General features: G+C 41.1%; 107 protein-coding genes and 2 pseudogenes (2 of these 109 running past the window's edge). 61 read left to right on the forward strand and 48 right to left on the reverse strand.

What is annotated here, in order from left to right:
- Positions 1-17: the final stretch of a DUF885 family protein gene (locus C2M30_RS17190; RefSeq protein WP_105172594.1), read on the forward strand. It extends 1,246 nt beyond the left edge of the window; only the last 17 of its 1,263 coding nucleotides appear in the window; its start codon lies off the left edge, out of view; it ends in the stop codon at positions 15-17.
- Between the two features lie 12 nt (positions 18-29).
- The gene (locus C2M30_RS17195; protein WP_105172595.1) at positions 30-1,415 is read left to right on the forward strand and encodes a PDZ domain-containing protein; all 1,386 of its coding nucleotides are present in this window, start codon (positions 30-32) and stop codon (positions 1,413-1,415) included.
- Positions 1,416-1,703: 288 nt separating this feature from the next.
- On the opposite strand, the gene C2M30_RS17200 is transcribed toward C2M30_RS17195, so the two are convergent.
- From C2M30_RS17200 to C2M30_RS17210, 3 genes are all read right to left on the reverse strand, one after another.
- A complete protein-coding gene (locus tag C2M30_RS17200; protein WP_105172596.1) occupies positions 1,704-3,305 on the reverse strand; it encodes a M56 family metallopeptidase in 1,602 nt (533 codons plus the stop codon).
- Positions 3,306-3,316: 11 nt separating this feature from the next.
- Positions 3,317-3,688, reverse strand: a complete 372-nt coding sequence (locus C2M30_RS17205; protein WP_054979629.1) for a BlaI/MecI/CopY family transcriptional regulator — start codon at positions 3,686-3,688, stop codon at positions 3,317-3,319.
- Positions 3,689-3,827: 139 nt separating this feature from the next.
- Positions 3,828-4,322, reverse strand: a complete 495-nt coding sequence (locus C2M30_RS17210; protein WP_105172597.1) for a DoxX family protein — start codon at positions 4,320-4,322, stop codon at positions 3,828-3,830.
- 290 nt (positions 4,323-4,612) lie between these two features.
- On the opposite strand from C2M30_RS17210, the gene C2M30_RS17215 reads away from it, so the two are divergent.
- On the forward strand, positions 4,613-5,101 hold the full coding sequence (locus C2M30_RS17215; protein ID WP_105172598.1) for a helix-turn-helix domain-containing protein: 489 nt from the start codon (positions 4,613-4,615) through the stop codon (positions 5,099-5,101).
- 36 nt (positions 5,102-5,137) lie between these two features.
- Positions 5,138-5,578: a hypothetical protein gene (locus C2M30_RS17220; RefSeq protein ID WP_105172599.1), complete on the forward strand. Its 441-nt coding sequence runs from the start codon at positions 5,138-5,140 to the stop codon at positions 5,576-5,578.
- A gap of 137 nt (positions 5,579-5,715) precedes the next feature.
- On the opposite strand, the gene C2M30_RS17225 is transcribed toward C2M30_RS17220, so the two are convergent.
- The 3 genes from C2M30_RS17225 to C2M30_RS17230 form a co-directional block, all read right to left on the reverse strand.
- Positions 5,716-6,957, reverse strand: a complete 1,242-nt coding sequence (locus C2M30_RS17225; RefSeq protein WP_325050779.1) for an amidohydrolase — start codon at positions 6,955-6,957, stop codon at positions 5,716-5,718.
- Positions 6,921-7,451, reverse strand: coding sequence for a hypothetical protein (locus C2M30_RS22085; protein WP_325050780.1), 531 nt, complete (start codon positions 7,449-7,451; stop codon positions 6,921-6,923). Before C2M30_RS22085 ends, C2M30_RS17225 begins: the two co-directional genes overlap by 37 nt.
- 156 nt (positions 7,452-7,607) lie before the next feature.
- Positions 7,608-8,042 carry a hypothetical protein gene (locus C2M30_RS17230; RefSeq protein WP_105172600.1) on the reverse strand — a complete coding sequence of 145 codons (435 nt, stop codon included), beginning with the start codon at positions 8,040-8,042 and terminating at the stop codon, positions 7,608-7,610.
- Between the two features lie 145 nt (positions 8,043-8,187).
- Here C2M30_RS17230 and C2M30_RS17235 point away from each other — a divergent pair, with 145 nt between their 5' ends.
- Positions 8,188-9,051: an alpha/beta hydrolase family protein gene (locus C2M30_RS17235; RefSeq protein WP_105172601.1), complete on the forward strand. Its 864-nt coding sequence runs from the start codon at positions 8,188-8,190 to the stop codon at positions 9,049-9,051.
- A gap of 172 nt (positions 9,052-9,223) precedes the next feature.
- On the forward strand, positions 9,224-10,075 hold the full coding sequence (locus C2M30_RS17240) for a DUF417 family protein (RefSeq protein ID WP_234004771.1): 852 nt from the start codon (positions 9,224-9,226) through the stop codon (positions 10,073-10,075).
- 69 nt (positions 10,076-10,144) lie between these two features.
- Here the strand turns inward: C2M30_RS17240 and C2M30_RS17245 are convergent, their stop codons facing one another.
- Positions 10,145-11,026 carry a LysR family transcriptional regulator gene (locus C2M30_RS17245; RefSeq protein WP_105172603.1) on the reverse strand — a complete coding sequence of 294 codons (882 nt, stop codon included), beginning with the start codon at positions 11,024-11,026 and terminating at the stop codon, positions 10,145-10,147.
- A 175-nt stretch (positions 11,027-11,201) separates the two neighbouring features.
- On the opposite strand from C2M30_RS17245, the gene C2M30_RS17250 reads away from it, so the two are divergent.
- From C2M30_RS17250 to C2M30_RS17265, 4 genes are all read left to right on the forward strand, one after another.
- Positions 11,202-11,876, forward strand: coding sequence for a type 1 glutamine amidotransferase domain-containing protein (locus tag C2M30_RS17250; protein ID WP_105172604.1), 675 nt, complete (start codon positions 11,202-11,204; stop codon positions 11,874-11,876).
- Between the two features lie 35 nt (positions 11,877-11,911).
- Positions 11,912-12,961 carry an NADP-dependent oxidoreductase gene (locus tag C2M30_RS17255; RefSeq protein ID WP_105172605.1) on the forward strand — a complete coding sequence of 350 codons (1,050 nt, stop codon included), beginning with the start codon at positions 11,912-11,914 and terminating at the stop codon, positions 12,959-12,961.
- Between the two features lie 14 nt (positions 12,962-12,975).
- Positions 12,976-13,584 (forward strand): glutathione S-transferase family protein, encoded by a 609-nt coding sequence (locus tag C2M30_RS17260; protein ID WP_105172606.1) that lies wholly within the window; start codon positions 12,976-12,978, stop codon positions 13,582-13,584.
- A gap of 68 nt (positions 13,585-13,652) precedes the next feature.
- Entirely contained in the window at positions 13,653-13,946 is a 294-nt protein-coding gene (locus C2M30_RS17265; RefSeq protein WP_105172607.1) for a hypothetical protein, read from the forward strand.
- A gap of 144 nt (positions 13,947-14,090) precedes the next feature.
- On the opposite strand, the gene C2M30_RS17270 is transcribed toward C2M30_RS17265, so the two are convergent.
- Positions 14,091-14,726, reverse strand: coding sequence for an NAD(P)-dependent oxidoreductase (locus tag C2M30_RS17270; RefSeq protein ID WP_105172608.1), 636 nt, complete (start codon positions 14,724-14,726; stop codon positions 14,091-14,093).
- Positions 14,727-14,835: 109 nt separating this feature from the next.
- Here C2M30_RS17270 and C2M30_RS17275 point away from each other — a divergent pair, with 109 nt between their 5' ends.
- Entirely contained in the window at positions 14,836-15,729 is an 894-nt protein-coding gene (locus C2M30_RS17275; protein WP_105172609.1) for a LysR family transcriptional regulator, read from the forward strand.
- A 103-nt stretch (positions 15,730-15,832) separates the two neighbouring features.
- Here C2M30_RS17275 and C2M30_RS17280 read toward each other — a convergent pair whose 3' ends face one another.
- Entirely contained in the window at positions 15,833-18,250 is a 2,418-nt protein-coding gene (locus C2M30_RS17280; RefSeq protein WP_105172610.1) for a TonB-dependent receptor, read from the reverse strand.
- A gap of 422 nt (positions 18,251-18,672) precedes the next feature.
- Complete coding sequence (locus C2M30_RS17285; RefSeq protein WP_158683529.1) at positions 18,673-19,557, reverse strand: LysR family transcriptional regulator; 885 nt, start codon at positions 19,555-19,557, stop codon at positions 18,673-18,675.
- Positions 19,558-19,663: 106 nt separating this feature from the next.
- Between C2M30_RS17285 and C2M30_RS17290 the strand changes: the two genes are divergently transcribed.
- Complete coding sequence (locus tag C2M30_RS17290; RefSeq protein ID WP_158683531.1) at positions 19,664-20,272, forward strand: glutathione S-transferase family protein; 609 nt, start codon at positions 19,664-19,666, stop codon at positions 20,270-20,272.
- Positions 20,273-20,317: 45 nt separating this feature from the next.
- Here C2M30_RS17290 and C2M30_RS17295 read toward each other — a convergent pair whose 3' ends face one another.
- The 7 genes from C2M30_RS17295 to C2M30_RS17320 all read right to left on the reverse strand — a co-directional run bounded on the left by C2M30_RS17295 (position 20,318) and on the right by C2M30_RS17320 (position 25,901).
- Positions 20,318-21,367 carry a hypothetical protein gene (locus tag C2M30_RS17295; RefSeq protein ID WP_105172613.1) on the reverse strand — a complete coding sequence of 350 codons (1,050 nt, stop codon included), beginning with the start codon at positions 21,365-21,367 and terminating at the stop codon, positions 20,318-20,320.
- A gap of 54 nt (positions 21,368-21,421) precedes the next feature.
- Positions 21,422-21,724, reverse strand: coding sequence for a hypothetical protein (locus C2M30_RS21535; protein WP_158683533.1), 303 nt, complete (start codon positions 21,722-21,724; stop codon positions 21,422-21,424).
- Positions 21,725-21,787: 63 nt separating this feature from the next.
- Positions 21,788-22,276, reverse strand: a complete 489-nt coding sequence (locus tag C2M30_RS17300) for a hypothetical protein (RefSeq protein ID WP_105172614.1) — start codon at positions 22,274-22,276, stop codon at positions 21,788-21,790.
- A gap of 145 nt (positions 22,277-22,421) precedes the next feature.
- Complete coding sequence (locus C2M30_RS17305; RefSeq protein ID WP_105172615.1) at positions 22,422-23,474, reverse strand: ChaN family lipoprotein; 1,053 nt, start codon at positions 23,472-23,474, stop codon at positions 22,422-22,424.
- A gap of 69 nt (positions 23,475-23,543) precedes the next feature.
- On the reverse strand, positions 23,544-24,152 hold the full coding sequence (locus tag C2M30_RS17310) for a superoxide dismutase (protein WP_105172616.1): 609 nt from the start codon (positions 24,150-24,152) through the stop codon (positions 23,544-23,546).
- Between the two features lie 31 nt (positions 24,153-24,183).
- Positions 24,184-24,678, reverse strand: a complete 495-nt coding sequence (locus tag C2M30_RS17315; RefSeq protein ID WP_105172617.1) for a hypothetical protein — start codon at positions 24,676-24,678, stop codon at positions 24,184-24,186.
- Between the two features lie 290 nt (positions 24,679-24,968).
- Positions 24,969-25,901 (reverse strand): LysR family transcriptional regulator, encoded by a 933-nt coding sequence (locus C2M30_RS17320; protein WP_105172618.1) that lies wholly within the window; start codon positions 25,899-25,901, stop codon positions 24,969-24,971.
- A 124-nt stretch (positions 25,902-26,025) separates the two neighbouring features.
- Between C2M30_RS17320 and C2M30_RS21540 the strand changes: the two genes are divergently transcribed.
- Entirely contained in the window at positions 26,026-26,244 is a 219-nt protein-coding gene (locus C2M30_RS21540; protein WP_138631336.1) for a hypothetical protein, read from the forward strand.
- Between the two features lie 3 nt (positions 26,245-26,247).
- The gene (locus C2M30_RS17325; RefSeq protein WP_105172619.1) at positions 26,248-27,183 is read left to right on the forward strand and encodes a sodium-dependent bicarbonate transport family permease; all 936 of its coding nucleotides are present in this window, start codon (positions 26,248-26,250) and stop codon (positions 27,181-27,183) included.
- Positions 27,184-27,246: 63 nt separating this feature from the next.
- On the opposite strand, the gene C2M30_RS17330 is transcribed toward C2M30_RS17325, so the two are convergent.
- The 5 genes from C2M30_RS17330 to C2M30_RS17350 form a co-directional block, all read right to left on the reverse strand.
- Positions 27,247-28,356 carry an OmpA family protein gene (locus C2M30_RS17330; RefSeq protein WP_105172620.1) on the reverse strand — a complete coding sequence of 370 codons (1,110 nt, stop codon included), beginning with the start codon at positions 28,354-28,356 and terminating at the stop codon, positions 27,247-27,249.
- A 418-nt stretch (positions 28,357-28,774) separates the two neighbouring features.
- Positions 28,775-29,533 (reverse strand): DsbC family protein, encoded by a 759-nt coding sequence (locus C2M30_RS17335; protein WP_105172621.1) that lies wholly within the window; start codon positions 29,531-29,533, stop codon positions 28,775-28,777.
- Between the two features lie 139 nt (positions 29,534-29,672).
- Positions 29,673-30,695 (reverse strand): winged helix-turn-helix domain-containing protein, encoded by a 1,023-nt coding sequence (locus C2M30_RS17340; protein ID WP_105172622.1) that lies wholly within the window; start codon positions 30,693-30,695, stop codon positions 29,673-29,675.
- An 82-nt stretch (positions 30,696-30,777) separates the two neighbouring features.
- Entirely contained in the window at positions 30,778-31,527 is a 750-nt protein-coding gene (locus C2M30_RS17345; RefSeq protein ID WP_105172623.1) for a DUF805 domain-containing protein, read from the reverse strand.
- An 83-nt stretch (positions 31,528-31,610) separates the two neighbouring features.
- Positions 31,611-32,351, reverse strand: a complete 741-nt coding sequence (locus tag C2M30_RS17350) for a transporter substrate-binding domain-containing protein (RefSeq protein ID WP_105172624.1) — start codon at positions 32,349-32,351, stop codon at positions 31,611-31,613.
- A gap of 311 nt (positions 32,352-32,662) precedes the next feature.
- Between C2M30_RS17350 and C2M30_RS17355 the strand changes: the two genes are divergently transcribed.
- On the forward strand, positions 32,663-34,630 hold the full coding sequence (locus C2M30_RS17355) for an LTA synthase family protein (protein WP_199775904.1): 1,968 nt from the start codon (positions 32,663-32,665) through the stop codon (positions 34,628-34,630).
- Positions 34,631-34,681: 51 nt separating this feature from the next.
- On the opposite strand, the gene C2M30_RS17360 is transcribed toward C2M30_RS17355, so the two are convergent.
- The 3 genes from C2M30_RS17360 to yiaY all read right to left on the reverse strand — a co-directional run bounded on the left by C2M30_RS17360 (position 34,682) and on the right by yiaY (position 37,352).
- A complete protein-coding gene (locus tag C2M30_RS17360; protein ID WP_105172625.1) occupies positions 34,682-35,578 on the reverse strand; it encodes a hypothetical protein in 897 nt (298 codons plus the stop codon).
- A 150-nt stretch (positions 35,579-35,728) separates the two neighbouring features.
- Positions 35,729-35,962, reverse strand: a complete 234-nt coding sequence (locus C2M30_RS17365) for a phage tail tube assembly chaperone (protein WP_010558784.1) — start codon at positions 35,960-35,962, stop codon at positions 35,729-35,731.
- Positions 35,963-36,203: 241 nt separating this feature from the next.
- On the reverse strand, positions 36,204-37,352 hold the full coding sequence (gene yiaY / locus C2M30_RS17370; protein WP_105172626.1) for an L-threonine dehydrogenase: 1,149 nt from the start codon (positions 37,350-37,352) through the stop codon (positions 36,204-36,206).
- A 335-nt stretch (positions 37,353-37,687) separates the two neighbouring features.
- Between yiaY and C2M30_RS17380 the strand changes: the two genes are divergently transcribed.
- Both C2M30_RS17380 and C2M30_RS17385 read left to right on the forward strand, forming a co-directional pair.
- Complete coding sequence (locus C2M30_RS17380) at positions 37,688-38,650, forward strand: alpha/beta fold hydrolase (RefSeq protein ID WP_105172628.1); 963 nt, start codon at positions 37,688-37,690, stop codon at positions 38,648-38,650.
- Between the two features lie 247 nt (positions 38,651-38,897).
- Positions 38,898-39,890: a hypothetical protein gene (locus C2M30_RS17385; RefSeq protein WP_105172629.1), complete on the forward strand. Its 993-nt coding sequence runs from the start codon at positions 38,898-38,900 to the stop codon at positions 39,888-39,890.
- Here C2M30_RS17385 and C2M30_RS17390 read toward each other — a convergent pair.
- Positions 39,862-41,943 (reverse strand): TonB-dependent siderophore receptor, encoded by a 2,082-nt coding sequence (locus tag C2M30_RS17390; protein ID WP_158683535.1) that lies wholly within the window; start codon positions 41,941-41,943, stop codon positions 39,862-39,864. The two genes, C2M30_RS17385 and C2M30_RS17390, sit on opposite strands and share 29 nt — an antisense overlap.
- Positions 41,944-42,326: 383 nt before the next feature.
- Here C2M30_RS17390 and C2M30_RS17395 point away from each other — a divergent pair, with 383 nt between their 5' ends.
- The 4 genes from C2M30_RS17395 to C2M30_RS17410 all read left to right on the forward strand — a co-directional run bounded on the left by C2M30_RS17395 (position 42,327) and on the right by C2M30_RS17410 (position 44,700).
- Positions 42,327-43,130, forward strand: a complete 804-nt coding sequence (locus C2M30_RS17395) for a DUF2071 domain-containing protein (RefSeq protein WP_105172631.1) — start codon at positions 42,327-42,329, stop codon at positions 43,128-43,130.
- A 58-nt stretch (positions 43,131-43,188) separates the two neighbouring features.
- On the forward strand, positions 43,189-43,425 hold the full coding sequence (locus tag C2M30_RS17400) for a helix-hairpin-helix domain-containing protein (RefSeq protein WP_010558790.1): 237 nt from the start codon (positions 43,189-43,191) through the stop codon (positions 43,423-43,425).
- A 25-nt stretch (positions 43,426-43,450) separates the two neighbouring features.
- Entirely contained in the window at positions 43,451-43,948 is a 498-nt protein-coding gene (locus C2M30_RS17405; protein WP_105172632.1) for an AAA family ATPase, read from the forward strand.
- Positions 43,949-44,067: 119 nt separating this feature from the next.
- On the forward strand, positions 44,068-44,700 hold the full coding sequence (locus tag C2M30_RS17410; RefSeq protein WP_105172633.1) for a LysE family translocator: 633 nt from the start codon (positions 44,068-44,070) through the stop codon (positions 44,698-44,700).
- 80 nt (positions 44,701-44,780) lie between these two features.
- Here C2M30_RS17410 and C2M30_RS17415 read toward each other — a convergent pair whose 3' ends face one another.
- From C2M30_RS17415 to C2M30_RS17425, 3 genes are read right to left on the reverse strand one after another with little or no spacing between them, the layout of a single operon-like run.
- Complete coding sequence (locus C2M30_RS17415) at positions 44,781-46,001, reverse strand: serine hydrolase domain-containing protein (RefSeq protein WP_105172634.1); 1,221 nt, start codon at positions 45,999-46,001, stop codon at positions 44,781-44,783.
- A 36-nt stretch (positions 46,002-46,037) separates the two neighbouring features.
- Positions 46,038-46,640 carry a hypothetical protein gene (locus C2M30_RS17420; RefSeq protein WP_105172635.1) on the reverse strand — a complete coding sequence of 201 codons (603 nt, stop codon included), beginning with the start codon at positions 46,638-46,640 and terminating at the stop codon, positions 46,038-46,040.
- A 14-nt stretch (positions 46,641-46,654) separates the two neighbouring features.
- Positions 46,655-46,885, reverse strand: a complete 231-nt coding sequence (locus tag C2M30_RS17425; RefSeq protein ID WP_100915531.1) for a helix-turn-helix domain-containing protein — start codon at positions 46,883-46,885, stop codon at positions 46,655-46,657.
- 429 nt (positions 46,886-47,314) lie between these two features.
- On the opposite strand from C2M30_RS17425, the gene C2M30_RS17430 reads away from it, so the two are divergent.
- Positions 47,315-49,567 carry a carboxypeptidase-like regulatory domain-containing protein gene (locus C2M30_RS17430; protein WP_105172636.1) on the forward strand — a complete coding sequence of 751 codons (2,253 nt, stop codon included), beginning with the start codon at positions 47,315-47,317 and terminating at the stop codon, positions 49,565-49,567.
- A 48-nt stretch (positions 49,568-49,615) separates the two neighbouring features.
- Here the strand turns inward: C2M30_RS17430 and C2M30_RS17435 are convergent, their stop codons facing one another.
- The 3 genes from C2M30_RS17435 to C2M30_RS17445 form a co-directional block, all read right to left on the reverse strand.
- Positions 49,616-52,042: a TonB-dependent receptor gene (locus tag C2M30_RS17435; protein WP_105172637.1), complete on the reverse strand. Its 2,427-nt coding sequence runs from the start codon at positions 52,040-52,042 to the stop codon at positions 49,616-49,618.
- Positions 52,043-52,110: 68 nt separating this feature from the next.
- Positions 52,111-53,004, reverse strand: a complete 894-nt coding sequence (locus tag C2M30_RS17440) for a FecR family protein (RefSeq protein WP_105172638.1) — start codon at positions 53,002-53,004, stop codon at positions 52,111-52,113.
- On the reverse strand, positions 52,997-53,500 hold the full coding sequence (locus C2M30_RS17445; protein WP_158683537.1) for an RNA polymerase sigma factor: 504 nt from the start codon (positions 53,498-53,500) through the stop codon (positions 52,997-52,999). The genes C2M30_RS17440 and C2M30_RS17445 overlap by 8 nt, the downstream gene beginning before the upstream one ends.
- Positions 53,501-53,745: 245 nt before the next feature.
- Here C2M30_RS17445 and sdhC point away from each other — a divergent pair, with 245 nt between their 5' ends.
- The 5 genes from sdhC (at position 53,746) to C2M30_RS17470 (ending at position 58,338) form a co-directional block, all read left to right on the forward strand.
- Positions 53,746-54,129, forward strand: a complete 384-nt coding sequence (sdhC, locus tag C2M30_RS17450) for a succinate dehydrogenase, cytochrome b556 subunit (protein ID WP_100915526.1) — start codon at positions 53,746-53,748, stop codon at positions 54,127-54,129.
- Positions 54,117-54,455, forward strand: a complete 339-nt coding sequence (gene sdhD, locus C2M30_RS17455) for a succinate dehydrogenase, hydrophobic membrane anchor protein (RefSeq protein WP_158683539.1) — start codon at positions 54,117-54,119, stop codon at positions 54,453-54,455. Before sdhC ends, sdhD begins: the two co-directional genes overlap by 13 nt.
- A 269-nt stretch (positions 54,456-54,724) precedes the next feature.
- Positions 54,725-56,839 (forward strand): TonB-dependent siderophore receptor, encoded by a 2,115-nt coding sequence (locus C2M30_RS17460; protein WP_105172641.1) that lies wholly within the window; start codon positions 54,725-54,727, stop codon positions 56,837-56,839.
- A 197-nt stretch (positions 56,840-57,036) separates the two neighbouring features.
- Positions 57,037-57,603 carry a Crp/Fnr family transcriptional regulator gene (locus C2M30_RS17465; protein WP_105172642.1) on the forward strand — a complete coding sequence of 189 codons (567 nt, stop codon included), beginning with the start codon at positions 57,037-57,039 and terminating at the stop codon, positions 57,601-57,603.
- 75 nt (positions 57,604-57,678) lie between these two features.
- Positions 57,679-58,338: an isochorismatase family cysteine hydrolase gene (locus tag C2M30_RS17470; RefSeq protein WP_105172643.1), complete on the forward strand. Its 660-nt coding sequence runs from the start codon at positions 57,679-57,681 to the stop codon at positions 58,336-58,338.
- A gap of 115 nt (positions 58,339-58,453) precedes the next feature.
- On the opposite strand, the gene C2M30_RS17475 is transcribed toward C2M30_RS17470, so the two are convergent.
- A complete protein-coding gene (locus C2M30_RS17475; RefSeq protein ID WP_158683541.1) occupies positions 58,454-59,746 on the reverse strand; it encodes a hypothetical protein in 1,293 nt (430 codons plus the stop codon).
- A gap of 396 nt (positions 59,747-60,142) precedes the next feature.
- Here C2M30_RS17475 and maoP point away from each other — a divergent pair, with 396 nt between their 5' ends.
- Positions 60,143-60,481: a DUF413 domain-containing protein gene (gene maoP, locus C2M30_RS17480; protein WP_010558808.1), complete on the forward strand. Its 339-nt coding sequence runs from the start codon at positions 60,143-60,145 to the stop codon at positions 60,479-60,481.
- A complete protein-coding gene (locus C2M30_RS21545; RefSeq protein ID WP_157813594.1) occupies positions 60,471-60,611 on the forward strand; it encodes a hypothetical protein in 141 nt (46 codons plus the stop codon). The genes maoP and C2M30_RS21545 overlap by 11 nt, the downstream gene beginning before the upstream one ends.
- A gap of 237 nt (positions 60,612-60,848) precedes the next feature.
- Here the strand turns inward: C2M30_RS21545 and C2M30_RS17485 are convergent, their stop codons facing one another.
- The 3 genes from C2M30_RS17485 to C2M30_RS17495 form a co-directional block, all read right to left on the reverse strand.
- The gene (locus C2M30_RS17485; protein WP_105172645.1) at positions 60,849-61,379 is read right to left on the reverse strand and encodes a hypothetical protein; all 531 of its coding nucleotides are present in this window, start codon (positions 61,377-61,379) and stop codon (positions 60,849-60,851) included.
- A 34-nt stretch (positions 61,380-61,413) separates the two neighbouring features.
- The gene (locus C2M30_RS17490) at positions 61,414-62,220 is read right to left on the reverse strand and encodes a hypothetical protein (protein ID WP_105172646.1); all 807 of its coding nucleotides are present in this window, start codon (positions 62,218-62,220) and stop codon (positions 61,414-61,416) included.
- 318 nt (positions 62,221-62,538) lie between these two features.
- Positions 62,539-63,420 carry a class II glutamine amidotransferase gene (locus tag C2M30_RS17495; RefSeq protein ID WP_105172647.1) on the reverse strand — a complete coding sequence of 294 codons (882 nt, stop codon included), beginning with the start codon at positions 63,418-63,420 and terminating at the stop codon, positions 62,539-62,541.
- Between the two features lie 252 nt (positions 63,421-63,672).
- Between C2M30_RS17495 and C2M30_RS17500 the strand changes: the two genes are divergently transcribed.
- From C2M30_RS17500 to C2M30_RS17530, 7 genes and pseudogenes are all read left to right on the forward strand, one after another.
- Complete coding sequence (locus C2M30_RS17500) at positions 63,673-64,467, forward strand: polysaccharide deacetylase family protein (RefSeq protein ID WP_105172648.1); 795 nt, start codon at positions 63,673-63,675, stop codon at positions 64,465-64,467.
- Between the two features lie 187 nt (positions 64,468-64,654).
- Positions 64,655-64,969: a hypothetical protein gene (locus C2M30_RS17505; protein WP_105172649.1), complete on the forward strand. Its 315-nt coding sequence runs from the start codon at positions 64,655-64,657 to the stop codon at positions 64,967-64,969.
- A 106-nt stretch (positions 64,970-65,075) separates the two neighbouring features.
- A complete protein-coding gene (locus tag C2M30_RS17510) occupies positions 65,076-65,636 on the forward strand; it encodes a GNAT family N-acetyltransferase (protein WP_105172650.1) in 561 nt (186 codons plus the stop codon).
- Positions 65,637-65,924: pseudogene (locus tag C2M30_RS17515) on the forward strand (2OG-Fe(II) oxygenase); the annotation flags it as partial. It abuts the gene before it with no gap.
- Positions 65,925-66,045: 121 nt separating this feature from the next.
- The gene (locus tag C2M30_RS17520; RefSeq protein WP_105172651.1) at positions 66,046-66,903 is read left to right on the forward strand and encodes an alpha/beta fold hydrolase; all 858 of its coding nucleotides are present in this window, start codon (positions 66,046-66,048) and stop codon (positions 66,901-66,903) included.
- 38 nt (positions 66,904-66,941) lie between these two features.
- Complete coding sequence (locus tag C2M30_RS17525) at positions 66,942-67,409, forward strand: GNAT family N-acetyltransferase (protein ID WP_199775906.1); 468 nt, start codon at positions 66,942-66,944, stop codon at positions 67,407-67,409.
- A gap of 66 nt (positions 67,410-67,475) precedes the next feature.
- Positions 67,476-68,081 carry a DUF998 domain-containing protein gene (locus C2M30_RS17530; protein WP_105172652.1) on the forward strand — a complete coding sequence of 202 codons (606 nt, stop codon included), beginning with the start codon at positions 67,476-67,478 and terminating at the stop codon, positions 68,079-68,081.
- A 70-nt stretch (positions 68,082-68,151) separates the two neighbouring features.
- Here the strand turns inward: C2M30_RS17530 and C2M30_RS17535 are convergent, their stop codons facing one another.
- Positions 68,152-68,622 (reverse strand): nucleoside deaminase, encoded by a 471-nt coding sequence (locus C2M30_RS17535; RefSeq protein ID WP_105172653.1) that lies wholly within the window; start codon positions 68,620-68,622, stop codon positions 68,152-68,154.
- Positions 68,606-69,301, reverse strand: coding sequence for an FMN-dependent NADH-azoreductase (locus C2M30_RS17540; RefSeq protein WP_105172654.1), 696 nt, complete (start codon positions 69,299-69,301; stop codon positions 68,606-68,608). Before C2M30_RS17540 ends, C2M30_RS17535 begins: the two co-directional genes overlap by 17 nt.
- Positions 69,302-69,420: 119 nt before the next feature.
- On the opposite strand from C2M30_RS17540, the gene C2M30_RS17545 reads away from it, so the two are divergent.
- The 7 genes from C2M30_RS17545 (at position 69,421) to C2M30_RS21550 (ending at position 75,414) form a co-directional block, all read left to right on the forward strand.
- The gene (locus C2M30_RS17545) at positions 69,421-70,269 is read left to right on the forward strand and encodes a LysR family transcriptional regulator (protein WP_105172655.1); all 849 of its coding nucleotides are present in this window, start codon (positions 69,421-69,423) and stop codon (positions 70,267-70,269) included.
- A gap of 294 nt (positions 70,270-70,563) precedes the next feature.
- Positions 70,564-71,163 (forward strand): hypothetical protein, encoded by a 600-nt coding sequence (locus C2M30_RS17550; RefSeq protein WP_105172656.1) that lies wholly within the window; start codon positions 70,564-70,566, stop codon positions 71,161-71,163.
- A complete protein-coding gene (locus C2M30_RS17555; protein ID WP_105172657.1) occupies positions 71,163-71,639 on the forward strand; it encodes a hypothetical protein in 477 nt (158 codons plus the stop codon). Before C2M30_RS17550 ends, C2M30_RS17555 begins: the two co-directional genes overlap by 1 nt.
- A 73-nt stretch (positions 71,640-71,712) precedes the next feature.
- A complete protein-coding gene (locus C2M30_RS17560; protein ID WP_105172658.1) occupies positions 71,713-72,504 on the forward strand; it encodes a tetratricopeptide repeat-containing protein in 792 nt (263 codons plus the stop codon).
- On the forward strand, positions 72,483-72,725 hold the full coding sequence (locus C2M30_RS17565; protein ID WP_105172659.1) for a hypothetical protein: 243 nt from the start codon (positions 72,483-72,485) through the stop codon (positions 72,723-72,725). Before C2M30_RS17560 ends, C2M30_RS17565 begins: the two co-directional genes overlap by 22 nt.
- A gap of 207 nt (positions 72,726-72,932) precedes the next feature.
- Positions 72,933-75,050, forward strand: coding sequence for a methyl-accepting chemotaxis protein (locus C2M30_RS17570; protein WP_105172660.1), 2,118 nt, complete (start codon positions 72,933-72,935; stop codon positions 75,048-75,050).
- A gap of 187 nt (positions 75,051-75,237) precedes the next feature.
- Entirely contained in the window at positions 75,238-75,414 is a 177-nt protein-coding gene (locus C2M30_RS21550) for a hypothetical protein (RefSeq protein WP_157813591.1), read from the forward strand.
- A 68-nt stretch (positions 75,415-75,482) separates the two neighbouring features.
- Here the strand turns inward: C2M30_RS21550 and C2M30_RS17575 are convergent, their stop codons facing one another.
- Positions 75,483-76,676, reverse strand: a complete 1,194-nt coding sequence (locus tag C2M30_RS17575; RefSeq protein WP_100915500.1) for an ROK family transcriptional regulator — start codon at positions 76,674-76,676, stop codon at positions 75,483-75,485.
- Between the two features lie 177 nt (positions 76,677-76,853).
- Here C2M30_RS17575 and C2M30_RS17580 point away from each other — a divergent pair, with 177 nt between their 5' ends.
- From C2M30_RS17580 to C2M30_RS17605, 6 genes are all read left to right on the forward strand, one after another.
- Positions 76,854-77,948: a substrate-binding domain-containing protein gene (locus tag C2M30_RS17580; RefSeq protein ID WP_105172661.1), complete on the forward strand. Its 1,095-nt coding sequence runs from the start codon at positions 76,854-76,856 to the stop codon at positions 77,946-77,948.
- Between the two features lie 9 nt (positions 77,949-77,957).
- The gene (locus tag C2M30_RS17585; protein ID WP_105172662.1) at positions 77,958-78,950 is read left to right on the forward strand and encodes an ABC transporter permease; all 993 of its coding nucleotides are present in this window, start codon (positions 77,958-77,960) and stop codon (positions 78,948-78,950) included.
- Positions 78,943-79,740: an ATP-binding cassette domain-containing protein gene (locus tag C2M30_RS17590; RefSeq protein ID WP_105172663.1), complete on the forward strand. Its 798-nt coding sequence runs from the start codon at positions 78,943-78,945 to the stop codon at positions 79,738-79,740. Before C2M30_RS17585 ends, C2M30_RS17590 begins: the two co-directional genes overlap by 8 nt.
- A gap of 125 nt (positions 79,741-79,865) precedes the next feature.
- Complete coding sequence (locus tag C2M30_RS17595) at positions 79,866-81,464, forward strand: glycoside hydrolase family 3 protein (RefSeq protein ID WP_105172664.1); 1,599 nt, start codon at positions 79,866-79,868, stop codon at positions 81,462-81,464.
- A gap of 235 nt (positions 81,465-81,699) precedes the next feature.
- Positions 81,700-84,285 (forward strand): TonB-dependent receptor, encoded by a 2,586-nt coding sequence (locus C2M30_RS17600; RefSeq protein ID WP_105172665.1) that lies wholly within the window; start codon positions 81,700-81,702, stop codon positions 84,283-84,285.
- 396 nt (positions 84,286-84,681) lie between these two features.
- Entirely contained in the window at positions 84,682-86,859 is a 2,178-nt protein-coding gene (locus C2M30_RS17605; RefSeq protein ID WP_105172666.1) for a carbohydrate-binding protein, read from the forward strand.
- 73 nt (positions 86,860-86,932) lie between these two features.
- Here C2M30_RS17605 and C2M30_RS17610 read toward each other — a convergent pair whose 3' ends face one another.
- Positions 86,933-87,553, reverse strand: a complete 621-nt coding sequence (locus C2M30_RS17610) for a hypothetical protein (protein WP_105172667.1) — start codon at positions 87,551-87,553, stop codon at positions 86,933-86,935.
- Between the two features lie 11 nt (positions 87,554-87,564).
- Complete coding sequence (locus tag C2M30_RS17615; RefSeq protein ID WP_105172668.1) at positions 87,565-88,947, reverse strand: Lcl C-terminal domain-containing protein; 1,383 nt, start codon at positions 88,945-88,947, stop codon at positions 87,565-87,567.
- A 481-nt stretch (positions 88,948-89,428) separates the two neighbouring features.
- Between C2M30_RS17615 and C2M30_RS17620 the strand changes: the two genes are divergently transcribed.
- The 3 genes from C2M30_RS17620 to C2M30_RS17630 are packed head-to-tail and all read left to right on the forward strand — an operon-like array spanning position 89,429 to position 93,482.
- A complete protein-coding gene (locus C2M30_RS17620; protein ID WP_105172669.1) occupies positions 89,429-90,157 on the forward strand; it encodes a DUF4956 domain-containing protein in 729 nt (242 codons plus the stop codon).
- Between the two features lie 2 nt (positions 90,158-90,159).
- The gene (locus tag C2M30_RS17625; protein WP_105172670.1) at positions 90,160-92,796 is read left to right on the forward strand and encodes a hypothetical protein; all 2,637 of its coding nucleotides are present in this window, start codon (positions 90,160-90,162) and stop codon (positions 92,794-92,796) included.
- Complete coding sequence (locus tag C2M30_RS17630) at positions 92,793-93,482, forward strand: polyphosphate polymerase domain-containing protein (protein ID WP_100915484.1); 690 nt, start codon at positions 92,793-92,795, stop codon at positions 93,480-93,482. Before C2M30_RS17625 ends, C2M30_RS17630 begins: the two co-directional genes overlap by 4 nt.
- A 262-nt stretch (positions 93,483-93,744) precedes the next feature.
- Here the strand turns inward: C2M30_RS17630 and C2M30_RS17635 are convergent, their stop codons facing one another.
- Complete coding sequence (locus C2M30_RS17635) at positions 93,745-94,188, reverse strand: hypothetical protein (protein ID WP_105172671.1); 444 nt, start codon at positions 94,186-94,188, stop codon at positions 93,745-93,747.
- A 91-nt stretch (positions 94,189-94,279) separates the two neighbouring features.
- Here C2M30_RS17635 and C2M30_RS17640 point away from each other — a divergent pair, with 91 nt between their 5' ends.
- The gene (locus tag C2M30_RS17640; RefSeq protein WP_105172672.1) at positions 94,280-95,119 is read left to right on the forward strand and encodes a GNAT family N-acetyltransferase; all 840 of its coding nucleotides are present in this window, start codon (positions 94,280-94,282) and stop codon (positions 95,117-95,119) included.
- 285 nt (positions 95,120-95,404) lie between these two features.
- Here C2M30_RS17640 and C2M30_RS17645 read toward each other — a convergent pair whose 3' ends face one another.
- From C2M30_RS17645 to C2M30_RS17655, 3 genes are read right to left on the reverse strand one after another with little or no spacing between them, the layout of a single operon-like run.
- Entirely contained in the window at positions 95,405-97,951 is a 2,547-nt protein-coding gene (locus C2M30_RS17645) for a family 20 glycosylhydrolase (protein WP_105172673.1), read from the reverse strand.
- Positions 97,944-98,810, reverse strand: a complete 867-nt coding sequence (locus C2M30_RS17650; protein ID WP_105172674.1) for an ROK family protein — start codon at positions 98,808-98,810, stop codon at positions 97,944-97,946. The genes C2M30_RS17645 and C2M30_RS17650 overlap by 8 nt, the downstream gene beginning before the upstream one ends.
- Before the next feature lie 10 nt (positions 98,811-98,820).
- Complete coding sequence (locus C2M30_RS17655) at positions 98,821-100,065, reverse strand: MFS transporter (protein WP_199775907.1); 1,245 nt, start codon at positions 100,063-100,065, stop codon at positions 98,821-98,823.
- Between the two features lie 627 nt (positions 100,066-100,692).
- Between C2M30_RS17655 and C2M30_RS17660 the strand changes: the two genes are divergently transcribed.
- Complete coding sequence (locus C2M30_RS17660) at positions 100,693-101,565, forward strand: AraC family transcriptional regulator (protein WP_105172676.1); 873 nt, start codon at positions 100,693-100,695, stop codon at positions 101,563-101,565.
- 390 nt (positions 101,566-101,955) lie between these two features.
- Positions 101,956-102,477, forward strand: coding sequence for a GrpB family protein (locus tag C2M30_RS17665; RefSeq protein WP_199775908.1), 522 nt, complete (start codon positions 101,956-101,958; stop codon positions 102,475-102,477).
- 166 nt (positions 102,478-102,643) lie between these two features.
- On the opposite strand, the gene C2M30_RS17670 is transcribed toward C2M30_RS17665, so the two are convergent.
- On the reverse strand, positions 102,644-103,933 hold the full coding sequence (locus C2M30_RS17670; RefSeq protein WP_105172678.1) for a hypothetical protein: 1,290 nt from the start codon (positions 103,931-103,933) through the stop codon (positions 102,644-102,646).
- Between the two features lie 507 nt (positions 103,934-104,440).
- Positions 104,441-105,756: pseudogene (locus tag C2M30_RS17675) on the reverse strand (Na+/H+ antiporter NhaC family protein).
- A 339-nt stretch (positions 105,757-106,095) separates the two neighbouring features.
- Here C2M30_RS17675 and dapB point away from each other — a divergent pair.
- The 6 genes from dapB to C2M30_RS17705 all read left to right on the forward strand — a co-directional run bounded on the left by dapB (position 106,096) and on the right by C2M30_RS17705 (position 114,013).
- A complete protein-coding gene (gene dapB, locus C2M30_RS17680; protein WP_105172679.1) occupies positions 106,096-106,896 on the forward strand; it encodes a 4-hydroxy-tetrahydrodipicolinate reductase in 801 nt (266 codons plus the stop codon).
- A 217-nt stretch (positions 106,897-107,113) separates the two neighbouring features.
- Positions 107,114-108,244, forward strand: a complete 1,131-nt coding sequence (gene carA / locus C2M30_RS17685; RefSeq protein WP_105172680.1) for a glutamine-hydrolyzing carbamoyl-phosphate synthase small subunit — start codon at positions 107,114-107,116, stop codon at positions 108,242-108,244.
- Positions 108,245-108,261: 17 nt separating this feature from the next.
- Complete coding sequence (gene carB, locus C2M30_RS17690; protein ID WP_105172681.1) at positions 108,262-111,480, forward strand: carbamoyl-phosphate synthase large subunit; 3,219 nt, start codon at positions 108,262-108,264, stop codon at positions 111,478-111,480.
- Positions 111,481-111,585: 105 nt separating this feature from the next.
- Positions 111,586-112,062 carry a transcription elongation factor GreA gene (gene greA, locus C2M30_RS17695; protein WP_010558849.1) on the forward strand — a complete coding sequence of 159 codons (477 nt, stop codon included), beginning with the start codon at positions 111,586-111,588 and terminating at the stop codon, positions 112,060-112,062.
- A gap of 89 nt (positions 112,063-112,151) precedes the next feature.
- Positions 112,152-113,267, forward strand: coding sequence for a tetratricopeptide repeat protein (locus C2M30_RS17700; protein ID WP_158683543.1), 1,116 nt, complete (start codon positions 112,152-112,154; stop codon positions 113,265-113,267).
- A gap of 53 nt (positions 113,268-113,320) precedes the next feature.
- Positions 113,321-114,013 carry a potassium channel family protein gene (locus tag C2M30_RS17705; protein ID WP_105172683.1) on the forward strand — a complete coding sequence of 231 codons (693 nt, stop codon included), beginning with the start codon at positions 113,321-113,323 and terminating at the stop codon, positions 114,011-114,013.
- Here C2M30_RS17705 and C2M30_RS17710 read toward each other — a convergent pair.
- On the reverse strand, positions 114,010-115,343 hold the 3' portion of the coding sequence (locus C2M30_RS17710; RefSeq protein WP_105172684.1) for a hypothetical protein. Its footprint extends 457 nt past the window's final position; the window shows 1,334 of its 1,791 coding nt (coding positions 458-1,791); its start codon lies beyond the right edge, outside the window; its stop codon occupies positions 114,010-114,012. The two genes, C2M30_RS17705 and C2M30_RS17710, sit on opposite strands and share 4 nt — an antisense overlap.

Consider the following 115,343-nt stretch of genomic DNA (forward strand, 5'->3'; position numbering starts at 1 on the left):
TTGATAATAATAAATAATAAGGAAACATCATGACATTAATAAAAACGAACTTACTAGTATTAAGTTGTCTGACTATGTTTATGCTATCAAACCAAAGTAGTGCAGCGGATGTAAAAATAGAGTCTCAAAACACCTTACCTAGAGCCACATTACTTGGCGTAATGCCAAATAACAATCATCAAAACCAAGGGGTGATGCTGGCACATGTGGCACCCAATAGTACCGCATCTACATTGGGGTTAACGGTTGGTGATGTGATAACACAAGTCAACGGTACGCAGATTAATGACTTTAATCAGCTCTTATCAGCAGTGCGGCCACTTAAATCAGGAGATAACATTGGTATCTCGTTTGTGCGCGATAAAAAGGTACTGACTGTGTCGAATAAAATGCAGCCTCGGCCATACGAAACAAGCGATTTTGCTGAGGTTGAATACAGTAAGGTGAGCTATCAGGGAAATATACTTCGCAGTATTGTGCATATTCCAAATGGCTTAAAAGCCAATGAAAAAGCGCCTGCTATTTTCTTTATTCAAGGGTATACCTGCGATTCTATAGATTATGGCATGATCCCTAATGTCACTACGCGACAAATGATCGACCAATTTACGAATGCAGGTTATGTAGTTTATCGTGTAGAAAAGCCCGGACTAGGCGACAGCATTTCAGACAAAGCATGCCGAGATATTGATTTTACAACAGAATCAAACGCATTTTTGCATGGTTTAACGGCGCTTAAAGCACACAAAAATGTTGATCCAAACAAGGTGTTTTTATGGGGGCATTCGCTCGGTGTGCTCCATGCCCCTGTGATTGCAAAGCAATCTCCAGTTAAGGGCATAATAGGGTATGGTGGTGTAGCCAAAGGTTGGTACCAATATATGCTAGATATTTATCAAAAGCAGTCAGTGAAACATTTTGATGTTAGTAAAGCGCAAGCATTGGAAAATACACAGCTGGTGACACCATTTTTAGATATGTGGCTAAATACAGACACCCCATGGCAGCGCATCGTGAGTGATGAACGTGTTCAAAAAGCAATTGCAGCAAATTTGGTTGATATAAATGGTGAGTTATCGGTAAATCGTCATTACAGTTTTTTCAGGGATTTGAATCGCTATAATTTTAGCGCATTGTGGCGAGAGCTAAATACGCCTGTGTTGATGATGCATGGTAGTTTAGATATTCAAGCGATTGAGCCATCGTGGGCATTTGATATCGCAAAGCTATCAGGCACGCCACAAAGTAAAGGACTTGTAATCGAAAATGCTGAGCATGCATTTATGCGCTTTGACAGTAAACAAGCTTATATGCGTGCGCGTCAATCTCGTCAATATAACCCAACAGAACCAAACGAATTATTTGATGCACGCATAGGGGAGCACACTATTCATTGGCTTGCGCAATTTAAGTAAGGTTCGCAAATGTTGTTACAAATGTATTTTTAAGGGAATAGGCTGAAAGCGTGCACGAGCAAAACGTAATGCCCTTGGCCAAGGTGCAGCGATAGTGCGTGCAGAAGTAAAAGCTTAAGTAATATACCCTAATAACCCTAAAAACAAAGGCGTACACATAGGTTGTACGCCTTTTTAGTGTGAAGTTTACGTGTCGTTAAACAAGGAAACACGTTTTTAAACGATAAAATCGCTACTAAGATAACTTAGTAGCGGGAGCAATTTCACTCGTTTAAATTGCTGACGAGTTTAGATTTGTTTCAGCAATGGTGAATTTGGAATGCCATAATCAAATATCCACGGTTGCTCAGTGGCTAATTGTGCCGGAAGCTTTGCTTTTATTTTATTGGCGTTTTCAATGTCGTTTTGTTTTAAGTAAACGTAACGTTTATAGACATTCGTTACTGTGTTATTGCTTACATTTGGATGAGACAGTGTAGCAAGCGCTTGTTCATATTTTGCTTGGTCGATGTAGGCACGCGCTAGAACCATAAGACTACCTTGATTAACATTCTGGCCAAGGTCTGCTTTAAGCGCCTCGATTTCTTGTTCTGCAAGTTGCGGTTGCCCTAGTTTGAGCAAGGTGTCTGCTTTAATATTACGAGTATAGTGTGGTGCGTTGTTACCATCTTTGTACCACAGTTCGTATGCAGAAAGTGCGCCTTGGTGATCGCCAACTTTGTGTAAAAGGTGGTTAACCAATGTTAAGCTAAGTAGCTTCATTTGCTTCTCTTCCACCTGCGATAAAACAGGGCGTTGCTCGTGCCATGCAACGATTGTGTTGGCTATTTTCTTAAGCTCAGCGGCATCTTCCGATTTTGCGTTTTTCGCTAGGTTTAGCAATTCTGCCATTTGCGTATTATATGTTTCACTTGTTTCGTATTGCGCACTTTGTGATTCATTATTCGTAGAGGTTTTCTTCTCAACAATTTGAGCCGCTGCGATTGTAGTAAACGAAACAGCTGCTAACATCATTACGATATGTCTTTTCTTCATCACTTTTTCCTTGTTTAACATTTTTACTCGGAGCACGTTAAAGTGCTTGGTATGAGCCATATTTAATACTGGCGAGCAATAACTTGAACCTTTTGGAGCTCCGGTAAAAGCTTCAAGTGTCAAACTTGCCAGGTCATGTTGATAGCGTTGATTTAGCTGATTAAAGCAACGCTCATCACAACTCAGTTCTAGTTGCTGTCGTGCTTTCGCACCAAGCAACATGCAGATGGGGTTCCACCAAAATAAATTCTCGGTAAGGCATATAAACCAAATCCAATAAATATCTCGTTGTTTAATATGTGTCGCTTCATGTAATAAAACAGAGTCGAGTTCACTACGTGATACTAGGGTTTGATCTAACCATATCACTGGTTTTAATATGCCTGTTGTTATGCCAGGTGTGCCTAAGTTCACGGTTTTAACTTGGTAGTTTTCCCCCTGTGAGTTCACTGCACAGTCGCGTGCTTCTTCATTTAACTGTTTTACTAAAGCGAAATAGTGACGTACTTTATTTAAAAATAAGTAGATACCAATTGCGGTTACAGCGAGGCTGAGGTGCCACCAAGCAAGTGAATGATACCAAGGTGCTAGCTCACTCGTTACATCAGCCGAAATAGGTAGAGCACTATAGGTTAGTATGGGATCAGCCAAGTTAATTTCGGTTAAGAATAAAGTGCTGCTTGAAGATTGCGTATACATCGAAACTTCAGGTAAAAGATGCCAAGGCATAAACCAAGCAGCTAAAGCGATTACAGCGACATAAAACCCAATTCTTGCCGGGGCGTTTGTTAGGCCCTTAATAATCAAAAGTGCCAATAGGCTAATGATAATATTTGTAAGAATATAATCCGTCATATTGACCTACCTTATTTGTGTGACTTTTTCTTTTTTAATAGTTCTTGTAGGTAATGTATATCGTCTTCATTTAACTCTTCTTCTTTAATGAAGTGGGCAATTAAACTACGTGAGTTTCCGCCAAAAAAACGTTGCATAAAGCTGGGAGTTTCTTGGCTTGAAAGGGTACTTTGTTGCACTTTGCTTCGATACACAATGGCTCTGCCTTGTTTGTCTGCGCGCTCAACCGCCCCTTTCTTTTCTAATCGGTCGATAATGGTTTTAACAGTGGTGTAAGCAACTTCTTTGTTTTGCGAAAGTAGCTGATGTAATTGCGCTGCCGTGCACGGTTCGTGCTGCCACATTAATTGCATTACATCGAGCTCAAAATCACTTAGTTTCATATTCTAACCTTATTACTACATTTGTAGTTTTTATTTTCTACAAATGTAGTAGTAATAAAAAATGAAGTCAAACTATTTTTTGAGCAATTTTGCTTTTTATTATTGAAAGTAACTTTGTAATATCTAAAACATGGTGGGGTTATTGATTGTTTTCGGTCGTTGCAATAAGTGCTGGGCGGTGTGTTTTAACACATAAAAAGTAAGCCCACGCAATGAGGATAATTTGTAATGGCGCACGAATAAGTAAATAAATTGGTCCCCATTGGTGGCCACCTAAACCAATGCTGTTTAACGCCGCATAAATATTTGCCGGAAAAAACACAATAAAAATAACAATTGCGAGTTTTGCTGCCAGCTCACGGTACTTTGTAGTAAAAAGTGCAATGCCAACTGCAAATTCTAATAGTCCAGTGGCATAAACTAATTGTAAACGCAGGGGAACCCAAGGAGGCAACATTTCAACCATACCGTGTGTTTTTACAATATGACCAATTGCAAAGAAAACGAAAGTGATGCCCAACCCAATAGACGCATATTGTTTAATGTTTATTGCTTGTTGCGTTACTTGCCCTTTAATAAGTACAAACAGTAATGGGCTTATTAGCAAGATAAGAATTATTACCGGTGTGGTCACGTTCCCTCGCAAATTGCTTTATTTGTTATGTGTTTATGAGTGGTGTCAATAGGCTAAAAACTACACCTTGGTAACCATTATAACTTACTGACATTAAAGAACTTATAAACGTTAATGAGATTTTGTAAAAATGCTTAACGGAATATTACTTATTGCTAACCACAGTTATTGCTTGAATTTATTGTTTGGTTACGTAAAGGTAACGCAAGGCTTACGGAACAATAACGTCACGGAGATTGCGCTTGCTTGCTAGGTTAGTACTGAGCCAGTAAGGAAGCCCAAATATACAATTGAAAATAAACGCTGCGCATTTGAAGTCGCTTAGAGAATCTCGATGTTGGTCGCAACAAGCGCTGTCGGAATTCTCTGGCTTAAGTTTACGTACAATACAGAGAATTGAAGCAAAATCGGTTGCATCGAAAGAAAGCATTAAATGCTTGGCGGCGGTGTACGAGGTACCGGTGCAATCACTGTGTATTAGTGACTTATCAATCAGCGAGTCTTCAGCGGAAATAGATGACGAACAAGTACAAAAACGAAGTACACAGCGCACTTCACAGTTAAAGCGAATGTATATTCAATTTGCGTTTGTATTTGCCTGTCACATGTTTGGTTTTGTAGGCATTTTCTTCGCGTATGACGAGCAACGAATTGATAGTGAAACGTTTCAAGTGTTGAAGAATAGCTTGTCAATTGTCTTGGTCTTTTCTGCCCTTTATTTTATGTTTCATGCATACAAGTTGAAGCGAAAATTAGGCATTGGTTCATCTGAAATTTAACCAAAGGGGCAAGTAGTAGCTTGCTAAGGATGAAAGATGAAAAGACTATCAGTAGAATTTAATGTGTTAGCGATGGCGTGCGGGTTGTATTTAGTTGTGAGCATCGCATGTTCGATTTTATTAACCTTGGTTTGGCAACTCAATTTGGACGTTACTAATCAAAACTATCAAGCGTTGGCACAACAGGCAGAACAATCGCCGTTTATAATTATTGGAAGTGCGATAATCGGCGTATTTACAACTATGTTAACTGCCGCATTTATTACTTTTCGCGCTAAAAGACATGTTTTACAGATCGGATACTTTACCGGATTGTTAATCTCGTATGGCGTTTTAAGCATTGTATTGCACCCTGAAGCATCCATGTTGATTAACGTATTGAAAGTATTGTCACCTGCACCGTTATGTTATTTCGGTTATTTAATTGCAACGCAATACCAACAGAAGAAGCAAATGCCGAGTCTTGCAGTTGAGTAATCTGTTAACGCTCAAAACCTTTGGGTAGCACTTCACTTCGCAAAGTGAGCAAAACACACTATTAAAAAGTCCACCGAGCATCATATGTTTGATGCTCAAATTAAATTGTCTAATACAGGGAAACTTGACCGTAAACTTTAATGTTTGTTTTGTACCCATTTACCCTTGTACACAACCGCTGCGACGGGGATATCTTTGATTTTCATCGGATCTACTGTAAATGGATTCTCTTTTAGTATTGTAAAATTGGCGATTTTCCCTACTTTGATAGAACCAATTTTATCTTCGAGATTAAGCGTACGAGCGGCATCTATCGTGATGCCTTTCATTGCGGTATAAACATCTAAGCGCTGGTTTTGAGAAAAAGCACTGTTTTCGCTGGTAACACGATTGATTGCAGTCCATGCCAAGGTTAGGGGCTCTGCAGGAGCCATCGCAAAATCGGAGTGGAATGATACCGGAATATTTCGTTTAGTGAGCTCTTTGACACGCACCAGATTCTCGGCGCGTTGCGGTCCTAATCCGTTCTCTGAGTATTTATCGGACAGCGCCCACAGGTAAAATGGATTTACAGATGCTTCAATATTGAGTGAATTTATTTGTTCTGCGATGTTGGCATCAAAATAGCCCATATGGTGCAGTGTAAAACGATGGTTTTCGCGCGGATGTGTTTTTTGGTCTGCTTTGTTAAAGTCGACAACTTGTTGTATTCCTTTGTCGCCGTTGGCATGTACATGGATTTTGTAACCTTTACTCCAATAAAAGCTGAGTTGTTGTTGAAAAAGCTCTAGTGGTGTCATCCATTCGCCGTGAAATTGCTTACTAAGGTAAGGTTCGTTCATTTGCATCGCAAGTGAATAAATAGCACCGTCGGCAAATAACTTTACTTGTTGAGGTAAAAAGAAAATATTATCGGTATTGTATTTTTCTGCTAAGCCTTGCATCTGTTTTTCGGCTTTTTCATTGCTATTCCCAGCCATACCGTACAATTGAGTACCGTTCGGGATCAGGTAAATATCATAAGGTGGCTGCTTATTCATTTCATTTTTTAAAAATGCGTACTCCATTTTAAAATCTGAACTGGGGAAGCCTGGTTCTGCGATTGTTGTGATGCCATTTTGTAGCATCAGCTCCGTCATCATCGCGAGGCCTTTTTGATAGTTCGCGGGGTCGAGCAACACAGAACCAATTTTTGGCACTAATGCTAACCAACCGCCTTCATAAAAATGACCTTTTTGCCAGTTTACTTGCGGGTTGTTTGCAAAGTCATTTTCGGAGATATTAAACAACTTAATGGCTGCGTCATTTAGGTAAATTTCATGAAAGGAACGATGAATAATGCCTACCGGTTTGTTTTCGCCAGCATATTTGTTGAGCAATTCCCTACTAAGTCACCATGCCAAAGCTGATGATAGCCCCAAATGAAGTGCATTTTGTTTTCTGGTGCGTTAGCGATTGACTGTTTGAGTTGTTGTTGAAATGCTTTAGGTGTCTTGGTCGCTTTGGAAATGCCGTTGGGCTTTTTCCATTGATGGGGAGCTATTGTATCGTTAGGAAGCATCAAGGCCGCAATTGAAGGGTGCAGATGGGGTTCTATAAATCCAGGCAACAATGTTTTGCCTGTTAGGTTTACCATACGTGCATGTGAGTATGCGTTTTCTGCCTTTTGTTTTGAACCTGCGTAAACTATTTTTCCTGCTTGCTCAACTACGGCATCAACATACATAGGGGAATCACCTTCCATTGTGATAATCTTCCCTCCGTAATAAAGCGATGCTTTTTGCTGTGCTAAGTGGCTGTTTTCTTGTGCAATCGCGCTAAATTGAAATAACGCTAATACAATTAACATGACGTATTTTGTGTTAATTCTCATGGATCCTTCCTTGTTTATTTGCAAGTGTAAAAAGCTCACTTCAGCGTACTTTTGATGTTTAGTTCATCTTATTGTGTTGCTTAATTATTGTCATTGATTTTATTGTAAATCCTATGTTTTTTGCATTCACAGTCAACGTTTAACTACGCCTATAAATTACGCTTTACTATTTAAAAATAAGCCAGCGTTACTCTGTGTTGCGTGGGTAGGTTTTGCAAAGAGTCCGCTTACATAAGTTGCTGCTTGCTGTTGTATTAGTGATTGTACGTTCACAAGGGCTTCATCTAATTGTTTTTGCAGCTCAATGAGTTTCGTATTTTTTTCTGGGTCGTCATCATCTGAGGTGTTACGTAAGTCTTTTATTTGTTGCTGTAGCGACACAATGTGGTTAATTTTATCTTGTGTTTCATTTGGCTTAGCAGCATCGTGTTGCTCTTCTGTTTTCGCCGGTTTTTCGTTTTGTGATTCACTCGCTTTGTCTTTTGCGTCAGCGGTGGCGGTATTGTTTTTTGATTGTGTTATGTCGTCCTCGTTAGTGTGAAGTAATGTGTTGTATCCTGAATAGCCCGAGGAAAGATTATTAATGTTCATAAACGTCCATAATTTGACATGTAAACAGGCAGTTAAGCAACTATTGTGCCTTTTATAAAAGCGCTATTGATGGATTATGCTTATTGCTATCTGGTAAGACCACTTGTAATCTATGAAGTATGAACATTTAATAAATGCATAATCCATGGCGAGCTTTGTTAAACAAGAAATTAAAATTAGTTGTGAAGATAATTATGTATTAGCCGCAACAGCTTATTTACCTGATAATGTAAAAGCAGCGGTTGTTATTGGGCCGGCTACCGGTATAAAACGTCAGTTCTATAATGCGTTTGCAGAATATTTAGCAGGTAATGACTTTGGCGTTTTAACGTATGATAATCGTGGTATTGGGCAATCAATTGATGGTGATATTGCGTCGCATACCGCGAGCTTACAATGTTGGGGGCAATTAGATAAACCTGCCGCCATTTCATGCTTACAGCAGTTATTTCCAAATACTTCGTACCATTTAGTTGGCCACAGCGCCGGTGGTCAGCTTATTGGCCTTGCCAAAAATGCGACCGAATTAAGTTCAATATTCAATTTTGCAAGCTCGTCAGGGCAACTGCGCAATATGAAACTGAAAGATCAGTTTAAATCACATTTTTTCATGAATATGTTTATTCCGTTTTCAAACATGGTATTTGGTTATACGAAATCCCAATGGTTTGGCATGGGAGAGCCATTGCCAAAACAGGTTGCGAAGCAATGGCAAACTTGGTGTAACGGAAGTGGATATGTAAAAACCGCATTTAATAAAACGGTTTTTACGCATTACTACAACGAACTTGCTATGCCAGCGTTATGGGTAAATGCCGCAGATGACTTTATTGCGACCGATGAGAATGTGCGGGATATGCTCTCGGTTTGCCCCAACTTAGTGGCAAACACACTGACGTTGTCGCCAGCCGATCATAATTTAAACGAAATTGGCCATATGAAGTTTTTTAGTCGTCGCGCCAATATATTGTGGCCAATTGCACTCGATTGGTTGAATTCACATGCTTAACAGTAATAATGATGATTTACCATATTAAAAACAGGCCGTTATAAGGCCTGTTTTTGTTTTATCAGCAATATATTGCAAGTCAGAGCGAAGCAGAACTGGCGGATTATTTTACTTTTTTGAATAGTTTTGTGCTCAATACAGGTCTATGACCATACGATTTATGATTAGATGGTTGAGTACACAACTTATGAAAGAGAGCAGCAATAAAGTAATTGTTGGCGCATTGCTTGGCGTTTCCGGTTTATTAATGGCGATAAGCACCTTGCTGATTGGACAAGATGTAAGTTTACAGCGCGTGCTGGATTTTTATTTGCTCGATGGCGTGATGAGTTCGCACTATGCAAGTTTGCTAGCAGGTTTTGCATTTTTGGTTATGGCTATTCTTGCTATGTTGAGTATAAAAAAGCCCAAATACCAAGGTGTTTTATCTGCTTTTTTACTCGTTATTAGCATAGTACCGTTACTTACGTTACTGGACAGTAGTCGTTGGATTGCTGATTTAGGTGGTTTTCCGGCGATAGGTTCGGGGCAAGGGATCATTAAGTATGCTGCGTTGTTGGCACTTGCAATTCACTTTCTTTACGCCGAGAAAATGACACTTCGTCAACAGCAAGTTTTACAGCTATTTCCCGTTGTATTGGTGCTGTTATGGATTGGTGGAATGAAGTTTACTTTGCTTGAAGCGAAAGGCATTGAAGATCTGGTTCGCTCGTCGCCATTAATGAGTTGGATGTATTCAATTTGGTCTGTGCAGGCCGCTTCAAATGTTATTGGGGTTTACGACCTTGTTGCACTTAGTCTATTAATTTTATCTCTGCAATTTAAGCGTTTATTATTACCAGGTATTGCTATGGCAGGGGCTGTAATGCTAACAACACAAACATTTTTGTTTACATGGCTGGCAGCGCTATCGGGCGAGACCTTACTCACATCGGGTGGGCAGTTTTTAATTAAAGACTTATGGTTTATCGCAAATCTCGTATTGTATTATTATTTGAATAATCGTGATGAGAATACACTTTAGCGATAACGTGATTCAAAATGGCATTAAGACCTTTTAATGCCATTTTATAGCTCGAAATAGTCGTTTTTATTAATGTGGCCATTTAGCGAAGTGTTCTAATAAATAATCGATTGCAAGGCGTGCGCGCAGTGGCATAAATTGCTTGTTTTGATACACAATCCAACTCGTTGCGCCAGTAATACAAAAGGGCGCTAATATCGGCACCAACTTGTTTTGTTTAATTGACTCAGTAAAGGTGCTATCAGGCATGTAGGCTATTCCTAAGCCCTGTTCACATGCATCAAGGACTACATTTGAATTGTTACTTTGCCAGTTGCCACTGACTTTAATGCTTTGCTTAATCCCATCAATGTTAAAGGTCCAGTGATCACTGTTTGCCAAAATGCAGCGATGACTTTTTAATTGATTCGGGTGATTTGGTGTACCGTACTTGGCCAAATAGTCTGGACTCGCAACAAGCATCATAGAGCGGCTAATTAGTTTTCGCGCGATAAGGTTTGAATCATTTAATTCGCCATAACGAATAGCAAAGTCTATGCCGTCTTCAATGAAGTTAACCATGCGACTATTAAAGTCGATATCAATGGAAAGCTCGGGGTGATCTTTGGCAAACGTCATAAGCGCGGGAGCGACAAAGTTCTCAGCGAAACCTCCTGCTGCACTGACTCTCAGTGTTCCGTTAAGTTGATACTGCTGCTGAGTAACTTGTTCATTAGCCTGTTGTAAACCATTTACTAGATATTTGCATTGTTGGTAATAAAACTCACCGTTTTCGGTCAAGCTGATTTGCCGCGTGGTGCGGGCAAGCAAACGAGAGCCTAAACGCTCTTCTAAGCGCGATACTTGTCGGCTAATGTGGCTGGTGGAGCAGCCTAACTTTTTAGCAGCAGCTGAAAAGCCGCCGCTTTCGGCAACGGCAACAAATTCAAATATACCTTCAAAACTATCCATATAACGGCTCCATTATAACAACCTGCTTTGTTTTAACGTTTTTTATGATAAAGCACACGTTTGCGTTTATTGTTGCTAAATAGCAAAAGAGTTTAACTGATTTAGGTAATTATCATTGAAATAGAAACAATATAAAGTGGTTTTAACTGATTAAATCGCAATAAAGGTATTTATTATGAAAAAAGTACTTATTCCAGTAACAAATCACGCAACTCTGGGTGAAACCGACCAAGCAAACGGCACCTATGCGCCAGAGCTTACGCATGTTGTTCATGTATTGAACGACAACGGAATTGCGTTTGACATTGTATCAATTAATGGTGGTAAGGCACCGCTTTATGGCACAGATATCGAGGGCGATGACGTGAATAACCAAGTACTTGGTGATGCGTCATTCCAAACGCAGATCAACAATACGGTGCCTGTATCGCAAGTTAATATTGATAATTATGATGCAATCTTCTACCCAGGTGGCTTTGGTTTACTGTCTGATTTAGCGAGCAATGAAGAAGTTGCGAGTATGGCGGCTAAACATTATGAAGCTGGTGGCATTATTGCTGCGGTATGTCACGGCCCTGCAGCATTGTTACCTATCACATTGAGTAACGGCGAACCATTAATTGCGAGCAAACAAGTAACCGCGTTTACCCGTGAAGAAGAGATTGATTTTGGCACTATCAATGATATTCCGTTCCTACTTGAAGAAGCACTAACACGTAAAGCCGCGCAATATAGCAAAGTTCAGCCTTGGGGCGAGTTTGTAATTGAAGATGAGCGTGTAATCACCGGGCAAAACCCAACGAGCGCCCACGCTGTAGGTGAGTTTTTGGCAAAGCTATTGGCTGAGTAATCAGCCAACAGTCTGTTAAATAAGAAGGATTTAGTATGAAACAAAATCGCACAGTAAACCGCCAAATTATCTTGGCGTCGCGTCCCCATGGCGCACCAACACCCGCGAATTTTAATTTAGTAGAAAGCAGCCTACCACTTGTGGGTGACAATGAAATGTTGCTGCGCACCATTTACTTATCGCTTGACCCATATATGCGCGGGCGAATGAGTGATGCAAAGTCTTACGCAGAGCCAGTGGCGATTAACGAGGTTATGGTAGGCGGCAGTATTTGTCGCGTCGAAGAGTCCAATTTAAAAGGGTTTGAAAAAGGTGACTTGGTTGTCGCATTTGGTGGTTGGCAAGATTACAGCATTTCAAATGGCGAGGGCGTAATTAAGCTTGATAGCGCAATGGCCAATCCATCTTATGGGTTAGGTGTGTTGGGTATGCCAGGCTTAACCGCGTATATGGGGTTAATGGACATAGGTGCACCAAAGGCAGGAGAAACCTTAGTCGTTGCGGCGGCAACAGGGGCGGTAGGTAGCCTTGTTGGTCAAATTGGTAAGTTGCAAGGCTGCAAAGTGGTTGGTATCGCGGGCAGCCAAGAAAAATGTGATTACGCTCTAAGCGAGTTAGGCTTCGATGCCTGTTTAAACCACAATGATGCGGATTTAGCTGAGCAACTTGCAGCAGTGTGCGATTCGGGTATTGATATTTATTATGAAAATGTGGGCGGAAAAGTGTTTGATGCCGTACTGCCCCTTTTAAATACCAAAGCACGTATTCCATTGTGTGGCTTAATTGCACAATACAACTCAACAGATTTACCACCTGGCCCAGACCGCCTTGGTTTACTAATGGGCAATTTGCTTGTTAAGCGCATAAAAATGCAAGGCTTTATTGTATTTGATGACTACGGTCATCGCTATGATGAATTTCAACAAGCCATGGTGCCATGGCTAGTATCAGGACAAATCAAATATAAAGAAGACAAAGTAGTCGGCCTTGAAAATGCAGTGTCAGCATTTATTGGCTTATTGCAAGGCGAAAACTTTGGCAAATTGGTTGTGCAAGTTGGCCCAGAACACTTGGATACAGAATAAACAAGGAGTTGCTTATGATTAAAGTACATCATCTCAATCAATCACGCTCAACACGCTCATTGTGGTTACTTGAAGAATTGGGAATGCCATACCAAATTGAACACCATAAACGTGATGAGACAACGCGATTAGCCCCCGCTAGTTTGGGTGAAATTCATCCGCTAAATAAAGCGCCAATCATTGAACACGACGATGTCGTAATTTGCGAATCAAGCGCCATTATGGAGTACATTCTCGATCAAGATGACAAACAGCGTTTGCGCCCAGAAAAAGGCACAAAAAGTTATTACCAGTATCTTGAATGGTCGCATTTTGCCGAAGGCTCGTTAGGCTTGCCAATTATTGCGACCTTGCTAATGCGAATGGAAAAACGTGATGGCACTAACCCAATGGATGGCTATATTGCAAAAGAGATTAACCTAGATTTAGGTTATATTGATGCCGTACTTGCGACGCAAACCTATTTTGCTGGTAACGAGTTTACCGCCGCAGATATTATGATGACAATCACGTTAGAGTTTGCGGCTAATTTAAACTTGCTTGAAAATCGCGATAACATTACCCGCTATTTGGCAAATGTACACAGCCGAGAGGCATATCAAAAAGCACGTTCATTTGGCTAACGATTATCGATACAAAAACACGCGGCCATGATTTACACTGGTCGCGTTTTTTATTGATAATAACGTTTATGATTAGCAGTCACTATGTTGCAAAAAGCCCTAAAGGGGACTTTTTAGACTTAACCATTGAAATAGGGTTACCTGAACCTGATCCAGAACCCGGTGGCGATTTTCGCTGTAAAGTAACAATCAACGCCTTCAAATTTGAAAAGTTTTCCTTCGGGGTTGATCAATTACAAGCTCACAGCTTAAGCATTAAATTACTTAATATGTTGCTGGTAGAAAAGCAAACGCAAGGTTGGCTATTCTATTTTCCTGATGATTTAGACCATGCGATGGATTTTGAAAATGGCTTTTTTTAGCCAGAAGCAAAGCTTAAACCTTTCGATACAAAAAGCCTTGTTGCACTAATACGCGACAAGGCTTTTACTTAACCAGAACTTGGGCTATTTATTTAGATGCGGTGTTATACATCAAATTTGTGTAACCCAATGAGTGAACTTTGTTTAGTAAGCCACACCAATTCGCTGATTCAGGTATTTTGCTTTTTCTAGCTCATCAACAAACGCAACGGCATAGTCAGCGACAGAAATACGGCTCTGGCCTTGTTCGTCAACTAATAGTTGGTCGTCTGTCACGCGATAATTTTGCTGTTTATCGCCAGGGAATATTTCAGCGGCGGGGCAAATAAATGTCCAGTTTAATGGGCTTTGTGTTTGCTGAAATACCGTTAATGCCTCGCCTTGAGCAATCGCTTCATCTTTGTATTCTACGGGAAACTCAGGCGTATCAAGCAGTTTTACATTTGGTGCAACGGTTAATGAACCTGCACCGCCCACCCATACCAGTCGCTCAATCGCGGTATGTGGCAATTCGCTCAGCAATCGCCTTGCGGTGTCTGCCACTATGTTGTGATTCCCCAACGCACGGCCACCTATGGCCGTAACAAATACGCTTTCGTCCGTAATTACATCTGAAAGGGAGCTGTTATCGGTTAAGTCGAATGGTTTAACGTTAACATCGGTCACGTCATAGTTTTTGGGGTTTCGTACCAGTGCAGTCACTTGGTGTCCTCTTGATTTTGCTTCTGCAACAATATGGCTACCAATCCAACCTGATGCACCTAAAACAACGAGTTTCATATTTTTTCCTCACAATGTGTTTGATTTCGTTGTGCCTAGATTAGAAGAAAACTATCATGAAATAATCAGATCAAATTGAAATAGATTGCATCAATTAAAGTTACTAATTATGGATCGTATTAATGCAATAAAAAGCTTTGTTGAAGTTGCACACTTGGCAAGCTTTACCAAAGCAGCTGAGCGCTTGGGACTCAGTCGCTTGCAAGTGTCGCGGCATGTTCAAGAGCTGGAACAATGGTTAGAGCAGCGTTTACTGCACAGAACAACCCGTAAAGTAAGTTTGACTCAACAAGGCGAGCGCGCATTAATCCGATTTGAGAGAATATTGAATGAAACCAGTGCGCTGGTGGCTGAAAGTATTGCAAATAAAACAGAGTTGTCAGGAACCGTTCGAATTTCGAGTCCAATTGGTTTTGCACAAACTATGTTAGTAGATGCAGTTAGCCAGTTTATTGCGCAACACCCGCGAGTTAAGGTCGATATTCACGCCAGCGACAGCTTTTCAAATCTAGTCGAAAAGCGTATTGATATTGCGCTTAGGTATACAAATACACCAGATGAAAGTTTGATTGCACGACCACTTCTGAAAATTGGCGCATGTGTTTGTGCTTCGCCAAGTTATGTGGCTAAAAATGGTGTGCCTTTAACACCGGATGAATTAACAGACCACCCTTGTTTGGTGCATTTAAATCACAACCAATGGCGCTTTTTTAATGACAATACACGTGTTGAAGTGAAGGTGGCTGGGCCACTCGTGTGTAATGATGTAACCACGATTGTGCACGCGGCGATAAATAGTGCCGGAATAGCATGGTTGCCGTTTGATATTGCTCGCAGTTACATACAGCAACAACAGCTGGTGCCTATTTTAACTGAGTATTCACTTGAAGCGAGTCAGTTGTGGGCCGTGTATTTATCGCGAAGTTATCAATCTCCGCTTGTGCGCGCATTTATCGATTTTGTATCGGGTTCTTGGCAGCAGGATATTTTGCCAAACAAGTAGGGATCTGAATGTTCAGATCCCTTGGGTATGTTTACGGTTTCGGGTTTAGCTAAATTAATTTACGTTAGCCGTATATGTGTTAACTTCACCCGAGACCACAGTTTTAAAAGCGGTAGTTAAAGCGCAATTGGGCATTACGCTCTTTGCCAGGCATACCACCTAAGAACATGGCTTTTTCGTAATATACTTTGTCGAATAAGTTATTTAACTTAAGTTGTACACCCCAGTTTTCAGCTTGGTAAGCAACACCCGCGTCAAATACGGTATAGCTTGGTACATAACCGTCAGGAATACCAAAGGAATTTGAGTTTGTACTGCGTTCATCAACATAAATGCCGCCTAGGCTGAATTCAATCGGGCTTTCACGGGTAAAGACATAGCTTGAATGAGTTAACCAAGCACCCGCGGTAACATACGGCACGCCTTTTTGTCGCTCATCATCGTTATTACGGGCATCCTGATACACCGCATTGATATTTAGTTTCCACTGCTCATTTAAATAAGCATTTAAATCAAGTTCTATACCGTTTGTTTCTTCTTTACCATCATAGAAGTAGCGCGGTACATTTGGTGCTGAAACACCTTCGTCAAAATCTGGGTTGCTGTATCGTAAATTAGTGCGGCTAGATTCAAATATCACTAATGATGCTACCAGTTGATCATCGAGTGCTTTATAACGCACACCAATATCATTACTGATTGACTCTGAGTCTTCACGGTCACTTTCGTTACCGTAGATAGTGCCAAGCACACTGTAGGCGGTTCTGCCTTTAGCGTGGTTTACAAATACCGACAAGTCGTCATTTACAAGGTAGGTTGCACCTAAATTGTAAGTGATACCACTATCAGAGGTATCTTGCTCTGGCGTTGGCTTTGCAGCACTTGCGCGGTAACGCGGGTCTACACCAAAGTGCGCATAGCGCTGAGTGATTTCATTAAACGCCACACCAATACGCGTGGTTAACCCAAAGTCAAAATAACTAACATGTTGAATACCTAAACCCCAAGCACTGACTTCCTTGTTGTAGTTAGCGGTTTTAAGCGGATCATAATCTTCGAAGCTACCAGCGCCCCAGTTTGGGTTGCGAATGTCAAAAATATACGGCAATTGGCCCTGATAAATAGTGTTGCCATCTTTATCTTTAATTACTTTATCAGCGTCATAGATTGAATATTGCTGAAAGCGGATATCACGATCTTCATAATTCGCATTGACTAATAATTCGTTGTCGATATCACCAATTGAAAAATCGTAACGTAAATCAGCAAAATACTGTAAAGATTGCTCATTTGCAGTTACTTTTCGGTATTCTTGACGCCTTGCAGCAAATGGGAACAGCTCACCGTCCACCATCAGTGGTGCGCGCGGATCAGCATTGATGGTGCCGCGACGGTTCCAATATACATAGTTATACGCTCCGGTTTGGCGGGCAAACCCTGAGTCGTAGTCGCGATATTGTAATTGCTGGTTAAAGTAGAGGTTATCAGTGAAGTTAATATTGTGTGTTAGCTTTACACGAAACTCTTCACCTTCATTGTCTTTTGCCATCGGTGAAATAATACCGTTATGACCAAAGGTGTAAGGCGTTAAGCCATCGTTAGCTGCAAGTGACTCTGCCAATTGTTGCCTTTGTGCATCGCTTAGCTGAACACCAACCCCGTTAGGGTCGTTTACTAAGTCAGTCCAGCTTACGTCGCCCGCGCCTTTACCGCCGACCGATTCGGCATTATAAATACGAATAGGGTGACCGATTGAGTCAACTGCAATGCCATCTTTAATATAGGCAGTCGAAAGCATTATATCGTGGCTGTCGCTAAATACGTATTTGAAGCTGAGGTAGGCTTCGTCGCGGTCGTTGTTTAAATCGCGATAACCATCGCTGCGCGCTGATTTAACCAAAACACGGTAAGCGAGATCACCGGTGATTGCAGCTGTTGAATCAAGTTCAAGCGCATAGGTATTCCACTGGCCTAAATCCGCGGTCATGGTGTGAGAGGCTTCAAACTCTGGCTTTTTCTCAATGAGATTAATAACACCGCCAGCGCTGCCCATGCCGTATAAACCGGTTGCAGGGCCTTTTAATACTTCGATGGACTCAACATTGGTCATTGAACGGGTAGGGTTAAAGGTGTTGCCAAGGCCTGCGCCACCATACATGCCGTCGTATGTGTAGTTAGCGCCTAGGCCACGGATCACTATATTGTCGCCAATGCCATAGTTGTTACCAGCTTGGGTTACACCACTGATGTTTCTGATAGCATCTTGTAAATTATCGATAAGTTGCGAGTTAAGTAATTCACTGTCAACCACTACTACGGCTGCTGGGGTTTCCATTAACGACATATTCGATTTAGTAGCAAGACCCGAGTTTAGTACCACTTTATTTTGGCGGCCATAAACACTGACAACTTCAATATCGTCGTTGTTTTTAGCTGTTGCTTGGCTATTAGCAAAAGCCACTGAAGTTGGTAAAAGCGCTGCACATGACAGTGCAATAAGCGAGAGATTAAATGATTTCATTGTTTAGATAATTGTAGTTATAACTAATATGCAAATGATAACTGTAATCATTTGTTATATTCAATCGAGCAATGTGACATTTAACATTAATAAAAGTAACGGTTAACGTTATTAACAAATTAGTGCTATTTATGAACTGTGTAAGCTGATGAGAAGATGTTTTGTTTTGTTTTGGATTTTGGATAAGTGCAGTTACATCCACTTAATGCGAACTATACAAATAATAAACACCTGTATTTTTCTGAAAAAGGATGAATGGCGTTATACCAAAGATTCATCGGTTGCGGAGTCAGATGATGCGGTTTGGATTGATAACATTAAATTTGTGGGTCAAACAAATTAGGGTGTAATTTAAACCGTTATATAACACTAAAAGCCGCAATTAGTTGCGGCTTTTTTGTAATACCTTAAAGTGAATTGCTTTATTTCCAATAGCGTGAATGCTCGCCTGAAAAGTAGTGGGCAAATTGCGATAGATGCTGATATAAAAAGTCTTTGGTTGCGGTGACTTTTGCTGCCGTTTTTAAATCAGAATGATACAGCAGCCATAAACTCCAAATTGAGGGTTTTACCGGTATATCTAAGCGGTAAAGATTTGAATGTGGTTGTGAATCGACTAAACCACAGGGTAATTTTGCAATACCTAAGCCATTTTTAGTCGCGGTAACAAGCGGGCCGAGTTGATCAAATCGTGCGATTACATTGCTACTTGGTAAGTATTTGCTATGCCAATCGGCTTCGAATTCTAACTCCCACAATAACACGCGGTGCTGTGCGCGTGAGGTACTTAAATAATCATCACTTGCATAGACGCCCCAATTTGAGGCAAACAGTTTTCTGCCAATGAGGTCGTCTTGGCTCGGTGCTGGGGTGAATCGCAGTGCAATATCGGCCTCTCTTGCACGCAAGTCTTTGTGCATTGAACCAATTATTAAGTTGGTTTGAATATTAGGATAAAGCGCATTGAACTCGTTAAGTGCGGGTACCACAAAATCGTTAGCTAGTTCAGGTGTTAAGGCTATATTTACCTCGCCGCTTAGCAGCTGGTCTTGTCCGAATAATTTGCGTTCAATATTGCGCTGTTGCTCTTTTAGCAGCGTGATATCAGGTAACACCGCTTTGCCGGTTTCCGTCAGCTGATAGCCTTTTGGCACACGTTCAAACAGCCTAACTTTAAAGCGATTTTCAAATGCTTGAATACGCCGTGCAACGGTTGTGTGGTTAACCTTTAGTTGCTTGGCAGCGCCCGATAAGGTACCCGACTGATAAAGTGCAACTATGTATTGGTAATCATCATCTAAGTTCATCTGTGCATTATTGCACAATAAAAATGCGTAAATCACTAATTTTTTTAGCGCTAAAGTGGCGTAAAGTGAGTGCGTAATCAATTTAACTTTAGACAGGATGCTAATTATGTATACCCTTTATCATTTTCAAATTTCATGTTCTTCGGCGGTAAAGATGGCGCTAGAAGTGATTGGTGCAGAACATAAAACTGCGGTAGTGGATCTATTTGAAGGCGCGCAGCACAACGCCGATTTTTTGGCTGTTAATCCGCTTGGTAAATTGCCAGTGTTGGTAGATGGCAGTCATACCTTTACGCAGGGAGAAGCAATTTTAATTTATCTGTCGCAAAAGCATAAAAATGCACAGCTAATGCCAGATTTAGCAAGTGTTGGTGGTATGGAAGCGTTAAAGTGGTTAAATTTGGTTGCCAGTAGTTTGCATGGCCATTTCACTAAAATATTTCATCCGGAAAAAGTGTCAACGGATCATGATTCGGTTAAACAAAACGCGGAAGAAGAGATTGTTAAGTTACTTAACTTTGTGTCAGACCGATTAGCTCAATCACCTTATTTAGCAGGCGAAAAACCAACCCTTGCGGATTTATATTTTGCGGTGATCTTAGGCTGGGGGCAGGTGTTAAGTTTTGAGCTGTTTACACGTTTCCCTGAATTTAAGGTTTATAAACAGCGATTACAAACGACTTTCCCGCAATCAGAAACCTTACAAAATATTTAAGTTAACCACCGTACTAACAACACATGTTTAGTACGGTGTAACTCGCTACTTGATGTGATTATCGGTAAGTAACGAATTAAAGCGGGTTTCAAGCTTGCCACCGATAATCGCAACACGCTTTTTCATTTCTGTTATCCATTTTTCATCGCTCATCACATCTTTTGAAAACGTCATATCGCGTTTAGTGTGACCCACATACAGCAAGGCATCGGCAAGTGATTGAAGTGTCGCATCTTTACTGTTTATTTTACTAAGCATAGGTCGCGCTTTTGGCATTATGTCGCGAAATGGGACATCGGCGAGAACAGAATTATCGTCTAGCTTAATAATTTTTGCCGTGCCTGAGTTAGGCAACACGTCATACAACACGTTTTGAATAACAGGCCACACAGTAAATACTGAGTTAGGTTTAGCCATCTCAATACGAGAAACCAGCGACAAATTCTGCTGATTAACCGTTTCTGGATGCGCAGCTTTTAATAAGTGAAAACCGCAAAACACTAAAATCGCTTTTTGGTTAGACTGAATAATTGGTGTGAGTGTGTCGTAAAAGCCATCTACTTTGCTCGATGCAGCACGCTGCCACGACTCGGCGGTGGCATTTTCCCAGTTAAAATGTTTTTCTGCCAACAGTACCTTTAGCTTTTTGTCATCGGGCAATGTTTGATTTATGGCCCTGATTGATTGCAATAATTCCATATATCCGTCGCCAAGCCATGCGGTGAAATAGAGGGTTTCGCGCAGTACCTGTTTTAACTGTGACTCATCAACAGTATCACCTTTAATATACTGATTTATATAGTCTTGGTAGTTTTGATTGCCAAATTCCAGCACAATAATTGGCTGTTGTGACACAATTTTTGGTGAGGTAATAATGTCGCTTATTGCCGGCATAAAACCAGGGTAGTAATGGGCATCACCAAGTGCAACAAATTGATGGGTTGAGAGTGCATCGACGACAACCTGTTCGCTTGGCTGTAGCTGTGTTTGTAATTGACTAATTTGCTCTGGCGATAGATTTAGCGTCGCATTTTTCGGTAAGTAGTCGCATGCAGCTAAGCAGGCAGCAATTAATACAATAGCAAAGTACTTCATGATAGTCCTTGAGAAAATAGGGTAACGTAAGATTTTGAATAGACGTTTGTTGATTTAGTCTGATTCATCTGGTTCGAGCGTAAAGAGCAGATCGAGCGCTGGTAGAAACACGCTGACGGTAAATAGCGCCGCCGCGAGAGCGTATAAATAATGTAAGCTGGTGGTATTTTTAATTAGCCATGAAATGCTCATGCTTAGCCAAAATACGTTAAACAAAGTGATGTTTACATTTGGTTTAAGCGGCTTAGCGCAATACTTACAGTTGAGTGGCTCGCGATTTAATAATGCAAGGCGGTCACTTAGTTTAAGCGGCTTGTTGCAGCATGGGCACGAGCGAGTAATGAATTCGTTTAACATGGCTTAACATTAAATTACAATTGATAATCATTATCATTTAATATTAGACCATATGTAAATAAATTAAAAGGACTTTATAAGGGCTTTTAAAGCCTTGCTAGTGTCCACTATATTTACTTGCGTTATCTTGCCGTTATTGAGTGTTATCACAGTAACGTGCTCATCTTTTTTGGGAATAGCATTTAGTACGTTGCCTTCTTTATCCATAATTACCGGATAAGCGAGCTTCTTCATTTTAGGAATAGCAATAAAGCGGCTTATAAGTGATGGCATGGCGCTAATATCGGCGTAGTATTGAACATTTGCAGCCAATAAATCATCACTTTTTTTATTTTCAAATGCCGCTTTAACAAGTTTGCTACTATCCATATCGTGACTGAATACCAGCCATTTTGTACTAGGTAAAAGTGTCTGCTTTTTATCAAATTGGTCATTAAGCTCGGGCAACGAGAGTGTTTGGCCTACGGTTAATGTCGGCTTTGCAGTTTCGGCAACACTAACCCATGAGGTTAAAAGTAGCGAAAAAACAGCGAAAATGTTTAGAAATCTCATAATATGCTTTAAATCCTGCTTTATTTGAACGTGGCGTAACAATTTAAACTAAGACACTGGGCAATGAGTTTGCCTGCAACGTATTTACGCTCCACAACCATTTACCCTTTAATCTGTACGTTTTATCTAACAGCTTAGATTAGGCTTATTTAGTGCCAAAAGTACAGTCTTGTTCGGAGCGTTTAAATACGGTTTTCATCCAAATACGCCGGTTTTCTTTGGTTTTAACTTGTTCTGGCAGTGGGTGAATTAACAGTAGGTAATCGCCTTTGTTCATATCATCAACCGAAAATGAGGGAGCGCTGGGGTTATTTACTAAAATAGGTTGGATCACCGCGACTTTTCGCTTTTTTCGCAGCATTACCCGTTCAACGGTTCCGAGATGTGATGCAGAGTGAAAATGACCATTTAAGTGCACTAGTTTATGATTTGGGTGATTTTCTAATGCATTATGGATTGATTCAGCCATGGTATCGTCACGAACTACTTGGGCAAAATAGCGATTTAACGTACTTGGTTGAATTGTTTCCTGACTGTGCCCCATATTGGCGGAAAACTTATTAAAGTAAGCCCCCTCGGTTGGCGTATAAAACGACTGCGCCACTTGGTGTTTTCGTTTTTCTGGTAAGTTGTCTAGTATCCCTAAGCCATGTCTTCCGGTACATACCACAGTATCTTTCGGTGCGTTTGCGGCAATAACAGGTAAACCATGTGTTTTTGCCATTTCAACAAGGGGGCGATAACTGCTTTGGTAATTATCCCATGCACGGCCAAAGTGGCGTAATGACCATTCACCAATTTCATCATTTAAATACGCATTTAGGTATGTTTGCGTATCTCGCTCAAATTGTTCTAACGAAAGGATGATTTTAGGGTTAGCTTTCAGTAGCGCTTGATAAATGTTTGCCTGTGCTAAATGGTTACCTGGATGACGATGATTCTCACCAATAAATATCACGTCATAATCGCTCAACCCGCCAATGCTTTTTGCTAAATCAACAGTCTTAGGTCGCCCTGAACGTACATCGATCAGTTGATAGTCATATAAGCTTGTTAGCGGTGTAGCTAAGTACCATTGTTCGTTGTTTTGCACAAGCGCGCTTACGGTTTTCTCATGGCTTGGCAGATGAGTGCTTTGGCAAGCAGTTAACAACATACTAAGCGATAACACAATGAATGAAAGTTTGGTGCGTAGCACAGTAAACCTCTTAGTTTTCTTATTGATTATGGTAAATGGCTTACCATTTGGTAAGCCTTTTTATCGAGGTTAGATTAAAGCTAAATAGCGGCGCTCTACTTCTTGCCAGTTTATTACATTGAAAAATGCACTAATGTATTCTGGACGGCGGTTTTGGTATTTTAAGTAATAGGCGTGCTCCCACACGTCTAAACCTAAAATTGGCGTTTCGTTATTCATTAGCGGGCTATCTTGGTTTGCAGAGCTCGTTACTGCTAGTTCGCCATTTGCGTTTACAACTAGCCATGCCCAGCCACTACCAAAGCGAGTTAATGCAGCTTTAACAAACAGATCATGAAACGCATCAAATGAGCCAAATGTTGCGGTAATCGCATTTTCGAGCGTCCCCTTATGAAGCTCACCACCAGTGGGTGATATTACTTGCCAAAACAAGCTGTGGTTATGATGACCACCCACATGATCTCTTACGGCCCCCTGTAATGAGTGTGGTAAAGCAGCAATATTAGCTAGCAGCCATTCATCAGTTTTTTGCTCAAACTCAGAACCTGCTAGCGCTTCGTTAGCTTTATTCACATAAGTTTGGTGATGCAAAGTGTGATGTATTTCCATTGTTTTTGCGTCAATGTGCGGCTCTAATGCGTCATATGCATAGTCGAGGTTCGGTAGTATAAATGCCATATTTATTTCCTTTATAATTTAGCGTTATTCGCTAGTGAATCGTGTTGTTTTGAGCACTGATTGTGTTCATGATGGTATTTAACTTGCTGGCGATATTTGCATCATCGCCATATTGTTTTAGTAAAACGAAGCAATGGTGTTTTAGTTTCGAGAGATGCTTTAATACGAGGAGCTGATGCGAAGATTGGGTTGATGTAAAAATATGTGCGGCGCATTTGCATACGCTTTTGTAGCCTTCAACTAACAGATCGCAGGCGTTGTTTATGTTTTGTTGTGCGATATTGGAATCTACTAAGTTTAAATACGACACCACTACAGCGGGAATATATTGATCCACAATCCAGGCTTCTGGTGGAGGTGAATCAGATTCGATTTCTGCCTCTATTTGCTCTAACGCACTTAAACAATCGGCATAAAAGAGGTTAGCGTAAGAAAATTGGCAGCTATCGAAAGCATGGTTACCTTTTGATACATGCTGTTGCCAAATTTGCATTTCGTTATGAATACAGGTTTTAGTATCGGGCATCTCAAACAGTTAATTCAAATAAAAACTATTATCATTAATATTTAAGTTATTTCAAGCAGTAATTTGATTTTAGCTAGGGGATGTAATTGCTAAATTGGCAGTAGAAGGCGTTATTTGTCGGACTTTCATGTGTTTTGAACGCATAGTAGCGTGAGATTTGGTGGTTTGCACAATGTCTCACGTAACGTTAACACTTGCTCCATATTGGTAGTTGCTTATGTGTATTTGCGCTGGTAATTATGGAGCAGCGTGCTTTAAAAATTGTATTGTAATGTTTGCTTTGCATTTGGCTACAAGCGAATGGCTTTTGTCATCATCGCTTTACCTTCGGTTTCCACGTAATCTAAAAATACCTTGGCAATGGGCGAAAGCTGCTGCGATTTGGCCCAAGAGAAAGACCACTTGGATTGAATAGGTAAGGACGATACGTTAATCACTTTTACATTATAGCTGTCGCCAAATGCCAATGTATGAGCTGATAAAATGGCTACGCCCATGCCTGAGAGCACTGAGTGAATAATAGCTTCGTTACTGGCAATCGTCATGCGAACATTAGGTTTTATATTGTTTGCTTTGAAAAATTGTTCGGTGACGTAGCGTGTACCTGAGCCTTCTTCACGAATAATAAAACTTTCCGCTGAAAACTCTGCTAATGAAACTTGCTTACGTTTTGCAAATGGGTGCTCCGCATTGGCTATTGCCACAAGGTCGTTCGACATAAACTCAATAACTTCAAGATCAAGCTCTTGCGGCACGTAACTAAATACATAAAAGTCATCTACCCCTTGTTCAAATCGCTCAATGACTTGTTGCCTGTTAGCAACGGTAAATTGAATGTCAATTCCTGGATAACGCTTACAAAACGGGCCTAATAAGTGAGGAATAAAGTATTTTGCTGTTGTGGCACAGGCGATACGAAGCGTACCCGACTTAAGTCCTCGCAAGTTAGATAAATGCATATCAAGCGCCTCGCATTGCTGCATTATTTGCCGACTTGTTGCCACGGTTGCCAATCCCGCATCGGTGAATTTAAGTTGCCGTCCTACTTGTTGATAAAGCGGTAAGCCAATGGCTTCACTTAACTTTTTAAGTTGCATGGAGACCGTAGGCTGTGTCAAAAATAATGATTCTGCTGCAGCTTTAATGCTGCCACCTTCAAATACGGCTAATAAAATTTCAAGTTGACGAAAGGTGCCAATGTGCGCGTGTAATCGTGATGCCATACTCATTCCAAAATATTAAATTAGATAAAAATCTAATCCAAAGATAGTTAATATCTATTTTTATCTAATCAAAACGGTGTGTAAACTTTTTTCTGTCGCTTAATTTAATGGATGGGAAAGTAAAATGAAGAACCGAAGTTTTATATTGTCTCTTGTTACCTGTGCAATGCTGCTGGCGTTCTATGCGCTGAGCAGTCAAATTGGTCAGCCTCAGTTGGCATTTGTTATTGTTGCAGCGTTATTGTTTAGCTTTTCACTTTATTCACAGTTAGTCGCACGCAACAAGCTAGGCTTGTCTCGACCTGCCGCAGAGCACTATATGCAACGCGTGGGAGAAAAATAAACCATGATTATTGATGCCGTTGTCGCTTTTTTTATTTTGGGTATCGTTAGTCAATTATTAGGTGCCAAAATAGGATTTCCTGACGGGCTGTATAAGTCGCTAAGCATGTTTTTGATGATTGCGATTGGCTTAAAAGGGGGCCTTGCACTGCAAAAATACATCGATCCCGCATTACTTACAATGTCACTGGCCGTCGTTGCTTTTGGCCTTGTTTTACCGTTAATCGCATACCCTCTTTTACGCTACTTCGGACAGCTCGATAAAATTAATGCTGGGGCAATTGCCGCACATTATGGCTCGGTGAGTGTGGCCACGTATGCTGTTGCAATTGCTATTCTTGAGGCGAACAATGTTTCGTATGAGGCATACTTCCCGCTGTTTGTTGTCCTATTAGAAATGCCAGCGATCGTTGTAGGCTTAGTGTTAGCTAAAGGCAGCTTGAAAATCATCAATGGTGAATTTGTTAAAAAAGAGCTTGTGGCGAACCAAAGCATTCTACTGATGCTCGGGAGCTTAATTATTGGTTATTTGGGTGGTGAAAGTGTTGCTAAATTATCGCCTTTCTTTATTGAGCTTTTTTCGGGCATTCTTGCGCTGTTTTTATTCAAAATGGGGCTAATCGCAGGCAAACAGCTTGTAACGGTTAAAAAGAACAGTGTGTTCTTAATTAGCTTTGCTGTACTGATGCCCATGATTGGTGGCCTTGCGGGCACAGGGCTTGGGTTAATGCTTGGCCTAAGTAGCGGTGGTATTGCGTTAATGGCGGTGCTAGGCGCAAGTGCGTCTTACATTGCGGTGCCTGCTGCAATGAAACAAAGCCTGCCAGAAGCTAATGCTGGTATGTCGATTACCGCATCTTTAGGTATTACCTTTCCATTTAACGTACTGATTGGTGTGCCATTTTTTATCACGTTTGCAGAATATCTTGCGGCAAAATAATCGTGATAGTCATTAAATAAAAACGGCGAACCTAAGTTCGCCGTTTTTTAGTTTTTACTAGAATTAACGCGTTACTTTTACACGTTTTTCAATCATCAATTTCGCTTCAATGCGACGGTTTTCACTGTGTGCTTCAGCTGTGTTTGCGTCGTTTAATAAACGCGTTTCACCGTAACCTACAGCGCTAATACGTGACGCATCAATGCCGTATGTGTCAATTAACACTTGTTTAATTGCTTTGGCACGCTTTTCTGACAGTTTTAGGTTATAAACCGCGTTACCTGGCGCTGAGCTGTGGCCTTCAATTTGCACATTTTGCTCTGGGTATTTTTTCATAAAATCAGCAAAACGACGTAAGTCAGTGCTGTTTGGATCAAGTACTTCACTTGAGTTGTTATCAAACTGTACCGCTAATTTAATGCTGTCTTGCATGTCTTTAAACAGTGTACACCCTTGTGCGTCTGTTTTATCTGTCGTTGGTGTATTTGGACATCTGTCTTCGTTGTCGTTAACACCGTCGTTATCACTATCAAGCACAATAGCGCAGCCAGTGCTGTCGACACGTACACCCTGTTTTGTGTTCGGGCATTGATCGTTTGCGTCAATAACACCGTCGTTGTCGCTGTCAATTACCGGTGCTGCTTTAGGTGCTTCGGTTGCAGGCGCACTGTTACCGCCAAACTGATAAAGCAGTCCAAGTTTACCGCTGTAATCTTTGTGGTTTTCGCCAAAGTCATGGTAAGCCGCTACTTCTGTGATCACTTTCCATTTGTCGGCTACTGGCCAATGCATACCTACACCTAAATTACCTAGGTTATAACCTGTATCAAGTGATTCGTGTTTTAAACCTGCAAATACGTATGAATTGCCTTGGAATGGGAAGAACATCGCATCTAAACCGTAGCGATGACCGTCAATACTTTCTTGACCTGGATATGCTTCTAAGTCGATGCGTGCATATTCAAAACGACCACCCCATGAAGGAGTGAAACGTTCGCCAAGCTCTAAGCCCCAACCCCAATCAATGCGGTCTTTTGGCATTGCTTGGAATTTATCTTTGTCTGCATAGTAATATTCGGCAAAGCCACCAAGCCAGATTTCCTTATCTTCAGCAAGTGATGGCATGCTTGTTACAGCTGCCAAAATAGATAGCGCAATAGTGTGTTTTTTCATTTAATGATCTCCGTTTTCTCATATAAACGTCATTTAGTTTAGTAGATTGTTGCAGTGGCGAAGTAAATATGTTCGTTCTGCTTTTTACGAACTGGCTTACAAATTTTATGCCTATTATTTTTCATTTATATTTCAATGGATTAATAAGGCTTCTTAGTTTTTTAATAATAACTGTGTAAAGAGTTACTCGGTAAAAAAGTCGCAATTTGTAAGTTTTACATTGCTCAGTGGTGCACAAGGCATATTGTAAATCGGTACAAGCTGGGTTTGAAAGCAAAAAACGGCACTATGTTGTGGTTTTATGATTAGATGATGGTATTACACACAATGTGTTTATAAACCGAACTGCAATGGGGAGTGAGGGTTCAATAGACCCTCAATTTATAATGTGGTACAGCAACATAACAAAGCAAAAGAGCTAAATATCTGCTAATCGCTGTAGCAACTCATCGGTTTTGATTAACCCCGAAATGGCTTCACCATTTTGTAGCAAGATAGTAGGCGTTGCACTAAAGCCAAATCGCTGTGCCAGCTGTTGCTGTGTAACTAAGCTATTCTCACAGACGTTTGTAACATTACCTTGGTAGTGGCCAACTTGCATTGCTTGGTTCATGGCTTCTTGTGGATTGCGTGCACACAGAGCGGCGGCGGTTTTTTCAAATGCGCTGCTGCCGACTTTGCCTCGTGGGATCATTACATAGTCAATCGTAACGCCTTGGCGATTGAGTTCCTCAATTTTTCCATGCAATTTGCGGCAAAATGGGCAATCGATATCGGTAAAAATCGTGATGACATGCTGTTCGTTACTTGCTTGATAGCTTAGTAGTGCCTCTCTAGGCAAGGTTTTGATAAGTGTTACACGTTGCTGCTGCTTTACTAATTCAGTTAGATCTATTTTGCTTTCGGTGTCGATAACTTGTCCTAAATATAAATATTTACCATCGGGGCTTGCGAAAAACGTATGGTTTTGTGTTGTGACTAAGCGGAGCTCATTGTTATAGGGCTCGACGGAAAACTGTGTATTTTCACCGAGTAAATCAAACAACTTTTGTTTTACCGCTGCAAGAGTCGAGTGATTATTTTCAAGTGGTTGCACTGTTTGTGAGTGCACAAACGCAGCGCAAAAAAAGAGTGAAAGTGTGAACAATAACGCGATAATTTGATTAACTGATTGCATATAATTAGCCTATTAAAATTGGATTAGGCCAACTTACAAGGTCACCGTGTTAGACGCATTTAAAACTATCTATAATCATCTATAAATAGCTATAATTTGTTTAATATTAAAGCTTTATATTTTTAATGCTAAGGCAGTTTTAAGTGCGCATAGTGCGTTGTCGTAAGCTAAAAATATCACTATGCAAGGTGCTATTTGTGAAATTAAAACTGGTTGGTTGATTTAGTTGGTGGCAAAGCGCCAAGTGTTCAGCACTTTGCTCTGTGTTGGCTTGCTGCTTGTTATTTGTCACTATTGTTGCAATCAGAGATTCTCTGTTAACTGGGTTATGCTGAGTCGTGCTTGCAGTTGCTGGTTTGTTGGTGATAATCGTCGCAATACGCTGATTAACTACTTCACTGCTGCACACGGCTAAACTTGAATTAAGTAGCGCTTTACTTTCAATTGCATAGTTGAGTGCATCATTTATTTCACTGTTTTCTAATGATATACGGCTTAATAGGTCGAGTGCTTGCGTACGATAATAATCTGAAGTTGGCGTTTGATTAATAATCTTAAACGCAAGCTGATTTGCTTGAGTGAGCTCTTTTTTGTGTAATTTCACTTCAGCGAGTAGTAGTTGCGCCTCGATGGAGTGGGGGTTTTCTTGCAAACTAAAGTTAAGCCACTTTTCGGCAACCTCCAAATCACTTTTTTGAAAAGCGATTAGCGCATTTGAGTAGCTGCTCATTGCCGGCAATAAATTTGTTGTAAGCGGTGTATCGCTATGTGATACCCACATAGCACTGGTAATTGTTGATATCATTAAGGTTAGGCCGGCAGCAATGGCGCGCCAAGGTAGCTGTGTTCTTTGAACCGACGTTACCTGTGTTACCGTGGCTTGCCAAATATAACCTTGATTAGGTTGAGTGCGAATAAGCTGTTGTTCTGGTGCCAGTTTACGCAATTCACTGATCACTTGGAAAAGGCGATAGTCTTGCACGTTTTCACTTTGCCACAGCGCCTTAAACAATGCGTGTTTTGATATTAATTGCTCTGGCTGTGTTAAAAAAAACAGCAGTGCTTGTGCAGTTTTAGGGCGAATCGGCTTTTCTTTACCTGATTGCGTTAAGGCAAATGTTGTTGCGCAAAACGTGAAATCGAGAAATTGATAAATAGCCATAAATTGTCCTTAACAGCATCTGTTTGTTTTTTCTTTAGTGTTATAAAGATAAAACAAGGCTAAGGCAACCGCTGCTTTATTTTTACCCGTTATTTATTTCGTTAGGTACGGGGTTATTGGTAACGCCTGCACCTACTGAAACTGGGTGGCCATATTTATTTTCTAAATCGGTTCCTTTGGCGAAACCTAGGAATAATATACAACCGATAGGACCAATCACAGGGATCAGACTCAAAAACATCATCCAACCCGACTGATTACAATCGTGCCAACGCTTTATGTGGATCATTAAGGTCATCCAGGAAATCACACACAGGGTGAAAAAAAATACTAAGAAAAAAATCGCTTCAGCGTAAACGGGCAGGCTAGAGTTGGATTTAAAGAAATTATTTAATACGTTAAATAACCCTAAGCATAATACTATGTAAAGCAGCGATATACCCCAAAACATGCTTCGAGTAGCACGTCCTCGCCACGAAAAGAACAAGGTATGAATTGGTATGTTTAGATTTTTCAGAGTCCATAAATTAAGTAAAAAACAGGGCAGTAGAATATTAAATTTTAATAAATTTAGTACGCTCATCGTGTTGTTATAAAGTTTGTATAAATAAAGCAAATCGCCCCATAATGTATATTGCGCAATCTGAATAGCAGCATAAAACACGCTCGAAAATAACGACAGCGCAGCAAAACTAATTAGCCAAGGGCGACCTGGAATATTGCGTAGCATAAAAGCAAGAATGACGATGCCACTAGCAAAGATAGGATTTGAAAGTAAGTAAGCAATTTGAAGGAAGTCTTCTACACAATAAAGCGCATGAGAGCAGTTCATTACAGTCCTTGTAGTGATTTTAAATAAAATGTGGCGTTAGGCTACGCTTTAAATAAATTTTGTCAATTAAATCAATTGTTAAATTAGTCTTGGTAATTAGATTGCAAGGTGTCTAACTGGCCTGACGAAAGCAGTGTTTGGAGCGCTGAATTCAGTTTGTCGAGCAGTACTTTGTTGCCTTTTCTGACCGCAATGGCAACGGGGGTACCGCGATAATTTGATTGCACAATTTTAACTTTAACACCGTACTGTTTAGCGAGGTACAGCCCCACTGAACGCGGCATAATAGCAGCGGTAGTTTCACCGTTGGCAAGCATTAACATAGCTTGCTCTTTTGACTCGGTTTGGATTAAACGAAAGTTATCTTTTATGTGCTTTTCTTGCCATATGGTTTCGGTGAGCGAGTGTTTGTCGCCGCTAATTTTTTTTCCGTAGAGGTCACGTACAATTTCAATGTCTTTACTGTCTTCTTTTACAAACACTGTGGTGTAGCGAAAATAATAGGGTATGGTGAAATCAAAGTACTTCTCTCGCAGCGGATTGATTTCCATTCCAGTGACGCAATCAAGCTCGGCAAAACGTAAGTGGTTTACTACCTCATCCCATGTATCTGCAACTAAATACAGTTCTTGATTAACTTGCTGTAACACACGCGTCAGCACATCGTAATCAAAGCCAGTGGGTTGGTTATTCTCGATAAATTGAAAAGGCGGATAGCCTGTCGCCATACCACATTTAATATTACTCCCCGTTTGTGCAGTCGCGTTGTAGGTAAAAACCGTTAGCAAAAAAACCATAGCAAAGCGGGAAAGAAACGTAGTCATTATTTAAAAGCCGGTAGTCAAAAAGTGCAGCGCAAAGAGAACGCGAGTAAAAGGTAATTAGCGACACAAATTATAGTTTAATGCGCGCTAAAAATTAACCGCGTTTGCGTTTAAGAATTAGCGCTACATCAAAGAAATTGCATTTAATAGCGATATTGTTCAGCTTTCACACAGCTAATTGCCTTTGCCTTACGTTAACAAGGTTATTTAAGCAATAAGCTGCAGCAAACCGTTTCTTAAGCTTTTCTTAAGTATTGCCGTTTAAGGTCTAACAAATAGAACGCTCTAGGTAGTCACAGCTGAGATTAATAATGCTGACAGATCTTAAAAAACATCTAATGCCGTATTTGGTATTAACTTTGTGTGTGCTTGGTGTACTTAGCACTTTTCGTTTGGGCTTTAGCCTTTGGCAGTATCAACACTTTTCAAACCCCAATGCGTTGTTAAATTTATTAATTGGTGGATTACGCATTGATTTAAGTACGTTGGGTTATTTACTGCTTATCCCTGCACTTATCTCACCGCTTGCATTAAGTATTAAAGCTCTAAAACCAATATGGCTAGCATGTCTTAAAAGCTACTTAGTGCTAATTCTAACAATCTTGGTGTTTTTAGAAATGGCAACACCCATGTTCATAGAAGAGTATGGCTTGCGACCAAATCGTTTGTTTGTGGAATATTTGGTGTATCCAAAAGAAGTGTTTTCAATGTTGATGAGCGGGCATTCTGCCGCTGTTTTTGTAACACTTATTTTATTGGTCGCTGCAATTAAGTTAATTGTTCTGCCGCTAGCCAATTATTTTGTGTTTAAAACTACTGGGCAAACTCACGCTACAGCAAAGGTTAAACTCGTCGCTATTTTACTGTTACTTGCTGCACTTATACTGTTTGCACGTGGCACGTTGGGACACCGACCTATCAATCCCGCGTATGTGTTTTTTTCAAATGATGCACTAGTGAATTCGCTAACGCTTAATTCCACCTATAGTGTGTTCCATGCAGTTAAAGCGCTGCTAAATGAAAAAAATGCGAGCAAACTATATGGCGCGATGCCTGAGCGCGAGGTTATAAACATTGTTCGCCAAGAAACAGGCTTACCAACATCGGCTTTTACTTTACCGAATAATCCATTGTTTAAAATACAGCAACCTAGCTACCTAGGTGCGAAAAAGAATTTGGTGATCATTTTAGAAGAAAGCCTCGGCGCCCAGTATGTTAAACGTTTAAACGGCTTGCCACTGACACCTAATATCGACAGTTTGTATCAACTGGGATGGGGGTTTGACAAGCTTTATGCAACGGGCACGCGCTCTGTACGTGGCATTGAGGCTGTTGTTACTGGCTTTACGCCGACGCCTGCAAGGGCGGTGGTTAAGTTAGACAAGTCACAGAAAGGTTTTTTTACTCTTGCAAGCTTGTTGCAATCTGAAGGTTACAACACGCAGTTTATTTATGGCGGTGAAAGCCACTTTGACAATATGAAAAGCTTTTTTCTCGGCAATGGCTTTCAAACAATTGTGGATTTTGATGATATTGATAAGCCAAATTTTGTCGGCTCTTGGGGTGCAAGTGACCAAGATGTATTCACACAAGCGAATACAGAACTTAATAAGCTGGCGTTACAAGAAAAACCGTTTTTTAGCCTGATTTTCACTTCAAGCAATCATGATCCATTTGAAATTCCGAACGGGGCGATAAAACCGTTTGATTACACACCATCTCAGCTTGCTCAGTATGATGATAAAGAGCGCGCAAGACATAAAGCAATTCAATATGCAGACTTGGCCTTAGGTGAGTTTATTAATACAGCAAAAACACAGTCGTATTGGCAAAATACGCTGTTTTTGATTGTTGCTGACCACGATGCTCGCGCGTTAGGTCAGGCTCTAGTGCCGGTAAACAATTTTCATATTCCAGCGATTATTTTAAACAGTGAGTTTGATAATCAGAGCTATAAAGCCATTGCTAGCCAAATTGATTTAGCGCCAACCTTGCTGTCATTAATGGGGGTAACTAATCAATCGCCTATGATTGGGCGCGATTTAACACAAAGTGCCACAACTGGCAGGGCATTAATGCAGTATGCGGATAATTTTGCCTACTACAGCGACAAAGGTATCACCATTTTGCAGCCAGGGAAAAAACCGAAAATGTTCGATTTTAATAGCGCAGATAATTATATGAGTGAAAAACCACTCGATCATAATGAGGCGAAAGTGGCGTTGGCACATGCGCTTTGGGGCAGTTTAGCATATCAAAATGGCTGGCATGCCAATTAGTTAGCGTCAAGGTAAGCTAATTGGCACACGAATCACATGCGGTGTTTTGTTTTAAAACGTAATTGCGTATTTTTCTTTGATAAGAGGAATAAGCCTTTTTGATATCGCTAAGACCTCTGGCTTGTCTTTGCGTAAATAAATTTCACCATTTTGATATGCCTGCCACTGAGCATTTTCAAATATTGCTTTGCCGTAGGTGTTGCTAAGTGATTGCGCCACACGTGTTTGTTCAGCGCTTGCGGTTAAAATCCAAGCGAGTTCTAGGTGGTTATCACCGAATACGGCTTCAATTTTGCGCGGAAAACCAAATGCCGAAAAATTAAAACAGTTAACTTGTTTTTGCGCATTTGGCTTGGTTAACAACCAGGGTTTAGTGTCTTGAATCACTAGCGGTTGGCAGTGCTTTTCAAATATGGGCATAAGCGCATCAATTGACGCACCAAATTTAAGTAAGGTATTTAACGTAACCTCACTTTGCTGGTTATTGTTGATATGTGGGTTAGACCAAACAAATAAATTTGGGTGAAGCGCATCCTGCCCGATTAAGGTAGCACTGTTGGTGTCTGTATTTAACCACAGTAAATGATTGCTGTGTGCTTGATACGCTAAGTACTCAGCATATTTGTCGCTTAAGCCGGTAACGGCACTTTCACTGATATTATTTGTGTTAATGTGCGCAACCTTACCGTCGGCAACTACAATAGCAGCCTTTCCGCCGTGTTTTACAGTGTCACATACTAAATGTTGCTCTGTGTGTTTGGCGAGTGGAAAGCGCACTGGTAAGTTAGACAAAACGCGCACGTTTGTTTGGCAATTTTCTTGTAATTTAGTTAGAGATGAATCAAATGATTCACTTATCGAAATATCAAAAATGCTGGCTGGTACGGCGCTAGCGTTTGTTGAAAAGGTAATAGCGAGTGTACAAAGTGCGAGTAAAAATTTGTTCATAGTTGTTTGTTTAGCTGTTGTTTTTAACTAAGTCGCAAATTGTTTTTAAAAGGTTGCAATATTTTTAGACGAAACAAAAGCTTAAAAAACAAAAAGGCCAGCAAATGCTGGCCTTTATTCGTCTGTATCATGTGTGTTAGCGTTTAACGCTTAATCTGCTTTAATAAAGCTTTTGATTGCTTGTAATGAATCAAACCCTTTGTAACCAAGAGATTTTAATTCATCGTTTACGCAAAATAGCACGGCGCTGTCTTTATTCTCTTCTTCTTCAGCCATATCTAGGCAAAATTCATAAGAATCTTTCACTGTTTCTACGCTCGCTTGTTCTTCGCTTGCCCAAACTACAGTGCTTGCTAATGCCAATACCATTAAAAAAATCTTCATATTTACCCTTTTTCAATTAACTGGATTGATATTTTTAACACCGACAAATTAGGGCTATTTTTGTTTTAAGTAAAACGATAAATAATTGTCGTAAAGGTAAAATTTATTTTGCATTTATGTAGAACGTAAAGAGCAACACGCGCTAGATTAGATAGCCAAGCCACATTATTATTAAGGCAAGAAAAAAAGGTTAGCTGCAAATGCTAACCTTTTTATTTTTTAAGGAGTTATTGCGTTATCACTACATTGCAGCGCGGAATATCTCTGCAATTTCTTCAGATGTAGCCTGTATTGGGTTAGTAAATCCGCAGGCATCTTTTAGCGCATTTTCAGTAAGTGTTGGAATATCGTCAGCTTTTGCGCCTAATTGCTCAATACCAGATGGAATACCAACATCACTGGCTAAGCTAACAATTGCGTCAATTGCTGCATCTGCACCTTGTTGTTCGTTTAAATTGCTCACATCAACGCCCATTGCTTTTGCAACATCACGTAAGCGACCCGGAACCGCTTTCGCGTTAAAACGTTGCACGTGTGGTAATAAGATTGCGTTACATACACCGTGCGGCAGATCGTAAAAACCGCCTAGCTGGTGCGCCATCGCGTGTACATAACCAAGTGATGCATTGTTAAACGCCATGCCTGCCATAAATTGCGCATAGGCCATTTGTTCACGTGCTTCAATGTTCTCGCCATTATTCACCGCTTCGCGCAAATGTGTTTGAATTAGTTCAATCGCTTTAATTGCAACAGCATCAGTGATTGGCGTTGCAGCAATTGATACATACGCTTCAATTGCATGGGTAAGCGCATCCATACCGGTTGCGGCAGTAAGCGATGCAGGTTTGGCCAGCATTAGCTCAGGATCGTTAACCGATACTAACGGCGTGGTGTGTTTATCAACAATGGCCATTTTAATGTGGCGCTCTTCATCGGTAATAATACAAAAACGCGTCATTTCTGAAGCTGTACCGGCTGTTGTATTAATTGCGACAAGCGGTAACATTGGTTTTGCTGATTGGTCGACCCCTTCATAGTCGCCAATTTTGCCGCCATTTGCAGCAACAAGCGCAATGCCTTTTGCGCAATCATGTGGCGAACCGCCGCCAAGTGAAATTACAAAGTCGCAATCATTGTCTTTTAAAATACTTAGGCCATCGTTTACATTGCTAACGGTAGGGTTTGGCTGGGTACCATCAAATACCGCCGTTGCGACATCGCGCTCGTTAAGCAGCGACTGAACTTTTTCAACAACACCAATTTGGTTCAGGATTTTATCGGTTACGATAAGCCCTTTTTTAAATCCTTTTGCTTGAATATTATCAGCGGCATCTTTTAAACAACCTGCACCCATTAAGTTAACGGTAGGAATATAAAATGCAGTAGTCATAATGATTTGTCCTTTGTTTAGTGAGAGTTACTTTATTGCGACGGTGATTGTCACATGCGAAACCTTTCGCCTTTTTGATTTAAAACAAATACCACGCTTAGAACACTTAGACTTTAATCTAATGCGCTTGTATCGGCGTTTATTTGAGTTATTTAGAGTGGCTGAAAAAATAAAAAGTGACAGAAAAAATAATCAAAACTTCAGTATGTTATGACACGTTTTATTACATTTATCGATTCCATCTCGTTTACGCATTGTTTTATCGTATCTGGCTTGTTTATTGAAATCCGGTGGCGTTTAAATAGTACACAATAATAAAAAGGGAACACATAATAATGGCAGAGCATATTCAGCAAGGAACGTCACGACGCCAGTTTATAAAAAGCGCTGCGGTTGGCACGCTTGGCGCATCTTTGGCGCTAACCTCAAAAGTAAATGCAAAAGAAAATAGCGGCCTAGTATCGAACAGTTTTGACGAAGCGCCGTTTTTACCTGTACCTAAGCATGCACCTGCAAAAGAAGGTGTATTTCAGGTGTCAAATGAACAAGGAATTTACTATTGGGATACCGGTGGCAACGGGCCTGTGGTTATTTTGGTGCATCCAGGGCGGGGCAGTGCTTATTCATGGCCGTATCAACAAGATGCATTTGCGCAAGCTGGGTTTAGAACCATCGCATATTCAAGGCGCGGCCATCAAGGCTCGCCAATTAAATCGGCCGAGCAGCCTAGTACCGATGCCGATGATTTACTTGCGCTGATTAACCATTTAAACATTGGTAAATTTCATATTGTTGGCTTAGCAGCTGGTGGTTTTACAGTTACTGATTTTGCCGTTTCATTTGCAGACAGGTTGTTAAGTATCACCATAGCATGCAGTTTGTTTGGTATGTGGGATAAGGATCTTGATACCCGTTCAGATTTTATTTTGTCAAAAGGGTTTGCCGATTTGCCGCCTGAATTTAAAGAGCTGGGTCCCTCGTATCGCTTTGCTCATGCTGAGGGCGTAAAAGCGTGGATAGCGATGGAGAAACAGGCGAAAGAGCCCGGTCTTAGAAATCGTCAGAAAGATAAAAATACGATTACATGGCAAAAGCTACGGGATCTTAACTTACCTATATTCTTGTTAACAGGCGGCGCAGATCTGTATCAACCGCCTGCCCTGATGCGCGCTGCAGCAAGGCAATTACCGGGTTGTGAAACCTTAGTCGTGGCAGAAGCTGGACATGCATTGCAATGGGAGCAGCCAAATATGTTCAATCACGCTGTCATTTCGTTTTTAAACAAAGTAACTGTGTAACAGACACTTAGTGACGAACTAATGCGTGTTGGTCTTTGTGGTTTAAATTTTGTTCAAGTCCAAAGCTATTTGATCGCGGCGTTGCTTTGTAGGCTTAGCGGGCTAAGTCAAAAAGTAACAACAAAGATCAAAACGCTTTGAGGTCAACAGGCGCTAATGATAGATGCAAATTTAACGGTTAAGGCTTTATTTTGCCGATTGATTTTTATACTATCAAAGCGCATGTGCAAGTTATCAAGGAGTGATAATGAAAATTAAGCTACTGATTGTTACCGTACTTATTATGTTTGTTACTAAGGTGCATTCGTCACAGACGACCCTAGTGCAAAAGTCAGCTGAGTTTGCTAAAGCAAGCGAAGGTTTTCAGTTACATTTACGCGAAAAATTTTTCAAATCTGAGTCTATTCCGTTTCAATCTAACCAAATACACCTAGAATTTGGCAGCCAAGCACCCTTTAAAGATTATGTGCTTGAAATAAAAAAAGGTAATAAAACCTGGTCAAGTGATCTGGTTTTATTTAACCAACAAGACAATGTGATTGATTTTAATGCCTTGTTATTTGGCTTACTCATTGACCATAGAGATATTCTTCATTTAACTGGGCAAGCTGGTTATGATTTCTACTTAGATTTGGAAAATAACCTAGCGGAAGATTTTAAACAATTTCACAACCAATACCAAAAAAGCCTAGAAAGCTATTTGAATTTTGTTGCTTACTCACGTGATTTCACGGTGTATCAAAATCGCATTATGCCGCCGTCGGATAAGTTAAAAGCGTTAGCAACAAAGGTTAAAGTTGTACCGCCTGTTGAGCATCAGCAGTTAATTAGCCAATTTATTGATGCGATTAATAGCCAAAATACTGCATTTTTGATGGCGCAGCACATTCCCAATGCAAGCCAACGAGAAATAGACATTTATTCGCGAGGCTTAAATGTGCTTTATGAATATTTTGATAAGATAGGTAATCCGAGCGATTTCAAAATAGTGCAATCGAGCGATCTTAAAACCTATTCAGGCCCCAAAAAAACCTTTTATGTAATCGAGCTACTCAACCATCAAGGCAGGCACAAAGTCGGATGGAGTTTTTCTTTGCTGATATGTACGGTGAGAGATACATTGGCGAATATGACATCACCGGAGTGCATTTTAGCTAACAGCTGTAATAAAATAAGCAAAATGGCCGCCCCATTTTGCTTATTTTTGGTTACTAAAACGCTGTTTTTAGCTCAAATTTGATTGTTCTAGGGTGACCTTGTGCCAGTAGTCTAGACCCCGTTGCCGCCCAATAAGCTTTGTCTGCAATATTTTGAACGTAAAGACTAATCGCAACATCATGATTGCGAAGGTTCAATTGGTAGTTTATCCCTGCATCAAATAGTGTGTATGCGTTGGCACTTGCTGAATTAAGCGCATCAACATAGCGGCTACCCGTGTAATAGGCACCTAATGATAGGCTTAACCCCGGCACACTATTTAATTGGTATGTGGTAAATATTGATGCTGTGGTCTTTGGTGTATTTTCAATCGCGTTGCCGTTTAGTTGCGCGCTGGAAGACTTTTGCTGCTCTGCATCAATATAACTTGCGGTGGTGTAAACTGACCAGCCCTCAGTTATGCCGCCTGAGGCGCTTAATTCAACGCCCGCATAGTTTGCACGGCCATCTTGCACAAAAAATTCAGTTTCAGGGTGAATAAATGCAGATGCGCGGTCAATATCAAAATAAGCGAGCGTTAGTAGTAGTTGTTCTGATGTTTCAAATTTGACACCGTATTCCCATTGTTCACTTAATGCTGCGGGTAATACTTCCCCTGCATTTTTCGCAATACCTTGGGCGATACCGCCTTCTTCAAGCCCCTCAATGTAACTTGTATAAAACGCAAAGTTTGGCTGAGGTTTGTATATCACACTGCCTGAAAGTGTGTCTTCGGTGTCATCGTACTGAGCAAAGTCGCTGGTATTTTTATAATCAGCATAGCGATAACCTAAGGTGGTTTGCCATTGCTCATTAAAGTGAGTTTTCAAATTTAAAAAGTAACCGATATCGGTTTTTTCAATGGTGTTTTTGATACTTCTGGGCGGGGTTGGCAGCTTTGCTATATCGACAGGATGATACAAATTTTGCGCCCACTTACCTTGGCGCACACGATCAGCAATAATCGACTCACTTTCACGACGGCTTGCACCCATAACCCATTGATTATAAGTGCCCAATAACGTAAAGCTGCTGGTAAGTTTTACATCGGCAATGTTGTTTTCGTACTCAGTATCAGGAAATGTAGATAAACTGACTAACCCGTCACTACCTGTTTCAATATCATAACCAAAAAAGGCAGAATAACGACGCGTTGTGTCTGCATAAGCACGCCCAAGTGACATATTAATGTGTAAATTCGGTGTGATTGCGTAGCTTAATTTTCCGAGTAGGTTATGCGCCGTTGTTTCTGCTTTAAACCATTCAGCACCGTGATTGATATCTGTATCGAGTAAAGGAGGGAGCGAGAGAGAACCATCTTGATTTGCAAGTAAATAATATTGGGTCGGCTCGGTAATGTCGCGGGCAATATACTCACCATCAAATTCAAAACGTAGTTTGTCATTAATATCAAAATGATAACCAACTGAAGCGAATTGGCGCTCGCCTGATGTTCTTTCAATGCCGATTTCTTCGTCTGCCGCAACTAAGTTTACACGCACACCGGCATCGTCAAACATCTTACTAATATCGAGTGATGCGCCATAGGTACCGTGTTGATTTGCAAACAAACTCCCCGCTATTTGGTCTTGATATGCACGTTCAGTTACTAAATTTACAATTCCGGCGGGAGAGCCGAAACCGTAATACAAGCCAGCCGCTCCTTTAAGTACTTCAACGCGATATTTGTTCTCCATTGGCGTTTGCACGTAATTGGCAATGGGTAATATGCCATTAAGACGATAATTGGTGGTGGGATCAAGTCGAATACCACGGATGTTAAGGTTACTGTAAATGGTGGTGTTGATTTGCGCGGCGCTGACGCCTGCAGTGTTTCTAATGGTGTCTGCTAAAGAGCTGGCGAGTTGTGCGTCCAATAACTCTTTTGTGATTATGTTCGTTGTTAATGCGGTATCAAGTACATTAGCGTTAAAAAAGGTGCCAGCTTGCACGTACTTAGCACTATAACTGTTAGGGCGATCTGCTGTAATTTCAATTACTTCTATTGTTTTCTTGTCATCGGACTCTGACGCATTGAGCGTATTAAGCAATGCACTCAATGCAAAGACTGGAAACAATAATAAATTCCATTTCATAATGGTTATCATTTAGATTTAGGTGGCGGCATGGTATCGTGTGGCGATAAAAGGTGCAAGTGTGTTTTGATATAGTGTTGCATAAATGCCAAAAGGCTTAAGCAAAACTCAATCTGAAATCAGTTTTTAGGGTCTGTTGACCTTTCAAGTTCGTTTTTGCAGCAGTTAGATTGCTAGGCCACATATCGAGCGCCGCGATAAAAGCACGCTCAAAGAGAACGAAAATAGAACAGCAAAGGTGGGCAGACCCTTGGTATTCGCGATTATAAACTTGAACCGTAAATATAGGCCTTTTATGTCAAACTCTTAGCCGCTTTTACATTGCAGTGACACAGGTGTAATTAACGTGTTATAAATCGAGGTAAGAATTTCAAGGAGGTAGCGTGCAAAGTTCACGTAAATTTAAGGATTATCTCACCGCTCGACCGAAACCTACAGGCATTGATGTGTTATGTGGCTTAAAGCATTTTGCCATCATAACGTATGCGGTGCCGGCAGAGCGATTTGCAGGCTTGTTTCCGAAGCGTTTTTTACTCGACACCATTGAATTAAATGGCGAGCAGATGGCGCTCATCTCAGTAGTGCCCTTTGTTGATGTTGACTTTACCTCAGCAGTGTTTCCGTTTCCCAAATTCACTATGGGACAAACCAATTACCGTATCTATATTATCGATGGTGAAACGGGCGAGCGTTGTGTGTGGTTTTTAGGCACCACGCTTGATTCATGGACCTTAGCGGTACCGCGTTATCTGTGGAATTTGCCATGGCATGCGGGCAATATTCGGTTTGATTGCATTTTTGATGAGTCGACAGGCTTGTACCAGCAATATCGTATGGAAACACGTTCCCAATGGGCTGCGGCATCGGTCGAGTTAAGCCAATCTGATAGCGATAGTTTAAATTTCCCCGGCTTTCCCGATACAGAATCAGCGCTGGTTTATTTAACCCATCCGCTCGCGGGTTTTTATTATCGTCGTGATAGAAAGCTTGGCACGTATCGGGTATGGCATGACGAATTGCGTGTAAAACCCGGTCAGCTTAAATCTGCAAACTTTAAGCTGTTATCGGATTTAAACTTGGTAAATATCCAAGAGCAACAGTCGCCGTACAGTGTTTTAATCGAACCTATCAACGAATTTACGATTTACCTGCCGCCAACGGTGATTAACGAACTGAACGCGGGTTAATAACCTTCTAGAGCTGATATTTTTTAATAATTTATTTTGATGTTTACAAGGAGTCGTAATGGCATTTTCAAGCCAAGAAAAGGCGGCATTACTTGCCGTTAAAGGGGTTGGGCCAACCGTGATAAAGCGCTTTGAAGAAATAGGCATTCACTCATTTGCAGAATTAACCCAATACAGTGTTGATGATATTGCCCAAATGGTCGCCTCAATGTTAAGAACGAGCTGTTGGAAGAATAGCCCGCAGGCTAAAATGGCCATTGCAGCAGCAATTGAACGCGCAAAGTTAACGCTTTAATCGTACCCTTTTTACAGGACGTTTTATGAATAATCTTGGTAACTTAACCTTTTTTTGCGGCAAGATGGGAGCGGGTAAGTCAACCCAAGCAAAGCTTATAGCGAAGCAAACGCACGGAGTATTGATTTCTGAAGATGAATGGTTAAGTGCGCACTTCCCTGAGCAAATTAAGTCGTTTGATGACTATATTCATTATGCAAATCTGATAAAACCGTTTATGAAAACGCATGTGCAGCGTATGTTAGCAACGGGTAGTCATGTGGTAATGGATTTTCCTGCGAATACCGTAAAGCAACGCGCTTGGTTGCGTTCATTGAGTGATGAAATTAATGGCCAACATAAAGTTATCTACTTAGATGTGAGTAATGCAACGTGCCTTGCACAAATCGCCAAGCGTCGTATTTCAGAACCTGAGCGATCGCATTTTGATACAGAAGCAATGTTTCATCATGTGACACAATATTTTGAGCCCCCGAAAGAGCATGAAGGGCTTAACATAGTCCTAAATAAAAATGCGCAATAACATACTAAATTTAAAAGATAGTTTTACGTTAAGCTTGAAGAAAAAGAGTGTTAATTTAAGCCCCCGAGCATAGATTAACCTGACATAACACCGCTTAAGAAACGCGAATAGGAAAATATATGGATTTAAACGCATTACTTATATTCGTTATTGCTTGCCTGGCAATAAATTTAATTCCCGGACCCGATGTAATTTACATCGTATCAAACACAATGAAAGGTAAAATGACAACGGGATTAAAAGCGGCAATGGGGCTAGGCGTTGGCTATTTTGCACATACCTTAGCTGCATGTCTTGGTTTGTCGGCGATAATTTTAAGCTCTGCACTGGCATTTACCCTAGTTAAGGTGTTAGGAGCAGCGTATTTATGTTACCTCGGTATTAAGTCACTTTACGCGATGTGGCGTGGTGAAAGTCAGGTCGTGCTAAACGATAAATCACGCGCTTCAGACAATGTATTTTTGCAAGGAATAATTGTAAGTGTTTTAAATCCTAAAGTAGCGTTATTTTTTCTCTCGTTCTTACCGCAATTTATCGACACATCGTCTGCTGATGTTGCGTTTCAGCTGCTGTTATTGGGGGGTGTTTTCAGTCTATTAGCAACGGCATGTAATTTACTTTACGCGTTATTGGGCAGTTGGCTGTTTAAAAGAGCAAATTCAGCGCGTTTTACCCGTGTTTTAGATGGCATTTCCGGCGTGCTACTGGTGGGCTTAGCCAGTAAAGTGCTGGTCAGTGACGCCACCAAGTAATCGTTTTAATACCTTTTACGTGCCAGCCATGCTCTATGCTGTCACGTATTCTACTCGTCACTTTAGGTTGAGATAACCCGTTAACGGTAAACGAGAGCAAGAGCGAGCAAAATTACGACTACGCCTAAACCTATGGGTAAAAAGGCGCTGCGAATCGCGCGTTCGAAGGTTAAAAAGTCGGGTATACCTGCTTGCCAAAAGGTCCATTCAGATGCGATAGCGGTTGCAAGATTTTCTCCGCCAGAGGTTAACACAATGATTGCATCGTGATTAGTTGGATTGAGGCGAAGTGCGCTGTTAATTGCGGGCTCATTTGCGCCATCATGACCGAGAATAAATTTACCATCCGGTAGCAGGGCATATAGCATTGCACCCATGCCCCAAATTGGCGCTCCTAGTTTATGACCGAGAGGTTTACTTAATGTGTTGATGGCATTTTTAGTGTGTTTATCCGTTTGCTGTAAGGCCAATACAAACTGAGTAAGATCATTAGTGCTAGCCAGTAACCCTGTTGCGGCAGGGCTTACATATTGATAAAAAGGCGCTTTGTTGCCGGCCGAATCATAAGGGTGTGCCACATTACTGTGCGTTTCGATAAATGCATAATTGGCGCGATACATCGAAAGCGGGCTGAAAACGGTTTTTGCCATAAAATCTTCAAATGACATCTTAGTCACATTCTCGATGATATGTTCTGTAATTAGGTAACCGCCGCCCGAATATTGCCACTGAGTTGCTGGTTCGAATCCGATTTCAAGTTTAACGTCACCGCGTGCGCCTTTTGGGTGGTTTAATGAATCAATTAAACTAGGCATTGGCTGGCTTTTACTCATGTCGGCAAAGCCTAAGCCATCGGTTAAGCCCGAGGTATGGGACAGTAAACTGCGCAAGGTGATTTTATTATGATTGAAACTGGATGCGGGTAATTGCCATGCTGCTGTTAGGTAATTAGAAATAGGTGCATCTAAATCAATGTCGCCTTGTTGTGCCAATTGATACACACCATATGCGGTAAATAACTTGCTCATTGACGCCACAGGGAAGAGGGTATCGCCATTTACCGAATTTATTGATGGTGTGAATTGCTTTGACACAACCCGCCCATCTTCAATGATAACCATGGCAAAATTTCCTTTTGCCTCGTTTAAAAAGCGCTGTTGAACCCTGGCAATAAATGCGGCCGAATCACCTTGTTTGGCAAGTGGTGTTAACCACCAACCATTTAATGCGCCATAAAGGCAAACGCAACTCCAACTCAAAGTGAGTACAATAAAGCTTATAAGTACTTTAACTAAACGCATAACATATCCTTGTTTTGTTTCATTACCTTGTACGGCTTAAATTACTTCCAGTTCTTCTTTGTCTTTAACAAAGTAAATAGACAGTACCAGTAGTGCAGCAGGGAATAGGAATACGTTGGTGAAAGACAAAACAAGGGTCATTTGTAGAATGCTCATTAATAACATTAACACCGAGAATACTTTCAACAGTGGCGGCAAATGTTTGTTAATTAAACATACAATTGAAAATACAGCCGCGAATAATGTGTACAGCCCCAAAGAACCAAACGCTACAACCATCGCTACGATGCCTGTACTTTCAGAAAGCATATCTTGGTTGGTTAAGGCTAAATAAATATCAAATAACACAGTTGAGTGAAATATGGTGACGACTGCGGCCATAGCACACAGCAAAATACGAGCGGAGCGGGCATTAAAGTGAGATTTCAGGTGATTGCTTAAGCTCAAATAAACACACACTTCTAATGCGCCAATCAATACAAACAGTAAATCACGCCAATTGAATGTGAGTAGATCTTGTTTAAGAGCGGCTTCAAAGCCATCAAAGGTTTGGCCCAAAAACGTGATCCAGTAAAATGGAAATAACACTGCTAGCAAAGCAGCCACCCCAGCGGATATAAAATTATCGCGAGAAGTCATAATACGTCCTTTTGTTATGTATCCAGATCAGTGTCTGAATGATCGTGTTCATATTGCAAAATATCGCCCGGCTGACAATTAAGCGCCGAACAAATTGCCTCTAATGTTGAGAACCGAATGGCTTTCACTTTGCCATTTTTAAGCAGCGATAAATTGGTCATTGAAATGCCGATATCTTGCGATAATTGTTTCAATGACATTTTATTTTTTGCCAGTTCTATATCTAGGTTGATTCGTATACTCATGCTTATAAATTAATCGCATGATTTATGTTTGTCAAATAAAATTTTATGATAAACGTAAAATATTTAATGTTTAACGATTTTTTGAAAATAATGTGAAAAGCACATTTTTTGCCTTGGTTTGAGTTTTTAAAATGTGAAACTATTGCAATAATTTGATCAATTAACAAACAGTTGTTAGGCTGAATGAAGCATTGAGCAGTAGGGATGCATTTGTTTTTAAGTGGTACTTAATAAACTAAATAACCTCAGTTTTGGATGAGAGCGTTTTTACTGCTTTTGCGTTAATTATTCACTAACTTGTTTAAGTTGGTGCCACCTTTCTCGCAACAGTAAGTGATTTAAAAGCGCATGTTCAGTTGCGACAAATCTCAACTGCCTACCAACGTCTGGTCTAACTCTGAGGACAACAACTCAGATTTAGGAAAAGCAATGATTAAACAGTTAGTTATGGCGGCGTTACTGAGCGCCGCCGCAATCTCACCAGCGAGTTGGGCGGGCTCACAGTCGGTTGAAATCGAAAGTGTGTCGGTTAACAACAAGCAAACTTGGCTCAAGGTTAAGGGTGAACTAAAAGGCTTTGGTAAAAATACGTCGTTAACCTTACGAGATGCCGACAACCTAGAGGTTATTTTTCATTCAGAAACCGTGAAAAACAAACGCTTTAATGCGAAAGTGCAAATTGAAGATCTGATTTACGTACCGTGTAAAATCGCCGCTGTTGCGAATAACAATACCACTTTAATTGATAGCGCAGATGTGACCGATGTTAGTAGTTGCGGCGGTTACAGTGCGACATTATCGGGTTTAGTGACTGATGAACCTATTCCATATGCCAGCGTTAGTGTTACCGTAAATGGTAATACCTTTACGACTACAGCCGATGAAAACGGCGCTTATTCGCTGACGATTTTAACCACTACACTCGAAACACTTGTGAAAATAGAATCATCGGCCTTTGATGCGCAAACTGGCGATGAAATTAACTTCGTTAATTTGTTAGGGTCGTTTGAAAAAGTACTAGAAGATGACTCTCATAATGTTACGAACGTAACAACTGCGAGTTACGTATTAACTCTTGCGGCAAATGGCTTTCAAGAACCGACTAATATTACAGAATTGCAGCAAGCTGAAACCGCAGTCGATGCATCGCAGTTAATTGAATTAGCCGCGGTAATTAAATTGATTGTTGATGATGCGAATTATCAATTGCCCGATGGTTACAGCAGTATAATTGAATTTGTTTCATCGCAAAGTGCGGTTGAGAGTTTTATTGAGAACACACCTGAAGCAGACCTAATCGCAGCGCAAAACGCGATTTTAGCCGACAGTGACTTAGTGGCAGGATTCGATGAAAGTGATATTCCAAGTTTTTATTACGCCATTGATACCGCCGAACCTGGATATTTATCACGCAGTGGCTCAGCACTTAAATTTAACGTGACAGGTACTGGAAGCAAGCTCAGTTTTACCTCATGGAATGGGCAAGCAATTAACGCGGGCTATTCGTGGCATGTTGCCAATGGCCGAATCGAAACAACCTATACCACCCCTATCGAGCAAGAATTACTAACTTACAATATTGAATCGCTTACTGACGATCAGGCTGAAATTGATGCATTTTATGCGGGCGGCGGCGTAGATGACCAAATCGTGTTTTATCAATCAACGCTGTCACAAAATTACACTCGTGTTGTTGATGGTGCGTTAGTTGATGTAATTAATGTTGAAACGCGCGTTGAAAAGCGAACGCCACCAATTCAATTAACGAATGGCGATACCTTAACGCTGCAAAATAATAAAATTGAAATTAGCAGTGGTCAGCAAACTTTCCGCTCTGCGCTTGATATTGAGCCGATTGCGTTTAAAGCGGACTGCAGCAATGGCGTTGCATGTGTGCTTGGTCAGTGGGGCGGGCAATATAATTACTCGGAAGGTAAACGCGCTTATGATGATTATATTTATCCTACCACCTCGTATGCTGATGTAATTATGTTTGATTCAAATGGCGTGGCAAACGGCAAAATATCTAATATTAGCGCAAACTGGCAGGTAAATAATGCGGGTCAGTTAGTGATCCAATATCCAAATGGCGCTGTGCAAACGAGCGAAATCATTGATCAACTTGGATTAGAATACGGTGTATTTTCTCAGTTCAGTACGCCAGAAGGGGAATTTGCTACCTATGATATTTGGGTAAAAGGGCAAACTAACTTTGTACTCGATAGTGCTTATTTGCAGCCAACAAGTAGCAATCATTACTGGAATGGTGAAATTAATTCGTGGATCCCGGGTTCGTTTGATAGCAATGGTTTGCTTATTCCAGAACGCTTATGGGGCTGGTTGTTTACCAGTAACACAGTGCAAAATATCGATGGTGTTGCATGGCAGGGACCAGACCAAAACGGATTAAGCAGCATCAATTTTGTGCTAAGTGATGCAGTGAGTTATCAGGTTGGGGCACAGACTATTGAAATTAACCGTCTACCTTTTGCTAAACGTTATTGGTACCCCATCGCAAGTACCATTATTAACGGCGATAGAGTGTTTTACATTGTTGAACGTGAAGAGCGTGATGCGCAATTGTGGTTTGGCGGGCAGCCGGGTTACAACACTTTTATCCCATCGCGCATTAATATTGAGCGAGAAGTAGACAGAGCAAATTACACCAATGTAGCGCGCTAAAACGTTAAGGGCGTATGCCCTTAACGCTTAATAAATTGACGTGTTAATTTACCAGTTATAGCGATAAGTGAGTTTCACCATCGAACCTTTCGCAGGAATATGGCTGGTATTAGCGTTAGAGCGCAATAATTGACTATAAAGCGGGTAATACTCGCGGTTAGTGGCGTTTTCTATACCAATATTTACAACGCTTTGGTCTAGTTCAATGCTTGCGAATAAGTCGAGTGTGGTATACGAATCTGTTTGATGGCGGCCAAAGCCGGTGTTGCCATTTAAACGGTAATCGTGGCCGTCAACATAGTTTAGTTGCGCTTGCAGATTGATGTTATCGTACTGATATTGGCTTGCGAATGTTGCTTTTAACGGCGCGATTCTAAAACCATTCATTTCGCGCCACGTGTCGGTGCCTTCAGGTTTTTCATCACCGTTTATTTTACTCACTAACGCCATCATGCTTAAGGTGTCAGTTAGGTAATAGTTTATGTCCAGCTCGATACCTGAAATTCGTTCTTTATCGCGGCGCAAATCTAAACCAAAGCCACTACTTTTAACGCGCCCACGGTCTGACGTTGAATTAAAGAGCGCACCATTAACGCTAACGTTATCCGATTGATAGTTAAAACCAACTTCAAAGTTATCTGAGGTAACGGGTTCTAGTTCACTGCTTGCGATGTCAAAATCACTTGATGCGTAGCGAAGTAGCAGACCAATATCAGGTAATTCGTACCCTTGGTCAAATGCGATATAGGTTTTTACATTGTCGGTTAGACTATAGTTTACGCTAGCGTTTAGCATAGTGCCGTCGTAGCTTTTGCTGCCACCATCAACAGAATTACCTTGGCCAAGAGTTGTAAAATCATCGAACGAAACACGAATATGTTCAAAACGTGCACCGGCGTCTACATTAAGTCCCCAATCTGTGTGGTATTTGTATTGCGCAAATGCAGCAATGTTATTGGTGTCGGTTTCTGGCATAAAGGTTTTATCTTCGAGTTTGACAAACTCTAAGCCGTTACTGTTATCAAATACTTCTGGGTCGTATGCTGTGATCGGCATTTTAGTTGACTCAAAATTACCATCTAGGCCATAAATAACGGTGTGATTGCTAATTGGCAGGCTAAATGCGCTTCTAAAACCAAGCACTTGCGCATTAAGGTAAACTTGCCCTAAATGATTCCAAGAGGCGAATGGGCGACCGTCAAACGGATAAAAGCGGGTTTCGTAGTCGCGATAATAAAGCTGGCCAGAAAACTGCTGCGACCATAAATCGTTATCAACATAATGAAGGTTAAACATTAAGTTGTCGGCACTATTTTGTTCAGCTAATACCAGGCCTTTGCGCGGTTTTGCACTTACGCTATGTAATGGCAGCGAGTTAACACTTGGATCTGACGCGAACTCAGTGTCTTGGCTTGAATCAAACCACATAACACTGGCAAACAGCTCTGCATTTTTATTAAACTGATAACCGACCTTGCCGTGAAGGCTAAATTGAGTGCTGTCAAACAGATCACCTTGGCTTGGCTCTGGTGCAATTCTGTCACCATTTGCATCAAAATAGCCACCGGTCGATGCGATATCAAAGTCCACTGCAAACGACAGCTTATCGCGTTGATCAGCAATACTTTGACCAAGTTTATAAGTGGCGGCATCGCTTGAAATTTCAGTTAAGCTAGTGCTTAATTCTGCACGCGTTTGAGTGCTTGATTGCTTAGCCGTTTTAGTTGTGATGTACATCACACCGCCGCTTGCGCCTGAACCGTAAATGGCGTTACCACCACGTACAATTTCAATTGAATAGATCAGTGATGGATCAAGATTAAATAGGTCGCGCGACACATTACGGTTAGTGCTCATTGGCACACCATCAATCAGCACCAGTAAATTGCGCCCACGTAATGTTAAACCAAAATTCGTCATGGTTTGACTGGCAGGCGATACACCGGGCACTAATTTGCCAATTACCTGAGCTAAGTTTGCATTCGCGGCCATTGCATTAGTGATATCGGCTGCTGAAAAATAGCTGGTTTGACGTGCAACGCTGGTCAGCCCTTGTTGCATACGAGAGCCATTTACTTGCACTACTTCAATGTTATCTAATGGCGCAGTTGTTGATGGTTTGTTCGTCGTTTGTGAACGTTTATTTTGCGGTGCTTTTGCTTTTAGCACCACAGCTTGCGGTGATTTCCACTCAGCGTATAAATTTGATTGGTTGAGCAAATATGTGAGGCCTTGAGCCGCTGTAAATTGGCCTTTAAGCGGTGCATTTTGTTGTTCGTTTAATAGCGCATCGTTTACAAATAATTGAATGCCAGTAACGCGTGTATATTCAGCTAAACCTTGGCGTAGCGAGGATGCATTAATATCAAATTGAACAAGCTGATTGACACTTTGCGTATTGCTAAGCACAACAGGTGAATAAATCGTAGAAAGAGAGGCTGCTGAAATAGCTAATGCAAGTGGGAGGATTTTCATTTTTAACCTTAATAAAAATAATTCTTACTATCTATAACGCGTTAAAAATGAAAAACCGTAAATTATTTTTAATAAATTATGAGATCGTTACTGGCATTGCGCATTTGCTTTAAATTTAAGCTTTCCAATAGCAAAGAAAGCGCAAACTCAGGCGATTGTGTATTTACATTACCGGTTACTTTTAAATTTAGGTGTTGCTGATTAACGACGCTGATTTTGTAATCCACAAAAGGTTGTAACTGCTTAATTGCATCGCCAAGGGGAGTTGCATTAAAGATCAGTTTGCCATCACGCCATGCCAGTGCCGCATTAATTTCGCTTGCGTGCATTTTCAGCCAATGTTTATTTGATAAAATTAACCCTTCACCTTGTGCAAGTTGCTGCATTTGCTTGGTTTGGGTGTTGGTAACACTGACTTTATGCTCGGTTACAACCACTTTTGCCACACCTAACGTATTGATCAAAAAAGACGTACCTAGCGCGGTGACTTGCTTATTATTAAACTCAACGCGAAATGGTCGATTAGCGTCGCTTGCAACGTCAAACCAGGCATCTCCTTCAAGCAATTTGATTATGCGTTCGTTTTGGCTGTACGCAACGGCAATTTTAGTGGCTTTTTTTAACTCAATTACCGAACCATCGCTTAAGGTTACAGGGCTTTGCTCGGCACTAAAGTACACCAATGATGGCGCTATTTTGCTGGTGTTGGGCGTTTTCACAAGCCAAATTGTCAGCGCAAATGCCACTAACGATAAAAACGCCAATGAATGACCTAAACGAGGCGCTTTATTGCTGTTGCTGTTTAGTAATATGTCGCGCTCAGCAAAATAGGTATCTTGATGTTGTTTAGACTTTTTGCACCAAGCGACAAAAGCGCGCTGTTGCTCGTAAGTTACATTCTCAGCGCGCATTTTTGTTAACCAGCGCTTGGCTTGTACTCGAATTAACCAGCGTTTAATCATTATGCTGCGACCCCAAAATAAGCTGACGGCATTTACTTTGCAAATTAGCCAATGACTTTTCAACCCAACTTAGTGAGCGCCCTTTATCACACGCTATATTACGACAACTATCGCCATTGATTTTAGCGCGCCAAATTAAATCTTTCATTTCGGGCTTTTGTTTATCGAGCAGTTGTTGAATTTTTTCAATGGCCAGGTGCTGGCCAACATATTGTTCTGGACAAGTATCGGCTTTAAGTGAATCCAGATCGACATCATCAACTAACTCTTTACTACTTTTGCGATAAAAATCAATAATTAAGTTGTTCAACATGGTTGTGACATAGGCATTAATGTTGCCAATGCTATGCCAGTTTTCAACGAGCATAAGCTTGAGGTAAAGCTCTTGCGAAAGATCTTTTCTGGTTTCGCTACATGCTACTTTTTTGGCGAGGTGTTGCTGCATTAACGGCATGCAATGTTGATAAATTCGCTCGGCAGTATAGGGAGGCTGCATTGAAATCATTAAAACAGTCAATTTGTCGCTAATGCTAATGATAGCTATTATCAAAATCAAGCTTTATGTGGTCGGTGCACTGTGTTTATTAAATCCATTCTTTTCAACTTCATACAAAAACGTATCAAACTTTGCCTGATTAATCATCAACACAGTGAGATTAGGTATTAATTTGAATGCATGAGATTGATAATGATTATCGTTAGTGTTAATTTGTTTTCACTCTTTAATTTTGGTTTTATGTTATGAAAAATAAGCGGCCAGTTAATTTGGCAATTCATACCATGGCGTTACCGATTACTGCCTACGCATCAATTTTGCATCGAATTTGTGCAGTGATCATTTGGTTTTATTCAGTGGCTTTAATCCCTGTAATTTATTATGCGAGTCGAACGCAACAGCAGTTTGACGAAGTGAAGTCCTATTTCAATGACGTATTTTTTATCCAATTTTTAGTTTGGGGTGGGTTAACCGCATTGGCGTATTATTGCCTTGCAAGTGTTAAACACTTTATTCAGGAATTTGGTTATTTTGAAGAGTTATCAGGCGGCATTGCGATCTCTCGCGTTACGATTGGTTTGGCGTTGGTGTTAAGCATTATTGCAGGGGGCTGGGTTTGGTTAGTTTAAACATTAATCGTCACGGTACAAAGCAGTGGATTTTTCAGCGGGTTGCTAATTTATTAATTGTGCTACTTAGTCTGTGTTTTGTTTTTGTGTTCGCTACTTTTCCTGTCGACGATTATGCATCGTTAATCGGTTTGTTAAACGCACATTGGTTTAAAGTAATCGCAAGTATAAGCCTTATTGTGTTATCCCTTAATAGCATGCTGGCAGGTTGGCAAATCGCAGGCGATTACGTAAAGGGAAGTTTCGTTAACTATTTATTCAATACATTGTGTATTGTGGTAAGTGTAATGATTGCAGCATTTGGTAACTACATTATTTGGTTTTAACCCGTGTTTAACATTACCAGCGCACAAAAGTGCATGTGAAAAATAAAGCCTGTTTAAAAACAGGCTTTATTGTATTTAAAAGTGATATTCGAAGTTTGCGCCTATGGTTCTTGGCGGGCAATGCAATCTAATCAACGATCAGGCTAATTCGAAATTAACGATGTTCTCTTTTTATATTAAGGCACAAGCGGCAGATGTGTGTTGGCTAATGCTTTCAAAATAATATGTTATAATGTATCATTTTGTTTTTTTAAACGGACCTTAAAACCATGAAGTTAAATAATGGCGTGTGTGCCTTACCTCTTTCTCTCTTGACGCTCTCCCTTTATGCCAATACTGAAAAGTCACTCGAACATATTGAAGTATTGGGCACACGTGCTCCAATGTATGATGCCCGCGATGTAAACGCCGCAGCCTTGGGCATTAAAGATCCTTTGCAGTTGCCAATTTCCATTCAGTCGTTTTCAGAACAACTTATCGATAATCAACTTGCGCGTACGTTAAGTGAGGTATTAAGTAATGATGCGTCGGTACAAAACACCTCGATAGGTACTGTGTTTGATTTTGTCAGTTTGCGTGGCTTTCAACTGGATTGGAATAATGGCCTGCGACGTGATGGTTTATCGCTTGCGCCATACCAAGATGTAGCACTTGAAAATGTTCAACGCATTGATGTGCTAAAAGGGCCTTCGGGTGTGATTGCAGGGTTTAACAATCCTGGGGGCACGGTTAATTACGTCACCAAACGACCTACCTCTGAGCAATTTATTGAGCTTGGTGCAGAGCTTAACAGCAGTGATGGTCGTTATTTGTCGCTTGATATGGGCGGCCCGCTATCAGCGCAAAGTGATGTGGGGTATCGTGTGAACGCAGCGATAGAGGATAATGGTGATTTTACCGGCGGTGATGACACCGAACGTTACTTTTTAAGCAGTGCATTTGATTGGCAGTTAAATGATCACGTGCTTGTCAGACTGGATTTTGATTTTCACGATAAGTCGATTGTCTCGCAACCCCTAATTGGCTTAGTGTATGGTGAAAATGGGCAAACCTTTTTACCACAGTATGTCGACACCCAAGAGGTACTGCTAGGCCAACCGTGGGCGTTGTACGAGACAGAAACCTATAATATTGGCGCACGCGTTGATTACTGGTTAAACGATAATTGGCAATGGGTTAATCAGGTGGCGCTAAGCAACAATGATCGCTTTACCATTTTCCCAGATATTTATGCCACATCACCTGAAGGGGAGGTACTGAGTGCCGCTATTTTGGTCACGCCTGATGAGTCGTTTAAAGCGCGCTCTGGCCACAGTTTTTTAAGTGGCGAAGTAGAAACTGGTTTTATAAATCATGAGCTGGTGGTTGGCGTAAGTTACCGTGATTTAGAGTCTATTTCGGGTCGTTGGTTCGAACTTAATAACCCCGTGGCAAGCTTATTTGATCCTGTGTATACAGCGCGCCCTGAGTTTCCAGAGATCCCAGATGCGAATCTAGAAAAATCGCGCGAACGTGCGGTATTTATTACAGATATTGTGCACTTTAGCGATCATGTGTATGCAACCTTAGGAGTGAGGCATTTAACCTATCAGCGTGATAAAACAGCTCCTGGCGAGCAACGAGTACGCACTCACGATGATAGTTATACCACACCAACGCTGGGTATTAATTACAACCCAAATGATGCGCTGGCATTTTACGGTATGTATACCGAAGGCGCAGGCGAAGGCGGCATTGCGGTGATTGGCAGTGGCGCTGAAAACGAAGGCCAGTACCTCGGTGCGCAAGAAAGTGAGCAAATGGAAGTAGGTGTAAAGTATCGCTTCAACAAGGCCACATTTAGCGCTGCGATTTATCAAATTGAAAAGTCATTGGAGTATCATAATCGCGCTACCAATTACTTTGTGCAAGATGGTGTGCAACGTCACCGCGGTATTGAGCTAAACGCCAATGGTGAAATTATCGAGAACCTATCGCTAGTATTCTCAACCAGCTTTATAGATGCAGAAATTAGAGAGCTAGCGGGGCAAGCAGAGATCAATGGTAATCAGCCACATAATGTGCCGAAAACGCAAGGCAACCTATTTGTTGATTATAACTTTGCGTCGCTTAAAGGCTTGTCTGGGTTAAGCGCCAATATTGGTGTTTTTTACGTGGGTGAGCGCCAACAAAACTTACAAAATAGCTTATCACTGCCAAGCTATACGCGCGTTGATACGGGTGTGCGTTATGACTTTAGCGACCTTAATTTAATGCTGCGCTTTAAAGTTGAAAACCTATTTGATAAAGAATATTGGGTATCGGCTGGCGCAAAGGGCATGGATTGGGGCGTAGCGCCGGGCAACGGACGCCTTGTGTCGTTATCTGCGAATTATACGTTTTAAGCTTCTGAGGGTGCTGGTATTGCTAGCACCTTTTTTATAGGGTTTTTCCTCAGTATATTTGGTGTGTAGGTCATGCTTTTGAAGCGCACAACATTCGGTGTTTTAGCAAAGGTTGGATATAATTTGTAGTGTGTTACTGCATTGTCGGTTGTTTGCGAATAGTATAGTTGCCAACACAAGTTGTTTAGGTATCGCAAATGGATATGCCACTTTCCGTATTTTTAGAGTCTAAAGGCATTAGTAGAGCAAAAGCGGCTTTACTTACCAAAGAATTAAAGCCCGTAACCTTTAAATCAACCACGCCGTTGTTAGCTCAAGGTGAGCACTGGCAAGATTTTTACATTATCTCACACGGACTTGTGCGCCTGTACTATCTCGACTCAGAGGGTAAAGAATCAAATAAAGGTTTTTTTGGTGAAGGTGACATATTGGCACCAATCGCGCCGTCGGCAATAACGGGTCCATCGAATTTTTATGTTGAAACTCTGACTGAGGTGCATGGCTACCATATGGCTTATGCGAAAGTAGTTGAGTTATTAGCAGATTGCAGTATTAGTCAGTGCTTATTTCAGTGCTTAACAGCGCAATTGCTCGAAGAGAAAATAGAGCGCGAATTAATGTTTTTGCAGCAAGACGCGAAAAAACGCTACGCTTACTTTTCAAAAAAATACCCAGCACTTTGTCAGCAAATACCGCTTAAACACATCGCTTCGTATCTTGGTATGACAGACGTTACCTTATCGCGTGTAAAAAACAAAAATTAATGCCTTATCAAATGTTAAGGCAAACGCAGGTTAATCAAATCACACTATTGCTACATTTACTTTGTAGGAATAGTTATGAAAAATTTACTCAACTGCCAAATAGTCATCTGCTGCTTGTTTTTTAGTTGCCATGTATTGGCAAAAGAACAGGTAAACACAAGCGCGTTAGTGTTGATTGAATACCAAAATGAATGGGTATCGCCAAAAGGCACACTAAGAAACGTATTGGTTAAAGATAAAAAGGCATTTGCACAGGCCATTAGCCAATCTCAGCAATTGTTAGCAAAAGCACGTCAGCATCAAATGCATATTGTACACGTTACATTAAAGCCCGATGCTAATTATCAAATTTTTGGCAATGCGCAATTTGGGTTGCGTGCCGCCATTAAAAAAGCCAAAACATGGCAAGGTGGTATGGCAGATATTCACCATAATTTTCAGCCAAAAGCAGGTGAGTTTGTTATTTCAGAACGCTCGGGGGCATCGGCGTTTGCTGGTAGTAGTTTAGATAGTTACCTAAGAAACAATAATATTACAACATTGTACCTTGCTGGCTTTGCAACGCACGTGTGTGTTGAATCTACGCTCAGAGAAGCGCACGACAAAGGTTACACAACGTATGTTGTAACCGACGCGACAGGGGCATTTACTCAGCAACAGCAAACTTATTTTGAAGACGAGATTTTGCATCACTTTGGTAAAGGGATTTTAGTCGAGGCATTCGGCGCACTTTAGCACTAAATAGTGCGGCATTACACGCAACCTAGTGTTGTGTGTAATGCCTCTTATGTTATCAGCTTCCTGATTATATTAAGGCCGCAGTATAGTTATTTTTAATACTTAATGTACGTTAGTCGCTTGTGGTAAATGGAATCACTTTTCCGCTAAAAATAGCTTCATCATAAATCTCGAATATTCCTTGCCAGTTTGGGGTTTCAAGCATTGCCTGTCGCCACTCAATTTTGGCTCCTAGCGAAACAAGTGAAGTAACTTTCTGGCCATGCTTAACTTTTCCAAAAGACCAAGGTTTAAAAGCGCTAACCAAGGTGTTTATAACGTTAGTCTCGGTTTGACTTGCAGAGATCACATCTAATAGTTCAATGTGTTTCAATTTGTTGTCAGTGGATAAAACGAATTTTTGTAAACAACCCGACAGTAAAGCAGGACTGTTATCTACATCAACAAAATATATTAAAGCGTTTATATTTGTACTTATAAATTGATTGAAAGAGTTTGTTCCATCAAAGCATGGTAGTTGAGCGTAGTTATCTATTGCTATTGGTTCCCCCACACTTAGGCTCTTTATGCGTTCTGCCGTTCTTTGGCCATCAACCCGCATCTGTTGAAAAACAACTGAAGAAAATGTCTTTGTTAACTCGTGTTTTTGCTCGTTAGAAAGCAAATCTTTCAAATTAATTTCTGAGCTTTGTAGCTTAATACTATTATTTGTTGCAGTAAGTTCTAGTTGATTTGCCAAAGATGTTGGCAGGAGTTGACTATGATATTGATAGTGCGTGAATTTATTATTTTCAAACAAAAACATATGATTGCGACCAATTAATGTAAGCTTGAGAGAGTCACTTACAGGCCACACTAAGGTAAATCGCCCCAATTTGTTAACGGCAGTTTCAAAACTGTCACCAATTGATATCCCAAAAATAGACTGAGTTGATATGTACCCCTGTGCTTGAATCGGAGTTAACTTTTTCGGTTGGTGGGTGGGTAACTTGTGCTCGGTTTTAAGTTTTATTGTTGGAAACTGATTTTTAGCTATTATCACACTTAATAGCTTTAGGTTATTTTGAGTTATTTTATACGTTTTACCGTTACAACTTTTAATTTGCTTTAAGGCGACGATGCCAGTTATTTGCTGATGTTGAATGTTTTTTTTAAAAATTACTGTTTGCTCAATTAACCCGTTTGAATATTTAGGTAGATTTTTTTGGATACGTGCAAACAACTTTTTTCGAACCAACTCTAGTTGCTCTTCCTCTGAACTATTTTTTTTATAATTTACGGTTGCACTAAATTCAGCTCCTTTCCTTTGTAAATCGGGAATACATTCACTCATTCTACTGTACAGGGTATGAGCAAAACTAATGTGACTAAAGAAAAATAGAAAACAGATGAAAATGAAACGCATGCGTGCACCTAACTTAAAATTATCCATTTGATATTAAATGAAATTATTGCTTATAGAAACGTGTAATAGCATGTATGGGCTTAAAAGCATGTTTTTAAATCTATGTGGTATAAATTGTTTAATAATGTTTCAAAAATTTACGTTGATAAGAGGTAATTTCACTGGTTCGCTACATAGCAACTCAAAAAGTACTTGTTTGTAATCTAAATATTATGACCGTTAATTAAGCGTAAATCGGGCTGTTTTTTCGCTCTCTTTTATCACCATTAATTTTTATCTTCACGATAATAATTTTTTGATTTTCTTCTTTGAAAAATTTAACTATTTTTCACTTGCGAGCGCATCAATAGTTGATGCGGGCAAGGTTTAATTTACTAACATGTTGAGATTAAAAATATGGCAGCTGAAATTAGATTAGGTGGTCGAAAATTTTATGACGATGAACACTTTCCTGGTGGCATCGATAGGGCTGGCTTTTTCACTATTCCTGAGGCAAATTTTTTAATTAATTATGGCTATACGTTAAACGGCTTGTATTGTGGCGAATTGGCACCGAGTAACGAGGCGGAGCAAAACTTTGTTGATAACATCAATGTGGATGCTGAGTCTGGATTATACGAGGTACGCTTATGGCGCAAGTACTTAAAAGCGCTATATAAAGTGAGCCACAGAGCGAGTGCAAATAGTTCTCGCAATGAAGTAACACGGTCGTATGAGAGTTTCGATGAAGCATGAGCAAAATCAAGGTAGTTATCTTGAGAAGAATAAAGCACACAAGAAAGCAAAAAAGGAAAAACCGAAAGCTAAATTAAGTCACAAATCTAAACGCAAAAAGTTTGATGATGATGACTGGAGTGACGAGTAGTACTCACGTTTTCATCTACACAAAAACCATAGGGCTTGTTTATTCTTGTTGATAGTTCAATTAAGAAAAACCAGCCCTAATGGTATGTAAAAGCCCAGTTATTTACTCTAGCAAGTCTTTAGCTTTGTGTTATGTATCTAACCTAACTAAATCAAGAATGACAGACGCAAAGGTGTCATTAGCGGCCATTGAAGCGTAAAATAGAACCTACAACTTTCCTTTAGTTGGTTCTGAAAACTACTCTTCAATCACCTCTTTTGAAGACTCTATAACTTCTTCAACTAGCTCATTTAAATCTGAAATAAGTTCAGGTGGAATACCTTGCTGCCATTGTGTAAAAGGTTTCATAAAATAATCTCGCGGACCTTGCTGATAAGCAACTTGTAAATCCTTGTAGTCACATAAATCATCGGCATCCTCTATTTCCATTTCAGCAATGGTGTCGAAAACGCCAGAGTCTACTGAAAATGAGTCAATACTATTGTCTGTTTCATCAACCCATAGCAATTCTACAAACGGGTCTTCATCGCCTTGCCAATACCCTTTTACTGTCGGGCATTTTAAAGTAGATAGCTTGTTGAGTAATTCACATAACTCATCTTCAAGGGATGAACCTCCGATAAAACTCATCAAATAAACACTTCCGACATTGTTTATCTTCCCTTCTATATGCAAATCAAGCTCATTTTCAATGTAATTTTTGATTTCTGTTAACATACCATCATTTGATGGGGGCATTTTAAAAAGCGCTGTGCCGTAACATTCCATATTATTTTTCCTTATTTATACCTTTAAGCTCTAATTATACCGCGTAGCCTGAGTCTCTAATCTCTTTAACTCGTTGTCTTAACAACTCCGGCATGCTTGGGTCATTAAAAACGGCTTCAATATCTTTAATTAGTTTCGCCTGTTTTGGATGTAATTCAGTTTTAGACTTTACTAAATTATCCATATCTTCGAGTAAATAAACAAAGTCCTCGCTATCTTTTAAATTAGCAAATGACTCCGCAATGGCTTCACGCCAATAAGGTATTTTGTGAATGCATGGGTCAGTATCAAGCCTATCCTTTCTGTAAAAAAAGTCGCCAAATTCCATACAAAATATATCAAATTCACCTCGTATAACATCGTTTCGCGTTTTTTTAGGGTTCGCAGCAAGTATTTCATCTATGGAAAGTGGCACCAATAATTGTTCTAATAGCCAATCTCTGCCATTGAGTTTACTTGTCCCTTTAAATTCGCCTAAATTACGATGGTGGGAGCACCTTGTAATAAGTCCAGCATCACTATCATTCATTGCTTCAAACTCAGAATAATTTAATCTTTCTTTACAGTGTCTCTCCTTTACTCTATTGAGTACTTCAATATCATCGCTCGGGTATATCCATAACTCAATCAATAAACTACGCGGCATTTTATATATTTTTTTTAAGCTTTCATCATCGCCAGTTAGAAAATATGACTTTATGGCAGATTGATCTTCATCATCAAAATCATAAAAAACATCTACATAGCGATTTAAGTTAAATTGATAGTCTGACCATTCTTTTTGACGTGTTTTTACCCATGTTTTATTGTCTAGTTGCCAGTGCTTTGTGTTATTTTCCATTATAATCACTTATATAAATCCATATTATTTATAGGGTTAGAGTATTTTATTAGTAGTGTTTCGTAAATCATCCATAGGATTTATTTTTGAGCATACAACCAACGGCCGCAGGTCGCTCATTTCTCACCTATAAGGTTGCCGCTAAGCTTCTTTCGCGTTTATATCAAACCCGAATTAACTTTGAATGATAAACCGAATGTCTTAAGTGAAGTTGTTTTATTAATTATTAAATTTCGCTTATCGCTTCTTTTTGACTTAGATATCAATAAACTCACGAGATAGCTATAAATGACTACAGCTACCTCAGTAGTTACTTAGCTATGTTTGGTAATCGATTGGGATTGCTTGGGTGACAACCTGATTGTATGCGTCAACAATCACCGCGTGGTTACGCGCTACTTTAATCCAATCGCTTTTTTCACTTGTAAGCGGTTCACTCGTTAAAGGCTCTGAGCTAATGATTACCGTATTTTGCGCTGAATTTCCGTTTAAACTAAAGTCTTTGCCTGCTGCAATCGCCAATTTACCTTGACCATAAAACAATGAAGCAGGTTGGCTCTCGCGGTCGGTTGCAAAACGCGTGGCGACCATAGATGTGCCATCACTCACTGCTAAGTTAATAAATGCATTGGTGTTTGCATCTGCTTCGCGTCTTATTTGAATAATTTTCTCAATGACACGATATAGCGCCTGAGTTAGATCATCAGTCGACAAATTATCAGCAAATTCAATGGTGTCGAGAAAGAGGGCAAAAATGCACTCAGAATCGGTGTTTCCCTTCACTAAATCAAAGGCGCGATTTGATAATTGATTAAGTAAATTGCGCCTAAATTTTGCGAATTGGTCGAGGCGGCCATTATGCATAAAGGTGTATTTGTGATAATTGAATGGGTGGCAATTTGCTTGCGAGACAGGCATACCAACAGATGCGTCACGAACATGGGCAAAAAAGCACTGGCTGCGCACTTTGCTCGCAATTTGTTGCAAGTTTTGATTGCTCCACGCAGGCTCAATGCTGACAAATCGCGCGGGAAAAGGATCGCTGTGAGTTGGGTACCAACTTAAGCCAAATCCATCGCCATTGAGCGGCTTTTTACGCTTTTTCGCGTCTTTACTTTGTTCAATAAGCGAATTCGTTGGCGAAATAACAATATCGTTTAAAGTGACTTCTTCACCTTTATACGCAATAAAACGACACATAAATTTATCCAAAAAAATTTTTTACACTATAGGCGATTTTTAAAAATTTCATACAAAAATATGCACGGTTTACTACTGATTTTCTGTTATTTACAGTAAACGTGAAGGGAAAAGACCAAAAGATTATTTTTACGGTGTTTAAGGGCATTAAAATATGGTGTTTAAAACTCAGTTTATACAAATTTTTTCACTTGTATTTCCTAAAATGGCTAGTTAGTTTGTGTCTAACTTATTCTTTTTATATTGTGTTTTATGCGACTTATTTCTTCTTTTGCAATTTGTTTCACGTTATCGAGTTTCGCTTCAGTTGCTGGCGATTTTTACCCCAATAACGCGCGGCATGCGGTTAGTTTGAGCTTTGACGATGCGCGCCGCTCCCAAGCTGATGTTGGGCTGCCAATTTTAGATAAACATAACGTTAAGGGCACGTTTTACTTGATGCCAGTGCAAATGAAAGGCAAAGAAGCCAAGTGGCAAGCCGCCGCTAAAGCGGGGCATGAAATTGCGAATCACAGTGCTAGCCATTTATGTACGGGCAATTTTCGCTGGTTACGGGAAAAGAACAAAGGGCTAGAACAAGTCGATTTGCCATTTATCGAAAAAGATATTGAAACAGCGCAACAGCAAATTGAGCAAATTACAGGTGTGGCGCCTGTGGGTTATGCCTATCCGTGTGGTCATAAATTTGTGGGTCGCGGTGAATCGGTAAAAAGCTATGTGCCGCTGATTGCTAAGTCATTTGAATATGGCAGAACGTGGAATGATGAAACGGCAAATGACCCGCATTATTATGACACAGCACAAATCCGCGCGTTTGATATCGATAATAAATCGTTTGAAGAAATAAAGGCGATTATCGAGCGGGCTAGATTTGATGATGCGTGGATAGTACTTGCCGGTCACGAAGTTGGTGATAGAGCGCTTTACACTATCGATAGCAAGGCATTAGATCAGTTAATCGTATATTTAAAAGATCCTAAAAACGGCTTTTGGTTAGCACCTGTTGCTGAGGTAAATCAGTATATTCAGCAAAAACGTACTCGGTAATTGTTACTTTAAACCTAATAGCGCTTGAGTCCTCTTTTCAAGCGCATAACGTAACCTTTTTTAATCGATAGTAAATACGTTTTTGTCTTGTTAAAATTCTAAAAAAATTAGCAAAAATAGGTCTTTAGGTAATTACTCTAAGCTTTTTTGCTAATGACTTGTAGTTTTTAGTGAGACAAGGATAAATATGGATATTGAAGTTTTCCGACCTAAACAGTTCCAAGATATGGCGCGAGATTACAAACTATTTGCCGATGGTAAACAAGTTGCTGTGATTAAACGAGGTAAAACTCAAACCGTGTCGCTGCCTGCGAATACCCACGTTATTCAAGCAAAAATCGATTGGTGTAGCAGTGCTGAGGTGAAAGTGAGTGAATTAAGTGGCACAAAAATCACTGTAAAAAACACATTTGCTAACAATATTATTGAAGCAATGTTTTTCGCTTGGTATTACATTTCATTCGGTAAAAACAAGTATTTAACCATCGAAAGCAGCAAATAATTCGTTGAGTAAAAAATCATTTTTCAGATAACAATTGTTTTGCTGCTATGAGCATTGCCATAACAAAGTGCAATAAGGCAGCAGATGCGCGGTAGTAAGGTGATTTATGAAATTTGAAACCCTTAATAGCAGTCATAGTAAGCAGTTACTCGACTTTGAACTAGAAAATAAAGCGTGGTTTGAATCATTTATTGCACCAAGAGATGCCGATTTTTATTCCAATGTTGGCGTTTCTAAACATGTTGCTGTGCTTGAGGCAACAATGCGTTCTAAAAGCGGTTATTCTGCGGTATTAATACAAAACGATGCAATTGTGGCGCGCGCAAATTTAAAAGATATAACAGGTGACACAGCATACATCGGTTATCGCGTAGCAAAAAACATGACCTCGCAAGGTATCGCCAGTTTATGTGTAGCGCAGCTAATTAAGGTTGCTGCGCAGCAATTTAGTTTAACAACACTGCGTGCACAGGTACTCAATAATAACCCCGCGTCAGAGCGCGTATTGCACAAGTTTGCTTTTCAAGCTGCTAGTACGCAACCCGATTTTTTACGCTTGAACGGACAAAGTTTGGCGTGCACTGAGTTTAGTTTGCGCCTGAGCGAACTAAATCAGCAGGCGCTAGAGGCAGCATCTTCCATAGTTAACAGCAAGGTTGGTTGTTAAATGCCGTTTACAACACGGCTTTTTCGTTGGCAACGTGGGCGGCAAAATAGTGGCTACGATAAAATGCTGTTATGTGGGGCCGTGTGGCCAATTAAATTTGATGTTTATCTACTGAAATTCCCAACCGGCAGTGAAATACCCGCGCATACCGATAGCGTTGCGTCGGGCAAACATTATCGATTGAATATTGTGCTTAAAAAAGCACAACAAGGTGGTGAGTTTATATGTGCATCACCGATTTACGACAGTGAGCGTATTAAATTTTTCCGCCCCGATGCATGTGAACATTGAGTTTCTAAAGTAATTAAAGGTAATCGTTACATACTAAGTATTGGTTGGATAAGAAATACGTAGTGCTCACGTGAGCCTAATAAAAAATATACTAAAACATGTTATTTAGGGAACTTACATGAAGATTATTGCTGGGTTATGTGCACTTGTGATGAGTGTTACTGCAATTGCGCAAGAGCTGAAACCAACAAAGTCAGGATTATTTGATGTTGGTGGATTTAAGCTGTATTTGACCTGTTATGAAAACGATAAACCGACACTCATAATTGAACAAGGTTTTGGTCGTTCAGGCTCTGATGGTGTTTGGCTCGACAATGTAAAACGTTTACACAGCGATTTTAGTATTTGTTTGTACGACCGTGCAGGGTTAGGTAAAAGTGAAAAAGGCCCAGTACCGTTTACTGTTACTGATATGGCAACACGCCTTAACGCGCTGCTGCACAATGCCAATGTTAAACCACCATACTATTTTGTTGGTGGCTCGTACGCCTCTTACATTATCACAGCGTTTAATAACCAGTATGCAGACAAGGTGAAAGGCGCGGTATTTATCGACCCTCCGCCATTTGGTTACTTTTATACAATGGCAACACGTTGGCCGAAAAATTTTAAAACAGACGATGAAAACTTAGCGCGTTACTATCAATTTGAGCAAAGTGTGCGTGATCCAATGTATAAAAAATTGCCGGAAAATGTCGACCATATCGCAAGCTATCAATCGCTGGTTAAGTCAGGCGGTTTTGCAAATAAACCGATTATCGTGTTACGCGCTAAGGCATCGGATGAACGCTACGATCCGCCCTTTGTACCAGATGAAATTGCGCTAAAAATGGATACGCTTTACGCAGGCGCTGAACGCGACTTTTTGAGGCTTTCAAGTCAAAGCGCAATCGTGTACTCAAAGTCAAACAAGCATCACCTTCATATCGCCGATGCCGACCTTGTAGTCAAAAGTATCAAGCAGCTACTTGAGTAATTATTGTTTTATGCGGTTAAACACAAAAGGGATGAATCGTGTTTAAGAAAATAACATTTGAAACAGCAACACAGAGTGATGCCAGTAGTCTGGCGACATTGGTGCTTGATGTATCACAACAATCGATTTTGCCGTATTTAGAATCCAACGGGCAAAACGCGTATGTTGCTAGCATTCAATCAGACATTAATACTGTGCTCAATCGCAGTGAGTATCAAAGCGTTAAAGCGTCTATTAACAATAAACTCATTGGTTTTGCTGCAATGCGAGAGGGCAACTATATAACGCACTTGTTTGTCGATAATCAGTATCAGGCAACGGGCGTAGGTAAAGCATTACTTGCACGGCTAATGGCAACGTCACACGCTGGCGAGGTAAGTTTAAAAGCATCGTTAAATGCGGTTTCTTTTTATGAGTCTCAAGGTTTTGTGGTAACAGGCTCTCAAATGAGTGTAAATGGAATTCGTTTTGTGCCAATGGTTTGGCAAAATACGCATAGCAAATAACGCTTTTTAAAAACGACATTAGAAAGTGTAAATAAATGGAACTGAAATAACACAGGAAGGTGGTTTATGTTTGAAAAAGTGGCAGTTTATTCAGGACTTATTGCAACGGTCTGGATTGTGTTCGGTGTGTTTATTGCTGGGCGATATTATGCGGGTTATAACCATGCAAAGCAGTTTTGCAGTGAGCTTGGTGCTGCGGGTTGCCCAACAGAAAAATTGTCACCACGTATCAATAATTACCCATTGGGTTTACTTTTTTGCTTTTTTGGCTGGTACTTAACTCAGTTACCAAATGTATCTTTGCTAGTCACTGGTGCAGGCTGGTGTGTTATTGCACATGGCCTCGCGACTTGGGTTGCGGGTTATTTCCCGATGGATGCTGACCCTTTTACTAAACATCCTTCTTTTAACTGCAAAATACACACAGTCGCAGGCATCGTGATGTTGTTGTCGTTATTTGTGGCGCCAGTATTGGTGGCACTTAGCCCAACCAGTGATGTCATTTCACAGCATTTTAAGGTGTTTTCTTGGATTATGGTGGTCGCGGCTGTTGTATTTTTGCTGACTATGACGCGTGCAATTAATCAGCAAACAAACCCAGGCATTCATCAGCGATTGTCTTATGGTGCACAATTAATTTGGCTAACTGGGTTGTCGTTGCAGCTTGGATAGTGTGCGTTAACGTGTAAATTATCGCAACCCTTTAAAGTTACAGTGTATAAAGGCGCTTAATGCGCCTTTTTTAACCTTGATTTAGTGTCTTTCGATATTGCTCGAATGGGCGTATTGCATCACTGTTTTGCAAGTAGGTTATGGAAAAACTATCGAGTAATTGTGCATTGATGTTGTCGTAACTCGCGAGATAGTTAAACCCATAGGCGCTTGCTTGATGGCGGTCGGTTAAAATCACGATATGCGATATTTTCGCCACATACATAGCCATATAACAAAGGGCGCATGGTTCACCCGAGGCAATTAATGTGCTGCCTTCAAGACTCAAGCGGCGACATTTTTTCGTTGCGGCTCTAATGGCTTGAATTTCCGCGTGAGCCGTGCAGTCGTGACATTGTGATTCTTGATTCACACCGGTACTTAATATTTCACCTTTGTCATCAAGAATCATGGCAGAAAAAGGTAAGCCAGCTTGTGCCACGTTTTTCTCTGCGAGCGAAATTATGGCACTTATGTGACTTTGATTAAACTGCGCTGGCATGCTGTATTTCCTGTCGTTGCGTGCTTAGAGTCTTTGCCAACTTGGCTGCATCGTGATGCGCTTTAGCAACAGAATCTTGGTGTCTTTTATCGTTGAATTCTTGATACTCAGAGGCAATTTCAAACATCACTTGTACCCCTAAATATTTCGATAAGGTTTGAATATGTGGTGTGAGATGTGAGTGCGCTTCGTTTACCTCGCCTTTACCAAAACCAAACTCGCCACACGAGGTGATCAGCACTAAGGTTTTTCCACTAAGTAAAGGTCTTAGAGGTTGATCGCCACGGGCTAAATCAAAATCAAACGTTTTATTGATGCGAATGATTTGGTCGAACCATGCTTTTAACTGTGCTGGCATGCCGTAATTGTACATAGGTGTTGACATTAAAATGATATCGGCGCGCGTTAGTTCATCAATTAGGGTATCTGACAGTTGTAATTGTTGGTATTGCGCTGCACTTCTTTTGTCACTTGGCGTAAACACGGCGCCAATCCAATCTTGGGAAATAAAATGAGGTGGATTTACACCTACATCACGGTAAATATATTCATCTGTCTGATTACTTTCTCGCCAGCTGTCTAAAAATGTTTTAGCAATGTTTTTAGACAGTGAGTTGTGTGCGGGATTATCGTTATCTATCGCTCTAACGCTTGAATCTATGTGTAGTATTGTGGTCATGATGTTTCCTTTATTAACAATGTGTGTTGAATAATGCGTTTCTAGGTGGCTTTGGACAAACGATTTGATATCATTTATAGATGAGTAAAACTTATTTATAAACAGGGTGGGATTAGTCTTTGCAAATATCGTTACAAGCGTTAAAAGCATTTGATGCGGCGGCGCGTCATGGCAGTTTTAAACTAGCAGCAAGTGAGCTTGCATTAACGCCAACTGCAATTTCGCATCATGTAAGTAAGCTAGAAGCGCGTTTAAATACCCAATTATTTGTGCGTAAAACGCGAAAAATAGAATTGACCGAATTAGGAAAACGCTTAGCACAAGCAACCAATTCGGGTTTTCAAACAATTGCACAGGCGTTAGATGAAATCACGCATATTGGTAAGTTGGTTAATGTAAACACGACATCGTCATTTGCTGCCTCAGTGTTGTTACCGTCGCTCGCAGAGTTCAACGCAAAGCATGGTGATATTGAGGTTGCGATTTCAACGGGAGAGAGCGTTGAGCATAATCAATATGCTGTGGCTATTCGTTTAGGCGATAAACGCATGGTGAATAGCCAAGATATTTTGCAGTGCGATGTATTTAATGTGTATCGCGCAAAATCGGCGGGTGAGCAAAACAACTTAGCCTCGTTAAGTCATATTTATACCTGTAAATGGAAAAATCCCGATTTACCGCCTGTGCCATTAACTCAATGGTGTAACCAAAATGGCATAACGCAAGCGTTAGCCTTAACCCAGTACGATCAAGAGCTTTTTGCTTTGCAACAGGCCATAGCTCATGGCGGGTACGTGTTTTGCTCACAAACATTAGCCAAAAGTTATGTGGCACGCGGAGAATTGTGTGAGCTAACTACTTTGCCTGTTGCGTCTGATCTTTGTTATTACATTCCTAATAAAAGCGCGTTGGCGACGCTTCCCGCTCGCTTGTTTAGTGAGTGGTTAAGTAACCTGATGTCGGCATAACATTATATTTTACGCTGCCATTTTGAGTGATTAGCGCGCTAGTTAATTATTTAACGTGCGTTTTTGTAGGGTAGTTTAATTGCGCTTAGTAACTTTTTAGCCAGTTAACGTACTGTTTATGGTAACCTTTATCGGTATTAAACTTGGCTCGGTTTCTCTTCGTGACTAGTTTCAGAGTCAATAGTCTCAATTATATTGGTTGAAATAATGGATTATCAAACTCTGCCCAAATTGGTCAGACGCTTGCTAAAAATAACGGCACATGGCAATACTACGTTGCCATCAAGGCGTCAAATGACCGCCAAATTGTTTGCATTGGTTGCGCTTGTGCCTGGTATTGCGAGTGTGGTGATGGCAATTGCATTGCATCAAACAGCCGGACTTGCTTTTATTATTTCCGCTATATTCTTTTGTGGCATTTCATTGCTGCTATTCGGCCGAAAGCGATTATTGGAGTTTGATAGCGCCACCCAACACGTTTATTTATCAACATCACTTTGGCATTTTTTTCAAAAACGAAGTGCGATAGCACCTTTTAGTGCGCTGACATGCGAATTAACCAGCCTTGGAACGAAAGGTCCGTATCAAGTAACCGTGGCAGAGCAAAACTACGTATTCGATGACTATCAAGATGCCTACGCTTTGTTGGCGTTTTTGTCTTTGCACTATAAGTTGCCTGTTACAGAAAACATCTCAAATTGGCCTAGCAAAACACCGCTTAGCTTTGACAATATGCAGGCTGCTGATATTACGCCACTTGACCAAACTGAAACTCTTAATGATAAAAGCGATGTGTATATTGAAATATGGGATCGTAAATCAATCATTAGGTTGTCACTGCCCTTTTTCTTTTTTACCGTGCTCGGCGCATTGGTTAAGTATGGAGTGCTTTAATGTACTTTAACAAACTATCAAATGATGAAGCGGTTTATCGCGTTACAGGTATTGCTAAATTATTGTTACGATTGCTGAGTTTAGTGATTTTATTTGTTGGCATTGTAAGTGTTTTAGGTTCTGATTCTGCAAGGTCTTTACCAATTTGGGTATCAGGCTTTTTTTGTTGGCTGGGTTGGCTCGGCGTGTTTGGCGGCTATGTTTGCCGTATGAATTTAAGCTCACAAACAATTCAGCTTAAGGCGAGTAATTTATACACCGTTTTTAACCGTGTTTATCATCTCAAAGACATAAAGGGTTTTAGAGCAATGACTGCTCAAGCCGCAACTCAGAGGTACCGTGTTTATATGGTTTTAAACGATGGCACTCATGTTGCGGTGGCAAACCCCAAAGAACGAGGTGTAGCGGTAAACGTGTGTAAAAATATGGCAGAGTTTACTGGTAAGCCATATGAAAATAATTTGCCAGAGTTATAAAGTTTATTGATGCTATGTGTTATACCTAAATAGGTTTAGGTTAAATTTTTGTGGTACCTGATGGGGTTTAATTGTGCGCTTTATTTATTTGCTGATAATTACATTTTCAACGTTATTGAGTGCAGATCCCATTGATGAACAGCTGCAAGAAGCCAAGGATTATTTAACAGTTAAACCCTCAAAAAGTTATGAAATTTTAACTAGGTTACAGCAAACTACTGGGTTAACAACGCAACAACAAATTGACTTAAATATACTGATAGCGCGAGCTGCATTGCCGTTAGATAAGTTAGACGAGCTTTATTTGGCCGTTGAAGGCTTGTTTGAATATCATAACCATCCGTATTTTACTGAGAATATCACGACAGTAACAAGTGCACTGGGCATTTGGCTGCGAAAAAATAATTATTTGGAAGATGCTCAGTTGAGCTTTGAATGTTCCTATCAGCATGCTAAAAATGATCGACTAAAGTTAATATTAAACAACAGCTTGGCGTTGGTAGTTCGCCAGGTTAATAACTTGGAACGCGCTAAATCCCTGTTTGAATATTCGTTTAAGCTAGCGAAGGCAAGTCGCAACGTAAATATGATGGGGATGACAAGCCACAATCTAGGTTTAATAGCGTTAGAGCAGGGGCAAATTAGTGTTGCAGAGCAGCGCTTTAGAGACGCACTTGAATACTTTACCTCAATCAATAAACGCGCGGGTAATATTAACACTGGCACATATCTGCTACTGACGTTTGTAATTCAAGAGCAGCTCACTAATTTTCAACGTTTGTATGCGCCTATTTCAAGAAAAGCACAGGCATTTCCAAACGAACGGTCACACGCGTTACTCACTTGGGTCACGCTCGTTATTTAGATTTAAGAGAGCAAAAACCATCAGCAGCCGAGCGCACTCAATTGTTACAAGAGTTTGCTTATATAGTGGACTATCGCGAGCAAGTGGTTGTTGAAAAATACCTTGCTCAGCCAATGGGGATTTTACTCGTACTAGAAGCGCCGAAAGTGCAATCATCGCGTTTTGACGCCCCTTGGTTTGCTTACGTAAAAAGTTGTGACTTTAGTCAGAAAACAAGCTAAAAGCAGCAGCTAGCAAGGCATATTAAACACGTCAAAAACATTTGGCTGAACCGTATTTTTGTTATTTAACATCGCATTAGTTAATTGCAGTAACTTTGCCGTTGATACGTTTGCTCAAATAGTCGCCACTTAGCGCAAAAAAATTCTTATTTCTCTGATGTTTGACTATATTTAATTGAGTATAAAAACAAAAGAGTCGCTACATCTATGCATCACCTCTCAATCAAAACAAAACTAATAGCGTTTATCTCAATAACCTTGGCTTTACTGGTTATTACTTTGGTTGCTATTAGTTGGTCTCAATTAAACACTAATAATGATACGCAAAGCGCTAAAGTACAGGACGTATTGCTTGCAGAAATAAACGATAAATTAATGGCCAAAACGCAATTTTATGCCACGGAGATTGCGGGCTACATCAATACAGAATATAAAATTCCACTAACTTTGTCGGGTGGCTTGGCCAATACTTCAGAAAACTCTCCGTTATCACGTGATAGTGTTTATCAAATGACACGCGGTGCCCTTGCTAAAAACCCTGATATTTCGTCCATTTATGCGCAATTTGAAGCAAATGGCTACGACCAACGCGATAGTGAATTTACCACTGGATTTACACACTCGGTGCCAGGAGCCGGTACGCTAGAAATTTACATTACACGTGAAAACGATGGCAGCTTATTACAACACCAAGTTGAAGATGCTGCTGAAAAATACTTACATGCAAAAAATGAGTTCGGTTTTCGAGAAAGTGAATGGTACTTGTGTGCCATGGATACGCGTAAGCCTTGTATTATGGAACCGTATCTCTATGAAATTGAGCCTGGCAAATCTGAATTGATGACGTCACTAACAGTGCCAATCATCCGCAATAACAAGTTTATTGGTTTGGTAGGCAGTGATATTAATTTACCTAAATTCCAATCACTTACCGAAAGTATTTCGCAAAGCCTTTACGACGGGCAAGCTAAAGTGACTATTTTAAGTGATATTGGTTTAGTTGTGGGCTCAAGTCATTATAAAAAGCTGGCGCGCCCGTTAAGCGAATCACTTACCAATGGTGATGCGACAAACATTATGGCAATACGCAAGCGCCAAGATAACATTGAGATTGGTGAGAATTTGGTTTTTTCTATGCCAATCAATATTAAAGCGGCTAATACTACTTGGAGCTTAATTTTAGAATTACCTAAAAATATCGCATTGGCAAACGCGGTAGCACTTGCACAAAGCCAAGCCAAAGCAACCGCGTCTGTGGGCCGTACCATGATGTTTATTGGTATTTTGGTATCGGTAATTGCAATTGCGATTTCAATCGTCATTTTACGCACTATTATCCAGCCAATTACCGATATAAAACAGCGCATCGAAAACTTAGCCAGCAGTGAAGGGGATTTAACCGTGAACTTAACGGTTACGCAACACGAAGAACTCATTTCACTGGCGGCTGGTTTTAATATGTTTACGCAAAAGTTGCGTACTATGGTTGATGGCTTAAAAGAGTTGGCGGATAACTCGTTTAGTCAATCCGCAAACACTTCACAAGCTGCGCAGGAAATAAAAGCCAAAGTAAATATGCAACATATGGAAATTGACAGTGTTGTTACGGCGATTAATGAATTAAGTGCGACCGCCAGTGAAGTCGCTCGCTCATCAGAAAATGCTGCGATGACCACAAACAATACCAATTTAAAGGTAAAAGAGAGCGAACAGGGTATTGTGGCAGCATCTCACTCGGTTGAAACCATGACCGAATATGTAAGTAGTGCTAAAGAATCAATTGTTGCCGTTGCTCAGCGTAGTAATGATATTACGCATATTCTTGATGTGATCCGCTCGATTGCAGAACAAACTAACTTGCTAGCATTAAATGCGGCAATTGAAGCAGCGCGTGCAGGTGAACAAGGGCGAGGTTTTGCGGTTGTTGCTGATGAGGTTCGCTCGCTCGCATCGAAAACACAAGAATCAACCAATGAAATTAGCCAATTGATCGATAACCTGCAAAGTGAGGTTGGCACATCTGAATCAATTATCGAAAAATCAGTATCGCAAGCTAGCGATGCGATGGCGCACTGTGCTAAAGCCGCGTCGCAAATGGGAGAAATGGTTGATGAGCTGGCCCTTATCTCAAATGAGGTAACGCAAATCGCTACAGCCGCGGAAGAGCAAAGTGCAGTAACCGAAGATTTAAGTGCTAATATGACGGGTATTTCAGATGCCGCAGCGGAACTGTCACAGCTGGCCGATACCGTTGAACAAGCGGCGCAACAACTAACACATTTAGTTGAAGAGAAACACAAACAACTTGGACAATTAAAAACCTAACACGCTTTGGTGTTTGAGTGAAAAGGCGCAAGTAACTAGATTTGTGCCTTTTTTATTTTTAACCCTGTTCAACGCTTTATCCTCTGCTTTTACCAAATATCACTTAAATTTACCGCTAAACACAAAGCCAACTTTCAGTTCGTGGATCTGCCTATACTAAACCCATCAACACAACAGGATTAAGACCATGACAACAGCAGATAACACAACATTCGATTTTGACGTTTCACACCTTGTAGAAGGTGGTATCGCAATTTTTGCATTAGGCGCAACCATTGGCACATTAGTGGGTGCAGGTATGGCAAGTGCAGTAGTTATCGGCTCAGTTGCAGCATTAGCGACATACTTAATTCGTCATAAATAACATTTATAATTTTACAGTTACAGTATCTCAACCATAAAAGCACTTGCCTTCAACCAGCAAGTGTTTTTTTATGCGTCTAATGCGTAAATAAGCGCCTGCAAAGGCGTTGCTTGTAGCGCGGTTGGGCAGTAAAGAATATGATGGTTCTCAAAGCCTAATGCCGCATAAAGTGGTAACGTAGCGATACCTTTTTGCGTGATTTGGCTAACTTCTGGGGTTTTAATTAAGCGGATAACTTGACGCTCGCCATATTGTGCGATGCTTGGAATGTAAGGGCGAAGCTGCTTGATTAAGGTATCGAGTAACCATTCGTTTATATCGCCGCCTAAAATAATCGTTTGGCTATTAAAAATAGACTCTATTGTATGAATCGCGATGCGCATTGGTTCTTCCGCACGATTAACCCAACTTTCAAGAAGCTTATTATCGGCAGTTAAATTCGCTAAAAAATCATCGTGCTTTTGATTATCAATATTGAGCGCCGCTTTTAATGAATTAAGCGATGAAAAGTCATTTAAACGGCCCAGTTCGCCAGTATCGTTATCCGTTTCGGGAGTAACAAATATATCGCCTAACGCACCTGTTAGGCCGTTTTGACCAAGCAGAATGTCGCGGTTATAAACAACGGATGATTCAACCCGATTGCCTATATGTACATAAACAAAACTTTGCAGTGTTTGAGCTTCACCAAACAACATTTGGTAAGCGGCACACGCCGATGCGGTACTTTCTAACGCAACAGGTAGGTTTAGGCTTTCGGCAAGGGCGACTTGGGTTTCTTTTGCTACTTTGTGCGCATCTAATGCAAAGTTATTGCTATCTTGCATGGCAAGACCTACGGCAAGTACCTTGCTGCTATCGATATTTTCAATATTAACTAAGGTGTTAACTAAATAAGTGGCTTTACTCACCAGCTCATCAGGTGAAAATAGCGTAGTTAAGCTATTGATGCAGTCACCATTGAGTTTAAACATACCCACAAACAACTCATTTTCCATAATGCGAATGGCAATCGAATACGCCGCTTTCTCATTAAAACAGAGCATTTTTGAGGGTTTACCGGCACCTTCGGCTTTTTTTATGCCAACTTCAGACACCAGATCATGCTCCAATAAGGTTTCAACCATATTGGTAATTGTTTGTTTGGTCAGATTAGTATTTCGAGCGATCTCAACGCGGGAGATTGGACCCAAAGCAACAATTTGGGACAGGGCTAAGCGTAAATTAAGCGCTTTATTTTGCTTTGCGTTTGATCCTTTCAAAAGAAATGTCCTGCTTTTATCCCAAAATTCAGAAGTTTAAACGATGATATATTGAGTAATGATGGATGTGCAATTATTAACTGGTATTTTTCGCCAGAATTAATTAGTCAAAACATTTGACATAATTAACCGTTTGCATAAATATAACACAATCCATTGTATAAAAAGAATTCAAAAATGAAAGAGCAAGGACAGCCAATTTGGCGAAATATTAGGAAATTACAAAAACTAATCCCAATAACCGCGGGATTACTCATCTCTTTCGCCATGCCAACTCACGCCGATGAGCAAAATATCGATTGGCAACAGGCAAAACAAGCAAAATCAATTACGATAAGCAAAGAACAAGCCCAAAAGATTAAACAAAAATCGCTTACAGCAGCTATGGCTTGGCATGGTGCAAGCCCTTGGATAAGCGCAGTATCTCGCGGTGCGAGCGATACTTTTGAAGCGCTTGGCATTAAAGTGGTTGCCAGTACTGATGCACAGTTTGATCCGGCCAAGCAAGTTGCTGATCTTGAAAATATCACCGCGTTAAAACCTAACATTTTGTTATCACTCAGTGTTGATGGCACAAGCACTAAGCAAAGTTACCAAAAAGCCATCAATGCAGGTGCAGAGTTAGTACTGTTGAGTAACCCAATACCAGGCTTTCGCCATGGCAAAGAGTATGTTGGCATTGTAACCGACGATATGTTCGGAATGGGCAAAGCTGCAGCAACAAGTATTCAACAGGCATTTGGTGAGAACGCCAAAATAGGCATGATTTTTCACGATGCAAAGTACTTTATTACCAATAATCGCGATAGCGCATTTCGTAAACAAGTTTCCACCTTAGCGGGTCATAAAATTGTTGTCGAAAAAGGCTTTGTTAAAGAGCATGAAACAAGTGCAATCGCCGCGGCAATGATTTTGCAACATCCTGATCTGGATGTGATTTATGTATCTTGGGATGCCGCAGCAGAAGGTGTTATTGAGGCACTGCGTTCATTTGGTAATCGCGATATTAAAGTAGTAACACACGACCTTGGCGTTAATAATTTGCTCGATATGGCGATGCAGCGCAACATGCTCGCAACTATATCCGATAGGCCTTATGTTATTGGCGCAACGATGGCTAAGTTAGGTGCATTAGCAACATTAGACCTACCTGCACCGCACTTTACTTTGGTGCCATATGATGCTGTTACGAAAGACAATATTGCTGATATTTGGCAACAAGCATTTAAAGCGCCATTGCCTAAAATGCTTGACCTTGCACTAAAACAATAAGGAAAAATAATGAGTGCCAGTGACTTAACTACCATAGAGACAAAATCGCGCATTGCCGAATTTGTCGCTAAATACGCCTTTAAGCGCGAACTATTTATTTACTATATTTTCGTCGCCGTGTTATTGCTTTTCGCCGTTGTACTGCATGACACCGCATTTTTTAGTTTGACTAATTTTATGAATATTATTCGTCAAACAGCGCCTATTACCGTGATGGCTGTTGGCTTAACATTTGCGCTCGCTGTGGGTCATATCGATTTATCTATTGGCGCCGTGGTGGCATTATCAGCCTTAGTCGGTGCGGTTTTGTTGCAGTATACCGGGATACCATTGGCGGTACTTGGCGCAATGTGCGTAGGCTTGTTTGTCGGTTTAATAAATGGCTTTTTAATTGAGCGATTACAGGTTTCTTCGTTATTAATCACACTTGGCACAATGGGTGTTATCACAGGGCTTGCGCGTCAGTTCACTAATTTAGAATCGGTACCCATTATTAATAGTAGCTTCACCGGATTTTTTGGCGCAGGCGAAATCTTTGGCATTCCATCGTTATTAGTATGGACGGTTGTTATTGCTGCGATTGGTTATGTGGCGTTAACCAAACTGGCCTTTGGCAGACACCTTTTGGCGGTTGGCGGCAGCCCTAAAGCGGCGCTTGCTATGGGGATTAAGGTAACGCACATTCGTATTTATGCCTTAGTCATTTCATCTATGGCAGCAGCGCTCGCAGGGCTTTTATATGCGGGCCGTTTACATGGCGCGCGCTATACATTAGGCGAGGCAGATTTGCTTACCGTGATTGCTGCAGTTGCCATTGGTGGTACGAGTTTATTTGGCGGGCGTGCGTGTATTATTGGTGCGGTGCTTGGTTCATGGTTAATGGGCTTAATTAATAACGGTTTGATTTTATCTGGCTTTTCGACCAATGAACAAATGATAGCACGAGGCCTAATATTAATTGTTGCCGTAGCAATTGGTGTTAAGGAGATTAAAAATGGTTAGAACAGCATTAGATCAAGTTGCACTGGAATTAAAAGACATTAAAAAGAGCTTTGGTGCAGTAACTGCGTTAAAAAATGTCAGCTTTAAAATCAACAAAGGTGAAGTAGTGGGTTTGCTAGGTGATAACGGCGCGGGTAAATCAACATTAGTGCGCTGTATTTCAGGCATTCATGCGCCCGACAGTGGCAGTATTTTGGTGAATGATAAAACCGTACACATAACCAACCCAGAGCAAGCGCGTGATGCGGGAATTGAAACGGTGTTTCAAGACCTCGCCATGGTGCCAGAGTTTAATATTGCCGATAACCTATTCTTGAACCGTGAAATAAAGCATAAAAACCCGCTATTACGTGCGCTTGGTTGGCTTGATAAAAAAGCCATGGAAAAGCGCGCCAAAAAAGCGATTAATCGCTTAAACAGTCGTATTCCATGCTTTCAGGCGCAAATTCAATCACTTTCCGGGGGGCAACGACAAGCGGTTGCTATTGCCAGAGCGGTCAATTGGGGCGCGGACATTGTGATTATGGACGAACCGACTGCGGCCCTGGGGGTTGAGCAAAGTGCTCAGGTAAATGAGTTAATTAATGTGATTAGCTCGCAAGGGGTGGCAGTGCTTCTGATCAGCCACAATATGCAGCATGTGATTGATACTTGCGATAGGGCTGTAGTGCTATATCAAGGACAATCTGTTGCCGACGTATCTGTTTCTGATGTTACGAAAGAAGACTTAGTCAGTTTAATCACGGGCGCAAAAACAGCACTCGACGTTACTACGTCCAAGGTTGCTTAACGGATTTTGGCTTTTGCGCGATTGTTAGCGCTAAGCCAAATAGCAAAAGTTTCACTTTAACCAATGTTTTTACTTTTATGTTAATTCATAAAAGCGGTCTCTTGCGGCCTAAATTTGGAGAAATCATGAATAATAACAGTAAAGTAACTCAGCTAATTAGCACTATGACGTTAGCTGAAAAAATTGGGCAGCTCTTTGTATTGGCATTTGCTGGGCCCGATATTGATTATGCGAAACAGTTGGTGAAATCACATCATGTGGGTGGTTTTTATATTACCGATGACAACGCTGCCACACCTAAAGATGCGAAAAAATTAGCTGACGAACTGCAACACCAAGCCCAGTTACGTGCGTGCGATGCCCCCTTATTGCTGTGTGTTGACCAAGAAGGCTCGTGGGGGATTTTAGCCAAGCACACCGATTTAGGGCCGGGAAATTTGGCTCTTGGCAAAGCCAATAAAGCAGAGCTAACTGAGCAAATGTATCAGGTATTTGCTGAGCAAATGCATGGAATCGGTTACAACACACTGCTATCGCCTTGCTCTGACGTTAACACCAATCCCAACAACCCGATTATTGGTTTGCGTTCATTTGGAGAAACGCCTAAGCAAGTCGCAACGCATGTTGCAGCAGCAGTTAGGGGTATTAAACGCGGCGGTAATTTGGCAACGGCAAAACACTTTCCAGGTCATGGCGACACGCATAGTGATTCCCATCAATGTTTGCCAACCGTCGACAAAACGTTGAGCGAACTGCAACAGGGTGATTTGTTACCGTTTCAAGCGGCAATTGATGCCGGTGTATCGCTGATTATGACAAGCCATATTCGCTTCCCACTGCTTGACGATACTTACCCTGCAACATTGTCATCAAAAATCCTAACCAACTTGCTACAGCAACAAATGGGCTTTAATGGACTGATCATAACCGACAGTATGAATATGTGGGCAATGCGTAAAAACTACCAACCTGCTGAAGCCGCGATTTTAGCGTTAAAAGCAGGTGCGCACTTAGTGATGCTAAGCGAAGAGCACTATGAAAACAGTGCAACTGATTATAAAGCGCTGCAACTTGCTACGTTAAATGGGGTGATCCACGCAGTTGAATCAGGGCAACTTGATGAAGCAGTGATAAACGAACGGTTACACCGTGTGTTGTCGTTTAAATACGACAAGCTCAATGTTGCAAAAACGCCGGAGCACTTAACTGCAGACGATATTGAAGCGTTAATTGAAACGGCGGTTAGCAGTAGCGTTTCGGTGTTGCGTAATGAGGTAGGTAATTGGCCACTTACTGGTCGTGAGTTTACTCTCACCTTTGCCGCGCATCCGAAAAAATATGACAGCTTAGTAAATAGTCGAGGTATTGGGCCAAACGATCCCCGATCTGCAAAAGATACAATTATTCAGGGCCTACAACAGCGCACAAGTAAAGTTAACTTATTACCTTTTGATGAGTTTTTAACGTTGCTTGAAGGTTGTGAAGAGACAATTTCAACACCGCTCGTAATTGTTACCGAAGATTATCCGTTACCCGGAGAAAGCTTTGATGTAACGGAGCAAAAGCAATTAGTACAACGCGCGCTAAAGCGCTTTGGCAAGCAAGTAGTGGTGATTGCAATGCGCTCTGATTACGAACTAACGGACTATGCAGAACTGGCGACTTACATTTGTGCTTACTCAAGCCGTGTCTGTGCCGCAAAATACATTGCGTCACTTTTATAGAAATTAAACAAAAAGAATGAGAATTGCTTGACAATTAGTCAAAATGATTTAATAAATAATTAATCAAAATAATTTACTAATACAAATAAACTTAAGTGGTAATTGCATGCGTCTGGGGAGAAGGCAGTGCTTTGACGGAGCGAGTTGACTGAGAATGCGAAGATATTTCAGTTGGTTAGCGGCAGTGAGACCACATAACATTTGAAAACTTATAAATAATAATAAGGACAACAAGATGAAGACTAACCAACCTGTTGCGGTAACACTAAAAGCAACGCGCCTGTCATTGTGTATTGGTGCAGCGCTTTGTGCCATGACCTTTAATTTGTCAGCGCAAGAAAGCAAACAACTGGCTGAAAATGACAACATTGAGACCATTGAAGTACGTGGTATTCGCAGAAGTTTAACCAAAGCACTCAATACAAAGCGCTTTGCCAATGCTGTTGTCGACTCAATTTCAGCGGAAGATATTGGTAAGTTTCCCGATAAAAACATCGGTGATGCACTACAACGTATTCCTGGTGTGACAGTTGTTAGAACATTTGGTGAAGTGAACGGAGTAACCATTCGCGGTACGGCGCCTGAGCACAGTATGGTGCTATTAAACGGTCAAAATGTAGCAAGCGTTGGTTGGTTTGACTTGGGCGGTATGAACCGCAGCTTTAACTTTGAAATGTTAGCGTCGGAGCAGATTGCTGGCATGGATGTGTATAAATCCGTTGAATCTAATATTAATGAAGGCGCGATGGGCGGTACGGTTAATCTTAAAACCCGTAAACCGCTCGATATGGATGCTGGGACTGTATTTGCGTCGGTTGAAGGCATGTATCACAACAATGCTGAAGACTGGTCGCCAGCGTATTCAACGTTAGGCAGTTGGAAGAATGACAGCGAAACGTTTGGTGTGTTACTCGCGTATTCCAATGAAGAGTCAAAGGTATACCGCGAAACCTTGTCGAATTTTGGCCCCGCTGGAAACGCCACGTTTACTGATTCTAATGGCGTAGAGCGTAGCTCTTATGGCGCTATGTCATCTATTTTATTCGATGAAGATCGCGAGCGTGCAAGCTCTCAACTGACATTGCAATACGCGCCAAGCGATAATTTATCGTTTAACTTAAATTACAATTTATTTGAATTGAAGAACGATCACGTCAATTCAGCGATGTTTGCCATTGTTGGTTTTGGCCAAATGCAAGGTGATTCGGTAGTTGAAAATGCAAACGGCATTGTTACTCAAGCAACATCGCTTGCATCAGGTGCTGGACTTGCGCCACTTTTTAACAATGCGGTATTGCGTAAACCTGATATGCAAACAGATGCGCTTAACTTTACCGTTGAATATGAAGCGGATACTTGGTCTGCTGATTTTGTAATTGGTAAATCGGATGCCAAAGGTGAAACGTTGCAGTCGAGTACGTGGTGGGGCGATATCACCAACACCGAAAATTCAAGTTTTAGCTTTGATGTCGCTGGTCCCCTGGAACTCATTCCAACGAATCCAGCCTATCTTGATTCACACAGTAACTTTGATTTATTTCAAGAGTTTACTTATATCAATTACATTCGTGAAAACGAAATTGATTACGCCCAGGCTGATTTTACTTTCTTGCTAGAGAGCGACTTAGTAACGTCAATTCAAGCGGGTTTAAAATATCAACAACAAGCGTTTTCATCACAAGGTAATTACCAAGATCTTGACCTTGCAGCGGCAATGGCTGAGGGTCTTTCATTAGCTGATTTTAATGGCGGTTTTGTATCTGGTCTGCACTCAGCAGAAGGACGTGCGGGAAGTATGTCGTCGTTTCCAGTAGCGAGTCGCGATATTTGGCGTTATGCCGAGGCAAACAAACCCAGTAGCATTTCTGTGCGTGACGCGTTTTCAATAGAAGAAGACATTACCGCGGCCTATGTTAAAGCTAATTTTTCAGGTGAAGGCTTTCGCGGTAACGTAGGCTTGCGTATCGTCGACACCGATATTCTTTCAGTTGGCGAAATTAACGGCGTAGCGGGCGAAGTTGAAAAGTCTTATACCAATTACTTGCCAAGTGTGAACGTGGCAATGGACCTATCAGATGACCTTATTTTCCGTGTTGCAGCAGGCTCGACGGTGTCGCGTCCTGACTATGACGATATGAAAGTAGCAGACATTATCTCTGAAAGTTTTCAAACAGCTAATGTAGGCAGTCCTGAATTAAACCCATACAAATCAGATCAATACGATATGGGTTTAGAGTATTATTTTAATCCGTCATCGATTGTTGGTGCGACTTTCTTTATAAAAAATATTAGTGATTACATAGAGCAAACCACAGCAAAAGAGAACTATGCTGGGTGTGGTCCTGAGTGTTTAGTGACACGTTCTCGTAACGTAGGCACTGCTGATGTGCAAGGTATTGAATTACAATACCAACATGACTTTGGTAATGGTTTTGGTGCTCAGTTTAATTACACGTATACCGACAGTGCACGTACCAACTCAGCCGGTGAAGAAGTACCAATTGAAGAAGTGTCTAAAAACTCACTTAACTTATCAGGTTACTTCGAAAACGAAATGTTTAGTGTACGTTTAGCTTATAACTACCGTGATGACTGGGTCCGTCAGTACAATGGTAGTAGCTTAGACAGCCTAAATGATGCGTATGATCAGTTAGATGCATCGGTTATTTGGCATGTTACAGAAAATGTAGATATGTCATTTGAAGCGGTGAATTTGCTCAACGAAGCATTGGTATTGCGTCAACCTAAGGCGGGCAATATTGTTCACAGTGTGGATGAATTCGGTACCCGTTACTTTGTTGGCGCCAGCATTCGCTTTTAAATAAAAGGTTTGAGGCTAATGTGCCTCAAACCGCTATATTCCTAGTTGTTGAATGCAAAAGTATTACCAATACCACATCAGCAACGTTTATCCGTCTAACACAGATGGGCCGAATTATGTTGTTTAGATTAGTGGCTCGTGTTCCCCTAAGGCAAGCTGCCCAGTTTGCCTTATCTTTATCTCACAATTATCACCATTTTAAAATGTAAATAAAAAGTTAAATCAATAAGTAAATTATATTGACTAAATTTTAGTCAAGCGTTAGTGTGAATTATGTTAGACCATTAGATTTAGCGCAGTTCTGGTTTAACCAAGACAATGCGATTGTTTAAGCATACTTAAATTTAACTTTTGCAAAATTAGCAACTTGTAAACAATTTTAAGAAGGACACCCTAATGCGTCACGCTAAAATGACTACTTGCGCACTGGCTGTATTAATTAGCTGTAATGTTAATGCAGGTACTGGTATTCAAGACTTTTTAGATTCATTGCGAAACTTTGAATCGGGTATAAACCCAAATCTCGCCGATTTTTATCTCGAAAACCTCAATAATCCTGTTTATAACTATGCACGGGTAAGTGCACCCGGTCGTATGGTGCGTGATTGCTCAACTGGTAGCATGATTCCCGAGCCAACGACTATCAATGAGTTTTTCACTAAACTGGGGGTCGACCATTTTTACAACGCGCAAACCCCTAATGACCCAGAAATGTTTAAGAGCATGCAGTACAACTCAATGAATGCGTGGGGCTTTGTTGGTTATCAGCTAGGTGAAGCAGTATTAATCGATGCAGGGTATTACAGCCCAAAAGTGGTTACCGTAGACGGTGTTGAATACGACAGTTTTTATGTCTTTGTTGATGATTCGACGTGGATTGGTTGCGAAACTGAAGCATTAGTCGAAATCGTCGGCTCTGGTGGTAATAAAATCTTAGCAACGGATGTTAATAACTGGCAAGGCACATTTGTTGGCAAAAACGGTGTTAACTCATTTGCCGACTTAATAAAGCCAGAAAAACAAGAATTGGTTATTCGTGATGCCATGCATTTTAATTACGGTGTGATGACGCAATTGTTAAGTGATGCCAATATGACATGGGCAGAAGCACTTACAAAAAGCTGGCCGGGTGTTGATGACAATGGCAATCCAGTGCAAGTGCAAGCGACTATGTCGGGGTTGTTAGCCGCAGCACATTTACGCGGTGCGTGGGGCACAGCACGTTTATTAACAAAGGATGAAATTACGTGTGACGAATTAGGCACTTGCATCACTAAATATGTACATAAATTTGGTGGTTATAATACCATTTTCGATACGCCTTTTGACGATGTAATTGAAGGCTCAAGCTACGCAGAAACATTATCTGCAGGTTGGGGTAATGATCTTGTAATATTAGGTGGCGGAGTGGATACGCTTGCGTTACATCAAAATGACAGCGCTATCACTACGGTGCGCGGTTTCACCCTTGCAGAAGATTTTATTGTGCTAAGAGATTGGACAGCATCAGCGCCATTGGCAAATTTACAGATAGCTGATGTCGCTGCAGGTGCAGAGCTTAGTTTTTCTAATCAACGTGTGGTGATTGAAGGGGTGAGCGCCGCTGAAATTAGCGCAAATCCAAGTGCTGTGATTGCAGAATCAAAAATTTATGAAATTGCTTGGTCGGGTTCGCAAACGGTTAATAACTTTAATCCGCGCTTAGATAAAATTCGGGGCACCGCAGGGATTGGTTTTAAACATTTAAAAGCGTACGAAACGGATAATGCGCTGGTGGTTGGCGTGCAAGCAGCAGATGGCGGCATTTATAGTTCGGTTGAGTTGGTGGGGTTAACCATCGCCGATTTAACACCGGGTATGTTTGATAATGTAACCGGTGGGTATGACCGTTTAGGCTTTATTGTTCCACTTAATAGTCAAAACTGGGGCTGGAACATGACCTTGTCGGTTAATAGTTTTGATGCTGCAAAAACAGTGATTAGTATGCCACTGTTTAACTACAGTTTTTCGATGCTAGTGTTAACGCAAGAGGGGGCGGATACGGTTATTACACTAGATGCAGCGGCGTCGCAAGGCGATCAAAAACGACTAGTGCTCAAAAATACCGATGTCACAACACTAAGTGCAGCAAACTTTTCATTTGTTAATGGTAACTTTAGTGACGCGACAATCGATATTCCAGTGTATTACACGGTAACAGCGGTAGTGGTGGGTAATGGTGGCAGTATTTCACCACTACCTAATGCAAATGGCGAGCTAAGTGCAAAAGGTAACACTGACTTCACACTTAATTTTGTTGCAGACAGTGGTTATCGCGTGGCAAACATTACACTTGATGGGGTAACGGTCAGCGCAGCAAATGCTTATACCTTTAATGCTATCAGTAGTAATCACACTATTTCTGTGAGCTTTGAACAAGGGGTTTCTTGTCCAAATGCATGGCTTTCGTCAGAGGTTTACACGGGCGGTATGCAAGTGACTTATCAAGGCAAAATATACGAGGCCAAATGGTGGTCGCAAAATAATGTGCCGACTGCGGGTGATCCGTGGAAGTTTATAAGTGACTGCCAGTAATCATTTCATAAAATAGCAAAGCGATGCTCATTGCATCGCTTTATTTGCGTTTCCACCTCATAACAACTCACAGTTATAGCCCCATAAAACTAATATGTAAGCCGATGGCGTTATCAAAGCCCTTGTCAGCAAAAAAGTTTGAATAATTGAGCTGAATATGCACATTTTGTGTTAACTGATACTCAAAAAACGCTTTAGCATATAGTGAGCTTTCAAAGTCATCTAATGTTTGGCTTTCGCAGCTATCACAGTTAAATACGGCGCGTTCAATATTGTTGTAGCGATAACCAGCGAGTACGCCAAATGACATACGCTCAACAGTTTGCGGTGCGAATTTAAACCCAGCTTCAGCATACATTGCAAACCCCGTAATTGATGACTCTTTACTACTGACCTGGCCGGTAAATTCGTTTTTTACGGTTTGCGCAAACGGTGACGTATCTTCCATGTACATGTAATCCATTCCGGTAGCAAACTGCAAATAGCGATGTGGTTCACCTTTGTAATACAACCCGATTGCATGCGCATTACCGCCATCGATTGTGACACTGTCATTGGTAGCTTGATAATCACTAGCGGCTAAATATTGATAACTTACGCCAATTGAATAGTCGTAGAAGTTCACGTTTTGCTTTTCAGATGCATGCGCACTGACTAGCCAAAGTATTAAGCTGGTTAAAATTAGTGTTTTCATGAGTTATCTCCTTAGAAAGTGCTTTGACAGCTGCGCACCAAGTGAATGTGGTGTTTTGTTTGTCGGGAGCTGTAAAAGACAATACTATTTTGATACTGGTAGTGATAACTGGTGTCATCATTACGTGGGTTTGGAGTAGCACTCCACACTTCACCGAATGGAATGTTTTTAAACGCAAACGGGTTTAGTGGGGGCTCCTCGCAGGCAAGCTCGATATTTTGTTGCAGTTCTTTGATACTCGGCAAGCGCCATGGCTGCGCATTTGGCGTGTTATCATTTAGTGTATTAGCGTATTCAAATGCTTGTTGCCAATCTAGTTTTTCTGCTTCGCCTTGTTCACAGTTGTCACCACTTAAGCCAACAACGCATTTTTGCCAAATTAGTCCGGTTAGGGTATCGAGTACATTACCGTTTTGATCTTGTTTGTAACGTATAGTAGGTGCGGTATTCTCTTCAATTGCATTACACCTTTGTTGTGGTGCATAGCGACGACGGCTTTCAATTTCTTGTTCTTCATTTGTTGGCGGTTGAAGTTGTTGAAGAATGCGGTCAACACCACGAACCGCACGAATATGGCGCGTTGTAGAACTAACGCCACCAGCCACACGGCCCACATTAAAATCGACCGCCCAAACGCTGCCCTCATCATCAACATCAAGGGTGTTGCTCCAATAAAATGCGGTTTTGGTATGTGGGAAAAAATTACTATCAATTGCTGGTGTATTGGTGTGGTAGTTAACGATTTCCTGTAACTCGATTTTGCTCGGTAAACGCCAATCATTGTAACCGCACAAAGCCTGTTGATTTAGTCGTTTTAAATAGCTTTGGCTATCGCAATCACGATCACAGTCACCGCCGTTAATGCTTGAAAATGCGCCGAAATTATCATCGCGCCAAGTGTAGGTATGATTTGCATCTTGCAGGCCGCCAGAGCCAGCAAAGGCTTTTACTTCCCAAATAAGGCCGGTTACATTATCAAGTACACATAATGCAGTTTCACTCATATCATTAATTCTATTGCCAGCGTTATCGAGCTTGGCAAAACTAAACCCAGCATGGCCGTCTAGGTCTTGGTTTTGCGTAGCATCCGCACCTATATCGCAATCTTGCAAGAAACCCGATTGGTTATTGCAGCTAGCAAAATTGCCAGCGGGAAAATCCCCAGCAAGTTGCGACCCAGTATCATTGAATGCAATGCTCATCTCATCACATGTGCATTCGCCATCGCATAGTGGCAGCTGAAAATCAGCTGGAGCTGGTTGCGACGTGTTTGCGTCATTTACTTGTGCTGCACTTTGCTCAACCGCTTCATATTTACACGCACCCAGTAAAGTGCAGCTAAGCATAATTGCGAGGTGCAATAGCGAGTATGAATATTTTGCGTCGTTTTTCATAACGTTGCCTTAGCCAGATTGGAGTAGGTTAATGTTTGCAAAAACAAATCCAATGGCAGTTACACGAACGTCTTCAAGCGTTAATGATGTGGCGTTTTAATTTTCTAACGCTATGAATTATCGCGTGTAATTTTCTCAAAATAACTAGCGGACTGAGCATTTTCAGCGTAGCAAGCGTTAACCATTGTAGTTTATCGACTACTCGTTTTTGCAAAATTCGGCGGAAAATTCGCAAATTGCAACGCATTTTTATCTAGCTGCGGTGCCGGTTATTGAAAAGCTCGCGCGGAGCAGTGTTAATGTTTAAATCATAACTGTTTGTTTAATTAACCTTTTTTGGTGGTTTTTAATAGCGTGCTAGGAAAGGTTGCGAGTTATGGATTGCTTTATGCCTGAGTCATTAATAGCGCAGTTGGGTTAATACACTGTTATCACTGCTAACTGCGCGATGACTTACGTTAGCAATATAATAGGAGCCGTTATGGAATCAGTTGACCCAATGTTAATCGCGTTTCTACCAAAAGATATACGCAACATGTTCTTCCCATACGCAAGTGTGCAACTTGCAGCCCTTGTGCTCAATCTGTTGATTGGATTTGTAATGGCCAGCATTATAGGTGTGCACTTTCGCAAATATGCGAGCGCGTTTTGCAATCGCCAAGATTTCTCGCGTTTGTTTCCACTTTTAATGTTAAGCGTGATTTTAATTATCACAGTAGTCAAAGCATCACTCGCGCTGGCTCTTGGTTTGGTGGGGGCGTTATCGATAGTACGCTTTAGAACACCTATAAAAGAACCGGAAGAACTGCTTTACCTCTTTTTGAATATTGGTGTGGCAGTTGCGCTCGGTGCAGGACAAACGCTGGCCGCGGTAGTTGCGTGTTTTGTCACTCTGTTGTTAATTGGTTGGGTTAAAAAACGCGACGATAAAAGCAAACAAGAAAACGGTTTGTTCTTGTCGCTTAATTTTATTAGTGATCAAAGTCTAAAAGATACGCAACTGGTCTCGCAACTTAAAAGTTTGTTGAGTGAACATGCCGATAGAATTGAATTACGCCGTATTGATATTGCAGATAATCGTTTCGACGCCAACTTCTTTATTTCAGTAAGCGATGAAAGCCAAATTGACCTGTGTATGACGGCACTGTCAAACGCGTTTTCTGGTATCAATATTTCGCTGCTGGAGCAACATAATATTGCGGGGGTTTAGCCATGCGATTAGATACTCCGATTCAATCACCAACGAAAGGTGACCGCATAAAACTATTAGGTGGCCTGCTGGTGTTAGCAATTTTGCTAATGCCATCTGCAGGTGCAGTCAAACGATACTTAGTTGATAAAGGGTTTGTTGCTGAGCATGTTTCAGGCAAAGACAAAGCGTTGCAATTAATGCGCAGTGTAGTGCAGGCTCCGCATAGTTACTTATCAGCCAACACCGATTTACCACTCATCAAGGTCGATATTAAGTATCAAGATTGGCTTAAGCTTGAAAACGACAGACGCACTGCATTTGAGCGTGGCATGATCCCAGAACTGCGTAGCCAAGTGCCAGCTACCATTGTATATGGTAAGGAACGCCATACTGCAAAAGTGCGCTTGCAAGGTGATATGTTAGATCACGTGAATAAACAAATACGCTGGTCCCTAAAAGTTGAACTTAAGAAAAAACAAGCTTCGTTTGAATCGCGTAAGTTCGCCTTAGTTGCGCCAAGTGTGCGCGTAAACCAGGGACCGAACCTGTTTGCCAAAAGTTTAGCGCTCAGCAACTTTGACATTATTTCGCCGAAAAATATTCCTGTGCGCTTAATTGTTAATGGTGCAGATTGGGGCGTTATGTTGTTTGAACAATCCTTTAGTCAAGATTTGTTGGCGGTTAATAACCGCACGGAAGGCTTGATTACACGACTTGATTTAGTGTCGCAAACAACAGATGAAAACGGCAAGGTGATTCGTACGCTGAAGCCGAGAGTTTTGCAGCGTAAAACCATTTTGGCAAATCCAGCGCTTGCTAATCAACGGCAAATTGCCTTGGCATTGTTAGATGACTTTTTAACAGGCAAACGCCCAGCAAGCGATGTATTTGATGCGCAGCGCATGGGGCAATATCTTGCGATGGTTGATTTATGGGGAGCATGGCATGCGCTGACATGGAATAACTGGCGTTGGTATTACAACCCGCATATCGCCAAACTCGAACCGATCCAAAGCGATGTAGCGGTAACGCCAGCTGCGCATATTTGGTTAATGAAACCGCCGAGTCATCAATTCGCACTAAGTAGGGCAATGCTTGCAGACGCTAATATCAAGCAACATTATTTAACAGCTAAACAGCATTTAATTGCGAGCCTTGATACTACGCTTATTCCAGCACTGGCTGATTACGACAAGCAATTTATCAAATCGCTGCACAGTGATAGTCCACTCACTACGCCATTTAACTATCAGGTAATGAAGCAACAAGCGAACTGCTGGGCTGCTAATTACCAAACTGATGAGTGTGAGAGTATTGTGCAAGTGAGCGAAGAGCTGCATAAGCAAATGGATCGGTTTAGCGCGCTAGCGCCATGGGATCTATTAAGTCGATTAAAAAATGAAAATGGTAAACTTGTGTGGTCGGTGGTGAATAACCAAGGAGTTCCACTGACGATTAAAAGCATTGAAGGTGTTACAAAACGCCAAGAAATTTCGCCACTTGAGCAAATTAATGATGAGTTACCCGTTACTATTGCCGCAGGCGAAACATTAGCGGTTACTTTGCCAGAGCGTTTACATGCAATCAAGGTGCGTGCGGGACTTGAAGATAAAGGCACAGACAGTTTTTATTTTCAAAAAGACACGCCTCCATTGGCATTTATTCCTCGCGGTGGCATCACACCGTTCAACGCATCTCATTATCAAGCGTTTATTACGCAAACCGAAAATAAATGGGTATTTAAGCCGGGCCAATGGCTTATTAATGAATATTTAGTGACGCCGCCGAATACACATGTGGTGATCCCTAAAGGAACCACGCTTAAATTTAGCCGGTATGCAGGTTTGATGGTGTTTGGTGCACTTCATAGTCAAGGAACACAGCATCAACCCGTTGTTATGACGCGCCAAGCGGATACTTCAAAGTGGTCAGGCTTAAGTGTTTTCTCAAATGACGTAAATACCATTAACCAAGTTGAACATCTGCAAATAAGTTATGCCAGTAGCCCAAAACTCGGCTTGTGGCAGCCACGAGGCGCTATTTATTTTGTTAAAGGCAAGGTGAATATGCGCTCGGTGCAAATTACTGATAATCAATCTGAAGATGGCTTAAACATTATTAATGCAAAGGTGGATATATTCGACTTAACCATCAAAAACGCGTTGTCTGATGCATTTGATTGCGATTTTTGCACTGGTGTGCTTGATACCAGTCAATTTACCAATATTGGTTTTCGCTCTGGTGGCGATGGCTTAGATGTAAGTGGCTCAACGCTTACGGTAAAACATGCCAAGTTTAACAATGTGCGTGACAAAGCCATTTCAGCGGGTGAGCGCAGTCAATTGTTTGTCAGTGACACTGAATTTGACGATGTAAATTTTGGCTTGGTTGCCAAAGACAGCTCCTTAATTGAAGCTGACGGAGTGCGTGCGTCTAACATTCAACATAAAGCGTTAATGAGTTATTCGAAAAAGCGGATTTTTGGCCCTGCGATAATGAGAGTTAGTGATTATTTATGTTCTGATCCCAACTGCAGTGGCAAGAATACAGCGGAATTGGGCAGTCAATTACACGTGAATGGGCTAGCTGTGCGCACTGAAGCGCTTGATGTGAAAGACTTATACAACACAGTAATGAAATCGGATAAACCAAAATGAACCTACAGCAAAGAGAATATCGGTTTGAGGTTAAAGTGCCAGTTCCTTTAAATCGATTACAAGAAGTGTATATATGGTTAATGGCGCACTCGATGATGTTTCGTGAACATTTTGCACCACGAGATATTAATAGTTTGTACCTAGATACGCCGTTTTTAGCACGCTTTGAAGAAAATTTAAGTGGCATTAGTACGCGTAAAAAAGTACGCATTCGCTGGTATGGTGAGCTGCATCATGCTCACCAGGCCAAACTTGAATTTAAGCACCGCCAAGGTGGCAAAGGGTTTAAGGTCACGTTTGATACCGCATTACAGTTCGAAAACCCCGACTTTTCATGGCTTTACGCACTTAAAAACGCTTACCAATCTTTGCCAGTGAATGCTCAGTATTTATGGGATACAGAACATTCTCCAATTATTATCTGCCGCTACCGTCGGGAGTATTATATTTCAGGTGATGAGTCTATTCGTGCAACGTTTGATAGTAACATTGAATCATACGATCAACGGTATCGTCAGCAGGCAAATTTAACGCGTGCTGCAGCTTTGGGTGATTATGTCTTACTGGAGCTTAAAACAAACGCAGATAATGAAGCTGCGTTAAGTGATTTATTGGCTACCTGCCCGTTAAGACCCTCTCGGCACTCAAAATACGTTAACTGCATTCGTCATTTGATGTGGCAATAGGGTTGGGATTTTAAAAGGCATCTAACCGAATCACTTATTTTTTACTTAAATGCGTTTTAAACATGCTTACGGTATAAGTAAGAGAACGGAGCGTTAGTCTTTTAAAGAACACGCTGTCTATAATCAGAAAATCCGTATGTGTAAGTGTTTAATACATAACACTCTGATTATGGTTATCGAGTAAGTTTGAGTGAATAACGCATTAGGGCGCAATTTTTATAATTGCGCCAGTTTCTTAACAAGGTATACACGGTTTATCGTTTTAAGACATTAAGTCTGTAATGATACTAACGTCTTCAATACCGGCCTCTTTCATCGCATCTTGCAGTGCTTGAATTGCATCGAAGCGTGCAATTTCTAAAGAGTTTAAAAAACTCTGTTGGCTGTCAATGACTGCTTTTTTTACTTTTTCATCGGAATAATCAGCTTCTTTAGCTTTTGCTAGCATTTCTTCAGCCATTTCGATTTGCTCTTTTATGCGCTCAATTGCCTTGATCATGTCTTTAATATGTTTGGGTAAAGCGTTTAACTTAGCTTCTTTCTCCTCTTCACTTTCTTTTAGTTTTTGCCAACTTTCAGGTGAGATTGACACGGTTGTTCCGTCTTTTTCGTTACTCGATTCGTCATTATCATGCTCATTTGCAGTGACAACAGAGCTTGTTTGGTGAATGGCAAAGGGTATTTTATTGATGCTGGAAATACTCATAACATTCCTTGGTTAAAAGTTATCGCTATCTTATCGACAATAACTTCTGTTACTTTAAATAAATGCTTTATTTACCTTACAAGTTGAACCCATGTCAGAATTTAAAATTCGTCCAATGTTGGCTGATGAGCTAAAAATCGCCATTGATTGGGCTGCAAGAGAAGGTTGGAACCCAGGTTTAAACGATGCTGAGCTGTTTTATTTGGCAGATCCCAATGGTTTTTTTGTTGGCGAGTTAAACGGTGAAATTGTCGCAGTTGGCAGTGCGGTCACTTACGATCACACGTATGCGTTTTGTGGCTTGTATATTGTTGCACCTGAGCATCGAGGTAAAGGCTATGGTTTAACCCTGACCAAACACCGCTTAGCATATTGCGGCGATCGAAATGTTGGCATTGATGGTGTGCTGGAAAATGTCGAGATATACAAGCGCATCGGTTACGTGCCTTATTATCAGAATAAACGCTTTCAAAAATTAGCCAATGCGACAACTCGTTCGGCGCAGGTTGTTGAGGTGACAAAAGAACATATTCCCGATATTTTAACTTACGATAAGCCATGTTTTGGTGCTACGCGTGAGCAATTTCTAGCTGCGTGGTTATTACAACCTCAGGGTAAGTCTGTATGCTTTTTACAAAACGGTGAAATTAAAGGTTATGCAGTCAGGCGCAAGTGTCAGGAAGGTTATAAAGTAGGGCCGCTTTTTGCGGATTCGCCAGATATTGCATTATCGCTTTTTCAGGCGTTGCAGGTGGATATTCAAGGTGAACAGATTATTTTAGATGTGCCCGAAAACAACCCACAGGCAATCTCTTTAGCTGAATCGGAACGCATGGATGTAGTGTTTGCCACAATGCGCATGTATCAAAAAACAATACCCGCTACCGCACGTGATAAAATTTATGGCATTACCACCTTTGAGTTGGGTTAACATGCAAAAAACAAATAAGCCTTTTATGATGAAATGGTTGTTTGCTATTTAAATAGTATCGCTGGTCTATTTGGAAACTAATACCTTCATCCATAATCATTAGAGGGTTATCCCCAGAAAAGGTGTGTAAAGCTGTTTAAAAGTACTATTTTATCATTTAAATCATGGTGCTAGGTGAGCTAATACTTTTGTTATAAATAACTAAAAGTTACCCCTTTGTAGCAAATCGGTATATATTATTTGCGCCGCTTTAGGCTAGCGTAAACGTAAAGCGGCGCACACAGTCTATTTTAACGAAAGACTTCTGCCAACGCGTGTTTCACTGCGCGCACGAATATAATGAGCATCGTTTACATCTTTGATGTGGTTAATTGCATGCCAAGTGCCTTGTTTATCTTGCACCTCAATTGCAAAGCCAGGGTAAGGTGTAAATGCCTCTAGCTTGCCGTTATTAAACGCTGCTGCAACGGTTGGTACGCGATAAAACACTCCTTGCTGTTCTAACTTTGCAATTTCTTTTAAGCCAACCAACGCGGCGAAGCGCTGCCAATCAGTATCTCTCTCGGCTTGTTTTTGTGTTGTAAACACACCGCTTTGCTTATCATAGATACGCCCTTTTTCAGCGTAGCTAAGTTGCCAGTCGGCTTTGTGCCAAGCGCGTTCAGCCAGCGCTAATAAGCGCGGATAAAGCATGTATTCAGCTTGGTTATCTGAACGTAACATTTCGCTCCATAAATGGCCTTGCAAGCCTTTAAATTTAATACCTTGGTTTAGACGCGCTTGGTTATCATCAGCGCGATATGCGAGATGTTCCTTGGTTTTCCAAATTTCTGCGTGAGTAGGTAAGTTTTCGGGCATAAAACCAAACACTTTATAACCGTCAATGGCACGTGCCGCCCAATGATTGCCGCGCTCTTCAGGGTGGCTTTGGTAAGGGAAATCAAAGTAGGTAACTTCGGGGGTCGAGAGTACCATATCCCAGCCTAAATTAGCTTGCTGGTGTACTTCTTTGTAGCCGTCCTCGGTGATCATCGACCAGCCGTTCGACTGTACTTTTGATGGCATATTTTGTGGATTAGTATCACCTAAACCATCATTCCAAGCCGCTACTTTAATCCCTTTGCTGGCAACTAATTGCGATACTTTTTCAATAAAGTAGCCGTTAAATGAGCTTAGCTCAGGAGTGCTGGCTTTAAGGGCGTTACATGCCGGGCTGTTAAGCCACGCACCAGCCGTTTCGTCCGCACCAATGTGATAAGTGGTAAGCTCTACACCAACTTCATGGTGCATCGCGATAAGTTCATCAATCACTTTTTCAATAAAAGTATAAGTGCTTGGCAAACATACATTGAGAGTGTTGTCGTTATAATGCTGAATTGATGAGTATTGGGTGGTGTCATTTGCTTCACTTAACCAGTACTGCTCGGCTTTTTGTTGCTCGCCCGCTTGCATGTATTTTTTGTAACGCGCATCCATGGCTTTTACGGCAGCGCGTGAGTGCCCTGGCATATCCAGCGATGGAATGACTTCAATATGGTTAAGCGCGGCAAATTTTAAAATCTCTTGGTAGTCTGCTTTACTATAAAAGCCGTTAACTGGACTCGATTTGTCGATACCTGCGCCTAATTGTGGCAATAAACATTCGCTTTCAGTTAAGTCAAAACAGCGAAATGCGCCGATCTCGGTAAGCTCTGGCAAGTCGTTAATGGCTAAGCGCCAACCTTCATCGTCGGCCAAATGGAGGTGCAATTTATTGAGTTTGTAGGCCGCCATTTGTGACAAGGTATCTAAGATAAACTGTTTGCTACGGAAATTTCGCGCCACATCAATATGCAAACCTCTAAATTCAAAATGCGGTTCATCAATAATAGTAAGGCTTGGTACGCTTAAATTATCAAGGCTGACTAAGCCCGCAATCGACATTAGTGCGTAAAATGCACCGGTGTTGCTGCTCGCTGTGATGGTAATAGCATTGGGCGCTAGGGTTAACTGATAGGCCTCATTGGCGAGTGTATTATCAATGTTAAGTTGTGTTGGAATGCCTGTTTTGGAATGGCCAATACCGAACAGTTCAAGGCGCGTTAACGCCGCAGACAGCGCGTTATTGTTGGCAAGCTCAGGTGACAGGTTTAGCCCTTTGCTGAGCTTTACAAGATTATCGGCTGAATTAATGTTAAGGCGACTTGGTTTCGGGATTAAACTCACTGGTGCGGTGTTAAGGCTCGGTTTTAACTGCGTTTGATAGAGATATTGTGGCGACATCCACGGCGTTTGGTCTTGTTTGCTTACGCGTAACTGCGCAAGTGAAGTAAATGGCGCAAGGTAGGGCTGGCGCTCAAGGCCGGTGTCAGGATCAATACTCGTATGGGTGCTTTTAATGGTGCGTGCAGTTATCTTATCGCTCGCAGTTCTATCGCTAATAATGTAGTTTGGCATAAATTCGGAACGGGTAATTTGCGAATCTTTGCTATAAAAACGGATCACCTCAGGGGTATTTTTAGTAAAACCTTTAAAGTGTTTTTTTGCGGAAATTTTGTGAACGTCGCCGTTGATATGGCTAATATCAAAGTGCGTTGATTCCACAGCATAAATCGGCATTAGTTGGCTAAAAAATATGGCAAAGTTGGTGTCTTTAAGGTCACTTGGGTTGGTCAGTGTTAACTCAGATAAGTAACACTTTTTTTCATCGCCTGGGCAACTTTTAGGGCTGGCACTAATTAAGCGATAGTTAACATCAAGCTCGTTGGCAAGCGTATCAATGGTGTGTTGATTGGCATTGACAAGCTTCGGTGTTACTAAACATAAAACAGAAAGGGCTAATAACTTATTCACCTGTTGCTACCTCGTCTAAAAAAAGCTGATAAGCGCCAAACAGCGCAGTATTTGTATCTTGGGTGTAATGAATTTGCAGTGCGTTGTAAACGCTTTGCGGCAGTTGCTTAAGTAATGTTTGCTGTAACGCATCAATAAACAGTGGGGCACTTTTGGCGATTGCACCGCCAAACACCACTTTTTCAGGGTTAAACGCTTGCACTACTTGCACTAGTGCGTGGCCTAAATGCTTACCTAGTTCGGCAAACACCGCCAGAGCGCGGTTATCACCTGCTTGTGCTTGCTGATAAGTAGCAGCGCCATCTAAACCTTGTTTTTTAAAGAACTGGCTGGAACAATAGTCTTCGATAATGCCGTCTAAATAGGGGAAACTACCAAACTCGCCAGCGGCAGATTGTTTGCCGGTATAAAGGCGGCCATTCAAGATTAAGCCCGCGCCAAGGCCTGTGCCTAAGGTGACGCCAACTAAATTTTCATAACTTTGATAGGCTTTGTTTTTATAAATGCCATAGGTAAAACAATTGGCATCGTTATGCACTAAAACAGGTCGAGCAAAGCGCGCTTCAAGTAGCGTTTTAAGTGCCACATTTTGCCAGTGTTTAATATTGAGCACCTCAATAACAAAGCCGCTATCACTCTCGACTAAGCCTGGCACACCAATGCAAATGCCACGGCATGCCTTGGTTACAAAGGGGGTTAAATTATTAAATAAAAACGCGTTAAAGTCGTCTTTACTTAAGCTCGCATCAATTGGCACGGTATGCGATTTCATAATCTCGCCATTTGCAATGTTTGCGATGGCAAGTTTAGTGCCGCCTAAGTCAACACAGGTAATAAACGGGGTATTGCAATTAGTCATTACTGCTCTCTTAATCTACTGCGATACGTTTTTTATTAAATTGAATGGTGTGATTTTTAATTAGCGGTTTAGCCCAAATGCTAACGCTGAAAATAAAGCCCAGTGGAATAAACAACACTAGCAGTGCAACACGTAAATTGCCTGAAAGCTCTGCGATAAAGCCAATAATTGGCGATGCCAACGCACCACCAATAATGCCAGTACATAAAATACCAGACACCGCACTGTGCCCGTTTGCAACCGAATTTAACGCAAGTGAAAACAGTACAGACCACATAATTGATAAAAAGAAGCCTGCTGCTGGAAACGCCACCAGCGCAACTTGCTTGCTGCCAAAAATAGCGCAAGCAAGTGACGCTGCAGCACCCAGAGAAAACAGTTTTAGTACTAATTTAGCGTCGAGTACTTTTAACAGCACTAACCCTAATACACAGCCAATGGTTAAAAATAACCAAAACTGACTGACCACTTCAGTGCCTTGGGTGTTGGGATCAAGCCCGTGGTAGGTCTCTAAAAAGACCGAAATTGAATTTGCAATGCCTTGCTCTAAGCCGACATAACAGGCAATTGCAATAAAAAACAGTAATACGGTTTTGTCTTTAAAAAGTGCCAACGAATCGGCAAGGTTGGTGTTTTGTTGTTGCTGAGGCTCGCGCGCGATTGGGGTAATAAAAGTAACGGCTAACATCACTAAGCTAATAACCGCAAATAGTGCATACATAATTAGCCACGCTTTATTTGGTTCAGTGAAGGTCGCCAGCAGTTGTCCAGTTGGTGTACCATTTTCAATGTGGCTAACCAAAGTGCTGTACACTAATGGTGATAATGCCGCTGCTGCACCAAATAATAATTGAGCCGATACAGAATAAGCGGCAAAGTTTTGCTCACCACCGGCGCGTCGAAGCAGCGGATTAATCGCTACTTGGAGTAGTGCCATCGCACTGCCAATGGTAAACAGCGCAAACATTGCCATAGCAAAATTAGGCAGTAATACGAATAATATGGCGCCGAGTGCTGCCAGCGCAAACGCTAGTAAAATAACAAATTTTTCCCCTTTTTTTTGTGCGATTAGTCCCGCTGGGATTGACATTAAGCCGTATGCGGCAAAAAAGGCAAAGGGGAAAAATCCAGCTAACATCAGACCAATTTGATAGCTTTCAATCAGTGCGGGAAAAATAGGGCCGAGTAGGTTTGAAACAAACGAAATCACAAAAAAGGTGATTAAGACTAAGAGCACGACGGGATAGGCTTTCATGATTATTTCCTGTTTATTATTGGTTTTATTCGTTTATTAGTATTTTTCGTTCGCCAAGAGCGTATAGGTGAGGCTGCGACAAAAATTAATTTTTGACGGGCAGACAAAAACAAGGGGATTGCCACAGCCTCGCGCTTACATGTCCTGTGAGGTGATTTCTTAGGGGGAAATACCGAGTAGACTGTAAACGTTATCTAGTGTGCCAAGATAAAGAATTAGATAGCGGTATTTTTCTATTTATTAATAATACTTTTCAATCAAGCTAACAGCAGTTTTCGATCATTTCAGGCGTGATTTTGACTTTTGACGGAGCGTTAATTGAGAGCGCCAATCACCGCTAAAATGTCGTGAGTTTAGGGAGTTTTTTAATGTAAATATCGAAGCAAATTACTCTAAACAAAACAGGAGCTGAAGCCGGTATTACAGCATTTAGGCTATTTTAAACCACTTTAATAAGTAACCCGTTAATTTTATAGGTACATACTTGTTCGACTTTTAGCGAATAGTCTGAAATACAACTTAACGATAAAATTGAAAAGTATCGTTACTTGATAGAATAGTATCTTTTGTTATGCGCGATTCTGTTGAAATGGTTTGTAGTAATTGAATTAAGTTAGTTATTAAATTATGCGTGCATTTTGTGAAAAAGTGATAACGCCTACCGATGCGTCATGGCGGTATCATAAATACCTGATGCCATATCTGCCGTTCAGTTGGCACTACCATCCTGAATACGAAATTTGCCTAACATTAAACAGTAAAGGTATGCGCCATATTGGCGATCATATTGAGGAATACGGTGAGCTAGATTTGGTTTTTGTCGGGCCTAATTTACCGCACACATGGCAATCTGAAGCAAACCAAGATGGCTCAGAGCAAATCGTGTATGTAGCGCAAATTCCCGTAAAATGGCTCGATAAGTTAGCGCGTGACCATAAAGAATTGCAAGGCTTATTGCCAATGTTAGCGCGTTCGCTAAAAGGCATTAAGTATTCAAAAGAATGTGCAATTGAAGCAAAAGCGTTATTTGAAGCTATGGATAATGCGGGGGCAACTCAGCGTTTGTTTTTATTACTCGATTTGCTAGATAAAATGCAGCACGACGTCGAACAAGTTACTTTATCAACCCCAATGTTCGCATTTGGTAAGCAGATGGAACAAGATAACGGCAAACTTAACCAAGTGATTGAGTTTATATACCAACACTACACAGATAATTTATACGCCGATCAACTTGCTGAATTGGCGCATATGTCAACCAACCACTTTCATCGCTATTTTAAACAGCGCACCGAATGCACGCTCACTGAGTTTATTAATCGTTTACGCATTGGTAAAGCGTGTAAGTTACTCGTAAGTAGCTCGTCGCCGATTTCGGTGATCAGCGACCAATGCGGTTTTAATAACGTGTCTAACTTTAATCGTCGTTTTCTGGCGTTTAAAGGATGTACGCCGCGTAAGTTTCGTCAACAACTCATTAACCACAACTTAATTAATTGAGATTGTTAGTTTTTGCAACAGCCCATGCATTTGAAAGATAAAAGGGCACGTGCGTGCCCTTTGGTTTGTTAACTTAGTGGAATAGGCTGAAATACAGCCCATCGTTACTAAAAACCAGGGGAGGTGTGTAAATACAGGCACAGTTAAACCACTTCACCGAAATCACGAATTGTTAGCACATAAGGTGTTTAGCAATATAACTGCGCTAACTGAATTGGCTTTATTTTAGACAAAAACACTGTATCAGATTGATATTTATTCTAAGTGAATTGATAATTATTCTCAATGATGTTTATTGATCTGTAACAAATAAACTTCATCTAACGAGAAACTATTTATCGCTAACTAACAAAGCGTTATATTAAACAAAATTGTTTTTAAGACATTTCAATGATTGAATTTTGTAGTTATAAATTAGTGCCAGCTAGCTTTAATCCTTGGCGAGAAGAATTTTTAACCGTCGCAACGCATATTATGCAACGCCTTGATGATCCTCGTTTTACCTTTTTACATTTTGGCTCGTCATCATTTTATGTTGCCGGCAAGGGCATCATCGATATTTCTATTTTATATCAACCAGGTGAATTGGGATCTGCAGTCGAATACATCAAGCAGTTTGGTTTTGTTGATCAACACAGTAATAAGCCTTTTCCAGCAACACGCCCGCGTAAAGACATAGGCGTTAAATATAATGGTGAAGTGTTTAATGTGCATTTACATGTTATTGAATACAATAGCGAAGAGCATTTAAAACAAGTCGCTTACAAACACCATATGCTCGAAAATCCAGAAGATAGAGCTGCCTATGAAGCAAAAAAGAAAGCGGTACTAGCTGAAGGTAATACCGTTCAAGATGACTATGGAAAAGCAAAATCGCCGTTTGTGAAAGACGTATTGGCACGTTTAGCGTAAATCAGTCAGCTTATATTTAACTGTTTGAAATCTTAATAGGGTGTTTCAGATAAAAAATGCCGGCAATGTAGCCTTGCCGGCATTAAGATCACTTTAATGGGAAACCAAAGTGAAAGCGTTAAACCGATAAGCGTATTTTTATTTATAAAAATAAAATCTGCGCTTATTAGTGGTCATGTTCGTGCTCTTCTTCTTCAAACGCGCCTAACCAAGTTAGGTTGCCAATGCCATCTTCAAAGGTTGTAATTTCAGCGACTGTTTGCTGCTCAATATCAATTTGATACACGGTATTGCCGTACGCTAGGTAAACGTGATTATTTGCTTTATTCGCAATAAGCTTAGCGCTTTTTTCTGCATCTAGTTCCGTAATCGCGGCGAAACGTGCGACACTTTGCCACTGCGATTCTTGGTTATACACATTAATATAGCCAGCTTCGTCTAATACGACGATTGATTCTTCATCACCGCTAACACCGTATGCTAAGTAGCTAGTAATGCCTTCAGCTTGCCATTGGAATGGGCTAATTTCATCAGTAGTTAAATCAACAGCAAATACGCCACCGCGTGATAAGCCGATAATCGTGTTGTTTTCTTTGCTACCAATAAATTTACCAATGCGCACTCCTGCTGGTAATTCTTCTGGGTTAGCGATTTTGCTAGATGTAAATAACTCGCCTTCTTGTTTTACTTTTACAACACCATCACTACACGCAAACGCGATATAGTTCTCAGTTTGGAAACTACCGTGAAGATCAGGGCAGGCGTGTTCAAATGTTTGTTCTTGGTGGAAGTGATCGTTATGTACTTCAAATAAACCAATTGTTTCAGGTAACGATGTTTCACTGTTTACATCACGAATAGTCGCAAGTACGAAGCCGTCACGAATTTGCCCTGTACCGTGTTGATAGGTTTCATAATGGTGTTCAGCAACAATGCGGCTTTCAGTAATACTCTCGTCAGAAATAATTGCAAACCCGGCATCTGCAGACGCGTCTTTATCACCGTCAAAAAATACCAGTGCTTGCTCACCAACAGGGACATAGTGCGTTGGTTTTACATCGAGTAATTCAAATGAATTAGCTGATGGTGCATCTTCATGTAGATCATGATGATCGCCGTGTTCTTCTAAATAAATACCGCCATCAATAAATTCAACTAGGTTATCGTTACGCTGAATCGCTACTGCATAGCGACCATTCGGGCTGGCAAAAAGCGCAGATACAGTGTTAGTAACAGAAAATGTATCAATGATTTGATTGCTGGTTAAATCATAAATACTAACTTGATTTGAATCGGGAGAGTTAATCGCTAAGCGACCCGCAGGTAATTCAAGCTCTGGATGAGGCTCAGAAGGCTGATCTACAACCGGCGTATTGTCAATTACGGTGTGCTTGTCTGAACCGCAGGCGCTCAGTAGGGAAACCAAAATAGCACTTGCAAGCGCTTTACGTATCATCTTTTTATCCTTGTAATGTTATATAGTAACATTTGCATTATGTTATACTATAACAATTAATTGCAAGTGTTATTTGGCAGCAGATCTGAATAAGGAATATTACAACTGTCTAAATTTAATAGTAGAAGGGTATTTAAATAGTTATAGGGCGTAGTGATTACAGAGTTTAAGGCGACTTTTCTTATCACATTTTATTGCAGACAAAATTAAAGCTGATAACAGTAATAATAATTGATAGCAATGCTTCGTTACCCAAAACTGAATCTGTTTACCTCTTAACATAGCGAGATTGTAAATAATTTAAGGTACAAGAGAACGTAAACTAAACGATGTGCTTATGAAAAAAGCGGGAATAACAGAGGGTGTTTCAGCCTTAAAATAGCCTAGGTTTTCCTTTTAACTCGGTAATAAGTAATAGAGGTTGCTCCCTTTGAACAACAAGTACAGTTAAAAGATTAAAAAAAGGCGCTCATTTGAGCGCCAAACACGGAATCGTAAAAAGCGAAACTAGGCTTCGTTGCGCTTGTATAAAGCAATTATTGCCAGCGCAACAAAGGCTAAAATAAAGCAGTAGTAAGAGCTAGTTGCAACATCCCAAGGCGTAATGTGGAAAGTTGCGCCAAGTAATAGTGCTTGTGCACCGTATGGCAAACTGCCTTGCATTACACAGGCGAAAATATCGAGCAAACTTGCCGAGCGTTTAGCCGGAATATTACCGTCTTCAGCAAGCTTTTTCGCAATTGGGCCTGCGACTATAATTGACACAGTGTTGTTTGCAATACATAAATTAGAAGTAAGTACTAACGCAGCAATACCAAACTGGTCGGCTACTTTACGATTCCATTTAGCAATAACAGCAGTGCCTTTTTGAATTTTGTGAGCGATATAATCAAGGCCACCATTTACACGAATAAACTCAGACAGGCCGCCAATAAACATCGACAACAAGAAAATTTCTTGCATGCCTTTAAAGCCTTCGTAAATGTCTTTAACAAATTGACCACCTTGGTAGTCACCGGTAAAGCCCATTAAACCAGCAAACACAATGCCACTAAACAACACGACAAAGACATTCAAGCCAGCTACTGCAAGCACCAAAATAAATGCATAAGGTAATACTAATAATAAGTCGTAGTCTTTAACATCAATGATTTCAGGTTCAGGCGTTAAAAATGCTAACAGTAGTACGGTTAACGCAGCGGCGGGTAACGCAATTTTTAAATTCTCGCGGAATTTATCTTTCATTTCACAGCCTTGCGTGCGCGTAGCGGCAATCGTGGTATCTGAAATAATTGATAAGTTGTCGCCAAACATGCACCTGACACCACCGTACCGGCAACAAGCGCAGGATCAAGTCCTGTTTTGACTGAGAGTGCATAGGCAATTGGACCAATGGCGCCTATGGTACCCATTGATGTACCCATTGCCGTTGATACCACTGCTGAGATTAAAAATAAGCCTGGCAATAAAAACGCAGGAGGTACTAAATCAAGGCCTGCGTTTACCACAGCATCAACACCACCAGTCGCGCCTGCAACTGTTGAAAACGCACCAGCAAGCAGATAAATCAAACACATAGTGATGATATTGTTGTGGCCCGCACCCTTTATAAAGGTGTCTACCGATTCGTTAATGGTTTTTTTATTGAGTAAAAATGCCAGTAAAATTGCAGGTAAAATCGCTACAGGCGCTGGCAATTGATAAAACGCATAATCAACGCCTTGCGACTGCAAATATAAACCCGCCCCTAAAAATAGGCCGACAAATGTAAGTAACGGCAGCAACGAGAGTTTTGCTGCGGTTTTGTTAATGTGCGTATCCATAAAAACCTCAAACGGAAACTTTGTAAGTTATTGCTAACAACAGGCAATAACTGAAATTTCTTCTTCTTATTCAGTTCTATTAGTTCCATGTTTTGCGCGTGAGCGCAAGTTTTAAGCGATATTGGCAAACAAATAGAGTGAATAAAAATGGATGTGCGAATGTATAGATGTCTAGATGTTTTGTCAAATTGAACTTGTTATAATTGGCAAAGGAATAAAATTAACCGCTAAAAAATGCTAAGGTCGGCTTTCTTTAAAGGGTAATATCAAACAAACTTTATCCGAAATTGTGAAAGCGTCAGGTTTAACGCATTTAACCGAACAAAAGTAGAGAAAATTATGACAAACATCGCAGTGTTTGGGGCGAATGGCCGAATGGGCCGCGCACTTTGTGAAGCAAGCATCAACAATGAGTCAACAGAATTAGTATGTGCCGCAGTGCGCGCTAACAATGAATTACTTGGACAAGCCGTTAAGCATTTTATTAACCAAGGCGACAGCACAGTTACCTTTAGTGATGAAACGAGTGTAAACGCTGACACTGACGTCATTATTGATTTCACATTACCAATAGGCATGAAAAAACACTTGGCCTACGCGGTGGAGCATAACATTCCAATGGTGATTGGTACGACCGGTTTAACCGCGGATGATATGGCGGAGCTTGAAACTGCTGCAAAATCAATCCCAATTGTTTTTTCTCGCAATTATTCAGTAGGAATCAATTTACTTGAGAACCTGGTTAAAACTGCAGCAAAAACCTTGGCAGACGATATTGATATCGAAATCTTCGAACTGCACCACAAACACAAAATTGATGCGCCGTCTGGCACGGCATTGATGATTGGTGAAGCCATTGCTGAGGCAAAAGGCTGGCAACACGATGAAGTCGCGGTTTTTGACCGTTCAAAAGATGAGCAGGCGAAAAGTCAAAAAGAAATTGGCTATTCTGTGATGCGTGGCGGCGATATAGTTGGTGAACATACGGCTTATTTTGCGGCTGACGGCGAAAGACTCGAACTTACTCACAAAGCAAGCTCTCGAATGACCTTTGCTAAAGGCGCTGTAAGGGCTGCGGCTTGGTTACATAATAAACCAGTTGGACTTTATACTATGCAAGATGTGCTTGGTTTTAGGTAGATAACTGAATTTTTTGGCAGGTTAAAGTAAATTTTCTGTTAAACACGTTATTTTTAATTTTTTCTGATTTTTTATTAGACCTTTTTTCAGATTTCATCTAAAATACTTGGAATTTGCCAAAATTTTATAATCTAGCGCTTTCTCTAGGGCGTTAGGTCGATTGAACGGGTTGAATTTTACGCAAATTTTGCCCGTTTTTTACTGTTAGGAGGTCAACTTGTCTAAATCCGCTCTGTTAGTCCTTGAAGACGGCACGGTATTTCGCGGTACTGCCATTGGTGCTGAGGGTATCTCAGTTGGTGAAGTAGTTTTTAATACTTCAATGACTGGATATCAAGAAATTTTAACTGATCCATCTTACGCTGAACAAATTGTTACTTTAACTTACCCGCATATCGGTAACACAGGTACCAACAGCGAAGATGAAGAAGCTTCAAAAATTTGGGCTAAAGGCCTAGTTATTCGCGACCTTCCGCTGCTTGCAAGCAACTTCCGTAATGAGCAATCGTTAGATGAGTATCTTAAATCACGCAACATCCTAGGTATTGCTGATATTGATACGCGTAAGCTAACTCGTATTTTACGTGACAAAGGCGCACAAAACGGCTGTATCATCGCAGGTGATGTTGATGAAGCAAAAGCACTTGAAGCGGCAAAAGCATTCCCAGGCCTTAAAGGTATGGACCTTGCTAAAGTAGTGTGTACAAAAGAACAGTACACTTGGAACGAAACAAGTTGGACGTTAGGCGAAGGGTTTAAAACTCTGAGCGATGAAGATGCAAAATTCCACGTTGTGGCATACGACTTCGGTGTAAAACGTAACATTTTACGTATGTTAGTTGACCGCGGTTGTAAGTTAACTGTTGTACCAGCACAAACCCCAGCTGCTGATGTACTTGCACTTAACCCAGATGGCATCTTCTTATCAAATGGCCCTGGTGACCCAGCGCCGTGTACTTATGCAATTGAAGCAATTAAAACTTTCCTTGAAACAGACACGCCAATCTTTGGTATTTGTTTAGGTCATCAGTTACTGGCGTTAGCGTCAGGTGCTCAGACAGTAAAAATGAAATTTGGTCACCACGGTGGTAACCACCCGGTTAAAGACCTAGACCGCGATGTGGTAATGATCACTGCGCAAAACCACGGTTTCGCAGCGGACCAAGACACACTTCCTGAAAATTTACGTGCAACGCACGTTTCATTATTCGACGGCACATTACAAGGTATTCACCGCACTGATAAGCCAGCGTTTAGCTTCCAAGGTCACCCTGAAGCAAGCCCAGGTCCTCACGATGCAGCACCGTTATTTGACCATTTCATCGACTTAATGCAAGAACGTAAATAATTAGGACTGAGACTAAAATGCCAAAACGTAATGACATAAAAAGTATTTTAATTTTAGGTGCAGGTCCGATTGTTATCGGTCAGGCATGTGAATTCGATTATTCAGGCGCACAGGCGTGTAAAGCACTAAGAGAAGAAGGTTACCGCGTAATCTTAGTAAACTCTAACCCTGCTACTATTATGACTGACCCAGAAATGGCTGATGCAACTTACATCGAGCCAATTCACTGGGAAGTGGTTGAGCGCATCATCGAAAAAGAAAAGCCAGATGCAGTACTACCTACTATGGGTGGTCAAACTGCGCTTAACTGTGCACTTGATTTAGATAAGCATGGCGTACTTGCAAAGCACGGCGTTGAGTTAATCGGTGCAACTGCTGATGCAATCGACAAAGCAGAAAACCGTGAGCGTTTTGATGCGGCAATGAAGGCGATTGGCCTTGAGTGTCCTCGCGCAGAAATCGCACACTCAATGGATGAAGCACGTGACACGCTAACGCGTATCGGCTTCCCATGTATTATTCGTCCTTCTTTCACCATGGGTGGTACCGGTGGTGGTGTTGCTTATAACATGGAAGAGTTCGAAGAGATCTGTACGCGTGGTCTTGACCTTTCACCTACAAGCGAACTTCTTATTGATGAAAGCTTACTAGGTTGGAAAGAGTACGAGATGGAAGTTGTTCGTGACAAAAACGACAACTGTATCATCGTATGTTCTATCGAGAACTTCGACCCTATGGGTGTTCACACAGGTGATTCAATCACAGTAGCGCCAGCACAAACACTAACAGACAAAGAATACCAGCTAATGCGTAACGCATCGATGGCGGTTCTTCGTGAAATCGGTGTTGAAACAGGTGGTTCAAACGTACAGTTTGGTGTAAACCCAGCTGATGGCCGTATGGTTATCATCGAAATGAACCCACGTGTATCACGTTCATCTGCACTTGCATCAAAAGCAACAGGTTTCCCAATTGCAAAAATCGCTGCAAAATTAGCAGTAGGTTACACGTTAGATGAGCTTCAAAACGACATCACGGGTGGCGCAACACCTGCATCGTTCGAGCCGTCAATTGATTACGTTGTAACTAAGATCCCGCGTTTTAACTTCGAAAAATTCGCAGGTTCTAACGATCGTCTAACGACTCAGATGAAGTCTGTTGGTGAAGTAATGGCAATTGGCCGTAACCAACAAGAATCATTACACAAAGCACTTCGCGGCTTAGAAGTTGGTGCAACGGGTTTCAACCCAATCGTTGCGCTTGACGACCCGAACGCGAAAGAGAAAATCGTACGTGAATTACGTGAGCCAGGTGCAGAGCGTATTTGGTATGTTGCTGATGCAATGCGTCACGGCATGAGCGTTGAAGACGTATTCGAACTGACTAAGATTGACCGTTGGTACTTAGTACAAATCGAAGACATCATCAAAGACGAAGCAAAAATCGTTGAAGGCGGCATGGCTGGTCTTAGCAAAGACTTCCTACGTCGCTTAAAGCGCAAAGGTTTTGCGGATGCGCGCATCGCGGAACTATTAGGCGTGAGCGAAGCTGAAGTACGTAAAAAGCGTCACACGCTTGAAGTATTACCAGTTTACAAGCGCGTAGATACCTGTGCGGCAGAATTCAGCTCAGACACAGCTTACATGTATTCATCGTACGATGAAGAGTGTGAAGCGAACCCGTCTGACAAAGACAAAATTATGGTTATCGGCGGTGGCCCTAACCGTATCGGTCAAGGTATTGAATTCGATTACTGTTGTGTACACGCAGCCCTTGCAATGCGTGAGGACGGTTATGAAACGATTATGGTTAACTGTAACCCTGAGACAGTTTCTACCGACTACGACACATCAGATCGTTTATTCTTCGAGCCAATCACGCTAGAAGACGTATTAGAAATCGTACGTGTTGAAAAGCCAAAAGGCGTAATCGTGCAGTACGGTGGTCAAACACCACTTAAGCTAGCGCGTGAACTTGAAGCGAATGGCGTGCCAATCATTGGTACTTCGCCAGATGCAATCGACCGTGCAGAAGACCGTGAGCGCTTCCAACAAATGGTTGAGCGTTTAGACCTACTTCAGCCTGAAAACGCAACAGTTACTTCACTAGAAGAAGCGGTAGCTAAATCTGCTGAAATCGGCTTCCCACTAGTTGTACGTCCTTCATATGTACTGGGTGGTCGTGCGATGGAAATTGTATACGACGAAGACGATTTACGTCGTTACATGACAGAAGCGGTACAAGCTTCAAACGAAGCGCCAGTACTACTTGACCGCTTCCTAGATGACGCAATCGAAATCGACGTAGATGCTATCTGTGACGGTGAGCAAGTGATCATCGGTGGTATCATGGAACACATCGAACAAGCAGGTGTTCACTCAGGTGACTCAGCGTGTTCACTACCAGCATACTCACTAAGCCCTGAAATCCAAGACCGCATGCGTGACCAAGTAACTCGCATGGCATTAGAGCTTGGCGTTGTTGGCTTAATGAATACTCAGTTTGCTGTTAAAGATGGCGAAGTATACTTAATTGAAGTAAACCCACGTGCTGCACGTACTGTTCCTTTTGTGTCAAAAGCAACAGGTGTTGCACTTGCTAAAGTAGCTGCACGTTGTATGGCGGGTCAGTCTCTTGCAAGCCAAGGCGTAACGAAAGAAATCATTCCTCCATACTACAGCGTAAAAGAAGTAGTACTTCCGTTCGCTAAATTCCCTGGCGTTGACCCAATGCGTGGTCCTGAAATGCGTTCAACAGGTGAAGTTATGGGTGTGGGTGACACATTCGCTGACGCATTTGCTAAAGCACAGCTTGGTGCAGGTAACGTAATGCCACGTGGTGGTCGTGCGTTACTATCTGTTCGTAACAGCGATAAAAAGCGTATTGTTGAATTAGCACGTACCATGCGTGATTTAGGCTTTGAGCTTGACGCAACTGGCGGCACAGCAAAAGCACTTGAAGAAGCAGGCATTGAAGCGCGTCGTGTAAACAAAGTTTACGAAGGTCGTCCTCATATTCTTGACCGTATCAAGAATGGTGAGTACAGCTACATTGTAAACACCACTGAAGGTCGTCAAGCGATTGAAGATTCTAAAGTACTTCGTCGTGGTGCTCTGCAAGGTAAAGTAAACTACACAACAACGCTTAATGCCGCATTTGCTAACTGTAAAGCACATGCTGCTGATGACCGTTCAACGGTATCGTCGGTACAAGAGCTACACAAGCGTGTAAATTAATTGCCCCGTCTATATTTTTTGATATAGACTAAGACAATTAATGTAGAAATGATAAAAAGCCCGGTTAATCCGGGCTTTTATTGTGAAAGAGTTCTAGGAAGAATAATGCAACAAACACCAATGACAGTACGTGGTGAACAATTACTGCGTGACGAGTTAAATGAATTAAAAACGGTACGCCGTCCTAAAATTGTCGCTGATATTGCAGAAGCGCGTGAACACGGTGACCTAAAAGAAAATGCTGAATACCACGCAGCGCGTGAAGAGCAAGGTTTTTGTGAAGGCCGTATTCAAGAGATTGAAGCAAAACTATCAACGGTTCAAATTATTGACGTTACTAAAATGCAAAATAACGGCAAAGTGATTTTCGGTGCAACCGTTACTATCGTCAACGTTGATACTGACGAAGAAACGACTTATCGCATCGTTGGTGATGATGAAGCAGACATTAAAAATAATCTGATTTCATTTAACTCACCAATTGCCCGTGGATTAATCGGTAAAGAAATCGATGATGCAGTAACAATCAAAACCCCAAATGGTGCGGTTGAGTACGAAATCACAGAAGTAGAATACATCTAACTTTTAAAAGCTCGGTTATTACCGAGCTTTTTTGTTTTAGCGTTATGAAAATACATTTCCTGTTTTGCTTGCTACTTTTAACGCCATTTATGGCTGTTAAAGCCCAGTACACGCCCCAGTTTGATAATGAATGCACCCGTGCGTTTAACGATGCGGATTATATAAACGCGCGCTACAAATGTGCCGAATTAGCAGAAGATGATAACGCAGAAGCAAATTTTATCTTGGCAAGCTTGTACGCTAAAGGACAAGGAGTCGTTAAAAACAAACAAAAAGCACTCGAATACTTAACCCTTGCCGATGAACAAGGTCACGCCGAGGCAACGTTTAATCTTGCCCTTACGTTTGAACTTGGAAAAGTTGTTGGCGTTGATGTTGAAAAGCGTAAGCGCTTGGCGTTTGATTATTATTTGAAAGCAGCGCGTAATGGCTCGATTAATGCGCAGCGTAAATTGGCGAGTCGCTATAGCAATGAGACGAGTGTTGTTTATCAACCGGAGAAAGCAGCCCAGTGGTTAACTGCGGCTGTTGAACAGGGTGATAATAAAGCCAAATTAGAATTAGGCGCGCTTTATTTGAAAGGCGAGGGCGTTTCTAAAGATCAAGCACGGGGCTTAGCACTTATCAAAGGATCTGCTGATGCAGGATATGATAAAGCGCAATTTATTTATGCCACACTGGTTTTTAAAACTGAGCCACAAAAAAGTATTGGTTATTACCAAAGTGCCGCCAAACAAGGCAATGGTTTTGCAGCGCATAACTTGGCGTCGTTACACTTTAATGGTGAATACCTAGCGCAAGATAAAAACAAAGCCCATGAATACGCGCTAATAGCCCTTAAGCAAGGTGTGCCTCAAGCGGAAATGTTCCTTATTAACGAGCACAGCAATCAATCTGCCGCAGCACATCAAACCAGCACTCGTTCGCACGATGCATTAACCTTTGAGCCACCACAACCAAGTCAAAATTTAAGTGGGTTTGTTTTACAGTTTGGTAAATATGCAGAACGTGAAAATGCGTTAAGAGTGGCGCAACAGCTTGATTGTAAGGTTGTTGAAATGGCAGGTTTTTATTACGCCATTAACTTTGATTTTGAGACATATGCCGCGGCTAAAAAACGTGCTCAGCAGTTAGTGCAAACGTATAATATTGCGATGCCTTATATTCGTGTTGCAAGTGACTTTAATTTTGCAGCAAAACGCTAGTTAAACAACGCGCCTATATACCGTTTATTGTATCAACGCTCAAAGGAATTAATATGAGCCAACGAGATAACTTTCTTTATCTAACCATCGCCTTAACTTTGCTACTGTTTGGTACAGCCCTGTGTCACCAATTTTTCAGCAGTAAAATGCAACATATGATGCAATCGTGCACTATGTTTACCTTGGTGATTTCGGTGTGGGGCGTAGATTCAAGCAATCAGTTGTTTAAATATAAGATGTTGTTTCCGTTTGTGATTATCGCATTTTCTTGGCTGACTTTGTTTATTGATAATGTGATGGGCGATAATGTCACATTGGGCTTAATGCTTGTTTTCTTTACATTTACCGCAATTAAAACGGCAAAGCAGGTACTGTTTTCAGGTGTTGTAGACGGCAACAAAATCCTTGGCGCAATCTGCCTCTATTTTATGATGGGTATTATTTGGGCGATTATTTATAGCCTTATCCATATTAACTTTATGCCAGCTTTTAATAACGTACCTTCGACCATCAAGTGGTTCGCGTTATTTCCAGAGTTTATTTATTTCTCCTTTGTTACGTTAACCACGCTGGGTTTTGGTGATATTGCCCCTAATATTCCAATTTCTAGGGTGTTTGTGTATTTTGAAGCAGTGGTAGGGCAGTTATACCTTACAATATTAGTTGCCAGTTTAGTTGGTTCACGACTAAATATAATGCACCAAAATCATCTTTCGATGACAAAAAAACACGATAATGACGCTTAGTGTGCGTCGCTTACGCCCTGACATTGTATTACTTTGAGTGAACCTGCTTTTTCAGCGGCTAATTCGGGGTGTAACTCTATTAGCTTTTGGTAAATTTCCGGTAAGGTCAGCTTAATGCGGTACATTTCGTCTAGGTGGCGCGCTTTTAGTTTTGCACCGTTGTTAATAAGCGCATCGACAACACTAATCCATTGATCTGATGCACGGTTTTCTTTTAAAAAATGTAACATTTTCAGTAGCGGATCCGGATGGTGCTCGCTGTGTTGCTGCACATAACCACGATTTATTAATTCGACGGTTAGGCTTGGATTGATAAACATCAGGTTATACACCACACTTTCACCGCGTTGATTTGGCTTATCGATATTACCCATGCGATCAAGCATACGCAGTGCATCTTCGCTGTTAAGGCGCTGAATTACGGCAACGGCATTGGCATCTTTCGGATAAAGCCCTTGCGTGACTAGCGCATCAATGATTGCGACACGTTGACTATGCATAGGCCTTGAATAAATTAATAAATACGCAAGTTCACGTTCGAACTCAGGCTTTTTAGCAAGGTATTCATGGATCAAAGTAAGATCTGCTCGTTTTACCTGCTCTGCATTATTTAGATTACTAAGGTCGATACCCGCCGCTAAAAACTGAGCTGATAATTCAGAAAATAACGCCAACATGCCAATTTCTTTAGCTTGTTCTGACAGCAAACGATCGCAACTCGGGTGGTCATAATCAAGGGTCGATGCATCTACATACGTAACATTTATTTGGCTGTCGATTTCGGCCACATCGTAAAGCTGACAAACATTTTGTTCACTGAGACTCAGTTTTTCTTTTTCGATAATATTTGCGATACGGGTTTTTAATTCATCACTTTCAACAACTGGTTTTGCGCTAACCGTTGCACCTTTGATTATCTCGGCGAACTGCTTGTTGATACCGCCAATGCGCGCTAGCACAATAGACTTTGTTTCTTCACTGTCTAATTGCTCAATCAGCAATAAACGAGATAGCACTTTATTGGCAACATCGGGCGTTAATCCGCTTAGTAAATAAGATAGTTGGTGTGACGTAATCAATTTGTTTGGAACAGGGTTAAGTGAGTAATAACTATCGTAAAGTAACAGCAATTGATCAAAATCGGGCTTGGGGTTATCAATATTGATTGCTTGTAAAAATGCTTGTTGCAGTATATCGGCTGCGATATCAGGGTAACGCTCTGCTTGTTCGCGATAGCTTTCTATAAAGTCGTTTTTAATCGCGTGTTGACGCCATTTTAAAAAGTGTAAACGGTGTTTATTTTTCGCATAATCATTAAAAGTTAATTCAT

This window comes from Pseudoalteromonas sp. T1lg24, assembly GCF_002964745.1.
Lineage (GTDB): Bacteria > Pseudomonadota > Gammaproteobacteria > Enterobacterales > Alteromonadaceae > Pseudoalteromonas > Pseudoalteromonas spongiae.

Coding starts and splice junctions, on each gene's coding strand:
- C2M30_RS17425 (WP_100915531.1), bottom strand. CDS start 46,885: ATGAGTATACGAATCAACCTAGATATAGAACTGGCAAAAAATAAAATG.
- C2M30_RS17665 (WP_199775908.1), top strand. CDS start 101,956: ATGATTGAATTTTGTAGTTATAAATTAGTGCCAGCTAGCTTTAATCCT.
- maoP (WP_010558808.1), top strand. CDS start 60,143: ATGGCAGCTGAAATTAGATTAGGTGGTCGAAAATTTTATGACGATGAA.
- sdhC (WP_100915526.1), top strand. CDS start 53,746: ATGAAAAATAAGCGGCCAGTTAATTTGGCAATTCATACCATGGCGTTA.
- C2M30_RS17220 (WP_105172599.1), top strand. CDS start 5,138: ATGAAAAGACTATCAGTAGAATTTAATGTGTTAGCGATGGCGTGCGGG.
- C2M30_RS17530 (WP_105172652.1), top strand. CDS start 67,476: ATGTTTGAAAAAGTGGCAGTTTATTCAGGACTTATTGCAACGGTCTGG.
- C2M30_RS17365 (WP_010558784.1), bottom strand. CDS start 35,962: ATGAAGATTTTTTTAATGGTATTGGCATTAGCAAGCACTGTAGTTTGG.
- C2M30_RS17555 (WP_105172657.1), top strand. CDS start 71,163: ATGTACTTTAACAAACTATCAAATGATGAAGCGGTTTATCGCGTTACA.
- C2M30_RS17235 (WP_105172601.1), top strand. CDS start 8,188: ATGGCGAGCTTTGTTAAACAAGAAATTAAAATTAGTTGTGAAGATAAT.
- C2M30_RS17280 (WP_105172610.1), bottom strand. CDS start 18,250: ATGAAATCATTTAATCTCTCGCTTATTGCACTGTCATGTGCAGCGCTT.
- C2M30_RS17445 (WP_158683537.1), bottom strand. CDS start 53,500: ATGCAGCCTCCCTATACTGCCGAGCGAATTTATCAACATTGCATGCCG.
- C2M30_RS17390 (WP_158683535.1), bottom strand. CDS start 41,943: ATGAAATGGAATTTATTATTGTTTCCAGTCTTTGCATTGAGTGCATTG.
- C2M30_RS17330 (WP_105172620.1), bottom strand. CDS start 28,356: ATGAAAAAACACACTATTGCGCTATCTATTTTGGCAGCTGTAACAAGC.
- C2M30_RS17470 (WP_105172643.1), top strand. CDS start 57,679: ATGAAAAATTTACTCAACTGCCAAATAGTCATCTGCTGCTTGTTTTTT.
- C2M30_RS17495 (WP_105172647.1), bottom strand. CDS start 63,420: ATGTGTCGTTTTATTGCGTATAAAGGTGAAGAAGTCACTTTAAACGAT.
- C2M30_RS17325 (WP_105172619.1), top strand. CDS start 26,248: ATGATTATTGATGCCGTTGTCGCTTTTTTTATTTTGGGTATCGTTAGT.
- C2M30_RS17605 (WP_105172666.1), top strand. CDS start 84,682: ATGCGTCACGCTAAAATGACTACTTGCGCACTGGCTGTATTAATTAGC.
- C2M30_RS17585 (WP_105172662.1), top strand. CDS start 77,958: ATGAGTGCCAGTGACTTAACTACCATAGAGACAAAATCGCGCATTGCC.
- C2M30_RS17550 (WP_105172656.1), top strand. CDS start 70,564: ATGACCGCCAAATTGTTTGCATTGGTTGCGCTTGTGCCTGGTATTGCG.
- C2M30_RS17360 (WP_105172625.1), bottom strand. CDS start 35,578: ATGAACAAATTTTTACTCGCACTTTGTACACTCGCTATTACCTTTTCA.
- C2M30_RS17285 (WP_158683529.1), bottom strand. CDS start 19,557: ATGAACTTAGATGATGATTACCAATACATAGTTGCACTTTATCAGTCG.
- C2M30_RS17590 (WP_105172663.1), top strand. CDS start 78,943: ATGGTTAGAACAGCATTAGATCAAGTTGCACTGGAATTAAAAGACATT.
- C2M30_RS17265 (WP_105172607.1), top strand. CDS start 13,653: ATGATTAGCAGTCACTATGTTGCAAAAAGCCCTAAAGGGGACTTTTTA.
- C2M30_RS17380 (WP_105172628.1), top strand. CDS start 37,688: ATGGCAGAGCATATTCAGCAAGGAACGTCACGACGCCAGTTTATAAAA.
- C2M30_RS22085 (WP_325050780.1), bottom strand. CDS start 7,451: ATGAGAATTAACACAAAATACGTCATGTTAATTGTATTAGCGTTATTT.
- yiaY (WP_105172626.1), bottom strand. CDS start 37,352: ATGACTACTGCATTTTATATTCCTACCGTTAACTTAATGGGTGCAGGT.
- C2M30_RS17415 (WP_105172634.1), bottom strand. CDS start 46,001: ATGCGTTTAGTTAAAGTACTTATAAGCTTTATTGTACTCACTTTGAGT.
- C2M30_RS17290 (WP_158683531.1), top strand. CDS start 19,664: ATGTATACCCTTTATCATTTTCAAATTTCATGTTCTTCGGCGGTAAAG.
- C2M30_RS17610 (WP_105172667.1), bottom strand. CDS start 87,553: ATGAAAACACTAATTTTAACCAGCTTAATACTTTGGCTAGTCAGTGCG.
- C2M30_RS17465 (WP_105172642.1), top strand. CDS start 57,037: ATGGATATGCCACTTTCCGTATTTTTAGAGTCTAAAGGCATTAGTAGA.
- C2M30_RS17200 (WP_105172596.1), bottom strand. CDS start 3,305: ATGACGGATTATATTCTTACAAATATTATCATTAGCCTATTGGCACTT.
- C2M30_RS17320 (WP_105172618.1), bottom strand. CDS start 25,901: ATGGCATCACGATTACACGCGCACATTGGCACCTTTCGTCAACTTGAA.
- C2M30_RS17420 (WP_105172635.1), bottom strand. CDS start 46,640: ATGACTTCTCGCGATAATTTTATATCCGCTGGGGTGGCTGCTTTGCTA.
- C2M30_RS17245 (WP_105172603.1), bottom strand. CDS start 11,026: ATGGATAGTTTTGAAGGTATATTTGAATTTGTTGCCGTTGCCGAAAGC.
- C2M30_RS21550 (WP_157813591.1), top strand. CDS start 75,238: ATGACAACAGCAGATAACACAACATTCGATTTTGACGTTTCACACCTT.
- C2M30_RS17640 (WP_105172672.1), top strand. CDS start 94,280: ATGTCAGAATTTAAAATTCGTCCAATGTTGGCTGATGAGCTAAAAATC.
- C2M30_RS17535 (WP_105172653.1), bottom strand. CDS start 68,622: ATGCCAGCGCAGTTTAATCAAAGTCACATAAGTGCCATAATTTCGCTC.
- C2M30_RS17195 (WP_105172595.1), top strand. CDS start 30: ATGACATTAATAAAAACGAACTTACTAGTATTAAGTTGTCTGACTATG.
- C2M30_RS17670 (WP_105172678.1), bottom strand. CDS start 103,933: ATGATACGTAAAGCGCTTGCAAGTGCTATTTTGGTTTCCCTACTGAGC.
- C2M30_RS17460 (WP_105172641.1), top strand. CDS start 54,725: ATGAAGTTAAATAATGGCGTGTGTGCCTTACCTCTTTCTCTCTTGACG.
- C2M30_RS21545 (WP_157813594.1), top strand. CDS start 60,471: ATGAAGCATGAGCAAAATCAAGGTAGTTATCTTGAGAAGAATAAAGCA.
- C2M30_RS17230 (WP_105172600.1), bottom strand. CDS start 8,042: ATGAACATTAATAATCTTTCCTCGGGCTATTCAGGATACAACACATTA.
- C2M30_RS17520 (WP_105172651.1), top strand. CDS start 66,046: ATGAAGATTATTGCTGGGTTATGTGCACTTGTGATGAGTGTTACTGCA.
- C2M30_RS21535 (WP_158683533.1), bottom strand. CDS start 21,724: ATGTTAAACGAATTCATTACTCGCTCGTGCCCATGCTGCAACAAGCCG.
- C2M30_RS17490 (WP_105172646.1), bottom strand. CDS start 62,220: ATGGAAAATAACACAAAGCACTGGCAACTAGACAATAAAACATGGGTA.
- C2M30_RS17310 (WP_105172616.1), bottom strand. CDS start 24,152: ATGGCATTTATACTACCGAACCTCGACTATGCATATGACGCATTAGAG.
- C2M30_RS17660 (WP_105172676.1), top strand. CDS start 100,693: ATGCGTGCATTTTGTGAAAAAGTGATAACGCCTACCGATGCGTCATGG.
- C2M30_RS17410 (WP_105172633.1), top strand. CDS start 44,068: ATGGATTTAAACGCATTACTTATATTCGTTATTGCTTGCCTGGCAATA.
- C2M30_RS17570 (WP_105172660.1), top strand. CDS start 72,933: ATGCATCACCTCTCAATCAAAACAAAACTAATAGCGTTTATCTCAATA.
- C2M30_RS17700 (WP_158683543.1), top strand. CDS start 112,152: ATGGCTGTTAAAGCCCAGTACACGCCCCAGTTTGATAATGAATGCACC.
- C2M30_RS17705 (WP_105172683.1), top strand. CDS start 113,321: ATGAGCCAACGAGATAACTTTCTTTATCTAACCATCGCCTTAACTTTG.
- C2M30_RS17440 (WP_105172638.1), bottom strand. CDS start 53,004: ATGATTAAACGCTGGTTAATTCGAGTACAAGCCAAGCGCTGGTTAACA.
- greA (WP_010558849.1), top strand. CDS start 111,586: ATGCAACAAACACCAATGACAGTACGTGGTGAACAATTACTGCGTGAC.
- C2M30_RS17620 (WP_105172669.1), top strand. CDS start 89,429: ATGGAATCAGTTGACCCAATGTTAATCGCGTTTCTACCAAAAGATATA.
- carB (WP_105172681.1), top strand. CDS start 108,262: ATGCCAAAACGTAATGACATAAAAAGTATTTTAATTTTAGGTGCAGGT.
- C2M30_RS17385 (WP_105172629.1), top strand. CDS start 38,898: ATGAAAATTAAGCTACTGATTGTTACCGTACTTATTATGTTTGTTACT.
- C2M30_RS17650 (WP_105172674.1), bottom strand. CDS start 98,810: ATGACTAATTGCAATACCCCGTTTATTACCTGTGTTGACTTAGGCGGC.
- C2M30_RS17400 (WP_010558790.1), top strand. CDS start 43,189: ATGGCATTTTCAAGCCAAGAAAAGGCGGCATTACTTGCCGTTAAAGGG.
- C2M30_RS17345 (WP_105172623.1), bottom strand. CDS start 31,527: ATGAACTGCTCTCATGCGCTTTATTGTGTAGAAGACTTCCTTCAAATT.
- C2M30_RS17435 (WP_105172637.1), bottom strand. CDS start 52,042: ATGAAAATCCTCCCACTTGCATTAGCTATTTCAGCAGCCTCTCTTTCT.
- C2M30_RS17580 (WP_105172661.1), top strand. CDS start 76,854: ATGAAAGAGCAAGGACAGCCAATTTGGCGAAATATTAGGAAATTACAA.
- C2M30_RS17340 (WP_105172622.1), bottom strand. CDS start 30,695: ATGGCTATTTATCAATTTCTCGATTTCACGTTTTGCGCAACAACATTT.
- C2M30_RS17615 (WP_105172668.1), bottom strand. CDS start 88,947: ATGAAAAACGACGCAAAATATTCATACTCGCTATTGCACCTCGCAATT.
- C2M30_RS17500 (WP_105172648.1), top strand. CDS start 63,673: ATGCGACTTATTTCTTCTTTTGCAATTTGTTTCACGTTATCGAGTTTC.
- C2M30_RS17540 (WP_105172654.1), bottom strand. CDS start 69,301: ATGACCACAATACTACACATAGATTCAAGCGTTAGAGCGATAGATAAC.
- C2M30_RS17625 (WP_105172670.1), top strand. CDS start 90,160: ATGCGATTAGATACTCCGATTCAATCACCAACGAAAGGTGACCGCATA.
- C2M30_RS17505 (WP_105172649.1), top strand. CDS start 64,655: ATGGATATTGAAGTTTTCCGACCTAAACAGTTCCAAGATATGGCGCGA.
- C2M30_RS17295 (WP_105172613.1), bottom strand. CDS start 21,367: ATGAAGTACTTTGCTATTGTATTAATTGCTGCCTGCTTAGCTGCATGC.
- C2M30_RS21540 (WP_138631336.1), top strand. CDS start 26,026: ATGAAGAACCGAAGTTTTATATTGTCTCTTGTTACCTGTGCAATGCTG.
- C2M30_RS17405 (WP_105172632.1), top strand. CDS start 43,451: ATGAATAATCTTGGTAACTTAACCTTTTTTTGCGGCAAGATGGGAGCG.
- C2M30_RS17205 (WP_054979629.1), bottom strand. CDS start 3,688: ATGAAACTAAGTGATTTTGAGCTCGATGTAATGCAATTAATGTGGCAG.
- C2M30_RS17275 (WP_105172609.1), top strand. CDS start 14,836: ATGGATCGTATTAATGCAATAAAAAGCTTTGTTGAAGTTGCACACTTG.
- C2M30_RS17475 (WP_158683541.1), bottom strand. CDS start 59,746: ATGCGTTTCATTTTCATCTGTTTTCTATTTTTCTTTAGTCACATTAGT.
- C2M30_RS17635 (WP_105172671.1), bottom strand. CDS start 94,188: ATGAGTATTTCCAGCATCAATAAAATACCCTTTGCCATTCACCAAACA.
- C2M30_RS17260 (WP_105172606.1), top strand. CDS start 12,976: ATGATTAAAGTACATCATCTCAATCAATCACGCTCAACACGCTCATTG.
- C2M30_RS17595 (WP_105172664.1), top strand. CDS start 79,866: ATGAATAATAACAGTAAAGTAACTCAGCTAATTAGCACTATGACGTTA.
- C2M30_RS17630 (WP_100915484.1), top strand. CDS start 92,793: ATGAACCTACAGCAAAGAGAATATCGGTTTGAGGTTAAAGTGCCAGTT.
- dapB (WP_105172679.1), top strand. CDS start 106,096: ATGACAAACATCGCAGTGTTTGGGGCGAATGGCCGAATGGGCCGCGCA.
- C2M30_RS17430 (WP_105172636.1), top strand. CDS start 47,315: ATGATTAAACAGTTAGTTATGGCGGCGTTACTGAGCGCCGCCGCAATC.
- C2M30_RS17255 (WP_105172605.1), top strand. CDS start 11,912: ATGAAACAAAATCGCACAGTAAACCGCCAAATTATCTTGGCGTCGCGT.
- C2M30_RS17600 (WP_105172665.1), top strand. CDS start 81,700: ATGAAGACTAACCAACCTGTTGCGGTAACACTAAAAGCAACGCGCCTG.
- C2M30_RS17350 (WP_105172624.1), bottom strand. CDS start 32,351: ATGACTACGTTTCTTTCCCGCTTTGCTATGGTTTTTTTGCTAACGGTT.
- C2M30_RS17270 (WP_105172608.1), bottom strand. CDS start 14,726: ATGAAACTCGTTGTTTTAGGTGCATCAGGTTGGATTGGTAGCCATATT.
- C2M30_RS17300 (WP_105172614.1), bottom strand. CDS start 22,276: ATGAGATTTCTAAACATTTTCGCTGTTTTTTCGCTACTTTTAACCTCA.
- C2M30_RS17335 (WP_105172621.1), bottom strand. CDS start 29,533: ATGCAATCAGTTAATCAAATTATCGCGTTATTGTTCACACTTTCACTC.
- C2M30_RS17355 (WP_199775904.1), top strand. CDS start 32,663: ATGCTGACAGATCTTAAAAAACATCTAATGCCGTATTTGGTATTAACT.
- C2M30_RS17655 (WP_199775907.1), bottom strand. CDS start 100,065: ATGAAAGCCTATCCCGTCGTGCTCTTAGTCTTAATCACCTTTTTTGTG.
- C2M30_RS17250 (WP_105172604.1), top strand. CDS start 11,202: ATGAAAAAAGTACTTATTCCAGTAACAAATCACGCAACTCTGGGTGAA.
- C2M30_RS17485 (WP_105172645.1), bottom strand. CDS start 61,379: ATGGAATGTTACGGCACAGCGCTTTTTAAAATGCCCCCATCAAATGAT.
- C2M30_RS17510 (WP_105172650.1), top strand. CDS start 65,076: ATGAAATTTGAAACCCTTAATAGCAGTCATAGTAAGCAGTTACTCGAC.
- C2M30_RS17315 (WP_105172617.1), bottom strand. CDS start 24,678: ATGCCCGATACTAAAACCTGTATTCATAACGAAATGCAAATTTGGCAA.